This window comes from Microbacterium timonense (assembly GCF_900292075.1).
GTDB lineage: Bacteria > Actinomycetota > Actinomycetes > Actinomycetales > Microbacteriaceae > Microbacterium > Microbacterium timonense.
This window is the reverse complement of sequence record NZ_OLMV01000004.1, coordinates 172,453-287,795: the sequence shown is the minus strand read 5'-3', so window position 1 is coordinate 287,795 and position 115,343 is coordinate 172,453. Positions and strand designations below refer to the sequence as shown.

The following is a 115,343-nucleotide window of genomic DNA, read 5'->3' as shown; positions in this document are numbered from 1 at the left end:
GCCGATCGCCAGGGACAGCTGGTAGTCGGGCACCAGCGCCCGCACTGCCTTGCTGGAGGCATCCAGCACGAAGCTGGAGGTCACCTTCGCGGGCGACAGCGCGTTGGCGACGAACTTCGCAAGCTCCGGGTCGTAGTCGACGATGTCGATCTTCTCGCCGCCGAGCTCCTCGGTCACGGCCCGCACACGACGGCCCAGCTCGCCGATGCACGCGCCCTTGGCGTTGATCGACGGATCGTTGGCCTTGACGGCGATCTTGGTGCGGTGGCCCGCCTCGCGTGCCAGCGACACGATCTCGACGAGGCCCGCCGGGATCTCGGGGACCTCGAGCGCGAACAGCTTGCGCACCAGGCCCGGGTGCGTGCGAGAGACCGTGATCGACGGCCCCTTGGCACCCTTGGCGACCGACGTGACGTACACGCGCAGACGCGAGCCGTGCGCGTAGTCCTCACCGGGCACCTGCTCCTCGGGCGGCAGGATCGCCTCGACCGTGCCGAGATCCACGTGCACCATGCGCGGGTTCGGCCCCTGCTGCACGACACCCGCGACGATGTCGCCCTCCTTGCCGCGGAACTCTCCGAGCACCGCGTCGTCGGCGATGTCGCGCAGGCGCTGGCTGATGACCTGCTTGGCCGCGAAGGCGGCGATCCTGCCGAAGTCCTCGGGGGTCGACTCCTCCTCGCCGATGACGGCGCCTTCGTCGTCGCGGAGGGGGATGTACACGGCCACGTGGCCCGTCTTGCGGTCCAGTTCCGCACGAGCGCCCTCGGGCAGCTCGCCGGAGGGCGAGGTGTGCTTGGCGTAGGCGGTCAGGATCGCCTGCTCGATGATCCGGACGAGCTCGTCGAAGGGGATCTCCTTCTCGCGCTCGACGGTCCGCAGAAGTCCGAGATCGATGTCCACAGTGGCCTCCGTATTCAGCTCTCACCGGCGCGTCGCTGCACGCCGGAACCCTCCAACATTACCGGATGCCGCGTCCGGCGCTCCTGGGAGTCCGGTGCGCGCCGCAACGCGGCCGCTCACCGGACGCAGTCGTCGACGTGCGTGGCAGCGTGGCGGAAACGGGCGTCCGTCCAGTCGATGAGCACGGGGACGAAGTGCGACCCGGGCAGCAGCGTGCGCAGGTGGTCGTACCCGCGGTACTCGAGGCTGCGCACCCGGTCGCCCTGCGCGCAGAGTCGTTCGACGAACTGGTGCTGCAGATGCGGCGGGATGACCTCGTCGCTGTCCCCCCAGGCGATGAGGATCGGCTGCGCCCATGGACCGGTCGGCGTGTTGTCCTGCAGCCGCCGACCGAGCGCGCCGGCGGTGAGGTCTCCGACGTACAGGGGCCGGTCCTCCGAGACGCCGAGCGCCGTCGCCACCGACACCACCACACCGGGTTCGGATGGGCAGCGCTGCGTCATCTCGCGGACGATCGCCTCCGCGCCGGGAGCGATGTACCGGGACAGGTCGACGTCGTCGTAGGTGTCGGCGTACGGCACCAGCACCCAGGAGATGAGGATCGACAGCAGCGCGTTCGCGTCGCCGCTGGTGAGCTCCTCCGCCAGCTCGACCGGCTCCGCCGCGGGAGCGAGCACCGCGGTCCCGCGCACGTCGATGTCGGGGGCGTAGTCCTCGGCCAGCTGCGAGGTCCACAGCGCCGCGTGCCCGCCCTGGGAGTGCCCCCACACCACGGTCTGCCGCGAAAGATTGAGGTCCTCGAGCTCCCGCGCGGCCAGCACGGCGTCCAGTGAGGAACGCGCCTCACCACGTCCGATGAGGTAGGGGAAGACCCCGGGCGCCCCCTGGCCCGAATAGTCCGAGGCGACGACGACCCAGCCGCGGGCGACCGCCTGGTCCAACCCCGGTATCGCCCACTTGGTGGCCGACGCGTCGCGCAGGCTGGGGGCGCAGCCGCGGGCCACGCCGGTGGTGCCGTGGTTCCACGAGACGACGGGGCGCGGCCCGGCCGGCGCGTCCTGCGGCACGATGACCAGCGCGCTGGCCACCGCGGGCTGACCGACGGCGTCGCGCGTGGTGTACAGGATGCGGTGCACGTCGGCCCCCGGCGGCTTCTGCCCGGCGAAATCATCGACCCGGATCAGTCGGCCGTGCTCGTACGGCACGACTGCGGGCGGGTCGTAGAAGGCGTCGACGGCTTGCGCCCCGTCCTGGATCCAGGAGTTGGCCCACCAGCCCGCCGACACGAGACCGATGAGCACCGCCGCGAGGGCGTAGCGGCCGGCCGCCAGCCAGACGGCTCTCGCGCGCCGGCGCCGGGCCACGCCGGTCTGCTGCGGACGGGATGCCGCATCAGCCCGCGCGGCGTCCTTCTGCTGTTGCTCCCCCGCCGCGGCGCCCGGCACGCTGCGCCCGCCCTCGACGAGTGCGCGCACGGCGCGCACCAGGAGCGTGCCGCCGAACACGATCGTGCGGACCCCGAAGACCACCGCCACGACCAGGATCGTCACGTCCGGCCACGCGTACGACAGGATGCCGAACGCGATCTGGGCGCCGCCCCAGACCGCCGCCAGCACGCGCCTGCTGACGCTGCCGCGGGCGAGCGCGTCGTAGAGCGAGGCCAGGCCGCCGAGCACGAGGAGCACCCCGATGAGGTCGGGCAGCAGCTCGAGGGTGCGGCCCAGGCCGACGAGGATCGCCAGGCCCAGCAGCACCCACGCGCCCCCGAACGCTATGCGCGACCACATCGGCGTCTCGGGTGCCGAGAAGATGCGCGCCAGTCCCGTGAAGATCGCACTCAGGCCGACGTACACCGTGAGCAGGAGCAGCGAGGTCAGCGGGCGCGTGACGATCAGCATGCCCACCAGCAGGGCCAGCGCACCCACGACGACCAGCGCGACCGGCGGAGCCCCGCGGACCAGGCGAGGAACGATGCTCCATCCGGACGCGGGCGTGCGACGGCCCTCGCGGATCATCCGCTCCATGTTAGGCGGCCCGGCCGGGCTGCGCTCTCGCCGACGGCGCAGCTGCGGCGCTGGCACTCGAGTGCTGTCGCGTCAAGGGCCATCTGCGGGACCCCGCGACGGTCTAGCTTGAGGGTCGTGAGCACGGACGCGCGGCATCCCGTGAAGGCGGAGGCGAAGCATGTCGCGCGCAAGGCCGAGTCGAACCCGGTGTTCGAGGCGCTGGCTCGAGCCGGGTATGTCGCCAGTGGTGTCGTCCACGGACTCATCGGGGTCATCGTGCTCGTGATCGCCTCGGGCGGGCACGGCGAGGGCGATCAGGCCGGGGCCATGAAGGCCGTCGCCGGGGCGCCGGCCGGCTTCGTCGCGCTATGGCTCCTCGCGATCGGCCTGTGGGCGCTGGGCGTCTGGCACGCCACCGAGGGACTCCTCGCGTACGACCCGTCCGGTGACATGAAGGGAGCGGCGCACAAGTGGGGCCGGCGACTGGCGGAGTGGGGCCAGGCCGTGGTGTTCGCGGCCCTCGGCGTCATCGCCGCAAGCGTGGCCATGGGCGCGCGGCCGAACGGCGAGCGGGCGGCGGAGGGCGCGAGCCGGAGCCTGCTGCACATCCCGGGCGGCCCCATCGTGCTGGTCCTCGTGGGCCTGGCCATCGGCGCGGGCGGCGTCGCCTTCATCGTGATGGGAGTCCGTCGCAGCTTCCGCAACCGGATGCGCATCCCCCGGAACGGTCTGGGACGGGCGCTCAGCGCTCTGGGGGTCGTCGGCTTCATCGCGAAGGGAATCGCGCTGGGTGTCGTCGGAGTCCTGCTGGTCATCGCGGCGCTCCACGCCGACGCGAAGGCGGCCGGAGGCCTCGATGGCGCGGTCGACGCGCTGCTGGCACTGCCGCTCGGTCCCGCGTTGGCATGGATCGTCGGCCTCGGGTTCCTCGCCTACGGTGCGTTCACCGTCGCCCGCGCACGCTTCGCCAGGATGTGACGCGCCACGCGCGGCCGGGGAGATTCCGCCGCGACAGGCGGCATCCGCCGGACGGTAAGCCGCGGCATCCGCGCTGTCAATGCCCTGTCGGACGGGCGGGGCCGCCGCGAGCGTGGTGGCATGACGCACACAGAACAGGATCTCGTCACCGGGCGGGAGGCGATGGCACGCGTGAAGGAACTGGTGGAAGACATTGACTTCACGATGCTGACTACCCGTGATCCGGCGGGCAACCTCGTGAGCCGGCCCATGAGCACACGGCAGATGGACGACGCGGGAGACCTCTGGTTCTTCACCCTGGCGGGGACGACGAAGGTCGCCGAATCCCAGGCCGACCCGCAGCACGACGTCGGATTGTCGTACCTGGATTCGAAGGGTCACCGTTACGTGTCCGTCGCCGGCCGCGCCGAGGTGGTCCGCGACGAAGCGAAGATGAAGGAGCTGTACTCCCCCGACCTCGACATCTGGTTCGAGGACGGACTGGACACCCCCGGCATCGTCCTGCTGCGGGTCACCCCCGTCGAATGCGAGTACTGGGAGCCCAAGCACGGGAAGATCGTGGCCGCGGCGGGCATGCTCAAGGCGCTCGTGACCCGTGACACCCCCGACGGCACGATGTCGCACGGCAAGGTCACCTGCTGACGCACGCGGATGCCGCGCCGACGTGCCGGCGCGGCATCCGGGATCAGGATCAGGCGCGGTAGACCTGCACGACCGCCGGGCGCGGCGCGGTCGCCACGTCACCGGGTTCGGATGAGCCGTAGTCCGGGAACAGCGACGTCGGCGCAGCGAATGTGCCTCCTTCGCCCGGGTGCTGCACCGCCACGAACACCAGTCCGTCCTTGTCGTGGATGAGCGGCCCGCACGTCTCGGCCTCACGCGGCACCGAGAGGAACTGCTGCACGTGGCCACGCTCGGCGCCCTCGAGGGGAACGAGGAACAGGCCGTCGTTGTAGCCGATGGTGCTGGGCGCGCCGTCGGTGGAGATCCACAGGTTGCCCGCCGAGTCGAAGGCGACGTTGTCGGGGCACGAGATCGGCGACACCAGCTCTGCGGGAAAGCCGGCGAAGTACGAATTGGCGAACACGGCCGGGTCGCCGCAGAGGAGCAGGATGCTCCACCCGAACGTCGTGCCGGCTTGACCCGCGGTCTCGGTCAGCTCCACGACGTGGCCATAGCGGTTGCCCGTCACCGGGTTGGCCTCGTCGAGCGTGGCGGCCGAGCGCGCCGAATTGTTCGTCAGCGCGAGGTAGACCTTGCCGGTCTTCGGGCTGGGCTCGACGTCCTCGGGACGGTCCATCTTGGTCGCGCCCACGGCGTCCGCCGCCAGCCGCGTGTAGACGAGGACCTCTTCGGTGGTGAAGCCCGGCACGACGCTCTTCCCGTTCTGGGTCAGCGGGATCCACCGTCCCGACCCGTCGAACTGCCCGTCGCTCGGCAGCGCACCGGTGCCGAGGATCTCGCCGGCCGGCGAGTTGCCGGTGAACGTGGCCACGTACAGGTCGCCTTCGCTCAGCAGCTGCATGTTCTTCTTGCGCGAACCGGAGATCTTGTTCTTTGACACGAACTTGTACAGGTAGTCGTTGCGCTCGTCATCGCCCATGTAGGCGACCACGCGACCGTCCTCGGCGACGATGACGTTCGCACCCTCGTGCTTGAAGCGCCCCATTGCGGTGTGCTTGCGCGGGGTCGAGGTGGGGTCCTGGGGGTCGATCTCGACGATGTAGCCGAAGCGGTTCGGCTCGTTGACGTAGTCCGGGTCATGTGCGTCGAAACGCGGGTCGTACTTCTCCCAGCCGGTCTCCGTCGAAGTGGATGACGTCGCTTGGTAGCGCTTCTGCGCGGGAGTGTCGGCAGCCCAGGCGAAGTAGCCGTTGAAGTTCTCCTCGCCGGAGAGGATCGTGCCCCAGGGTGTGGTGCCCCCTGCGCAGTTGCCCAGCGTTCCGCGCACCCAGCGGCCCTCCGGATCCGCGACGGTCTTGACGAGATCGCTGCCGGCAGCCGGGCCGGTGAGCTCGAAGACCGTCTCGACGGTGATGCGGCGATTGCGCCTGCCGTCGATGACGTACGACCATGGCGTTCCGGTGCGCTTGCGCGCGACCTCCACCACCGACATGCCCTGCGCGGCCTTGAAGATGTCACCGCGTCGGCGCAGTTCGGCGGGGTCGCTGGAGGGCGGGAACATGATGCCGGGGTTGCAGTACTCGTGATTGTTGACGAGCACCCCGGTCTTGCCGCTCGGGTCGGCCACGATGTCGAGGTAGTCGCTGTTGTAGCCGAACTGCAGCGACTGGGCTGCGGCCGACTGCGCGTTGATGTCGAACACCGGCGCGTGGGAGAAGAGAGGGTCGCCCCAGCGGATGATCGGCTGCCAGGTGTAGCCGGCAGGAACCGTGAACTCGTCGACGAGCCGGTTCACCGGCGAGATCGCCTGGAAGGGAAGGCTGCCGCCGCCCGGCCGGGCGAACGCCGCACCGGCGCCGCCGAGTCCCGACGACCCGGGCGCGGACACCGGCGCCTGCGAGCGCAGACCGCCGACCGCGATGGCGAGCGCTCCGGCGGCGCCCAGCCCGAGCAGAGCGCGGCGCGACAGGGCGGCGGATGCCACTTCCTGGAACGTCGGGTTGTGGGACGAGTTGCACTCCGGTCCCAGGCACGCGTTCGCGCACTTCAACCGGCAGGTCACGGCGAGCCGCTTGCCCCGGGCGTGCTCTGCCAGGGGAAGGGAACGGCGGAATCCTTCGACGATGCTCACGGGCGTCCTCTCTGCTGGGCGGTCGTGCTGCCGGATGCGCGATGGCGCCGGCGTGCGCCAGCTTCACGGCGCCCGGCGACGTCTACCGGAACCCCCGGTGAACGGCTGGCGTCCACCGCATGAGAACGCCTTCATGCTGCGCGGAGTCTCGGCGCCGCACCCTCGGCAGCGCCCGTACACGCGGGCGCCGCAATCACGCGGCGGGCGCGGACTCGAGCTGGTTCAGGGCGCGGATCAACCGGTGTAGCTCGCCCACGCGGAACTGGTTCAGCCGCAGCACGAGACGGGGAAGTTCGAGCTGGTCATCGTCCTCGCGCTCGACGCGGAGCGGTTCGCGGCGCTCGATGGCACCCTCGGCGAGGAGGTCGCCGAAGCGGGCGTTCAGCGCCTCGACCTCGGCATCGGTGGGCTCGGCCTTCAATCGCAACACCAGACGCCTGCCGACCCATCGCAGGGAGTCGTAGTTGCGGTAGAAGCCGGTGAGCTCGTCGACGGCCGCGGCGACGGAGTCGGTGATCAGCACCCGGTCGAAGTCGCCTTCCGAGATGACACCGGTCGGCAGCAGCTGCTCGTCGACGAAGCGCTGCAGCCCCGACCAGAACGTCCCGCCTGGGGCGTCCAGCAGCACGATCGGCGTGGGGTCCGCCTTGCCGGTCTGCTGCAGCGTGAGCAGCTCGAACATCTCGTCGAGGGTTCCGAATCCGCCGGGCACGCACACGAACCCGCGCGACTCCTTCACGAGCATCAGCTTGCGGGTGAAGAAGTACTTCATGGCGACGTTGCGGGCTCCCGACCCGACGACGGCGTTGGGTTTCTCTTCGAACGGCAACCGGATCGACACGCCGAGCGAGTTCTGCGGGCCGGCTCCCTCGGCCGCCGCCTGCATGATGCCCGGCCCGGCGCCGGTCACCACCATCCAGCCGCGTCCTGCGAGCGCCGCCGCGACCTCCGCCGCCTGGCGGTACATCGCGTGGTCAGGGAGCGTGCGGGCCGACCCGAAGATGGTGGCCTTCGGCACGTCCTCGTACGGAGCGAACAGCTGGAAGGCCGCGCGCATCTCGGTGAGGGCAGCGCTGGCGATCTTCAGGTCGAGCCGATCCGCCGGATCGATGCCCAGTCCGATGCCGGTGGCCAGGATGCGGGCGACGAGGTCGACGTTCTCGGTGATGCCGGCCGCGTCGATCGTGGCGCGCAGCTGCTCGGTGACGGTGTGCGGAATCGTTGCCGCGTCGCTTGGAGCCATGAAGCCAGCGTGCCACGTGTCCCGGGCGCTGGGGTCGCCGGCGGGCGGGCCCGCGCCGGCGGGCGGGCCCGCGCCGGCGGGCGGAGCCCCCTGGCGTGATCAGCGCGCGGCGAGACGGGCGACCGCTTCGGCCACCGGGACGACCTCGCGATCCCCGGTGCGACGATCCCAGAGCTCGACCTGCCCGTCGGCGGCTCCGCGGCCTACGATGACGATCCGCGGAACGCCGACCAGCTCGGCATCGCCGAACTTCACGCCCGGCGAGACCTTGAGCCGGTCGTCGTACAGCACATCCAGACCGGATGCCTCCAGCTGCGCCGACAGCGATTCCGCGACGCCGAAGGCGACCTGGTCCTTGCCGGTGGCCACGACGTGCACGTCGAACGGCGCCACCGACGTCGGCCAGATCAGGCCCTTGTCGTCGTTGTTGAGCTCGGCGATGATCGCCAGGATGCGGGTGACGCCGATGCCGTACGAGCCCATCGTGACGGTGACCAGCTTGCCGTTCTCGTCGAGGACCTTGAGCCCGAGCGTCTCGGCGAAGAACCGGCCCAGCTGGAACACATGGCCGATCTCCATGCCCCGGGCCAGCTCCACCGGGCCCGAGCCGTCGGGGGCGGGGTCACCGGCGCGGACGTTCGCCACCTCCACGAAGCCGTCGCCGGTGAAGTCGCGACCGGCCACCAGGGTGTGGACGTGCTTCTCGTCGATGTTGGCTCCGGTGATCCACGCCGTGCCGTCGACCACGCGCGGGTCGAGGAGGTAGCGGATGCCGGTGGCGGAGTCCTCCCCGAGCACGGGCCCTGTCTCGGACCACGGTCCGATGTAGCCCTTCACCAGGAGCGGGTTGTTCTCGAAGTCCTGCTCGGTGGCCGGCTCGACCGCCGCGGGCGCGAACGCGACTTCGACGCGCTTGTCGTCGACCTCGCGGTCGCCCGGGATGCCGACGATGACGAGCTCGCGCGTGCCGTCGAGGTGCGTCAGGGCGAGGACCACGTTCTTGAGGGTGTGCGCGGCCGTCCACTCCGACGCGCCGTCGGTCGCCGGCCCCGCGATCCCGGAGACGGGCGGCTCCAGGTGTGCGTTCGCGTGGTCGACGAGCGTCTGGATCGTCGGCGTGTCGGGCGAGTCGAAGATCACCGGGGCGCCGAGCCCGTCGAACGGGACGGGCTCGGGCGCGATCGTCGTGAACGCCTCGACGTTGGCAGCGTAGCCGCCGGCCGAGCGCACGAAGGTGTCTTCGCCGACGGGTGTCGGATGCAGGAACTCCTCGGAGCGCGCGCCGCCCATCAGTCCGTTGTCGGCCGCGACGATGACGTACTCCAGGCCGAGCTTCTGGAAGATCCGCTCGTAGGCGTCGCGCTGCGACTGGTACGAGGCATCCTGTCCCTCGTCGGTGTAGTCGAAGGAGTACGCGTCCTTCATCGTGAACTCGCGCCCCCGCAGCAGCCCCGCGCGCGGCCGGGCCTCGTCGCGGTACTTGTCCTGGATCTGGAAGATCGTCAGCGGCAGGTCCTTGTACGACGAGTACAGGTCCTTCACGAGGAGGGTGAACATCTCCTCGTGCGTCGGTGCGAGCAGGTAGTCGGCACCCTTGCGGTCCTGCAGACGGAAGATGCCGTCCCCATAGGACGTCCATCGTCCCGATGCCTCGTAGGGCTCGCGCGGCAGGAGGGCGGGGAAATGCACCTCGTAGGCCCCGGCGGCCGTCATCTCCTCGCGGATGACCGCTTCGATCCTCGCCTTGACCTTCAGCCCCAGCGGCAGCCACGTGAACACACCGGGCGCCGCACGGCGGATGTAGCCGGCGCGCACGAGCAGCTTGTGGCTCGTGACCTCGGCGTCAGCGGGGTCTTCACGGAGTGTGCGGAGGAAGAAGTGCGACAGACGGGTGACCACGAGGGTCAAGTCTAGGGCGCGGGATGCCGCGGCCCCGCGCGGTGGCAGGAGCTGCGGGCGTTGACGAGAGTCGGCGCCCTCGAACCCCCGGCCCGCGCAGCCGCCGAGACAGGTGACGCCGGTGCCTACACTGGGCGGGTGCCCGCACACCGCCCACGAATCGTCCCCGCGTCGGTCCACGGCGAGCTGGTCGAGGCGCTTGCTCAGCTGCACGTCGAGCTCGAGCTTCCCGGCGCGTTCTCGGCCGACGTGGAAGGTGACGCGCGGCGGGCAGCCGACGGCGTGCCCATCGCACCCGCCGCGGCAGCGGTGGACGACCTGCGCGACGTCGACTTCCTCACGATCGATCCCGAAGGCGCGACGGACCTCGACCAGGCGTTGCACCTGGAACGCACGCCGACCGGAGCAGTGCTGCACTACGCGATCGCCGACGTGCCGGCCTTCGTCGAGCCGGGCGGAGCGGTGGACGCCGAAGCGCGGCTGCGCGGGCAGACGCTGTACGCGGCAGACGGACGCATTCCGCTGCACCCGGTCGTCTTGAGCGAGGACGCGGCATCGCTCCTCCCCGACCGTGACCGGCGCGCGTTCGTGTGGCGATTCGTGCTCGACGAGGGCGCGCGCCCCCTCGAGACGACGCTGCGGCGCGCCACGATCAGATCCCGCGCGCAGTGGACCTACGTCGACGCGCAGGCCGCCGTCGCGGGCGGAACGGCTCCACCGACCTTCCACGCGCTCGAGTGGTTCGGCGGTCAGCGCCTCGCGCGGGAGGCAGAGCGCGGCGGGGCGAGCCTGAACGTCCCCGAGACCCGCATCGTGGCGGACGACGGCGGATACCGGCTGGAACGCGACGCGCCGCTGCCGATCGAGGACTGGAACGCGCAGGTGTCACTGCTGACCGGCATGGCAGCCGCCGACATCATGCTGCGGGGCGGTGTCGGCATCCTGCGCACGATGCCGGCGGCTGACCCGGATGACATCGCCGCGTTCCGCGCACAGACCGCTGCTCTCGGCATCCCCTGGAAAGACGACGTGAGCTACGGCGACTATCTGCGCGGCCTCGACCGCACATCTCCGGCCGCGCTGGCGATCCTCGACGCGGCGGCGGGACTCTTCCGCGGCGCCGGATACGCCGCCTTCGACGGCGCCCCGCCGAGCGACCCGGCGCAGGCTGCGATCGGGGCGCCGTACGCTCACACCACCGCACCGCTGCGACGGCTGGTCGACCGCTGGTCGCTGGTCGTCTGCGAAGCGCTCGCGAACGGCCGCGCGGTTCCCCGATGGGCGCGCGAGAGCCTGCCGACCCTGCCGAAGATCATGGGGCGCAGCGATGGTCTTGCCAGCCGACTCGCCGGCGCCACGCTGGATCGCGTCGAGGCCGCTCTCCTGTCCGGCCGGGAAGGCCGGGAGTTCGAGGCGGTCGTTCTGGGCGCGCGCAACGGCGGTGTGCGCGTGCAACTGACCGATCCGCCCGTCACCGCCAAGGTGGCTGCGGTCGACCTCCCCGCGGGCACCACCGTCCGACTGCGGCTGCGGTCCGTCGACATCGCGACCGGATCCGTGGAACTCGTGCCCCCGTAGCCTGTCACGGTGACGATCGCTCTCCTCACCGGCTTCGAGCCCTTCGGCGGGGATGCCGCCAACCCGTCGGGCGAGGCCGTTCACCTCGTAGCCTCACGCTGGGACGGACCCGACCAGCTGGTCACCGCCGTGCTGCCGGTCACCTTCCACGGCGCCGCTCGAGGACTTCGGCAGCTGATGGCCGAGCATCGACCCGACGTCGTGATCGGCGCGGGCCTGGCGGGAGGCCGCGCCGCCGTGGGAGTGGAGCGCGTTGCGCTGAACCTGAGGGACGCACGGATCCCCGACAACGACGGAGCGCAACCCGTCGACGAGCCGAGTGCGCCGGGCGCCGCGACGGCCCACTTCGCGACCGTTCCGGTGAAGGAGATCGTCAGGCGCATCGCGGCGGCGGGCATCCCCGCCGAGGTGTCGTACTCGGCAGGCACGTTCGTCTGCAATCACGTCTTCTTCACGGCGCTGGATGCGGCACCACCGGCGACGCGCGCCGGCTTCGTGCACGTGCCGTGGTCGACGGAGCACGCGCCCGATGACACGCCGGGCGGCGCCGACCTCCCCACCCTGCCGATCGACGACATCGCGCGCGCCCTGGAGGTCGCGGTGCGCACCAGCCTCGACGTGGTCACGGACTCCACCGAGCCGGGCGGCACGCTGCACTGACCCGCATCAGCCTCGCCGGCGGCCGATGTGAAGCACCTCCCGCACGACGAGTCCCGCCACGAGCGCCCAGAATGCCGCGCTGACGCCCGCGATGGCCACGCCGGACGCGGCGACCAGGAAGGTGATGACCGCGGGGAGCCTCTCTCCGGGGTCGTCGATCGCCTGCTGCACGGCCGAGCCGAATGCGCCGAACAGCGCGATACCCGCGACGGCGGCGATGACGGCATCCGGTGCGATCACCACCAGTGCGACGAGCGCCGCCGACAGCGCCCCGAGCACGATGGCGCTGACGCCCGTCGACACGCCGGCGACCCACCGGCGCTTCGGGTCCGGATCCGCGTCGGGCGCGGCCGCCAGCGCGGCGCTGATCGCCGCGAGGTTGATCGCGTGACCGCCCGCGGGGGCGGCGACAGCCGTGCCGAGGCCCGTCACGAGCATCGCCGGGCGCCAGGGGACCTGGTAGCCGAAGCTGCGCATGATGGCGACGCCGGGCACGTTCTGCGACGCCATCGTCACGAGGAACAGCGGCAGCGCGAGCCCGACGACCGCCTCCGGCGTCAGTGTCGGCATCGTCAACTCGAGCCGCGGCACGAACAGCATCGGGTCGACCGTCGCGCCGGTGACTGCGACATCCACCGCTACGACGACGGATGCCGCGACGAAGGCGAGCGGCACCGCCCACCGCGGCGCCAGCCGTACGAACACCAGCCACGTGAGCACGACCGGTGCGACGCCCCACGGATTGACGACGATGCCCGAGACGGGTGCCAGACACAACGGAAGAAGGACGCCCGCCAGCATCGCCTGGGCGAGGGAGGGCGGGGTGCGGGCGATCAGCCGGCCGAGCTGCGGCCACAGTGCGGTCAGGAGGATGAGTCCAGCGGTCACCAGGAACGCACCGACGGCGGCCGGCCACCCCCCTTCCACTGCTCCCGTGGCTGCGAGCACCGCGGCGCCCGGTGTCGACCAGGCGACGGTGATCGGCATCCGGTATCGCCACGCGAGGAGGATCGATGCCACGCCCATCGTCAGGCACAGCACCAGAAGGCCGCTCGCCGCTTCTCGCGGCGAGGCTCCGACCGCATCCAGCCCGGTCAGCACGACGGCGAACGAGCTGGTCACCCCCACCAGTGCGGTGACGACGCCCGCGATTATCGGGCGCGACAACGGGGCGGGCGGATTCGCGGAGGGGTCCATCGACCCCCGACGCTATCGGATGGTGCGCGGGTCGTCGCGCGTCGCGCTGTCGACAGCCAGCGGCGCGGTCAGGAGGAGCGGGTGTATTCGGCGACGGCGACCGGCGTGAACGCCGAGCAGACGGTCACGTCGCAGATCGCGCACTCCGTCCCCCGGCGGTAGTGCTCGTGCGCCTCGCGGGCGTGCCCGCAGGCGCACATGGCGGACGCCTGCGACGTGTCCTTCTTAGCGCTTCTCATCTGTCGCGCCCCCTTCGGCCGACGTTCGCGCGATGGCATTCCTGCCGCTTCGCGAAGTTCTCCCCTTACCGGTGCCCATTGTGCTCCCTTTTGCTGTGTGTCCACCGAACGGGGGACGAATTCGGCCGCAAATGCCCTGATGTCCTCCGAAAAGGGGACACCCGACACGCGCGCGTTAACGCGAATCTGGTGCGCTGTTCACGCGGAGGAAACACCCGCGCGCGAGGGTCGAATCAACGCCCCATCCGGACGCTCGCCGCCAGGAGGAGAACGAGTGAGGGGGTTCCAGCAGGACCGCAGCGCCGCGTGCAGGCGAGTCCGGGCCTGCACGCATCCCCACAACGACGACGCACTCTCTCCGCGAAAGGCGACTCCCGTGACCCCTCCCCACAAGTCCGATCCGCTCATTTCGATCATCGTCCCCGCGCGCAACGAGGCGAAGAACCTCGAGATCGTCCTCCCCCTCCTCCCCGACGTCCATCAGATCATCGTCGTCGACGGCCACTCCGTCGACGGAACGCCGGAGGTCGCCCGCCGGGTGCGGCCAGAGGTCGAGGTGATCACGCAGACGCGCAAGGGCAAGGGGAACGCCCTGGTGTGCGGCTTCGAGCGCGCCACCGGCGACATCATCGTCATGTTCGACGCCGACGGGTCCGCCGACGCCGACGAGATCCCGCGCTTCGTCGAGGCCCTCGTGAACGGTGCGGATGTCAGCAAGGGAAGCCGCTTCATGCCGGGCGGTTCCAGCGACGACATCACGTTCCACCGTCAGCTGGGCAACAAGGGTCTCAACATCCTGACGAACGTGATGCTCGGCACGAAGTACTCCGACCTCTGCTACGGCTACAACGCCTTCTGGCGCCGCATCCTGCCTGTGCTGGATCTGCCGCCCGCCGACATCTCCGGCTCGGACGGGGAGATGGTGTGGGGCGACGGCTTCGAGATCGAGACGCTCCTGAACTGCCGCTTCGCCGAGAACCGCCTCACCGTCGTCGAGGTGCCGAGCGTCGAGCTGCCGCGGATCCACGGCGAGAGCAACCTCAACGCCATCAGCGACGGTCTCCGCGTGCTGCGCACGGTTCTCGACGAGCGCCGGAAGCGGTGGGGACGCCGGCGCACGGTGCGCACAGAGTTCTCCCCCGCGCTCAGCGCTCCCGCGCATCCGGCCGCTTCGGCGACGCCTGCGCCGGATGCCGCGGGCGTCTCGGCGGTGATCGGCGCGTCGGCGGCGCGGGACGCGTCGCGCTTGGAGGTTCCCGCGAGGTCGGTCGGATAAGCCCATGTCGGTCAGCGTCGTCATCTGCGCCTACACGCTCGACCGCTGGGATCAGCTCGTGCTGGCGATGGAGTCCGTCGCCGCGCAGGAGCCTGAGCACGAGACCATCCTGGTCGTCGATCACAACGACGAGCTCCTGCTGCGGGCTCGCGAGCGGTGGCCGCATGCCACCGTGATGCCGAACGAGGGACCGCGTGGGCTGTCGTCCGGACGCAACACCGCGCTGCGGGTCGCCGCGGGCGACGTCGTCGCGTTCCTCGACGACGACGCGTACGCCGAGGAAGGCTGGCTCGCGACGCTCGTCGCACCCTTCGACGACTCCGCCGTCGTCGCGACGGGAGGAAGCGCGGCTCCGATCTGGCCCGGGACGGCGCCGGCCGTGCTGCCGGACGAGCTGCTGTGGATCGTCGGATGCAGCTACCGCGGGCTGCCGACGCAGGCCGGAGAGGTGCGCAACGTCATGGGATGCTCCATGGCCTTCCGCAAGGACCCGCTCCTGCGGGTCGGGGGATTCAACCCCGACACGGGGCGCGTCGGCAAGCTCCCGATCGGCTGCGAGGAGACGGAGGTGTGCATCAAGCTGCGGCAGGCCGACCCTTCCGCGATCGTGTGGTACGAGCCGACGGCGCGGGTGCGTCACCACGTCAGTGAGGACCGCGTGCGGTTCGCCTATGTGGCCCGGCGCAGCTGGTGCGAGGGGCTGTCCAAGGCGGCGATCGCCCGGACCGTGGGCCGGCAGGACGCGCTCTCGGCGGAATCGGCGTACGCCTCGCGGGTGCTGCCCGCCGCGGTGTGGCGTGAACTGCGTCGCGGGGCGCGCGGTGTCGTTCCCGCGATGGCGGTCGTCACATCTCTGGGTCTGGCAGGTGCCGGATACGTCCGCGGCCGGTTCGCGCGCGTGCGCGCGGGCGCCGTACGTCCGGCACTGACGATCGGAGTCACGACATGACGAGCCCCGCGCCCGACGCGGCGACGATGACGACGGTTGCCGCGGCGGTCCGCCGCCGCGTGACCCGCGACTCGCTGTGGCTGACGTCGGGATACGCCGCGACCTCGCTGTCGGGGTTCGCCTTCTGGATGCTGGCGGCCCTGTGGATCCCCCAGGGCGCCGTCGGAGTGGAGGCATCGCGGCTGGCGATCGTGATGGCGGCGGCGGCGCTCGCGTCGAACGGCCCGGGGAGCGCGCTCGTGGTGATGCTTCCGCTGGGCGGCCGTGCCGCGTGGGCGGCGCTGCGCCGTGCGTGCGTCACCACCGCAGCGCTGGGCGCGCTGTTCGGGGCCGTCGGCGGTGTCGTCGTCGCCACGGCGCTCCCGACCTCCGCTCCACCGGCGGCGACCGTTGCGGGCATCAGCCTGTGCACGGTCGCGTGGGCCCTGTTCAACACCCAGGCGCAGGCGCTCGCCGGCGCGTCGGACGCACGGGGAACGCTCCTGATCAACGGCGCGGCCAACGTCGTCAAGCTCGGGCTTCTCGCCCTGCTCGTGTACGGTGAGCCGCGCATGCCGCAGCCGCTCGTGACGGCCACCATCGTGCCGGCAGCGGCTGCGGCGGCCCTGAGCATCGCGGTCCTCGTCCCCCGCGCCCTGCACCGGCAGGAGTCCGAGCACCCCACCGGCCGGACATGGGACCGCGCCCTGGGCCGCACGTTCCGCGTCTTCGTCGCGCAGAACGCCGCCGCGGTCGGGTTCGTGATGTGCGCCGGCCTGTCGCTGTCGTTCTTCGTGACGACGCTCGCATCCCCGGCCGAAGGTGCCATCTTCGCCATCGCGTACCAGTTCAGCGTTGCCCTGGACCTCGTGGGGGTCGGCGTCGCGACCGCGCTCGCCCGCAGCGCGGCAGCCCACTACGACTCGAGCGCCGGCCTGGCGCGCGGCTACGCCGTCAAGATCGCCTGCGTCGTCGGGCTCCTCGGGGCCGCGGCCACGCTCGCGACCCCCGTCCTCTTCTTCGTCGTGGGACGTGACTACCCGCCCCTTTACGGCATGGCCGTCGTCGGCGTGCTCGCGATCGCCAGCACCATCCGTCCCGGCTACGACATCTGGTCGGCCCTCGTGCGAGCACGCCATCGGGTGCGTCCGGTGCTGTGTGGCAACGCGGTGTACGTCGTGATCCTCCTCGCGCTGGTCTTCGCTCTCGTGCCTACGCTGGGCGCCCTGGGCGCCGCGATCGCCGTCGCCTGCGGCGCCCTCGCTCTCGCCGCCATCGGGAGCGTGGGCCTGCATCACGTGCGCGACACCCGGTCGCGCACCCTGGGTCCGGAAGGGGCACCCGCATGACGACGCTGACCCTCACGCCCGCCATGTCGCTCCACGGCGATGTTGACCGGGCCGCGGCCACGTGGGTCGGTCTCGTCGACGCTCGCGAGGCCGCCGAAGTGCCCGATCGCGTCGAGCTCGAGTCCGGCGAGCTGTTCGACCGCGCTCGCCTCCTGGTGCGCGACCGCGGCTCGGTGCGCGGTTACGTGACCCTCCCCGTCGTCGACGGCGCTGTGGATGCCTCGGCGCTGGCGGACGCCGTCGACGCGCTGCCGGCCGTGCCCGCGGCATCCCGCCCGGCCGCTCGGCCCATCTCGGTGGTCGTGTGCACGCGTGACCGTGCGGCGCTCCTGCGCGAGGCGCTCGATGCCATCGCCGCGGTGGACTACCCGGCCATGGAGGTCGTCGTCGTCGACAACGCCCCCGCCACGGACGAGACCCGCGAACTACTCGCCGAGGAGTACCCCCGATTCCGCTATGTCAGGGAGGACTCCCCCGGCCTGTCGCACGCCCGCAATGCGGGGCTTCGCGCGGCGACGTGCGGCATCGTGGCGTTCACCGACGACGATGTCATCGTCGACCCGCAGTGGCTGTGGGCGATCGCGTCGGGATTCGCCCGCGGTGACGACATCGGATGCGTGAGCGGCGTCGTGCCGAGCGGCGAGCTGCGCAACGACGTGCAGGCGTACTTCGACGCCCGCGTGAGCTGGTCGAAGCTCACCACCGGGCGCGTGTTCCGGCTGAGCGACCCGCCGGAAGATCTGCCGATGTTCCCGTTCTGCGTCGGCGAGTTCGGCACCGGGGCCAACTTCGCCGTCCGCAGGGACCACGTGCTCGGTCTCGGCGGATTCGACACCGCTCTGGGGGCGGGAACCCGCACCAAGGGCGGTGAAGACCTCGACATGTTCGTGCGCGTCCTCTACGACGGGCACGCGATCGTGGTCGAGCCGGCCGCGCTGGTATGGCACCGTCACCGCGACGACCTCGCCGCCTTGAGCGCGCAGGCGATCGGTTACGGCCGGGGATTCGGCGCGTGGGCGGCGACGGTGATGCTGGAGCCGCGAATGGTGGGGGCAGCCCTCGCACGCTCACCTCGAGCCGTCGCGCGACTGGTGAACAAGCCGATGAGCACGGTGGACGACGCGTCCGGCGCGGCGGCGGTCCTCTCCGACGAGGCGAAGGGCGTGGGGCGGCTCGAGCTCGGCAGCATCCTGGGCGGTCCTCGGGCCTATTTCGCCGAGCGGCGCGCGCAGCGCGAGGCCGGCACGCTCGCCGGGCCGCAGACCCGCGGCCGGCAGCTCGAGCGGCGGTGCTGGGCGGCCGTCGCGGCGATCGGCGGCCTTTTCGGGCTGCTCGCGCTGCTTCCCCTTCCACCGGGGGTGTCGTTCGCGTTCCTCGCAATCTTCGTCCTCATCGGTCCGGGGGCGCTGCTGCGCGCGTGGGTCGTGCTGCCGCAGCATTTCGCGCCCCTCGTGATCCCCGCGGTCGGCATCAGTGCGGTCATCCTGCTGACGACGGGCCTCGTGTACGCCCGGTGGTGGGATCCGGGCATCGCGCTGCTCGTGATGGCGGCGCTCACCTGCGTGGCCGCGGCCGTCTCGTTCCAGGCGAGGAGGCCGGCATGACGGCGACAGCGACCCGTCCGCTGGTGCAGCCGCAGACAGGCGGACCGCCCGTCCGCCGCCGTGGATGGGTGCTGCCGGCGACGATCCTCGTCATCGCGATCGCGGCGTGGGCGATCGCCCTGCCGAGTCTGCGCGATGCGCCCTGGAACCTCTTCGGCCTCGTCCCCGCGGCCAGTCCGCTCTTCCCGCTGTCGATCGCTCTGGTGAGCATCGGGTTCTGCGTCGCCATCGCCGTCGGGGCCATGCGCACCGCGGTCGTGTCGCTGGTCGCGACCGTGCTCATGATGCGGCTGCCCACCGCCGTCTCGACGGATGCACCGCTGTACTCGTGGACGTACAAGCACTTCGGACCGATCGACTACATCCAGCGGTTCGGCGCGGTCGACGTGACCGCCGACATCTATCACAACTGGCCGGGAGCGTTCTCGTTCATCGCATGGGTGAACACGATCACCGGCTCCGAGACGATCGTGATCGCTCAGTGGTTCACCGTGGGCTCGCAGCTCGCATTCACCGCGGCGGTGTTCTTCCTGGCCCGCACGTACGGGCTGACGAACCCGACCGCCCTCGTGGCGGCCTTCGGAGCGCACGTCGCGAACTGGGTCGGGCAGGACTACCTCTCGCCGCAGGCGATCGCGTTCGCGCTGGGGATCGTCGTGGTCGCGCTGGTGCTCGCGTCGCCGCGGAGCAGGGCGGCGGCATGGGTGGCGGTGCCGATCTTCGCGGCGATCGTGGTGACCCACCAGCTGACCCCGTACTGGCTGCTCGCCGCGGTCTTCGTGCTCACGCTCCTCGGGCGGGTGCGTCCGCGCTATCTCATCGTGATCTTCGCGGCGATCGCGCTCGGATACCTGCTGATGCACCTGAATGTGGTGAGCCAGTTCGGGCGGCTGCTCAACTTCGACCTGCTGAACAACGTGCTCACGCCGTCCGCGCGTAACGAGGTCCTCGGCCATCCGAGCATCGCTCAGGTCGCGAATTCGTGGGCTGCGCGGTCGATCACCGCGGTCGTCTGGATCTCCACGGCGGTGATCGTGGTGGGACAGCTCATCCGTCGCCGCAGCGAATGGCGGACCGTCGTGGTGCCCGCCGTGGTCGCCTTCTCCCCCGCGCTCATCCTGCTCGCGCAAGGTTACGGCGGTGAGGCGCTGTTCCGCGTCTTCCTCTACTCCATCCCGGGCTGCATGCTCATGATCGCCCCGGCGCTCACCAGGGTGCTCCGCGGGGCGATCCCCCGCGCCCGTCGGACGGCCCAGGTCGCCGCGACGGCTCTCGTCGCACTGGTGGCGCTGGCGTCGATCCAGACGTCCTACGGCGGCTGGTTCGCGAACCTGGTGACGCCGGAGTCGGTGCGCCTGACCACCGAGGTTCTGAAGGAGGAGGATCCCTCGACCCTCACCATCGGCGTCGCCCCGGGCGCGCCGGGCCGGCTCGTCGCCGAGTACGTCGACTTCGTCCGGGCGAACGAGCAGTTCGACAGCGGCATCGACATGTGGCTGACGTCGTGGCCGGGGTGGGAGAACGAGGAGTTCGCCGACCCACGGCGCGTGACGCGACTCACGGACAGTCTCGTGTGGGAGCAGCGCCCCGCCCTGATCGTCATCACCGAGCAGATGCGCGCCTACAGCGCGTACTACGGCACCCTCCCCGAGGGTGCGCTCGACCGATTCGAGAGCATCCTGGAGGACGACCCGCGGTGGGTGCTGTCGTACGCGTCGGACGAGACGCTCGTCTATCGGCTCGATCTGACGTCGGCCCGCATGTCGGGAGGGGACTGACGCCATGACTCCGCCCTCCGCCCTCGCGTCGCGCACCGCGCGTGGCCGCCGCGACGCGACCGCCACACCGGCCGCCGGCGGCATGGCCGGCGCCGTCGTCACGACGTACGTGGCGCGATTCGCGTCGCTGATCGCGTATGTCGCGCTGCTTCCGGTCGTGCTCACCGCCTTCGGGGCCGAGGCCTATGGCCTGTACGTGCTGACGGTGGCCCTCGGTTCGCTCTTCCAGCAGGACCTCGGCATCGGCGGTGCGACGACCCGCTTCATCGGCGTCGCCGCGCCCTCTCGCGACATCCCGCGGATGCGTGCCGTCGCCTCTGCGAGCACGGTGTTCTTCCTCGTGGCCGCAGCGGTCCTGGCGTCGGGGACGGCAGCGGCGTTCGCCGTCACACTGCCGAACGTCGCGCTCGGCGACCAGGCGCCGGGCACAGCCTGGGCGCTGGCGATCCTCGGCGTCGCGAACGTCTTCGTGCTGCTGGTGTTCTCCTCGAACCGGCAGATCCTCGCGGGCGTGGGCCGCCTGCACGAGGTCAACTACCTCCTCATCGGCCTCGCCCTGTTCCGCGTCGCCTTCACCCTGCTCGTCTGCGCGCTCGGTGTGGGGATCGTCGCGGTCGCCGTCGTGGACGTGACCGGCATCCTGCTGTTCGGCGTCGCGACGTATGTGCTCCGCCGCCGCCGTGCGCCCGAGATCACGGCACGCTTCCGCGACTTCCGGTGGTCGGTGTTCCGCGAGCTCTTCCGCGTGAGCGCGCAGCTGATGGTGATCGGGATCGCCGGTGTCGTCATCATGCAGGTGGGCGGCATCCTGACCGCGCTCCTGCTTCCCCTCCCGTTCACGGCGGTCTACGCCGCCGGGCAGCGCATCTACCTTCTCGTCAAGGAGGTCACCGGCTCGCTCGCCACCGCGATCCTTCCCACCGCGTCCATGCGGGAGGGCGGCGAGGCGGGCGAGTCGCTGGGCGAGCTGTACCTGCGCGGCACGAGTCTGGCGAACATGCTCATGACGGTCGTGCTCGTGCCGGTGCTGGTGTTCATGCCCGAGGTGATGGACCTCTGGCTGGGCGCGGCAGGAGCCGACGCCGCGGTGGTCGCTCAGATCCTGGTGCTCTCGATGTTCGCCAACAACAACCACCTGCTCGCGATCCCCATCCTGACGGCGCAGGGATCGGTGCGAGGCTATGCCGTGCTGCACGCGATCTGGGCCGTCTCCGGGACCGCCCTGGCGGTGGTGCTCGGCAGCGCGCTCGGGGTCGGCGGCATCGCCCTCGGGCTGGCGGCGCCCATCGTGGTCCTCGAGCCGATCTACATCGTCATCGCGCTGCGGCGGCTGAGCCTGACCGCGGGGACGTTCGCCGTGCGCTGCCTGCTGATCCCGTTCGGCACCGTCGCACCCCTCGCGGCGCTGCTGTACGCCGCGAGCATGCTCGAGCCGCCGCTGCCGCTGGTCGTCGTGTTCTCCAGCGTCTGGATCGTCGCCGCGGTGCTCGTGTACCTGTTTCTCGGGCTCGACGCGACCTCGCGCGGGCAACTGGCGCGTGTGTGGGCGGCGCTGCCCGGCCCTTCCCGTGCCGGGCGGACCCGCGTACGGACGACGCAGACCACCCAGGGGGAGGATGCCTCATGACGCTGCCCGTCGAGAACACGAGCGGAGCTGCGCGAAACGCCGCGGCCGATCCGATCGAGGAGCTGCGGCGGCGGTCCTCCGACGCGCTGACCAGGCTGCACCATGGCATCGACACGCTCGTGCTCACGGACTTCCCCGACTACGAGAACATCGGCGACTCCGTCATCGCACTCGGGCAGGCGGAGTTCTGGCGGCGGGCCGGCATCGAGGTCGAAGCGACGTACTCGTGGCGGACGATCGCTCCGCGCGTCTACCGATCGCGCACACCCGTCGCGATCCAGGGCGGCGGCAACTTCGGCGGGCTGTACCCGCAGCACAGCGAGCACCGCTATCGCCTGGCGGAGCGACTGCGGCCTGAGACGGTGCTCATCCAGGAGCCGCAGTCCGTGCACTTCGCGACCGACGCGGATCGGGATGAGTTCGCGCGCCGCATGGCGCCGCGGCCGGGACTTCGCCTCGCCGTCCGCGACACCGCTTCGCTCGCGGCGGTCGAGGATGTGGTCGACGACGTGCACCTCGCCCCGGACAGCGTGCACATGCTCGGCCGGCTGGACGCCGCCCCGCCGACACGGGACGTGGTGCGACTGCTGCGCCGCGACGATGAGAGCGCGCTCGCCCCCGGCACAAGCCGCACCGCCGTGGACTGGCCCGCGATGACGTTCGCCGACCGGCTTGCGCAGCGCCTGCGGCGCACCCTGGTCGAGGGCGCGGTGACGCGGACGATGAACCGCTCGACGCACCGCTGGTTCGCGGATGCCGCCACGCGTCTGGCGACGGGCATCGCGCTGCTCGCACCCGGCGAGACGGTGATCACGGATCGACTGCACGCCATGCTGGTCGCCCTTCAGATCGGACGCCGCGTCATCGCGATCGACAATGCCAACGGCAAGCTCACGAGCTACGCCCGGACGTGGCTCGACGACCTTGCGCTCCCGCTCGAGTTCGCACCCGACCTGCCGGCCGCCGAGGCGAAGGTCTAGTCATGGTCCTCGCGCGTCACGAGCATCCCGCGGCAGGTCCGCCCGGGGAGCGCTCCGGCGCCCGACCGCGGGACTCTGCATCCGTCGCTGCGTCGTCCGGTCGCATCCGCAGCCGCGATCTGCTCTCCGCCGGCGTGCGCATCAGCGTGGAGCTGGCGCCGCTGCGCGTGCCCGACCGCACGTCGGTCGTGGAGGCCGTGCGCGCCCTCATCGGCTTCGGCGCGGATGCACGGGCCGGCCGCACGTTCGGCGGGGGCCGATGGACGTACGACCCCGCCACGCTCGACGCGCAGGCCGAACGCATGGTGCGGTCGCTGCCCCCGGAGCTCAGCGGCGATGAGGGTCTCCCCCGGCTCCGCGAGGCCGTGGATCCCGATCTGCCGGTCACGGTCTTCCTCGGTGAGGACCGCGCGTCCCTGTGCATCGACCATCGCCTGGGCGACGGGTTCCTCGGAGTCATGCTGACCGCCGGCGCGCTCTCGGGCGGAAAGCCCCCGGTCGTCTTCGCCCACGCCGACGACGACGATCCGCTGCCCGCAGCCGCCGCCGCGACGTTCCTGCGTCACCCTCGGCGCGTGGCCGACGTCGTGCACGACCGCCTCACCGACCGCCGCACGCCTCACGCCGGCCCCACGGTGCCGGCCCCCCGCGGGTCCCTCGAGCTCATCTCGCGCCGGATGGACCACGACACGTACCGCGCACTGGCCGCCTGGAGCCGGGGCAGGGTGCCCCTGTCGGTGGCGACCATGTTCGCCCTGCACATCGCGCTGCGCCGAGTGGGCCTGCCCGTCATGAACGAGGGCGCCGTTCTCGTCGATCTGCGCCGCTACCTGCCGTCCGGGCGTTCGACGCTCGGGAACTTCGTCGTGGGGCATCCCGTCTCGGTATCGGCCGGCATCGACGCGGCCGGCGCCCGCTTCCACCGGGACCTGCACGTCGGCCGCCCGCTGGCCGCCCTCGCGGCCGGGATCCTGACCAGCCGCTGGCGGCGCGAGGCCCCGACGACGATACCTGCCGCGGTGAGGCCCACGGTCAGCGACATGGGATTCCTCCGCGCCCTCGAGCCGCTCCCGTGGGCGTCGGAGGGCGGCGTCGTGCGGGTGTCTGTGGACCCCTCTTCACCCAACGGGATCACCGCTCTCACCGCGGTGCTCCGCCGGCGCCTCAACGTGTCGATGAGCTTCGACGGCTCCATGTACGACCGCGACACGATCGCCGCCGCGACCGAGCTCCTCTGCCGCGACCCGGAAGGACTGCTGCCGTGACTGTGACTTCGACCCCGCGTGACGAGAGCACCGTGGAGGACCCGCCCGAGGCGGGCGGCGTCGCGGCCACGCAGGCCGCGGCGCGCGCTCGGCGCCGCCGCGCGGTGTTCGTGATCCCCGCGGTCCTCCTCGTCGGGCTCCTGGTGCTCGCAGGCCTGTGGTGGTTCACCGGGTTCTCGTTCCTGTCGTTCCTCGGCCCGCGCTACAGCGACAGCGCACCGCTCTACGACGATTTCGACGGTCCGGCGGGCGCCAAGCCCGACCCGAACGTGTGGACGATCCAGACGGGCGGCGGGGGCTGGGGCAACAACGAGCTGCAGGAGTACACCGAGGACGCAGTCGCCCTGGACGGCGACGGGCATCTCGCCATCACCGCCCATGTGCCCGCCGAAGGCACGCCGACCTCGGGCCGCATCACCAGCCAGGGCAAGTGGTCGTTCACCTTCGGGCGGCTCTCGGCCCGGATCAAGCTCCCGGAGGGACAGGGGCTGCTGCCGGCCTTCTGGCTGCTGGGCGATTCGATCGATCGCGTGGGCTGGCCCGCCGCCGGCGAGATCGACGTCATCGAGACGCCGAACGACACCAGCCGGAGCATCCACCACCTGCACGGCCCCACCGGCCTGACGAACAAGTGGGCGCTCAATGAGGGCGTGGACATGCCGGTGCGCCTCGCCGACGACTTCCACGTCTACACCGTCGAGAAGCAGCCGGGGCGGGTGATCCTCGCGATCGACGGTCAGGTCGTGATGGACGTCGAGGAGTGGGATGTGCCGATCCCCGGCCGCTGGGTGTTCGACGACCCGACGCATGCGCTGTTCAGCCTCGCGGTGGGCGGGAACTGGCCCGGGGACCCCGATGCGACGACGCCGGAGACCAACCGGATGCTCATCGACTGGATCTCGTACACCCCCGCGGATCAGCTCGACGACACCGGCGCGACGATCGACCCGACAGGAGGCGACCGGTGAACAGCATGGCCGAGGCCGTCGGCATCCGTCCGCTGGTGCGCAGCATCGTGCAGGACCTGTCGTGGGGATTCCGGTCGTTCATCACGAACAGCATCGCGGGATCGCCGCTGTGCCCGCGAGCGGTGCGCTACGCCATCCTGCGTCTGCGCGGTTTCGATGTCCGCACTCCGAAGGTGCAGTCGCGATGCACCTTCACGGGGAGCCGCGACATCCACATCGGCGCACGTACGTCGGTGAACGTGTGGTGCTACTTCGAGGCGGTGGCGCCCATCCGGATCGGCGAGGACAGCCACATCGCGATGTTCACGACGATCATCACGAGCTCGCACGGTGTCGGCCCGGCGGGAATCGATCACACTCGCGTGAGCGCACCCGTCACGATCGGCGACCGGTGCTGGCTCGGGGCGCATGTCACGGTGCTGCCCGGCGTCACGATCGGCGACGACGTCATCGTCGCCGCAGGCGCGGTGGTCACCCGCGATCTCGCCGGCGGGGCGGTGTACGGCGGTGTGCCGGCGCGGCTGATCCGGACCCTGGACGAGTCGCCTGCGGCGCGGTCGCGCGCGGGAGCGGAAGGGCAGCTGACCGCGCCGTCGTGACCCGACGTCTCGAGACGCCTCGCACGATCATCACGGGCGCGATCGCCCGCTGCCCGGCTGGGGAGTGACGAGCTGCGCCATACCGAGAGTCGAGTTCGTGATGCCATGCCGACGGACTCCGCGCCCTCTCCGGGTCAGCCCTCGAACTCGGCGAGCGCGTCAGTGATCATCCGATGCCCTTGCGCCTCGAACGCCGCGTCCCCCACCTCGCGAGCCCAGCACGCGGTGCCGATCGCCTCGCGCAGGCGCATGAGCAGCCAGTGCTCCCCCTCGCGCGGGTCGGATCCGTACCCCTCGAAGAAGGCGGCCTCGCACGCGGGGTTCTCACGCCACTCCTGGACCGCCAGGCGCGCGAAGTCGGTCGCCGCGGGCCGGAAGGCGAATCGCCCGAAGTCGATCACACGCACCAGGCCGCCTGCCACCAGCCAGTTCCGGGGCTGCCAGTCGCCGTGGGTCGGAACGAGGTCCGCCTCGACGGGCGGCAGTGCGGCCAGTGCTGCCCGCAGACGTTCCGCGACCGGGGGCGCGATCGCGTCGGAGGTGTCGAGCTGATGCAGCGCGCGACGAGTGGCCGCGGCATCCGTCCCCTCGGACGGGCGGCTCGCTTGCGCGTGGAACTCTCGCAGCAGCGCGCCGGCCTGGCGGTGGACCGCCGGGTCGGTGGCCGCCGCGGTCCGGTACGCGAGCCCGCCGGTGAGGAAGTCGGCGACGAGAATGCGCGCGGACCGATCGAACCAGCGAAGCCTCGCTGCGCGTCCGGTGCGAACCCATACGTCCGTCCACCCGCCGGCGTGCGCGTCGATCTCGCGGCGCAGGTGATGGTTGCGCTCGCCGCCGGCCTTGACGACGAGCTGCTGGTCACCGGCGGACACCCGGAGCACCACGGTGTCAGCCTGATCCCAGCTCAGGTCCTCGACGGCGCGGAAACCCGGCAGCCAAGCGTCCAGAAGCGCACGCTGAGCGGCCGACAGCCGCCCGAGTCCCATCAGGAGGTGACGACCTGGGCCGTGCCGACCGGAGCGTTCGGACCCATCTCATCGGCGATGCGGTTCGCCTCCTCGATGAGCGTGTCGACGATCTCGGCCTCGGGCACGGTCTTGATGACCTGCCCCTTCACGAAGATCTGCCCCTTGCCGTTGCCGGACGCCACACCGAGGTCGGCCTCGCGAGCCTCACCGGGGCCGTTGACGACGCAGCCCATGACCGCGACGCGCAGCGGCACGGTCATGTCCTTCAGCCCCTCGGTCACCGAGTCGGCCAGCGAGTACACGTCCACCTGGGCGCGCCCGCACGAGGGGCACGAGACGATCTCGAGCTTGCGCTCCCGCAGATTCAGCGACTGCAGGATCTGGTGGCCCACCTTGACCTCTTCAGCCGGCGGCGCCGACAGCGAGACGCGGATGGTGTCGCCGATGCCCTCGGCCAGCAGGATGCCGAATGCCGTCGCCGACTTGATGGTGCCCTGGAATGCCGGCCCGGCCTCGGTCACTCCCAGGTGCAACGGCCAGTCCCCCCGCTCGGCGAGCAGGCGATAGGCCTTGACCATCACGATCGGGTCGTTGTGCTTGACCGAGATCTTGAAGTCGTGGAAGTCGTGCTCCTCGAAGAGGGAGGCCTCCCACACGGCGCTCTCGACGAGCGCCTCCGGCGTGGCCTTGCCGTACTTCTCGAGCAGTCGCTTGTCGAGCGACCCCGCGTTCACGCCGATGCGCAGCGACACCCCCGCCGCTTTGGCGGCACGGGCGATCTCACCGACCTTGTCGTCGAACTGACGGATGTTGCCCGGGTTCACCCGCACGCCCGCGCAACCGGCGTCGATCGCCTGGAAGACGTACTTCGGCTGGAAGTGGATGTCGGCGATCACCGGGATCTGGCTCTTCGCGGCGATGATGTGCAGCACATCGGCGTCGTCCTGAGACGGGACGGCGACGCGCACGATCTCACAGCCCGAGGCGGTGAGCTCGGCGATCTGCTGCAGCGTGGCGTTGATGTTGGTGGTGGGCGTCGTCGTCATCGACTGCACGCTGACGGGGGCGTCACCACCGACCAGCACCTTGCCCACCCTGATCTGGCGGCTCTTGCGGCGGGGGGCGAGCGTTTCGGGGACCTTGGGCATCCCGATGTTCACGGCTGGCACGGCTCCAGCCTACGCGCGCGGGCTGATCGTCGGCTCGGAGGCGGCGGGCTCGCGGGGCACGCCGCGCGCACGGTGTATCTTCCCGCCATGAGCCTGAGCCATCACCTCGGACGCATGACCGGCAGAGACCCCCACGAGGCGCACCGGACGGCGACCCCGCTGGAGCTGCTGTTCGACCTCACCTTCGTCGTCGCGTTCAGCCAGATCTCCAGCCAGATGGCGCACTACCTCGAGCTGGGCAACGTCTCGACGGCGCTCATCGGCTTCGCGTTCTCGACCTTCGCGGTCACCTGGGCGTGGATCAATTACTCCTGGCTCGCCTCCGCCTACGACACCGACGACATCTACTTCCGCGTCTCGACGCTGGTCGTGATGGTGGGCGTGCTCATCGTGGCCCTCGGTGTGCCCGACGTCTTCCACTCCATGGAGGATGGCGCGTATCTGGACAACACCGTGATGGTCGCCGGGTACGTCGTCATGCGCGTCGCGACGATCGCGCTGTGGATCCGCGCCGCGGTGCACGACCAGGCCCGGCGCAAGACGTGCATCGCGTACATCGTCAACGTGTCGATCGCGCAGCTCGGCTGGATCGCCCTCATCTTCCTCAACATGCCGGTCGGCATCACGCTGGTCTTCACGACGCTGCTCATGCTGTTCGAGCTCGCCGGCCCGCTCTTCGCCGAGACCCGGTTCGGCCCGACTCCGTGGCATGCGCACCACATCGCGGAGCGCTACGGGCTGCTGGTCATCATCACGCTGGGCGAGGTGATCCTCGGGACGATCCTCGCGATCTCGGCGGTCGTGCAGGATGAGACGCTGGGGTGGTCGCTCGAGGCGGGTCTCATCGCCTTCAGTGGGACGGCGCTCGCCTTCGGCATGTGGTGGAACTACTTCGTGATCCCCTTCGGCGACGTGCTGGAGCGGCACCGGCTGCGCGGCTTCCCGTGGGGATATCTGCACCTGTTCGTGTTCGGCTCGCTGATCGCGGTGGGGGCCGGCCTTCACGTCGCCGCGAACGTGATCGCGCATGAGGCTCACGTCGACACGACCTTCGCGGTGCTGAGCATCGCGATCCCCGTCCTGGTCTACGAGACGTTCCTCTTCGGCATCTACGCGCTGACCGTCATGCAGTTCGACCCGTTCCACGTCTGGCTCTACCTCGGCTCGGTGCTCGCTCTCGCTGCCAGCGTCGTTGCGGTCACGCTGGGGGCGACCCTGGGCGTCGCGCTGTTGTTCATCGCGTGCGCCCCGGCCGTCGTGGTCGTCGGATACGAGACCGTCGGGTGGCGCCACGGCGCGCAGATGCTGGAGCGCGCCCGGCAGAGCTGAGGCCGGGTTCGCCGGCGCCGATCACTTCTCGGCGCCGCCTCCCGCCGACCCCTCCGTCGAGGCGGCGGACGCCCCGTCGGCCGCCCTGTCCGGCGCCGACGCGGTGAGGGCGCGGATCAGGGTCTGCGCGTCGTACGGGCCGACGTGACGGATGCCGTTGACGAAGAAGGTCGGCACCGAGCTGATGTCCATCGCCTCGGCATCCAACATGTCGTCGCTCACGCGCCCCGTGACCTTCGGCGAGCTGAGGTCCTCCTCGAAGCGATCGACGTCCAGGCCGAGCTCGCGGGCGCGCCGGATCATGTCCGACGGAAGCTGGTGCTCCTGGTCCGCGAACAGACTGCGGGAGAACTCGGGCAGCTTGCCTTGCAGCGCGGCCGCTTCAGCCGCCTCGGCCGCGGCGAGCGCGTTCGGATGCTGCCGCTCGAGCGGCGCGTGACGCCACACGTACCGCAGCCGGTCGCCGAGCTCGCGGCGCACCTCCTCGATGGAGCCGGACGCCTTCGAGCAGAACGGGCACTGGAAGTCGCCGTACTCGACGATGGTCAGCGGCGCGTTCACGTCGCCGTAGATGTGGTCGCGCTTCGGGTCGACCGGGCGCACCAGCGTGCGACCGCCGTCGTCGTCGGGCCGTCGGGCGTCGGAGATCCGGAAGACCACCGCTGCGAAGGCGAACGCCAGCAGGGACGCAGCCAGCACACCGACACGTGCCTCGTTCTGCACGCCCGGATCGTCGATCGCGAGGTCGATGATGAACAGCGAGATCGTGAACCCGATGCCGCACAGCATCGCGCCGCCGGCGACACGGTCCAGCGTCAGCCCGAGCCCGAACTCCCCGAGCCGGAAGACCTTCATGACGACAGCGGCACCGAACACACCGACGAACTTGCCCACGACCAGGCCCACGATGATCGCCCACGTGACGGGCGACCGCACAGCCGCCGCCAGGATCGGACCCGAGATCTCGACGCCCGCGTTGGCGAGGGCGAAGAGCGGGAGGATCACATACGCGACGTACGGGGCGTACGCCGACTGCAGGCGCTCGTTGATCGAGATCGATTCCCGCAGGCTGTTGGCGGCCTGCCGGGCATACTCGGTGTTGGGCGACTGGCGGAACACCCGCGCCAGCTCGAGCGCCTGCTCCACGTCGCGGCGATTGGGCCGGTAGACCGGGATGAGGAGGGCGATCGCGACGCCCGCGAGCGTCGGGTGCACGCCTGATGCGAGGAAGGCGAGCCACACGATGATCGACAGGGTGGCGTAGATCGGGCCCCGTCCGCGCCGGATGTACCGGGTGAAGAAGATGCCGGCGAGTCCCGCTGCCGCGATGAGCAGCGGCAGCGGCGTGAAGTTCTCGGTGTAGAACAGCGCGATGATGCTGAGCGCACCGATGTCGTCGACGACGGCGAGGGCCAGGAGGAAGACCCGCAGACGTCCCGACGCGCGCGGCCCGATCAGGGCCAGCGCCCCTACCAGGAATGCGGTGTCGGTCGAGATGACCACGCCCCACGCATGCTCGAAGCCGGATCCCGCCGCGACGGCGAGGTACAGCGCCGCGGGCACCAGCAGGCCGGCGACGGCCGCCACCACCGGGATCATGGCGCGCGACCAACTGGTCAGCTCACCGATCGCGAACTCGCGGCGCACCTCGAGTCCCACGGTGAAGAAGAAGATCGCCATCAGCGCGTCGTTCACGAGCGCGTGCAGCGTGAACTGCAGCTCGATGTCGCCGAACCCGATCGTGAGGTCGGTCTCCCAGAAGTCGTGATAGGACGCCGCGGACAGGTTCGCCCAGATGATGGCGACGAGCGTGGCCAGGACCAGCAGCAGAGCGCCGGTGCGCTGCTCCCCCAGGTCGCGGATCCGGTCGGCGATCGAGGGCCCTCGGCTGCGCCGGCGCGCGGGCGGCGTGGAGCGGGACGGGCGCTCGACGATCGTGACGTCGCTCATGGTGCCTCCGGGGCGAGAGTGGAAAGAAGCGGTCGGCCTCAGTATCCAGCCAAACGCCGCTCGCGTGGGCCGACGCGGTGGCCGGCGGCGGCCGTGTGATAGGTTCGGCGCATGTCCGCACGCCTGAACTGGTGGCTCACCGCATAGGCGGTGGGTTTCGCGCGACTCAGACCGCCCCCGGGGCGGTCTTCTTTTTCGTAAGGGAAGCCACCCCACGACGAAAGAACCACAGCCATGACCGGGCTCGCCCACTCCACGCTTCGCGAGATCGCCGACCGCGGCATCCCGTTCGCCCTCATCGCGCGCGACGGCGCGACCGTCGAAGTGCTCACCGGTGATGTGGTGGACGTCGACCTCCTCGCCGACATCCCCCTCAGCGATGCCGACGGCACGCCGCGCGAAGTGCTCGCACTGGTCCCGTTCCGGCAGGTGCGGGAGCGCCGCTTCGAATGCCACGACGACGGCGCCCCGCTGCGCTGCCTCGTCGTGCGGGAGCGGTCGTCCCTCCCTCGCGGCGAGGTGCTCGCGGCACTGCCGGCCGAGCGTATCGACCTCGAGGATGCCGGCTTCGACATCTCCGACGAGGACTACGCCGACATCGTCCGCCGGGTGATCGCGGACGAGATCGGACGTGGTGAGGGCGCCAACTTCGTCATCCGGCGCGACTTCACCGCCGGCGTGTCGACGGATGCCACGACCGCCGCACTCACCTGGTTCCGCGCGCTGCTGGAGCACGAACGGGGCGCCTACTGGACGTTCGCCGTCGTCACCGGCGACCACGTCGCCGTCGGCGCGAGCCCCGAGGCGCACGTCAGCGCCAAAGACGGCGTCGTCACCATGAATCCGATCTCGGGCACCTTCCGGCATCCGGCGGGCGGGCCCACCCCGGCCACGCTCTCGGAGTTCCTGCGGTCGACGAAGGAGACCGAGGAGCTGTTCATGGTGGTGGACGAGGAGCTCAAGATGATGAGCGCGGTCTGCTCGGACGGCGGTCGCATCACGGGCCCGCACCTCAAGGAGATGTCTCGCCTCACGCACACCGAGTACGTGCTGCGCGGGCGCAGCAGACTGGACCCCCGCGACATCCTGCGCGAGACGATGTTCGCTCCCACCGTCACCGGATCTCCCATGCAGAACGCCTGCACCGTGATCACGCGCCATGAGACGACGCCACGCGGCTACTACTCGGGCGTGGCGGCGCTGTTCACACCGCGAAGCAGCACGGCGGCGGCGACCCCCTCGGCGGCCGGACGCGCAGACGGAGCCGCAGAGACCCCCGAACCCACCCACGACCTCGACGCCCCGATCCTCATCCGCACCGCGTATCTGCAGGACGGTCGGTTGCGCGTGCCCGTGGGCGCCACGCTCGTGCGCCACTCCGACCCCTACGGCGAGGTCGGCGAGACGCACGGCAAGGCGGCCGGTGTGCTGGGCGCGATCGGCGCGGTGCCGCGAGCGGCGCAGGCCCAGACGGACGTGGTCGACGAGGACGCACCGACACCGGCTCCCCGCCGGCTGGCCCACGATCCGGAGATCGCCGAGCTGCTGGCTTCGCGCAATGCGCGGCTCGCGGAGTTCTGGCTGAACCCTCAGGGCGCGGGCGCCCCGGGCCCCTTCGCCGGCCGCACCGCGCTCGTCGTGGACGCGGAGGACCGGTTCACGACGATGCTGGCCCATCAGCTCCGCCACCTCGGCCTCACCGTCGAGATCGCGCCGTGGAGTGCGGTCACGGACGCTCAGGTCGATGAGGCCGAGCTGCTGGTCGCCGGTCCTGGGCCCGGGGACCCGCGCGACGTCTCGAACGCACGCATCCGGCGGATGCGGGAGGTCGTCGCGAGACGCCGTGCCGCAGGTCGGCCGCTTCTGGCGGTGTGCCTGAGCCACCAGATCCTGGCCGACTCGTTCGGCATCGCCCTCGCGCCGCTCGACGCGCCTCACCAGGGCCTGCAGAAGACGGTCGACCTCTTCGGCGAGCCGTCATCCATCGGCTTCTACAACACCTTCACCGCTCGCGTCGCCGCCGGCACCACGCGCGTCGGGGTCGCGGAGGTCGCCGCCGACGCCTCGGGCGATGTCTACGCTCTTCGGGGGCCCGGCTTCGCGTCCGTGCAGGGCCACCTGGAATCGATCCTCTCGCGGGACGGGATGACCACGCTGCAGCGACTGGTCGAGCAGGCGCTGATGCCCGTGACCGCCTGAGCGCACCCTCCCGTCGCGCGCAGCGGAGGATGTCGGGGCCTCAGCGTCGAGCTCGCGCCGCCAGCAGACGGCGTTCGGCCTCGTTCGCGGTCAGCTCGAGCGCACGGAGATCGGCGGCGAGCGCCTCGTCGTCGCGTCCCAGCTCACGCAGCAGCCACGCTCGGACGGCGTGCCACAAGTGCGAGCGCGCCAGGGGATCAGCCAGAGCCTCCACCTCGGCCAGCGCCGCCACCGCACCCTCGACGTGAGCGAGGGCGACCGCCCTGTTGAGCCTCACCACGGGCGAGCGGTCGTATGCCAGCAGCATGTCGTAGAGGGTGAGCACCTGCAGCCAGTCCGTCGCCGCGGCATCGGACGCGTCGGCGTGACACGCCGCGATCGCCGCGTGGAGCTGCCAGCGGCCGGGGCGGCGGAGCCGCGCGGCGCGCTCGAGCGCGTCATGGCCCGACGCCAGAAGCGCGTGGTCCCAGCGCGAGCGGTCCTGGTCGCCGAGGAGCACCAGCTCGCCGTCGGCGGAGCGGGCCGACTCCCGCGCCCGATGGAACCGCAGCAGTGACAGCAGACCCCAGGCTTCCGCGGCGCGGGGCAGCGCGTCCGCGACGACCTGCGCCAGCCAGAGCGCGTCGTCGGCGAGGTCCCGGTCGGCGCGGGCGTCCGCGCCGGCGAGGAAGTGCGCCTCGCTGTACATCACCGAGACGACGGTGAGCACCAGATCCAGCCGGGCTGCGGCATCCGGTCCTTCCGGCACCCGCAGCGGGATCCCGCTCGCGGCGATCTTGCGCTTGGCGCGCGAGATCCGCTGACCGGTCGTCGCTTCGCTCGAGAACGTGGCGCGCGCGATCTGGGCCGTCGTCAGGCCGCAGACGGCTCGCAGTGTGAGGGCGAGCTGCGCATCGGGAGCCAGGGCAGGGTGGCAGCAGCCGAACAGCAGCGGGAGCCGCTCGTCCGCCGGCGCTCCGGGAGCCGTCGGGGTCGGGACCAGCAACGCGACCTTGTCGCGCAGCACGCGATCACGCCGGACGCGATCGAGGGCGTTGTGGCGCGCTGCCTGCATGAGCCATGCGCCCGGCCGGGGCGGGATGCCCCGCCGGCGCCACTCCCGCAAGGCCTCTTCCACCGCTTCCGCGACGGACTCCTCTGCAAGGTCGAAACTCCCGAACGACCCGGTGAGAGCGGCCGTGATGCGGGCGGACTCCTCGCGCACCACCACCGCGAGGAGCCGATCGGATGCCGCGGCGCCGGCGTGCGTGCCGGGCGCATCCCGCGCGTCCGCACCCTGCGGCGCCGCGGCATCCGACTCGGTCACTGCTCGAACTGGCTGTAGTCGGTCACCATCGGACGGATCTCGATCGCCACGCCCGGGAACTGCATCGACGGCCAGGTCTTGACCAGCTCGATCGCGGCATCCAGGTGCGGGACGTCGAGGACGCTGAAGCCTCCGACGACCTCCTTCGCTTCCGAGAACGGCCCGTCCGCCACGACGGGGCCGTCCGGGCCGTACTTCACGGTCGTCGCGGTGGAGACCGGCTGCAGCTCGGCCCCGCCGTCGGCGATGTGGGCGGAGTTCGTCTGGAACCACTCCCAGATCCGCCCGTAGACCTCCTGCGCCCGGTCCTCGGGAACCGCGGCGTCGAGTTCGGGGGTGGAGGTGAACATGATCACGTACTTCACGGTCGTCGTCCTTTCGTCAGTGGAACCGTTGCACCCTCACAGCGAACGGGCAAGACGGATTTCGACAACCTGAGCCGACAGATGTTGCGCGGTCGTCTCGAACCGCGCCGCGCGGCGGGGCTCGCGCCGCCGTGCAGACCGCCGATCCCCTCGCGACAGGCTCAGAACAGCGAGATGGGGTTGACCAGGTCGGCGAGGATGAGCACCGCGCCCATCGCGATGAGGGCGACCACGACGACGAACGTCACCGGGACCAGCTTCGTCGCGTCCACCGGCTGCGGGGGCGGCCGGCGGAACAGCTTCGCCCACGCGCGCTTGATGCCCTCCCACAGCGCGACGGCGATATGGCCGCCGTCCAGCGGCAGCAGCGGAATGAGGTTGAAGACGAACAGCGCGATGTTCAGCGACGCCAGGAGCGACAGGAAACCGGCGATGCGGTTGATGATCGGCGAGTCGGCGGCAGCCACCTCGCCCGACAGGCGCCCCGCCCCGACGATGCTCAGTGGACCGTTCGGATCGCGTTCGCCTCCGGTCACGAGGCTGACGCCGGTGTCCCACACCTTCGCCGGCAGCTGCCAGATGATCCCCGCGACGGCGCCGACGTTCTGGATGGCCATCTCGGGCCCCGCCCAGATCGGCTGGCGCACGAACTCGGTCGTCGGCCCGATCCCGACGAATCCCACCTGCTCCGTCGACGTCGTCCCGTCGGCGGCCGTCACCTCCGACGAGATCGTGGCCGGAGTCACCTGCAGCGTCTGCTCGGCGCCGTCACGTTCGATGACGAACGTCAGCTGCTGGCCTGCGGACGAGCGGATGATCGCGGATGCCTCGGCGAAGTCCGCGACCGCCTGACCGTCGATGGACACGATGGTGTCGCCGGGCTGGATGCCCGCCGCTTCGGCGGGCGTGGTGGGGTCGTCCGGGCTGCACTGGCTCGTGCTGTCGGCGGGGACGCAGTCGGACAGGCGGGCCACCGTGGTGGTGGCGGTCTGCACGCCGATGCCCGTGAACAGGATCGCGAACAGCACGATGGCCAGCAGCAGGTTCATCAGCGGCCCGCCGAGCATCACGACGACCCGCTTCCAGACCGGCAGACGGTAGAACACACGCGTGTCGTCGTCACCGCGCAGGGTCTGGTCGTTGGCGTCGCGCGCGTCCTGCACCATGGTCGCGAAGAAGCCGCCGCCCGCGCGTCCGGCGCGGCCGCCGGCCGCGCCCTGAGCGCGGGGCACCACCACCGCTGCGTGCGCGGCGTCCTGCTCCTCCTCTCGCAGGGCGGGAGAGGGCGGGTACATGCCCGCCATCGAGATGTAGCCGCCGAGCGGGATCGCCTTGAACCCGTATTCGGTCTCCCCGAAGCGGCGGGACCACAGCGTCGGGCCGAAACCGATCATGTACTGACCGACGCGCACACCGAACTTCTTGGCCGGCCACAGGTGCCCCAGCTCGTGCAGCGCGATCGAGACGGCCAGGCCGACGACCATGAGCACGACGCCGATGACGAACGCGAGGATCTCCACACGCTCACGGTACCCGCGCGAGGCTTTGAGTTGGGTGTGACGGCCACGCGACCCGGTCCGTGCCGGGGCGCGAGTCTGCCGTAGGCTCGGAGCGAGGAGGAGCCGTGAGTCCACGCCACGTCCGCGCGCTGCGCGGCTCCGCCGCCGCGTGGATGGCCACGATCGTCGCCGCGACCGCTCACACGCTCGCCGGCGGCGGCGCACCCTCGCCGGTGTTCGTCGCCGTCATCGGCATCCTGGTCTCACCCGTGGCGATGGTCCTCGTCGGTCGCCGTCTCGCCGTCTGGCGCGCCGCGCTCGTCGTGGTGGGCGGTCAGGGGCTCTTCCACGCCTCCTTCGCCATGACGGCTGGGGCCGACCCGAACGCCTCCCACGGGCACCACGCAGCCCACCTGTCGGGGCCTGCCATCGTCGCCCTTCCCGACATGCCGATGCTTGCGGCGCACGCGGTGGCCGCCGTCCTGACGGTCGCGGCGCTGTACGGCGGCGAACGGATGCTGCGCGCGCTGGCCGCCGGCATCCGCACCCTCTTCACGCGGGCGGTCGCGATCGCACCTCGCCCCGCCTCCCCCCGCCTGGTCGCTGCCGAGCGCGCGCTGCTGCACCCCGGCGCAGCCTTCGTCCTCGCACCTCTGTCGCGGCGGGGTCCTCCCGCTTTCGTCGCCGCGGCGCGCTGAGCGCCGCCGCCGGCCGCCCCCCTGGCGAGCCGGCTCTCCTTCGCGTGCGCCCGCACCATGCCGTGCACCCGGGTGCCGCACCATCCAGACGAAAGACGAAGACCCATGATCACGACGACCTCACCCACCCCTCGCACCCGCCGCATCGCCCTCGGCGCGGTCGCCGGACTCGCTCTCGCCCTCGGAGCGCCGCTCGCGGCATCCGCGCACGTGCACGTCGATCCCGGCACCGCGACCGCCGGCGACACCGAGACCCTCACGTTCTCGTTCTCCCACGGCTGCGAGGACTCCCCCACCACTGCTCTGACCATCGACATCCCCGAGGGCGTCGGCAACGCCGCCCCCGTCGTGCAGGGCGGGTGGACGATCTCCCGCGAGCTCGGCGCGGATGGTGTGCCGACCCGCGTGGTCTACACGGCCGACACGCCCGTGGAGAGCGGGCTCAAGGCGAACGTCGCCATGGACGTGCTGTTCACCGAGAGCGCCGCCGGGACGGTGCTTGCCTTCCCGGTCACGCAGACCTGCGTGACCGGCGAGACGGCGTGGACACAGCTGGCCGAGGATGGTCAGGACGCCGAAGACCTCGACGCCCCCGCGCCGATCGTCGAGGTCGGCGACGCCTCCGCCTCGACGCCCGAGGCGGACCACGGCGGACACGGAGGCAACAGCACCGCGAGCGGTGACACCGACGCCGAGGCACAAGCCGAGGCGACGGCATCCGTCTCGGCCGACCCGGTCGCGCGCTGGCTCGCGGCCGGTGGTCTGGCGGCGGGCATCGCCGCGCTCGCGGTGGTGCTCCTGCGCCGTCGCACGAAGAGTTGAGCGCCCGGCCGCCCTCGCCCGCGCGGCGGGGGCGGCCCACGCCGTGCGAGGATGGATGCGCCATGCCCACCGACGCGCCCTCGAACCTGCCTCCGGTCCTCCGCCCCGACGCGCCGCCGATCCACTCCCTCGCCGACCTCGTGGCGCGGTTCGCCGTCGACACGCGCGGAGACGTCGAGGGTGTCACGCTCACCGGACTGACCTTGGCCACCGCCGACCTGCGTCCGGGCGACGTGTTCGTCGCGGTCCAGGGCGTAAATCGGCACGGAGCGGATTTCGCCGCCACCGCCGCCGAGAAGGGTGCGGTCGCCGTGGTGACCGATGCCGCCGGCGCCGACCTCGCTGCCACCAGCGGGCTTCCTGTCGTCCTCGTCGAGGATCCGCGGGCGCTTCTCGGCGAGCTGTCGGCGTGGGTGTACAGCACCGGCCGCGACGACGATCTGCCGACACTGTTCGGCACCACGGGCACCAACGGCAAGACGAGCGTCTCCCATCTGCTCGAGGGCATCCTCGGCCAGCTCGGCGCGATCACGGGGCTGTCCTCGACCGCCGAACGGCACATCGCCGGTCAGGTCATCGTGTCCCGACTCACGACGCCCGAGGCGTACGAGATGCACGCGCTCCTGGCCCTCATGCGCGAGCGCGGCGTCGAAGCGGTCGCGGTCGAGGTCAGTGCACAGGCGCTGAGCCGCCGCCGCGTCGACGGCATCGTGTTCGATGTCGCCGGGTTCACCAATCTCACGCACGATCACCTCGACGACTACGCCGACATGCGGGAGTACTTCGAGGCGAAGCTGCCGCTGTTCCGACCGGACCGCGCGCGCCGTGCGGTCGTCTGCATCGACTCCGAGCCGGGCGCGGAGGTCGTGGCGCGCAGCGAGGTGCCGACCGTGACCGTGGGGACGCCGGCGCTGGCCTCGGACCCCGAGGCGGCGGCCGCAGCTGACTGGGTGGTGGAGATCCTCGATGAGCGGCAGGTCGGCACGCGGTTCCGGCTGACCGCCCGTGACGGCCGCGCGCTCACGACGCTGGTTCCGGTGATCGGCCGGCACATGGCCGCCAACGCGGGCCTGGCGATCGTCATGATCCTCGAGGGCGGCTATGCGTGGGAGCGCATCGTCGACGCGCTCGACGGCGGCCGCATCGACGCCTATCTCCCCGGCCGCACCGAGCTCGTCTCGGGCGACAGCGGACCGGCCGTGTACGTCGACTTCGGGCACTCCCCCGACGCGTTCGAGAAGACGCTCGCCGCGGTGCGACGGGTGACCCCGGGCAAGGTCGTCATGCTGGTCGGCGCCGACGGCGACCGCGACGCCACCAAGCGCCACGACATGGGACGCACCGCCGTCGAAGGAAGCGACATCCTGGTCATCACCGACCACCATCCGCGGCATGAGGATCCCGATTCGATCCGCGCGACGCTCATCGAGGGCGCCCGGCGCGCACGGCCCGATGCCGAGATCCACGAGTACTCCCCGCCCGAGCGCGCGATCATCGAGGCGGTCGCGCTGGTCGGCGACGGCGACGCGATCCTGTGGGCAGGCCCGGGCCACCAGGACTACCGCGACATCCGCGGAGTCCGCACCCCCTACTCGGCCCGCGAGCTCGCCCGGCGCGCCCTGCGCGACGCCGGGTGGCCGGTGCCCGAGCCGCACTGGCCGGTGCCGTATCCGGAGCACGAGACCCCGGCATCCGATCCCCTGCGCCCGGTCTTCCCCGACGCCTGACGGTCGCCGACGCCGTTTCGGACGCCGTCCCCGTCGCTTCTCGCCCTCGTCCACCACGATGACTTGGCCTAAATGTACGCGGCACGCGGCGTGTCGCGTACACATAGGCCAAGTCATCATCGCGGGAGTGGCGACGTGACGACGGGGGGAAGGGTCAGGATGCCGCGGCGATCGCCTGGTCGGCGGCGCGGCGTGCCCACTCCTCGGCCTCGGCGAGCGACTCGCGGGTGAGGGCGTCCGGCGCCTCGTGCGCGTCGACCACGAGCTCCACGACGTCGGTGATCCCGAGGAATCCGAGCCTGCCCTCGTGGAACGCGTCGACGGCCTGCTCGTTGGCGGCGTTGAAGACGGCCGGGTAGGTCCCGCCCGCGCGTCCCACGCGCTTGGCGAGCTTCACCGCGGGGAAGGCGGCTTCGTCGAGCGGCTCGAAGGTCCAGGAGACGGCGGTCGTCCAGTCCAGCGGCCGCCCGACTCCGGCCACACGATGCGGCCAGTCCAGCCCCAGTGAGATCGGGAGCCGCATGTCGGGGGGCGAGGCCTGCGCGATGGTCGAGCCGTCGACGAACTCCACCATGGAGTGCACGATGGACTGCGGGTGGACCACCACGTCGATGTCGGCATACGGGATGCCGAACAGCAGGTGGGCCTCGATCACCTCCAGTCCCTTGTTCACGAGCGTCGCGGAGTTCGTGGTGACGACGCGGCCCATGTCCCAGGTCGGGTGCGCGAGCGCCTGCGCGGGGGTGACCTCGGCGAGCGACTCACGACTGCGGCCGCGGAAGGGTCCTCCGGATGCCGTCAGGACGAGTCGGCGCACCTCATCCCGTTCACCGGAGCGAAGGGCCTGCGCGATGGCGGAGTGCTCGGAGTCGACCGGCACGATCTGTCCGGGACGGGCGACGGCCGTGACGAGGTCGCCGCCGACGATCAGCGACTCCTTGTTCGCCAGCGCGAGCGTGCGGCCCGTCTCCAGCGCGGCGAGCGTCGGCCCGAGCCCCACTGAGCCCGTGATGCCGTTGAGCACCACGTCGGCCTCCACGTCGCGCACCAGCTGCTCGGCTTCGACCGCGCCGAGGGCGACGTGCTCGACACCGAACTCGGTCGCCTGTGCCTGAACGCCGGCCCGATCGGATCCGGCGGCGAGCCCCACCACCTCGAACCGCCGCGGGTTGGCACGCACCACATCGAGCGCCTGCGTGCCGATGGAACCCGTCGAGCCGAGGATGAGGACGCGCCGCATCCGGCCAGCCTAGCGCCGGGCCGGATGCGGCCGCCGGGGCTATTGCTGGGCGGCGGCGCGCTGCACGCCGAGGATGTCGATGACGAAGACCAGCGTCTCGCCCTTGAGGTCCGTGTCGTTGATCTCGCCCTCGCCGTAGCCGAATGCCGGCGGGATCACGACCAGGACCTGCGAGCCGACCGTCTGGCCTTCCAGTGCCTGCTGGAAGCCCTCCACCACGCCGGTCGTCGAGAACGCCGAGGGCTGTCCGCGATCCCAGCTCGAGTCGAAGACGCTGCCGTCAGACCACTTGACACCCGTGTACTGCACGAAGACGGTGTCGCCGGACTGCACGACGGGGCCGTCCCCCGTCTTCAGGTCGGCGATCTGCACCTCGGTGGGCGGGTCGGCGTCGGGGATCGTCACCGTCGGGGCGCCGTCGTCGTCGAGCTCGACGGTCGGCATGCCGTCGACGGGGCTCTGGTCGGCGCCGCCGGACGTCGTCGGCAGGAGGTCGGCGGTCTGGGCGACCACGACGACCGGGGACGCCCCCTCTCCGAACGCGCTGCCCGGAATGGTCATCGCCACGGTCGAGCCCAGCGGTGCGCACTCCAGGGCTGCGACGAACAGCGAGTAATTCTGCTCGTCGAGGAGGATCGGCACGGCGCCGGATTCGTCAGGCGAGGTCTCCGAGGAGTCCTGGAGCAGCTCGCCGGTGGAGCCGTCGTAGATCGAGTAGAAGCCGCTGACGAGGTCCCCGGTGGCCAGATCGTCTCCCGAGCCTTCCGTGACGATGGTCCGCTGGATGTCCTCGTACGCGAGCGAGGTCGGCACGGTCGCGGTGAGGTCGGCGCCGCTGCCGGTCACCTGGATGGCGTCGGAGTCCGCACCCGGCTGAGCGTCCAGCACGCATGCCGAGGACGGCGTCGCCGACGGCGTGGGGTCGGCGTCGGGCTCGCCCGATCCGGAGCAGCCGGCCAGGACGACAGCCGACAGCGCGGCGATGGACAGGGCAACGAGGGGGCGAATGCGCACGGAGGAACCTCGAGTCGATGGAAGGTGAGACTCCATCCTTCCGCATCTTTGCTCGGTTCACGCTGAGAGGTGGCTATGCCGATGACGGAATGCGAACGGGAGTACCCTCTACGGGTGACTTCGGACCTCGTACCCGGCGCCGACGAGACCTCTGACGACAGCGCGGCGGCGCGAGAGACCCCGGCCGGTGCGGTGCGCCGTATGGGTGCGACGTATGCGTTCGGCCGGTTCGTCGTCGCGCCGCTCGCGCGCCTGGTCTACCGGCCGCACGTCGAGGGACGGGCGAACGTCCCGAAGTCCGGGCCGGTGATCTTCGCGAGCAACCACCTGTCGTTCATCGATTCCATCGCGATCCCCGTCGCCGCGCCGCGCCCGGTGCACTTCCTCGCGAAGTCGAGCTACTTCGACACGCCCGCATCGCGGTGGTTCTTCACCGCGATCGGGGCGGTTCCGGTTCAGCGCGGCGCGGGCCAGGCGGCGCTGGACGCCCTCGACCAGCAGCGGGCGCTGCTGGAGAACGGCAGCGCCGTCGCGCTCTATCCGGAAGGCACGCGCTCGCTCGACGGGCGTCTGTACAAGGGCCGCACCGGCGTGGCCTTCCTGGCGCTGCAGACCGGGGCGCCCGTCGTCCCCGTGGGGCTCATCGGCACCGACAAGGCGATGCCGGTGGGCGCCAGGATGCCCTCGCGCAAGCACCGGGTCACGGTCAGGTTCGGCAAGCCGCTCGACCTCTCGCACCACGGGGCGGCGTCGTCCGGGAGGGCGCGTCGTCTCGCCACGGACGAGATCATGAGCGCCATCCACGCGCTGTCGGGTCAGGAGCTCGCGGGAGCGTACAACGAGGTCCCCGCGCAGAACCCCATCGACCGCATCAAGCAGGTGCTCCCGCACGAGCGTCGCTGAGCTGGAGCGGCACCGCTCAGGGGTTGGGTGCGACCGCCACGCCCGCGACGACGATCGTCGGCTCGTGGCGCACCGGGAAGTTCACCGAGTTGGCGATGAAGCACCACTCGTGCGCCTGTGCGTGCGCGGCGGTCGCGGCATCCGTCATCGAGGCGTCCGCCACGGTCACGCGCGGTCGCAGCACCACCTCGCGGAACGCACCTCCGCCGCGGCCGTCCTCCACCATGAGGCCGGAGGCGTCGTCCTCGTAGCCGACCACCACGACACCCGCCTGGACGCAGGCGTGCAGGTACGACAGCAGGTGGCATTCGCTCAGGGCGGCGACCAGCATGTCCTCGGGGTTCCATCTCGTGACGTCGCCGCGGAACGGCTTGTCGGACGACGCCAGCAGCGCCGGCTTGCCGTCGATCTCGATCGTGACGGCCCGGTCGTAGTCGCGGTAGCCCGATGTGCCCGTCCCGCGATCGCCGGTCCAGGTGGTACGGACCGCGTAGCGATGCTCACCCCACATGAGGCCAGTCTGTCATGCGGGACCACCACCCCTGCGGCGGTAGGCTGGCGGGGTGCCGCAGACCTTCGCCGCAGCCGATGCCGTCGAGCTCGCCGTCGTCGAACGCAGCGGCTTCGTGGAGTCGCGTCATTCGGGCATCGCCATCGTGCTGGCCGCGGACGGCAGCATCGCCGAGAAGATCGGCGACCCCTCCTCGCTGATCCTCCCCCGCTCGAGCCTCAAGCCCCTGCAGGCGCTCGCGTGCCTCTCGGCGGGAGCGCCGCTGGAGGGCGAGCGCCTGGGCCTGGCCACCGCGAGCCACTCCGGCACCGACCGGCACGTGCGGGTCGTCCGCGAGATCCTCGCCGCCGCGCAGCTGAGTGAGGACGCGCTGGCGTGCCCGGCCGCCTGGCCGGGTGACACGGCGACGCGCAACGAGCTCATCCGCGAACTGGGCCAGCCGGCGCCGGTCCGCATGAACTGCTCCGGCAAGCACGCGGCCATGCTCCTGACCAGCGTCGTGAACGGCTGGGATCCGGAGGGGTACCTCTCTCCCGAGCATCCCGTCCAGGTCCTCATCCGCGATGTCGTCGAACGCCTCATCGGCGAGAAGGTGTCGGCCACGGCCATCGACGGCTGCGGCGCACCGGTCTACGCCATGACGCTGTTCGGCCTCGCGAAGGCCATCCACCGCATCGGCACCTCCTCGACGACCTCGCCGTTCGCGCTGCATCGCAGCGCCGGCGCCTTGGTCGAAGCCGTCCGCACCCACCCGTGGACCATCCAGGGGCCCGGGTCCCCCGACACGATCGCGGTCGAGCGGCTGGGCGTGTTCGCCAAGCATGGCGCGGAGGGCGTGATGGTGATGGTAGCCCCCGACGGCACGACGGTCGCCCTCAAGGTGCTCGACGGCAGCCTGCGCGCGGCGACGGCGGTCGCTCTGCGTCTGCTGGAACGGCACGGCGCGCTGGCATCGCCGGATGTCGCCGACACGTTGTCGAAGCTCACCCTGTCGGTCACCGGCGGCGGGAAGGATGTCGGGGCCATCCGCCCCGCTTTCTAGAGGCGCTCCCACGAGGAGCCTGAGCGCTCCAACGGCGGAGCGGAAAGGACCACACGATGAGGATCAGCGTCCCCACCGAGGTGAAGAACAACGAGTATCGGGTCGCCCTCACCCCCTCGGGGGTGCACGACCTGGCCGCTGCCGGTCACGAGGTCTTCGTGCAGCGCGGGGCAGGTGAGGGCTCATCCATGCCGGATGCCGAGTACGAGGCCGCGGGCGCCGTGCTCCTGGACGATCCCGCCGAGGTCTGGGCTCGGGCGGAGCTGCTGCTGAAGGTCAAGGAGCCCATCGCGAGCGAGTACGGGTACTTCCGCGACGACCTGGTGCTCTTCACCTACCTGCACCTGGCGGCGGACCGACCGCTGACCGAGCGCCTGCTGGCCGACCGCGTCACCGCGATCGCGTACGAGACGGTGCAGCTTCCGGGCGGCGGTCTGCCCCTGCTGGCGCCGATGAGCGAGGTGGCCGGGCGTCTGGCTCCGATGGTGGGAGCCAACACCCTCATGCGTTCCGCAGGCGGACGGGGCCTGCTCATGTCGGGGGTGCCGGGCACACGTCCCGCGGTCGTGACGGTGATCGGCGGCGGTGTGGCGGGAGCCAACGCGACCGTCATCGCGGTCGGCATGGGCGCCGACGTGACGGTCTTCGACACCAACGTGCAGCGACTGCGCTACCTCGACGACCATTTCCAGGGACGGGTGAAGACCGCCGCGTCCAACCCGCTGGACCTGGACAGGGCCGTGGTCGCGTCGGATCTCGTGATCGGCTCGGTGCTCATCCCGGGTGCGAAGGCGCCGAAGCTCGTCACCAATGACATGGTCTCGCGCATGCGACCGGGTTCGGTGCTCGTCGACATCGCGGTCGACCAGGGCGGCTGCTTCGAGGACACGCATCCGACGACCCACGCCGACCCGACGTTCGCCGTGCACGGCACCGTCTTCTACTGCGTCGCCAACATGCCCGGCGCCGTCCCGAACACGTCGACCTCCGCGCTGACGAACGCCACACTCCCCTATGTGCGCCAGATCGCCCGCCGCGGCTGGCGGGAGGCGCTGCGCGCGGATGCCGCGCTCGCCGGTGGTCTGAACACCGTCGACGGCCGCGTCGCGAACCCCGGGGTGGCGACCGCGCACGAGCTCGATCTCGCACCGCTGGACGCAGTTCTGGTGTGAGACCGTGATCGCGGTGGGACCGGCCGGCGGCCGGTCCCACGACAGGCTATGCGAGCCCGCCGTCGATCGACCGTGAGTAGTCGGCGGGGTCCTCCGGCACCAGGACGGGCGTGTCGCGGTTGAGGCTCTCTCCCCGGAAGAACGGTTTGGCCCCGGGGAAGAGGAACCACAGCAGCATCAGCACGACACCGAGCGCGAGCGCGCCGATACCCAGCACGAACGTGCCGCCGATGCCCAGGAGCACGGTGTAGCCGTAGTCGACGTCGTACATGTCGATCGCGGACTGGATGAAGGCGTAGGTGAGCATGAGGGCGCCCAGCAGCGGAAGCAGACCCTTGAAGAAGAACGCGCCGGCCGACCGGAACAGCTCTTTGCGGTAGTACCAGACACAGGCGTAGCCGGTGATGGCGTAGTAGAACGCGATCGCGAGGCCGAGCGACAGGATCGAGTCCTGCAGGATGTTGTCGCTGATGAGGGTCATGCCGATGTAATACACGCTCGCCACGACACCCATCACGATCGTGGAGAACGACGGGGTGCGGTACTGCGGATGCACCGCCATGAAGCGCCGCGGCAGCGCCCGGTAGGCCGCCATGGCCAGCGTCCCCCGGGCCGTCGGCAGGATGGTGGTCTGCGTGGACGACACCGCCGAGATCAGCACGGCGACGACGAGCACCCAGCCGAACGGCCCGAGCAGTCCGTCCTTGATGGCGAGGAAGAAGTCGTCGGCGTTCGCCTCGTTGCCCAGGCCCGTGCCGTCTTCGCCGAGTCCGGCGTACATCATCGCGGCCACCGTGACCCCGACGTAGGTGACGAGCAGGATGACCGTGGTCAGCAGAGCGGCCAACCCGGGGATCCGCTTCGGGTCCTTCGTCTCCTCGTTCAGTGCGAGGCACGTGTCCCATCCCCAGTAGATGAAGAGCGCGAGGAGCACGGCCTCGGTGAATCCGCTCCAGTCGGTGAATGCCGCAGGGTTGAACCACGACCATTCGAAGGGCGTCGGGTCCGGCGCGGTGCCGGCGAAGAACTGCCACAGGGCCGCGATCACGAAGATCGCGAGGGCGGCGTACTGGATGCCGAGCAGCACGTTCTGGATGCGCTCGCCGATCTCGACACCGCGCCAGCTGATCCAGGTCATCGCGAGGATGAAGAAGACGCCGGTCGCCGTGACGAGGGGCACGTTGTCGGACAGGAGCGCGTCGTCGCTGTTTCCGACGATGCCGTCCACCAGCGCCCAGAAGTAGATGCCGCCGATCTGCGCGAGGTTGGCCAGCACGACCATGCCGGCCACCGCGACGCCCCAGCCGCCCATCCACCCGACCCAGGGGCCGAATGCCTTGGTGCCCCACGTGAAGGTGGTGCCGCAGTCGGGGATGTCGCGGTTGAGCTCCCGGTATGCGAACGCGATGAACAGCATGGGGATGAAGGCGACGACGAACGCGATGGGCGCCTGTGCGCCCACGGCGAGGACGACGAACCCGAGGGTCGCCACGAGGGAGTAGACCGGTGCGGTCGATGCGAGACCGATGACGGTCGAACCCCAGAGCCCCAGCGTCCCTGCTGCGAGCCCCTTTCCGTCCGGTCGGTCGAGCTGAATCGGGGAAGTAGCCACAGAGCGACGCTAGGGGGATGGATGGGGCCAGGTCAACGCATCTGGCTGTCGGTGCGGGGCGACGTCGTCGCCGGGAAGGACGATGCGGACCGGCTCAGCGCCGGCGGCGATGAGCCACGCGCGCGCCCGGCCCGGCTCGCAATACGGCGGGATGCCGCGGAACCCGGCGAGCACGCGCAGTTCGGCGGCGCACGACGTGTCGATGACGAGGTCGTGGTCGCCGCGCAGGTCGGCCAGCAGCCGCCAGTGGCGCTGCCAGTCATCGGGCTCGCCCACGACCACCACCCGCCCGTCGCCGACCGGCGTGGGATCGGCGACGTACTCATCGGGCCCGACCACACGCACGCCGCCCGCTGCCCATGCCGCCAGCGCGCGGCGACCTGCCGGGGAGCGCCGAGCCACGACACCGGTCACGGCGGCTGCGGGAGCCCACGGCGCCGGAAGAACCCGCGACGGGACGACCGGCGGCGGGGCCAGCGCGATCTGGACCGGGCACCCGTCCAGGCGTCCCCTGCCCGCCGGCGCCGAGGGGTCGAACCACGACGCGTCCCCACCGGCCGCCGCGTGCTCCAGACGCGTGGTGTAGGGCAGCATAAGGCGGCGGGGAAAGAGGTCGGCGAGCCGGGAGACAGCACCCGTGGCGCGGTGTGCACCCGCCACGACGAGCAGGCCGCCGTTCCCGGCTCGCCGGATGATGGCCTCCAGGCGCTCGAGGAGCACCTGCGCGTACTCGGCGGGCAGCCGCTGCGCGAGCGCGTCGACGTCGTCGATGAGCACCACGGTGCCCGGAGGCGGGGCGGCCGCATGCAGCGCCGAGACGACATCCCACATATCCTCGGCGTCCTCCGGCACGCGCACGGCGGCATCCGCGTGCTGCGCCTGTACGAGATCGAGCACGTTGGTCACGCCGGACCCGGGTCCGCCGAGCACGAGCAACGCCCTGTCGCCGGGCAGCAGCACGGCGGGCGGCTGCCGCTGGCGCTCGGGCTCGTCGGCCAGCCCCAGGAGCACCGCGCCGAGCGGTCCTGCGTCGCCTGCATGACGTCGCCGCAGTTCTTCCAGAGGCAGCATCGCCGGCAGCGCGGGAAGCCACGGCCGCTCAGGGACGCGCGTGCCGACGTTCAGTGCCGCCCGTGCGACGTCGTCCGGGCCGGACAGCGCGATCCGCACGAGCTGCGCGGTGGTGTCGCCCGCACGCCGGATGTACGCCGCGCCACGGCCGGCAGCGCCGCCCGGCAGGCGCGCGGCGTCGTCGCTGCCCAGGAGCGCCCGGCTGTCTGCAGGGTCGGTGACGCGCAGGCTGATGCGCAACGGACAGTTCGCCAGCAGGTTGTCGCGGATCACGCCTGAGGCCCGTTGCGTGCCGAGCACCAGATGGATGCCGAGAGCACGGCCGCGTGCCGCGATGTCGGCGAACAGCCCGTGCAGTTCCGGGTTCTCGCCGATCAGCGCGGCGAACTCGTCCACCACGACGACCAACCGAGGCAGCCGCACGCGAGGATCCCGGATGTCGCGCGCACCGGCGGCCGCGATCGTCGCCTCGCGGCGCCGCAGCTCGGCTCGCAGGCTGTCGATCGCCCGCCGTGCCCCTGCGCCGTCGAGGTCGGTGATCACACCGGTCACATGCGGGACCCCGGCCAGCCCGTCGAACGCGGTGCCGCCCTTGAAGTCTGCGAGCAGGAAGGTCACCTCGTCGGTGGAGCGGGTCGCGCACAGCGCGAGGATCCAGGTGATGAGCAGTTCGCTCTTGCCCGCTCCGGTGACTCCGGCGACGACGGCGTGCGGCCCGTCGTCGACGAGGTCGACGATCGCCTGCTCCCTGCCGGCAAGGCCGATCGCGGCGGGAAGGGTGGTGCGGGCGACGGCGAGGTCGTCGCGCGGGGCCTGCCCCTGGGCGCCGGCCGGGGACAGCAGCGACGCCAGGCTGATCGGCTGGGGAGCTCCCCCGGTCATGCCGAGCACCCGCTCTGCCCGTGACGCGAGGTCCGCAGCGATCTGTTCCGCCTGTGCAGCGGACAGGGCCTCGACCCGCACAGACACGGTCCGGCCGTCATGATCGAGTCGGGCGACGTCGGGAGAGGCGACGGTGAGGACCGCCTGGCAACGCGGCGGTGGCGTCTCGCCGGGGCCGCAGCAGGCGATGACGATGTCGGCATCCGCCGTGTGCAGGTCACCGGGAGACAGGAGGGCGAGCCGTGCACCACGGTCTGCCCGGCGATGCGGCAGACGCTCAGCCCACTGCATCCCTTCGCCGAGTGGGCCGACGACACACAGATCCCCAGGCGCCACGGCCAGGCACAACTGCATCGCGAGGGCCCGCTGCACCGCCGCGCCCAGTGCGCCGCCCGCCACCACCGCGACACCCGCCGACGCGGGGACCGTGACAGGGGCGTCTGCGAGCTGCGCTGCCCGACGGCGCAGCGCCGCGGCATCCGCGTCGCCGTCTCCTCCGCGCACCTTCACGCCGCTCGCGCGTTCGCCGCGCCCCACCACGAGCGAGGGGACCGAACCCGAACGCCAGATGTCGCCCTCGCCATGCACCAGCCGCGAAACGTCGGGATGCCTCCCCCACAGCTGCGCGCGCTCGGTTTCGTGCCGCGCAGCGACCGCCGCCGCGACCTCCTCGCGCGACCGAGCCGCCTCGGCCGCCGCCCGGCGACCGTCCCGACGCGCCGCTCGCCGCGCGTCGAGCATGGTGGCCCCGGCGATGAGCGGGCCCAGCAGGGCGAACCACAACGTGTAGGGGGAGCCGGTGACCAGCCACAGCGCGACCGCACCCACGACCGGCACGATCGCCGCGACCAGCGGCAGGGGCGGTCGCGCGGGCGGAGTCCAGGCGGGGGGCAGCTGCAACGGCTCGTCGTCGAGCACCGCCGCCACCGTCGCGGCCGGAGCGGGGCGGGACCCCTCCGGAACGCCGGTTCGCGGGTCCCCGGTCGGGCGGTGAAGCGAGCGCATGCCCTCAGTTCACCGCGGCGGCGGATGCCCGCGGCGGTGGATGGCCGGATCTGTGGATGCCGGCGTTCAGTCCCGTTCTGGGGAGGAAGGGTCGCCCGCCGGGGAGCCGTCGGCCCCGGCCTCGTGACCGTCGGCCTCGATGTCCGCCTCGCGCGCCTCCGCACGTTCGTCGCCGGCCGCGCCCTCGGACGCCTCGGCATCGTCAGGATCAGCGCCGGGCCGGCCGACGTCCAGCACGATCACCGTGATGTTGTCGCGTCCGCCGTTCTCGAGGGCGGCGTCCAGCATCGCCATCGCGGCGTCGGCGGGGTCGGGATTCTCATCCAGGAAGTGACGGATGCCGTAATCCGTGAGCTCCTTCGTGAGGCCGTCGGAGCAGATCACGAAGCGATCGCCCTCGGCGACGTCGAGCCGCACATAATCGGGCGTCACGCCCTCGCTGGGGCCCACGGCGCGCGTGATGACGTTGCCGTACGGGTGGTTCTCGGCCTCTTCGGGGCTGAGGCGACCGGCCGCGACGAGCTCCTGCACGACGGAGTGGTCCGTGGTCACCTGCACGATGGCGCCGTCACGGACCAGATAGACGCGCGAGTCGCCGATGTTGAGCGTCACCCAGTGCGGCGCATCCCCGCTGGTGTCGAGGAACACGCCGGTCACCGTCGTCCCTGTGCCGTCGTCGGTGGCCTCGGGGTGCGATGCGATGTCTTTGACCGCTTTGGCCAGCGCCTTCTCGATCGTCTTCGGGCTCACGCTGCCGGTGTCGGCCACAGCGCGCAGTCGCTCGATCGCGCTCGCGCTGGCGATCTCACCGCCGACGTGCCCGCCCATGCCGTCGGCGACCACGAACAGCGGGTAGGACGCGTACATGGCGTCCTGGTTGACCTCGCGGCGCCGTCCGGTGTCGGTGACGGCCGCCCACGAGAGCTCGAGCTCGCCGCCGGGGACGGGTACCGCAACGGACTGGGTGGATACGTCGGGCACGCCCAGTCCTCCCGTCGGCAGACGTGGGGCCGGTCGGCCCCACGTCCTCACATACTAGTGGGTCACTCCAGTGCCTCTTCCGACTCGGCGAGGGAGTCGACCACGATCTGCGCGGTCGTCGGCGGCGGTGCCAGCGGCGCCGCCGACACGGCGACGGCGCCCTCGTCCTCGGCCGCGCCTTCGAACTGGGCGTTGTACAGGCGCCAGTACGCTCCCTTGGCCGCCAGCAGCTCGTCGTGGGGGCCCTGCTCGACGATCGTGCCGTCCTCCATCACCAGGATCAGATCGGCGTCGCGGATGGTCGAGAGCCGGTGGGCGATCACGAAGGCCGTCCGGTCCTCTCGCAGCCGCGACATGGCACGCTGGATGAGCAGCTCGGTACGGGTGTCGACCGACGATGTCGCCTCGTCGAGGATCAGGATGCGCGGGTCGGCGAGGAACGCCCTCGCGATCGTCACGAGCTGCCGCTCGCCGACGCTGAGGTTCGTCGCCTCGTCGTCGAGCATCGTGTCGTAGCCGTCGGGCAGCGCGTGCACGAAGCGGTCGACGTACGCGGCGGTCGCCGCGGCGACCATCTCCTCCTCCGTCGCGTCGGGCCGGCCGTACGCGATGTTCTCCCGGATGGTGCCGGCGAAGAGCCACGTGTCTTGGAGCACCATGCCGGTGCGCGCCCGGAGGTCGTCTCGGGTCATGTGGCGGGTGTCGACGCCGTCGAGCGTGATCCGGCCGCCGTCGACGTCGTAGAACCGCATGATGAGGTTCACGAGCGTGGTCTTGCCGGCGCCGGTCGGGCCGACGATCGCGACCGTACTCCCCGGTCGCGCGGCCAGCGAGAGCCCTTCGATGAGCGGCTTGTCGGGGCTGTAGCGGAAGGAGACGCCGTCGAACTCCAGCCGGCTGGCCGACTCGGGAGCGGTCTCGGCCTGTTCGTCGTCGGGCGTCTGCTCCGCTTCGTCCAGCAGCTCGAACACGCGCTCGGCGCTGGCGACGCCGGACTGGAGGAGATTGGCCATCGAGCCCAGTTGGCTCAGCGGCTGGGTGAACTGGCGCGAGTACTGGATGAAGGCCTGCACATCGCCGATGGACATGAGACCGGCCGCCACCTGCAGCCCGCCCACGACGGCGATCGCGACGTAGACGAGGTTCCCGACGAACATCATCGCGGGCATGATCACACCCGAGAGGAACTGCGCTCCGAAGCTCGCGCGGTACAGTTCCTCGTTCTCGGTGCGGAAGTCGGACTCCACCTCCGTCTGGTGACCGAACACCTTGACGATCGAGTGGCCTGAGAACGTCTCCTCGACGCGCGCGTTCAGGACGCCGGTCGTCTTCCACTGCTGCACGAACAGCTTCTGCGAGCGCCGCGCCACCAGCACCGTGATGACGAGCGTCAGCGGGATCGTGACGAGCGCGATCACCGCGAGCAGGGGCGAGATGATGAACATCATCGTGAGGACGCCGATGACCGTCAGCAGCGAGATGACCACCTGCGACAGCGTCTGCTGCATCGACTGCCCGATGTTGTCGACGTCGTTCGTGACGCGGCTCAGGAGCTCGCCGCGCTGCACCCGGTCGAAGTACGACAGCGGCAGGCGCTGCACCTTGTCCTCGACCTGCAGGCGCAGTCGGTGCATCGCGCGCTGCACGACGCCGTTGAGGATCCGCGCCTGCAGCCACCCGAAGATGCTGGAGAACACGTACACCGCGAGCACCAGCGCCAGGATCCGCGCGAGCGCGGCGAAGTCGACGCCCGCACCCGGAACGAAGTCCGTCGCGGCGATCAGGTTCGCCTGGTCCTGGCTGCCGGAGGCCACCAGCTGATCGATCACCTGCTGCTTCGTCACGCCCGACGGCACCTGCAAGGAGATGAAGCCGGCGAACACGATGTTGGTGCCCTCGCCGAGCAGCTTCGGGCCGATCACCGACAGGGCGACCGACAGGATGCTGAACACCAGCACGAGCATGAGCTTCGGGGTGTCCGATCGCAGCGTGCCGAGCAGGCGCCTCGCGCTCGGACCGAAGTTCTGCGCCTTCTCGCCGCCCGAGACCTGTCCCATGGGACCCCGCTGCATCGGCATCCGGGCCGGTGCCCGCGTCGAGCCGCTCATGCCGCCGCCTCCGCTGCCAGCTGCGATTCGACGATCTCGCGGTAGGTCTCGCACGTCTCGACGAGGTCGTCGTGCCTGCCGATGCCGACGATGCGCCCGTGGTCGAGCACGACGATCTGATCCGCGTGCTGGATCGTCGAGACCCGCTGCGCGACGACGAGCCGGGTCGCGTCGGGCAGGTGCGTATCGAGCGCGCGGCGGAGCGCGGCATCCGTTCGCAGGTCCAGTGCCGAGAACGAGTCGTCGAAGATGTACACCTCTGGGCGCTTCACCAGGGCACGCGCGATCGCCAGACGCTGCCGCTGGCCGCCCGACACATTCGTGCCGCCCTGCGCGATCTGCGCGTTCAGGCCCTCGGGCATGCCTCGCACGAAGTCCGCGGCCTGTGCGAGCTCGAGCGCGGTCCACAGCTGCTCGTCGGTGGCATCGTGATCGCCGTAGCGCAGGTTCGACGCGACGCTCCCCGAGAACAGGAACGCCCGCTGCGGGACGAGCCCGACACGCGTCCACAGCTCGTCGGGATCGTACTCGCGCACGTCGACGCCGTCGACGCGGACGCTGCCGGCCGTCACGTCGAACAGCCGCGGCACCAGGCTCACCAGCGTCGTCTTGCCCGCGCCCGTCGAGCCGATGACGGCAGTTGTGGTGCCCGGTTCGATCGTGAAGGTCAGGTCGTGGAGGACGGCCTCGTCTGCCCCCGGATAGGCGAAGTCGACATGGTCGAACTCGATGCGACCGAGAGGGGCGGGAGCGGATGCGGCGACCTTCGGCGCCGACACCGACGGCGTCGTCTCGAGCACTTCGCCGATGCGATTGGCGCAGACCGCGGCGCGGGGGATCATGACGAACATGAAGGTCGCCATCATGACGCCCATGAGGATCTGCATGAGGTAGGTGAGAAAGGCGAAGAGCGTGCCGATCTCGACCCCGCTGTTCTGCACCTGGAACGCCCCGAACCAGATCACGGCGACGCTCGACAGGTTCATGACCAGCATGACCGCCGGGAACATCAGGGCCATCAGGTTGCCCGCCCGCAGCCCGGTCTGCATGACATCGTCGCTCGCGGACTCGAACCGGGTCCGCTCGTGGCGCTCGCGCACGAACGCGCGCACGACGCGGATACCGCTCAGCTGCTCCCGCATGATCTGGTTCACGCGGTCGATGCGCTTCTGCATCTGCGTGAACGCCGGCACCATGCGCCACACGATGAGTCCGACGATGATCAGCAGCACCGGGATCGCGACCGCCATCAGCCAGGACAGCCCGACATCCTGGCTGATCGCCAGGATGACGCCGCCGATCGCGAGCATCGGCGCGGACACCATGAGGGTCGCCGAGACCTGCACGAGCATCTGCACCTGCTGCACGTCATTGGTGTTCCGGGTGATCAGGGACGGCGGCCCGAACTGACCCACCTCGCGCTGCGAGAACGCCACCACCCGCTGGAAGAGATCGCCGCGCAGGTCGCGACCCATCCCCATCGCCAGGCGCGAGCCGAAGTACACCGCGATGACGGCGCACACCACCTGAGCCAGGCTCACCAGCAGCATGACGCCGCCGGTCGACCAGATGTACGGGATGTCGCCTGTCACCACGCCGTTGTCGATGATGTCGGCGTTGAGGGTGGGCAGCCACAGCGACGCGAGCGACTGCGCCAGCTGGAACACGACCACGGCCACGATGAGCGGCCATGCGGGCCGGAGATAACGCACCAGGAGCCTTCCGAGCACGGCGGACCTTTCCGGCGCGCGGGACCCCCGCCATCGCGGGACCGCGCACGGAAAGCGACGCTACGCCTGCGCGCGTGCGAGCGACAACCTGTGGGGTACGCCGTCGGCGAACTCCGCCCGAGGGCGCGACGCGGGTCTCAGGCGGCCGGCCCGCGGGGCGGGAACAGGGCGTCGATCGCCTCGAGATCCGCCGGCGTCGGCGTCCACGCGGAGGCTGCGGCGGCATTGGCTCGCACCTGCTCGGGCGATGTGGCGCCCGCGATGACGCTGGAAAGCACGGGATGCGACAGCAGCCAGCCGAACGTGGCCTCCAGCATGGTGATGCCGCGCTCGTCGCAGAAGGCCTGGAAAGCCTCGAGCGCATCCCACGGCGCGTCATCGTACAGGTGGCGCCGCTGCCGCATGATCCGCGAGTCGGCGGGCGCGGCATCCCGGGTGAACTTGCCCGTGAGCAGGCCGTTGTGGAGCGGGAAGTACGGGAGGAAGCCCAGGCGGTACTTCTCCACCGCCGGCAGCAGGTCGCGCTCGGCGTCACGGGCGAGCAGGCTGTACTGGTTCTGGGCCGAGACGAAGGGGACGCCGTGGCGCATCAGCGCGGTGAAGTACGCCTCGGCGATCTGCCAGCCCGAGAGGTTGGAGTGCCCGATGTAGCGGACCTTGCCCTCGTGGACGAGGTCGGCCAGCGCGTCGAGTGTCTCTTCGATGGGAGTCTCGTCGTCGGGGACGTGGAGCTGGTAGAGATCGATCCAGTCCGTCTGCAGGCGGGTGAGGGATGCCTCGACCGCGCGGCGCACGTACGACCGCGACCCCTTCGAACCCGAGGGCGGGTAGCCCATGTCCCGGCCCGGGTGGCCGAACTTCGTGGCCACGATCACCTGATCACGGCGACCCCTCAGCGCCTCCCCCATGAGCGTCTCGGACAGTCCGGGCTCAGCGCCGTACATGTCGGCGGTGTCCAGGAACGTCACGCCGGCGTCGATCGCGGCATCCAGCACCGCGCGGGTCCCCTCGAGGGTCTGGGTGCGCGTGCCCTCCCGGCCGAAGTTGTTGCAGCCGAGGCCCACGGCGGATACGAGCAGGCCGGAGGCGCCGACGCGGCGCAGCGGAACGGAGGAAGTCATGCCTCGACGTTACCCGGCCGGGCAGAACTCCCCGATCGCGACGTTTCGGCCGGCGATCGCGCCCGGTCTGGCCCGACACGGCCCGGATGTGCGGAGTTCTGCACAGTGCCCCGGCGGATGCCGAGGCGGGCTGCCGCACGCAGCGCCGGTATGCCGGAAAGGCGACAGCCCCTCGCCGGTCGGCAAGGGGCTGTCGAGGATGTCACGGCCGCGGTGCGTCCGGAGCCGGGGGCTCGGTGGCGGGCGGCTCGGTGGCGGGCGGCTCTGCGGTCGGCGGCTCGGGCGAGGCCGGCGGGGTCGCCGGCGGCTGCGCGGCGGCCGGCGGAGCCGACTGCGGCGGAACCGGCGCCGCGGGCGGCGCAGGCGGCGGCGTGTAACCGGCGGGCGGAGCCGGCGGTGCGGCGTAACCGGCAGGCGGCTGGTACCCGGCCGGTGCGCCGTAGCCGGGCGCGGTCGCCGGGTTCGCGGGGTACCCGCCGGCGGGCGCCTGATTCGGGATGCCGCTCCACACGGTGTTGTCGGCGAGGAAGTTGCGCGCCCACGGCGCGGCGGGGATGGCGGTGTTCCAGCGCGAGCGGTCGAACGCGTTGATCCCGAGCCACACGATGGCCAAGAAGAAGTAGAGGATGAGCCAGACGGCTTCCTTCTGCAGCTTCAGCCCGACACGCCAGGCCGCGAGCATCGTGTACAGGAACGCCGCGAGGCCGATGAGGGTGCCCAGCACGGGCACCCAGCCGAGGACGATGCCACCGCCCCAGAGCACGAGCAGCCACCACGGGTTCAGATCGCCGAGCTTGACGAAGATCAGGGTGTTGTACACCGGCACCCACGCGCGCCAGCGGCCCTGCACGCCGGCCTTGTCGAAGATCTTCATCAGGAACCACGAGCCGATGACGTAGGCGGCAACGATGAAGAGCAGGAGGAACGGCAGGAAGAAGAGCCACGCGAGCGCGACCCCGACGCCGTAATCGTCGTCGTACATGTTGGAGCGACCTCCGAGAGAGTCGATTCGGATCGCGCTCAGACGCGACCGCGGAGCCCCTGCTCCGCGCCTCACATGCTAGCGACGCTCACAGCCAACTGTCAGCATTCGGGCGCGATTCGGGGGTTGGCCCCCGTTCGACGGCGCTCGCCCGCAAAGATGGCTCCGGTGCAGGCCGCTGGGTAACCTGAGCACAATCCGACCGAAGGGCCGCGCAATGACCGACCAGACCCCGTCCGCTCCCACTCCCCCGCCTCTTCCCCCGCAGTCCGCCGCCGAGGCGGCGCGGGCGGCCGACCCGGACGACACGGGCGTTCCCACCGTCGCCGGCGAGGCGAGCGACGTCGGGAAGGGCTTCTTCTCCGCGCTGTTCGACCTGTCGTTCCGCACGTTCATCACCCGCCGCCTGGCCGGCGTGTTCTACTTCGTCGGGCTGGTCGCCATCGCCATCGGGTTCATCGTCTACTTCGTCGGCGGCATCATCAGCGCCGTGTCGGTGATGTGGCTCAACGTCGGCGCCGGGGTCACCGGGCTCATCGCGACGATCATCATCGTGCCGGTCGTGACGTTCCTCGCGATCATCCTGCTGAGATTCATCATCGAGGCGGTCGTAGCCCTCATCGCGATCGCCGAGAACACCGAGCGCACCGCCCAGCACACGCGGCGCTGAGGGCGCGGCGCTCGAGCACAGGCCGCTTCAGGCGAACAGCTCGAGCTCACCGGCCGCGCCTTCGCGGACACGCAGCCCTGCGGCATCCGCCCAGGTGCGCAAACCCGCGGCCGACGCGACCCGCGGACGGTCTTCGGCCAGACGACGCACGAGCGCGCCTTTCGCGTGCTTGTTGAAGTGGTTGAGCGCGCGCACGGCCCCGTCCTCGCTCTCGCTGACGACCCGCACGAAGCGCGAGGGGATGCCGTCGGGCAGCGGTCCCAGCGCCGCGTACGCCTCGGATCGCAGGTCGAGCACGAACCGGGGCGCGGCGGCGGCGATCGCCGCCGTCACGGCATCCGCCCAGAGTCGTCGCAGCGGCGGCACGCCCGGCAGCGATGTGCCGGCACCGAGCCGGTACGCGGGGATCGGGTCCAGAGCGCCTACCGGGCCGAGAGGAGCGGAGTGGATGAGCACGTGGGCACCCAGCCAGCGACGGGCCGGCGACGGGAGGGATGCCGCATCCAGGGCGTCGTAGAGCACCCCGGTGTACCGGTCGATCGCAGCCATCGTCGGGGCCTCGCGCAGCGCGGCGTTCACGGCGATCTCTGCGCGCTGCGTCGGGCCGAGCTTCAGGACCCGCGCCGCCTCGTCTTCGTCGTCCGACAGCGCGATGAGGGCGTTCACGACCGCATCTCGATGGGGCGCGAGCTGTGGCAGGGAGAGGCGCTGCGTATCGAGGGGAACGCCCCTGCCACCGGCTCTCTTCGTCTCGGAGGGTGGCAGGAGAATCAGCATGGACGCCTCGAAGGTGCGGGATCAAACGACTCGGCCGATCCCCGAAGGGACCGGCCGAGTCTGGTGGTGATGTCTCAGGAGATCAGGGCGGCGTTACCGGCGACGATGGTGAGGTCATCCCCCTCCATCGACAGGAAACCGTCCTGCGCGTTGGCGATGATCTTCGTCCCCGATGTCTGGGTGATGCGCACCTGACCCTCGGCGAGGATCGCGAGCACCGGCTCGTGACCGGTCATGAAGCCGATCTCGCCCTCGACGGTCTTGGCGACGACGAGCGAAGCCTCACCCGACCAGACCTCCGCGTCCGCGGAGACGAGACTGACGTGCAGCGGCATGTCAGCCGTTCTCCTTCTGGATCTGCGCCCAGCGCTCCTCGACGTCGGAGATGCCGCCGACGTTGAAGAACGCCTGCTCGGCGACGTGGTCGAAGTCGCCCTTCACGATCGCGTCGAACGACTCGATGGTCTCCTTGATCGGAACGGTCGAGCCCTCGACACCGGTGAACTTCTTCGCCATGTAGGTGTTCTGCGAGAGGAACTGCTGGATGCGGCGCGCCCGCGACACGACGATCTTGTCCTCTTCGGAGAGCTCGTCGACACCGAGGATCGCGATGATCTCCTGCAGCTCCTTGTTCTTCTGCAGGATCTGCTTCACGGCGGTCGCCACGCGGTAGTGGTCCTCGCCGATGTAGCGGGGGTCCAGGATGCGGCTCGTCGACGAGAGCGGGTCCACGGCGGGGTACAGACCCTTCGAGGCGATCTCGCGCGAGAGCTCGGTGGTCGCGTCGAGGTGCGCGAACGTGGTCGCCGGAGCAGGGTCGGTGTAGTCGTCGGCGGGCACGTAGATCGCCTGCAGCGAGGTGATCGAGTGGCCGCGCGTCGACGTGATGCGCTCCTGGAGGATGCCCATCTCGTCGGCCAGGTTCGGCTGGTAGCCCACCGCCGAGGGCATGCGGCCCAGGAGCGTCGAGACCTCGGAGCCCGCCTGCGTGAAGCGGAAGATGTTGTCGATGAACAGCAGCACGTCCTGCTTCTGCACGTCGCGGAAGTACTCCGCCATCGTCAGCGCCGACAGGGCCACGCGCAGACGCGTCCCCGGCGGCTCGTCCATCTGGCCGAAGACGAGCGCCGTCTTGTCGAACACGCCCGCCTCCTCCATCTCGTGGATGAGGTCGTTGCCCTCACGGGTGCGCTCGCCGACACCGGCGAACACCGACACACCGCCGTGATCCTGCGCGACGCGCTGGATCATCTCCTGGATGAGGACGGTCTTGCCGACGCCGGCACCACCGAAGAGGCCGATCTTGCCACCCTGCACGTAGGGGGTGAGCAGGTCGATGACCTTGATGCCGGTCTCGAACATCTGCGTCTTCGACTCGAGCTGGTCGAAGTTCGGCGCCTGGCGGTGGATCGGCCAACGCTCGGTGACCTCGATGGTCTCGCCGGGCTCGGCGTTGAGCACCTCGCCGGTGACGTTGAAGACCTTGCCCTTGGTGACGTCGCCGACTGGAACCGTGATCTGCTCGCCGGTGTCGCGCACCTCCTGGCCGCGGACCATGCCGTCGGTCGGCTTGAGGGAGATGGCACGGACCAGGTCGTCACCGAGGTGCTGAGCGACCTCGAGGGTGATCTCGGTGGAGTCGTCGCCGATCGTGATGGTCGTCTTCAGCGCGTTGTAGATGTCGGGGATCGAGTCGTGCGGGAACTCGATGTCGACGACAGGGCCGGTGACGCGGGCGACGCGTCCGACGACCGTCTTCTCCGTCGCCGTTCCCGTGTTTTCAGCGGTGAGGCTCATGGCTTCTTCTCTTTCGTGTGGTCTACTTGCCCGACGCCAGTGCGTCGGCACCGCCGACGATCTCGGCGATCTGCTGCGTGATCTCGGCCTGGCGCGCGTTGTTGCGCAGGCGGGTGTAGTCGGTGATGAGCTTGTCGGCGTTGTCGCTGGCGGACTTCATCGCCTTCTGCGTCGCGGCGTGCTTGGCGGCCGACGACTGCAGGAGCGCGTTGAAGACACGGCTCTGGATGTACACCGGCAGGAGCGCATCGAGCACTGTCGCGGCATCCGGCTCGAACTCGTACAGCGGGTACACCTGCGCCGTCGAGCTCTCTTCGGCCTCCACGACCTCCAGCGGGAGCAGACGCACCGTCTCGGGCGTCTGCGTCATCATGCTGACGAAGCGGTTGTAGACGAGGTGGATCTCGTCGACCCCGCCGTTGTCGCCCCCGCGGTCGTACGCGTCCAGCAGTGTCGCGGCGATCTCCTCCGCGGTGGAGAAGTGCGGCGTGTCGGTGTCACCCGTCCATTCCGCGGCGCTGTCCATGCGCCGGAACTGGAAGTACCCGACGGCCTTGCGGCCGACGAGGTAGAACACCGGCTCGCGCCCCTCCTGCCGCAGCAGCTGCGCGAGCTCGAGGCCCTCACGGAGGATCTGCGAGTTGAACGCTCCGGCGAGGCCCCGGTCGGACGAGAAGATCACGACCGCGGAGCGGCGGATCGTCTCGCGCTCGACCGTCAGCGGGTGATCGACGTTGGAATGCGTGGCCACGGCGGAGACGGCGCGCGTCACGGCCCGCGCGAAGGGCGACGACGCGCGCACACGCGCCATCGCCTTCTGGATGCGCGAGGCCGCGATGAGCTCCATCGCCTTCGTGATCTTCTTGGTCGTCTGAGCAGAACTGATCTTCTGCTTGTAGACCCGGAGTTGTGCGCCCATGGTCCTAGCCCTGGCCCGCCTTAGCGGCGGCCCTTGACGATCTTCTCCTGGTTCACGTCCTCGGCCTCGGCCGCCGCGACCTCTTCGTGACCGGGCTTGCCGATGGCCTGGCCCTTGCCGGCCTGGAACTCGAGGATGAACTCGTCGGTCTTGCGGTCCAGCTCGGCGACGGTGTCGTCGTCGAGGACGTTCGTCTCGCGCAGCGTGTCGAGGACCGTCGTGTTGCGACGCAGGTAGTCCAGCAGCTCGCGCTCGAACGCCAGCACATCCTCGACCTCGATCGAGTCGAGCTTGCCGTTGGTGCCGGCCCAGATCGAGACGACCTGCTCCTCCACCGGGTACGGCGAGTACTGCGGCTGCTTGAGCAGCTCGGTCAGGCGCGCGCCGCGGGCAAGCTGCCGGCGCGATGCCGCGTCGAGGTCGGACGCGAACATCGCGAACGCCTCGAGCGAGCGGTACTGGGCCAGCTCGAGCTTGAGCGTTCCCGAGACCTTCTTGATCGACTTCACCTGAGCGTCACCACCCACGCGCGACACCGAGATGCCGACGTCGACGGCGGGACGCTGGTTGGCGTTGAACAGGTCGGACTGCAGGAAGATCTGGCCGTCGGTGATCGAGATGACGTTGGTCGGGATGTACGCCGACACGTCGTTGGCCTTGGTCTCGATGATCGGCAGACCCGTCATCGAGCCGGCGCCCAGCTCGTCCGACAGCTTCGCGCAGCGCTCGAGCAGGCGCGAGTGCAGGTAGAACACGTCACCCGGGTACGCCTCACGGCCCGGCGGGCGGCGCAGCAGCAGCGACACGGCGCGGTAGGCCTCGGCCTGCTTCGAGAGGTCGTCGAAGATGATGAGGACGTGCTTGCCCTCGTACATCCAGTGCTGACCGATCGCAGAGCCGGTGTAAGGGGCCAGGTACTTGAAACCGGCCGGGTCGGACGCGGGGGCGGCGACGATCGTCGTGTACTCCATCGCGCCGGCGTCCTCGAGGGCGCCCTTCACAGCCGCGATCGTCGAGCCCTTCTGGCCGATCGCGACGTAGATGCAGCGCACCTGCTTCGTGACGTCGCCCGACTCCCAATTGGCCTTCTGGTTGATGATCGTGTCGATCGCGATGGCCGTCTTGCCCGTCTGGCGGTCGCCGATGATGAGCTGACGCTGGCCGCGACCGACCGGGATCATGGCGTCGATGGCCTTGATGCCGGTCTGCAGCGGCTCGTGCACCGACTTGCGCTGCATCACGCCCGGCGCCTGCAGCTCGAGCGCACGGCGTCCGGTGGTCGCGATCTCGCCGAGACCGTCGATGGGGTTTCCGAGCGGGTCGACGACGCGGCCGAGGTAGCCCTCGCCGACACCGACAGAGAGCACCTCGCCGGTGCGGGTCACGGTCTGGCCGGCCTCGATCCCGGCGAAGTCGCCGAGGACGACCACACCGATCTCGTGCTCGTCGAGGTTCTGGGCGAGGCCCTCCGTGCCGTCCTCGAAGCGCACGAGCTCGTTCGCCATGACGCCGGGAAGACCCTCGACGTGGGCGATGCCGTCCGCGGCGTCGACGACGGTGCCGACCTCCGTGGCCGCGGCGCCCGTGGGCTCGTAGGCGGCGACGAAGTCCTTCAGCGCGTCACGGATGACGTCGGGGCTGATAGAGAGATCTGCCATTGTTTTCCTTCGTTCATGGGGCCGCGGCCCCGAAATCTCCGCCTGTGTCCTTGCGGACGGTGCGGGAAGCCTGTGTCAGCCGGCGAGCCGCTGACGAAGATCGGCCAGACGCGACGACACGCTCGCGTCGATCACGTCGTCGGCGATCTGCACGCGCAGACCGCCCACCACGGCCGGGTCGACGATGGTGTTGAGCGACACGCGCGTGCCGTATCGCTGGGACAGCGCCGCGGCGAGCCGCTCGCTCTGCGCGGCGCTCAGCGGGGCTGCGGCCACGACGGTGGCCACCGCCCGGCCGCGCTGGTCGGCGACGATCCTCGTGGCGCGGGAGAGCAGCTGACGCACGCGCCGCTCGCGCGGCTGCTGGACCAGGGATGCCGCGATGAGCGTCGAGGCGGCGCTGGCGCGTCCGCCCAGCAGCGACTCGACGAGCGCGCCCTTGGCCGACGCATCGCCGAGACGGCTGCCCAGCGCGAGCTCGAGCTCGGCGTTGTCGGCCACGGTGCGCGAGAACGCGAACAGCTCGGCCTCCACGTCGGCGTTCGCCTCAGCGACCGCCGCGGCCCGGATGGCGAGCTCCTCGATGCCGTCGATGAGGTCGTCGGCCGACGACCAGCGCTCGGCGACGGCCGTCGTCAGCAGCGACGTCGTCGTGGCCTTCACAGCCGACCCGAAGACGTCGGTCACGACCTTGCGACGGGCATCGGCGGGAGCCGCCGAGTCGGCCAGCGCGCCGCTCAGCTGCGACGAGTCGGCCACGGCGCGCGCCACGGCGAACAACTCGCGGGCGACGTCGAGGTCGACGTCCGACGCGGCGCCCAGCGCCGCGGTCGTCGCCGCCATGGCCTGAGTGGTCGCGCTGCCCATTACGCCTTGGCCCCTTCGGACTCCTCGAGCTCGGCGAGGAACCGGTCGACGACGGCCTGAGCCTTCTTGTCGTCGGACAGCGTCTCACCGATCACGCCGCCGGCGAGGTCGAGGGCGAGGGTGCCCACCTCGCTGCGCAGCGACACGAGCGCGGTCTGACGCTCGGCCTCGATCTGTGCGTGCGCGGTGGCGGTCAGGCGCGCGGCTTCCGCCGAAGCGGTCTCCTTGGCCTCGGCGACGATCTTCTTGCCGTCCTCACGGGCGGCGTCGCGGATCTCACCGGCCTCCTTGCGCGCCTCGGCGAGCTGCGCCGTGTACTCCTCGAGCGCGGCCTCGGCCTTGCGCTGGGCCTCGTCGGCCTTCGCGATGTTGCCTTCGATCGCCGCGGACCGCTCGTCGAGCAGCTTCTTCATCCGAGGAAGGGCGACCTTCCAGAAGATGAGAAGGATGACGATGAAGCAGACCGACGACCAGATGATGTCGTACCAGGCGGGGATGAGGGGGTTGGTGTTGTGCCCCTCTTCCGCGGCGTACGCGACAAGAGCGTGCAGCATCCTGTCTCCTTAGGTCTGGATCGGCGATTACTGGAAGATGAAGTAGGTTGCGATGCCGATGAAGGCGAGCGCCTCGGTGAAGGCGATACCGATCCACATGAGCACCTGCAGGCGGCCCGCGAGCTCGGGCTGGCGCGCCACGCCCTCGATCGTCTTGCCGACGACGATGCCCACGCCGATGGCCGGGCCGATCGCGGCGAGGCCGTAGCCCATCGTCGCGACGTTGCCGCTGAGCTCTGCGAGAACCGTAGTTGCGTCCACGGGGGTGTTTCCTTTCAGTTGTGGGCGGCCTTCCAGCCGTCCCGCTTTCAGTGCTCTTCGGCGACCGCGAGCTGGATGTAGACCGCGGTGAGGAGAGCGAAGACGTACGCCTGGAGGACGGCCACCAGGATTTCGAACAAGGTGAAGACGAACCCGAACGCGAGCGAACCCGCCGCGAGCGCGGACCACCATCCGCCCATGTCGATGAGGAAGAACTGCGTGGCGGCGAAGAACAGCACGAGCAGCAGGTGGCCGACCATCATGTTCATGAGGAGTCGGAGGGTCAGCGTGACCGGCCGGATGATGAAGGTCGAGATGAGCTCGATCGGAGTGACGATGATGTAGATCGGCCACGGCACGCCCGCGGGGAACAGCGAGTTCTTGAAGAAGTTCTTGGGGCTCTTCTTGATGCCGGCGTAGATGAACGTGACGTAGCTCACCACGGCGAGGGTCAGCGGCACCGCGATGATGCTCGTCCCGGCGATGTTCAGGAACGGGATGATGCCCGTGATGTTCATGAACAGCACCATGAAGAAGATCGTGGTGAGGATGGGCAGGAACCGCTGCCCGTCCTTCTTGCCCAGCAGGTCTTCGCCGATGTTGACGCGGACGAAGTCCAGCCCCATCTCGACGAGGCTCTGGAAGCGCCCGGGTACGACACGCATCCGGCGCGTGCCGAGCCAGAAGATCACGACGATCGCGATCGTCGCGAGGAACTGGATCAGGTTGATCCGTGTCACCGGGATGAGCCCGAAGGCGTCGAAGATGACGTCAGGGAAGAACTCGTCGATCGAAGGTCCGTGGAACTCCGGCGGCGCATCCGCGGCAAGGGGGGCGATCAGGGTCGCAGCTTGAGTAAACAGCGCTGGCTCCAGCTTCGGGGCATCGGTCGAGAACCGTTGCGACGATGGTCGGTGAGCGTCACTCCGCAAGAGCTCGCAAGGCGAGCAGGCGGGCGCTCAGCCAGCCTATCAAACTTGAGAGGTCGCTGAATCCGCGCGCACGCGGCTCATTGCCCCGCACCCCGGTCGTCGGTGCGGTCCCCCGCGTCGGGGTCTGTCGGCAGCTCCACATCGCTGACGTGCGGCATGCGCATCCGCAGCAGCACGACCACGTCGATGACGAGCGACGCGAGGACACTGACGACCAGGGCGAGGAAGAACACCGGACCGACGATCCAGGGCTGATCTCGCAGCACGAACAGCGCGATGAGGAACACGACGAACTTCAGGATCCAGCCGCCGAGCACGATCCCGAAGAAGATCGGCACATACAGTGCGTCGCCGAACCAGCGGTTGGCGATGAGGATGCTGGCGGCCGTGATGCCGAGGAACACCGCGGCGATGAGCACGCCGGCCACAGCGCTCCACAGGCCGTCCGCGCCGGCGACGAGGAAGCCGATGACCGCGCCGATGACGAGCAGCCCGGCGGTGACCGATCCCGACCACACCAGGACGGTGCGCAGGATCGGTGTGCTGGAGAGGGGCGTCTGGCTCATCGGGCGTCCTCCTGTGCGGGCGCGGGATCGGGAGCGGGCGCGGCGTGAACGGCGCGCTTGTGCGAGGGCAGGAAGGTGACGACCAGGCAGGCGGCGATCCCCACGATCCCGTACGCCACGCCGAAGAGGTAGTCGCCGGGCCATTGCAGCGTGGTGCCGATGTACATCAGCAGCACCGACAGACTGACCAGCGCCGTCCACGCGTAGAAGATGAGCACCGCGTCACGGTCGGAGTGCCCCATGTCGAGCATGCGGTGGTGCAGGTGCTTGCGGTCCGGGGAGAACGGGGACTTGCCCTTGCTCATGCGCCGGATGACGGCCAGCCCGAAGTCCAGGAGCGGCAGGAGCACGACGACCACCGGCAGCAGGATCGGGATGAATGCACCGAGCAGCTGCGACCGGCCGAACTCGTCGTTGTCGCCCACGATGGCCGGGTCGAACGACCCGGTGATGGCGATGGCCGAGCAGGCCATGAGAAGGCCGAGCATCAGGGCTCCGGCATCCCCCATGAACAGCCGCGCCGGGCTCCAGTTCAGCGGGAGGAACCCGATGCACGCCCCGATGAGCACGGCGGCGATGAACGAGGCCAGGTTGAAGAACGTGCTCGCACCGGTGTCGCGCACCACCATGTAGGAGTACGCGAAGAAGACCACGTTCGCGATGAGGCACACGCCGGCGACCAGCCCGTCGAGCCCGTCGATGAAGTTGACGGCGTTCATGACGATCACGATCGAGAAGACGGTGAGCGTGAAGCTGACCCAGCTCGAGAAGATCGTCATTCCCCCGATCGGCAGCGCATAGATCTGCAGCTGACCGAACCAGGCGATGAGCCCGGCGGCGAGGAACTGCGCACCGAGCTTGATCATCCAGTCCAGGTCCCACAGGTCGTCCAGCACGCCGATCACGACGATGAGGGCCGTGGCGCCCAGCAGTGCGTAGATCTGCTGCGGCTGCGTCCAGATGATCGCGAAGAACGGATGCTGCGACGAGACCGCGAAGGCCGCCACCACGCCGAGGAACATGGCGACCCCGCCCAGCCGCGGGGTGGGCGTCTTGTGGACGTCGCGTTCACGGATGCCGGGATACAGCTTGTACCTGAGGCTCAGGCGCCATACCGCCCAGGACAGGACGAACGTGATCGCCGCCGTGAGGAGGATGGTGAAGACGTACTGCTTCACGAGCGGTCCGGCTCCCGCGCCTCGGGCGCAGGAGCCGGCTCGGCATCCGAGCCGGGGTCGGGCTCTGAGCCGGGGTCGGGTTCCAGCAGGTCCCCGAGCACACCGCGCAGCTGCTCGCGGGTCACGGCGCCGTCCCGGAGCACCCGCACACGGGGCTCCGTGCCGCCCACCAGGCTGGTCGCGTCGATGATCGTGGAGGGCACGCCGGTCTTGGACGGCCCGTCGCCGAGGTAGACGGCGACGGAGTCCTTCAGCATGTCCCTCGCGTCCTCGGCCGTGATCCCGGCGGCCATGCCGGTCAGGTTGGCGCTAGATACGGCCAAGGGTCCCGTCTCCTCGAGAAGCTCGAGGGCGATCCGGTGCGCCGGCATGCGCACCGCCACGGTGCCGCGCGTCTCGCCGAGGTCCCACGACAGCGACGGCTGCGCCGGAAGCACGATCGTGAGGCCCCCGGGCCAGAACTCCTCGACCAGTCGTTCGACGGGCTCGGGCACCTCGGCCACGAGCGCGCGCAGCGTCGTGACGCCGGCGACCAGGACGGGCGGCGGCGACTGCCGGCCACGACCCTTGGCAGCCAGCAGGCGTGCGACCGCCTCGTGATCGAAGGCGTCCGCGGCGACCCCGTACACGGTGTCGGTGGGGATGACGACCAGCTCGCCCCGGGCGATGGCCTGGCGCGCCTGGCGCATGCCGGTGAGCAGCTGCGCCTCGTCACGGCAGTCGAAGATGGGGGACATGTCGCCCGACAGTTTAGTCGGCGACGGCGCTCGCCCCGCGCCCGCAGAGGCGTGCGGGTGGGTGATCGCTTCCGCGCATGGCCGTCAGGGCCGCACGGCGGTCGTCGCGCGATCGCGCATCGTGAGGTCCGGGTGGGTGGCGGCGGCGCGCCAGCCGTCGGCGGCGAGGACCTCCCTCACCTGCTCTCCCTGCCACTCGCCGTGCTCGATCACGATCGTGCCGCCCGGGTGCGCCAGGCGCAGCCCCACCCGGCTCAGCACCCGAACGACGTCCAGGCCGTCCTCTCCCCCGTACAGCGCCGCGGGCGGGTCGTAGAACCGCACTTCCGGGTCGCGCGGGATGGCCGCATCCGGCACGTACGGCGGATTGGAGGCGACGACCGAGACGGTGCCGTCGAGTTCCGGGAAGGCGCGCTCCAGGTCGATGAAGGCCAGATGGGCGTTCTCAGCACCCACGAGCGCGAAGTTCTCCTTCGTCCACACGAACGCGTCAACCGAGTTCTCGGCGGCGAAGACCCGCGCGTGCGGCACCTCGGTCGCCATCGCCAGTGCGATGGCGCCGCTGCCGGTGCCGAGATCCACCGCGATCGGGGAGGGGGATGCCGCCGCGCGCAGCGCATCGATGGCCAGTTGCGCGAGGATCTCGGTCTCGGGCCGGGGCACGAAGACCCCCGGGCCGACCCGGAGCTCGAGGTGCCGGAAGGGTGCGGTCCCCGTGATGTGCTGCAGCGGCTCGCGCGTCGCACGTCGGGCGACGAGTCCGTCGAGCCGTGCCGCCTGGTCGGCCGTGAGCCGGTCTCCGCGGACGGCGGCTGCCTGCACTCCCCCGCGCCCGCTGCCGAGCACGACAGCGGTCAGGAGCTCGGCGTCCACCAGCGGGTCGGCGATCCCGGCACCGGCCAGGCGCGACGCGGCGCGCGTGAGCGCCTCGGACAGCGGAAGGGAGTCGTCTGAGGATGACATGACCGATCAACCCTATGCCGGTGCGCCCCACCGCGGCGTCGCGGACCGGGCGCGTGGCGGGGCGCGAGAGTACCGCGTCTGCACCAGCTTCGCGTCACACAAGGACTCACGGAAGGGCCCTCCCCCTAGGCTGGTGCACGATCTGCCGTGAACCTTCCGAAAGGCCCGACATGCCCGGCATCCACTCCGATATCACCGCTGCTTTCGGCAACACCCCGCTGGTCCGCCTGAACCGTGTGACCGACGGCGCGGGGGCCGAGGTCTACGCCAAGCTCGAGTTCTACAACCCCGGTTCCAGCGTCAAGGACCGCTTGGGCATCGCGATCGTCGACGCCGCCGAGGCGGCCGGTGCCCTCCAGCCCGGCGGCACGATCGTCGAGGCCACCAGCGGCAACACCGGCATCGCGCTGGCCCTCGTCGGGGCGGCGCGCGGCTACAAGGTCATCCTCGCGATGCCGTCGTCGATGTCGGTCGAGCGTCGCCTGCTGCTGAAGGCATTCGGCGCCCAGCTCGTGCTCACCGACCCGGCCGGCGGCATGAAGGGCGCCGTCGCCGAGGCCGAGCGCATCGCTGCTGAGACCCCGGGCGCGATCCTCGCCAAGCAGTTCGAGAACCAGGCGAACCGCGAGATCCACCGCAAGACCACCGCCGAGGAGATCTGGCGTGACACCGGCGGTGACGTCGACATCTTCGTCGCCGGCATCGGCACCGGCGGCACCATCACCGGCGTCGGCCAGGTGCTCAAGGAGCGCAAGCCCGACGTCCGCGTCGTCGCCGTCGAGCCGTCGGCGTCTCCTCTGCTGTCCACCGGGACCCCCGGCCCTGCCAAGATCCAGGGCATCGGCCCGAACTTCGTGCCGCCGATCCTCGACACCACCGTCTACGACGAGGTCGTCACGGTCGAGTTCGACGACGCCATCGCGACGTCGCGCGACCTGGCCGCCAAGGAAGGCATCCTCGTCGGCATCTCCAGCGGTGCGGCGGTCTGGGCCGCCCTGCAGGTGGCCGCGCGCCCCGAGAACGCCGGCAAGAAGATCGTCGTGGTCACCCCCGACACCGGCGAGCGTTACCTCTCCACCGCGCTTTTCGAGGATCTGCGCGAAGATTGATCCATCACGACGGCGCGCCGGGCGACCCGTTCGGGGACCGGCGCGCCGTCGGCGTTTTCGTCCGCACCGCTCGAATCCGAGGAGCAGCTCCGTGCCCGGCATCCATCCCGACATCACGACGGCTTTCGGCCAGACCCCGCTGGTGCGCCTGAACACCCTCACCGCGGGGCTCGAGGCCGAGGTGGTCGCGAAACTCGAGTTCTACAACCCCGGCTCATCGGTGAAGGATCGGCTGGGTTACGCGCTGGTCGAAGCGGCCGAGGCGTCGGGCGAGCTGCAGCCCGGCGGGACGATCGTGGAGTCCACCAGCGGAAACACCGGCATCGCCCTCGCGCTCATCGGGGCTGCCAGGGGGTACCGCGTTGTCCTCACCATGCCGGCCTCGATGTCGAAGGAACGGCGGACGCTGCTGAAGGCGTACGGGGCTGAGCTCGTGCTCACCGACCCGTACAAGGGCATGACGGAGGCCGTCGAGACGGCGCAGCGCATCGCGGCCGAGACACCCGGCGCCGTGCTCGCGCGCCAGTTCGAGCACGAGGCGAATGCCGCCATCCACCGCCAGACCACGGCGGAGGAGATCTGGCGCGACACCGACGGCCGCGTGGACGTCTTCGTGGCGGGTTCGGGTACCGGCGGCACCGTGACCGGCGTCGGACAGGTGCTCAAACAGCGCAACCCCGACGTCAAGGTGGTGCTGGTGGAACCCAAGGACTCCCCCGTCCTGACCGAGGGACGCGCCGGCGGCCACCGTATCCAGGGCATCGGCCCCAACTTCGTACCGGACGTGCTGGACCGGTCGGTCGTCGACGAGATCGTCGACGTCGAGTTCGACGACGCCATCCGCGTCGCCCGAGAGCTCGCCGCACGCGAAGGCATCCTCGCGGGGATGTCGGCGGGAGCGGCGGTGTGGACCGCTCTGCAGATCGCCGCCCGCCCCGAGTCGGTCGGCAAGCGCATCGTGGTGATCGTCCCGGACTCCGGCGAGCGGTACCTCTCGACGGCTCTGTACGCGCACCTGCGCGACCCCGAGGAGGCGGCGAAGTGACGACGCAGCACATCGGGATCATCGCGAGAGTGCGCGAGGACGTCGCGGCGGCACGCCTGCGCGATCCGGCGGCCCGTGGCGGCCTGGAGATCGCCGTGCTCTACCCCGGCCTCCACGCGATCTGGGCGCACCGCGTGTGGCACGCGCTGTGGACCCGCGGCTTCCGCTTCCTCGCTCGCGCCGGATCCCAGATCACACGCTGGATGACGGGCATCGAGATCCACCCCGGCGCCACCATCGGCCGCCGATTCTTCATCGACCACGGCATGGGCGTGGTGATCGGGGAGACCGCCGAGGTCGGTGACGACGTCATGCTGTATCACGGCGTCACGCTGGGCGGCCGGCAGCGCGAGGGCGGCAAGCGCCACCCGACGATCGAGGACGGCGTCGCGATCGGCGCAGGGGCGAAGATCCTCGGCCCCGTCACCGTGGGCGCCGGCTCCGTGGTCGGCGCGAACGCGGTGGTCACGAAGGACGCGCCCGCTGACAGCGTGCTCGTGGGTGTCCCGGCCAAGCCCCGCGCGCGCCGCACCGGCGACGACACGCGCGCCCTGCTGACCGCGCCCGAGTACTCCATCTGAGGGGCTTCGGGCCACGCATCCAGCTGGATGGTGACCGCTCACGAGATGCCACGACGGTTCAGGCGACCGGCTCGCCGGATCCGACGGCGCTTCAGGCGACTCGGCTCACCGGATCCGACGGCGCTTCAGGCGACTCGCCGTGCATGGATGGCAGCGGCCTCCGTGCGTGAGGAGGCGCCCAGCTTGCGCAGGATCGCCGACACGTGCACCGAGACCGTCTTGGCGCTGATGTAGAGCCGGCGGGCGATCTGCGCATTGCTGAGCCCCTCGGCCACGAGCGCCAGCACCTGCTCCTCGCGAGCGGTGAGGGCGGTATCGGTCGCGCCCGTCGACAGCCCCGCGTCGGCGAGGAGCTGGTGCGCCCGGCGCGCGAGCCGGTCGGCGCCGATCTCCTCGGCGAACGCCGCGGCCTGCTCCAGACGCTCCTTCGCGGCGGCGCGCTCGGCCGCGTCGACGAGCCGCTCCCCGTCGCGCAGCATGGCGTACGCACGCACGTACGCCGGCCCCGAGGCATCTATGGCGGCACTCCAGGGCCCTTCGCCCAGTTCGGCCGCGAACACCGCGGCCCACAGCGCAGCGATGGGCCAGCCGGTGAGGCGGTCGATGATCGCGCGGAACGGGGCGAGCTCGGCACCCGTCCCCTCCCCCGCACCCTGCGCGCGCAGCATGGCGACGGCACGCGCGGCGACCGCCGCCAAGGGCAGATCGAGCGGCGCGTTGCCCTCCGCCGCGAACTCGCGGGCGGCGGACGCGTGCTCGAGCGCCCGGCGGGCGTCGCCGCGAGCCAGGGCGAGCTCACCCAGGTCGTACGCGAGCCCCAGGCGGGTCTGGTACTCGTACACGCCGAACGGCGCCAGCTCGTCGAGGACGTCGTCCAGCGCGCGCTCGGCGTCGTCGAGGCGGCCGCGCCAGACCGCGAGGCACAGCAGCCGCTCACGCAGGAACGCGGAGAAGAGGCCGGACTCGATGAGCGGCGCCAGCTGCTCGCCCATCTGCTCCGCCTCGCGCATCCGCCCGGCGTACATCATCGCCTCTATGAGGTTCGCCTCGACCATCAGCAACGGCCCTCGGTCGGCGAAGTGCTCCCTGCCGTAGGCGGTCCCCTCTCGGGCCAACGCCACCGCGTCGTCGTAGCGCCCCACCAGCATGAGGCTGTTGGAGTAATTGATGTAGAAGCGCATCATCGCCCGGATGAAGCCTTCCGAGCGCCGCCGCGCCTCCTCGAACAGCTCGACCCCGTCGGCGTCGCCGCTGGAGGTGCGGCAGGTCGCCGCGATGAGAAGGGCCTGCGCGACGATCTCGGCGGCGCCCCGATCCCCGGCATCGGCGAAGGGCTCTGCGGTCGACTTGGCGGCCATGGCCAGATCCCATCCGAGCCGCTGCCGCCGATTGAGCATGTGCACGCGCGCCGAGCTCAGCAGCAGGTCGGCGCGCAGCAGGTCGTACTGCGGGTCGTCGCCCAGGATGGCAAGGGCGCGGTCGATGCTCGCCAGCCCGTCCGACGTACCGGATTGCAGTTCGACGGTGGCAAGCTCCCCGAGCATCGACGCCAGACCCGCTCGATCGTCCTCGGGCCAGTCGGCCACCGCCTCGCGCGCGAAGGCGAGTGCGCGCTCGTGGCGGTTCGCCGAAACGAGCGCAGCCGCCGTCCGGCGCAGCAGGTGCACGCGCGTGACACCGGCGACGGCAATCGGATCGGGCACCGCGTCCCACAGCTCGAGGGCCCGCTCGCCCGCCTCCGCCGCCGTCGACCATGCCGATGCCCGGCTCGCCGCGCGCTGCGCGTTCACCGCTGCGGCCAGGGCGCGGTCGGCGGCGCGGGCCGCCCACCAGTGGTGCGCGACGTCGGCGAGCACCCGCGGCGTCGGGTCGACGGCCTCCAGCGCGGTCGCGTACGCGATATGGAGGCGAACGCGCTCGGTGGGGAGGAGCTCCGCGTACACGGCTTCGCGCATGAGGGCGTGCCGGAAGGCGTAGTCGTCGTCGTGCACCACGATCACCTGCGCGTCGACGGCGGCGCGCACCGCCGTCTCGAACGCCGCCTCGCTCCCGCCGTGCACCTCTCGGGCGACCCCGTGCGCCACCGAGACACCGCCGGTGGCCAGCACCCGGATGAAGGCGCGGGTGTCGGCATCCAGTGCTTCGTATCGCAGCAGGAGGACGTCGCGCAGCGATGTCGGAAGGCGATCGCCCGAGAAGCTGGCGAGCTCCTCGATGTAGAACGGGATGCCTTCGCTGCGGGCGGCGATGTCGCGCAGCACCTCGCCCGCGACCGCGTCGCCGCCGATCGCGCCGGCGAGCGCGCCGGCCTCGCTGTCGCTCAGTCGCGACAGCGGCCGGTGGACGAGCAGGCGCGCGCGCTCGAGCTCGGTCAGCACCGGTCGGAGCGGGTGGCCGCGACCGACGTCGTCGGTGCGGTAAGTGAGCGCGACGAACAGCGGGACCGCGGCGGCACGACGGACCAGCCGGGCGATGATCTCGAGCGTCGTGCCGTCGGCCCAGTGCAGGTCCTCCACCACCACGACGAGCCGCTGCAGCCGGGCCAGCGCCGACATGAGCTCGACCACGACGTCGACGAGCCGTTCCGCCCCTTCACCGCCGCCGCCCAGGCTCGGGACGAGCACGCCGAGCGCGTCCGCTCCCCGGCCGGCCGCTTCGCGCACGACGTCCGCGCCGAACGCGTCCTGGGCGCTGCGGAGCAGGTCGACGATCGCCGCGAGCGGCGCGGGACCGGAACCTGAGTCGACGCAGCCGCCGCGCAGCACCACCCAGTCGTCCAGTGCGGCCGTGAACTCCCGGAGAAGGCGGGTCTTGCCCATGCCGGCGTCGCCCGAGATGACGACGGCGCGACCGGACCGCCCGACGGCGGCCAGGTCGTCGCGGAGGTCAGCGAGATCGGCGGTACGGCCGATGAGCGGCACATGCCCTACCTGCACGTCCCCATTGTGGCAGGTGGGTCCGACGCCGTGTCGCGTCTGTGGCCGTCAGCCGCGGCGGCGGTCCTCGGCACGCTCCCGGATGAACAGCGGCGGCAGCAGCCACGCCGCCAGCGCCGTCACCAGCCACACGACGAGCGTGCCGAGGGTCCACGCGAGCGGTCCGTCGATGCCCACGCCGGCAGCGGGACGCCGGGTGAGCCGGAGGAGCCACGGTGCGAGGTCGCTCCGGCTGATTCGTTTCACTTGCGCTGAACGTACGCGCGAACGGCCGCTCGGCGTACATTCAGCGCAAGTGAAATGGGTGCCGGGGCAACCGGGAGCGACGCAGCCTCACGAGCGCGAACCGAGTGCGCCGCGCACGCGACCGACGAGTACGTCTGGCGCCTCGAACACCTCGGCCCGCGTCACGCGAATGACGCGCCACCCGAGTGCGGCGAGCCGATCGTGCTTCTCGAGATCGCGCAGCCATTGGGCCTGGCTCACACGGTGGTGGTCCCCCTCGTATTCGATGGCGATCTTCTCGGCGACGTACGCGAGATCGACGCAGCCGATGAAGGCGCCGACGTCGTCGTAGACGTCATGATCGAGGACCGGCTCCGGCAGCCCGGCATCCGTGATCGTGAGCCGAGTCCACGTCTCAGGCCGCGATGCGGCCCTGGGGCGCGTACGGCGCAGCGCGTCCTCGAGCGCGCGGATGCCGATCCTGCGGCCGCATGCAAGCTCGACGGCGAGCTCGCCCACCGTTGCGTAGGCAGGTCTGAGCACGCGCCCGTGGGGCCCCGCCACCCGTGGGGTCCGGATGATCGCGTCGGCGATGGCCGTGAGATCGTACGGATGCCGCACCATCGAACCCAACTGGGCCCAAGTCGACACGGGGGACGTGATCGCGAACCCCTCGGGATGCCTCACCACTGTGACTTGCGCCGGCCGCAGCTGATGGCCACGCACACCCCGGCCCGCCGGCGCGCGACGCGGAGCGGGCACGGAGACGTCGATGCGCTCCGTGTCCACGGGCGGCAGCGGCAGCTCCCACAGCAACGCTGCAGTCACATGCGAGAAGCACTCGTGCGCATGCATATGGACGACGAACTGCCTGGCGAGGCGGCAGTGCGCCTCACGGGCGAGTTCGAACGGGTGCCGGTCCGCGGCGTCGTCCTCGACCACGCGCTGGGCGCGAAGGCCGGCGAAAGGTCGCTCGAGGGCGGGATGATCGATCGCGCGGCGCGGCATCCCGGCGCGAACGGCATCGGCGACGCGGAAGGCTGGCCCGTCGAGAGGAAACACGAGCGCACTCTGCCACGTCCCGGCACGGCATCCGTCGATCTCTCCACAGGCTGGCGCGGGCGTCTTCGTCACGCGCCCGTCGCCTCCCGTCCGTCGCCGCCGTCGTCCCGCCTCGTCGCCCGAAAACGTTTCACTTGCGCTGAACGTACGCCGAGATGGCGTTCCGGTGTACGTTCAGCGCAAGTGAAACGATCCAGGGCGGGGGCGGCGACGCGCGGTACGCAGCGACGAGGCGGCGGAGGCGGCGACGCAACGACGAGGCGCCCCCGGAGGCGACGCGCGCCCGGAGGAGGGACCGCGCGTCAGGCGTCGTCGGAGCCGAGGGCGGCCAGGCGCGCCTCCTCGTCGGCCTGGATCGCCGACTCGATCAGGGGGTCGAGGGCGCCGTCCATGACCTGGTCGAGGTTGTACGCCTTGTAGCCGGTGCGGTGGTCGGCGATGCGGTTCTCGGGGAAGTTGTACGTGCGGATGCGCTCGGACCGGTCCATGCCGCGGATCTGCGACTTGCGGGCGTCGGATGCCGCCGCCTCGAGCTCCTCCTGCTGCCGGGCGAGCAGACGGGCCCGCAGAACGCGCATGCCCGCCTCTCGGTTCTGCAGCTGCGACTTCTCGTTCTGCATCGAGACGACGATCCCGGTCGGCACGTGCGTGATCCGCACCGCCGAGTCGGTCGTGTTGACCGACTGGCCGCCGGGCCCGGACGAGCGGAAGACGTCGACCTTCAGGTCGTTCGGGTCGATGTGGATCTCTTCGGGCTCGTCCACCTCGGGGAACACCAGCACGCCGGTGGTCGAGGTGTGGATGCGCCCCTGCGACTCCGTCGCCGGCACCCGCTGCACGCGGTGCACGCCGCCCTCGTACTTCAGGTGCGCCCATACGCCCTGCGCCGGGTCGCTCGACGTGCCCTTGATCGCGACCTGGACGTCCTTGTAACCGCCGAGATCGGACTCGTTGCGCTCGAGCAGCTCGGTCTTCCAGCCCTTGGATGCCGCGTACTGCAGGTACATCCGCAGCAGGTCGGCGGCGAACAGCGCCGACTCGGCGCCGCCCTCCCCCTGCTTGATCTCCATGATCACGTCGCGCGCGTCGTCGGGGTCGCGCGGGATCAGCAGACGCCGCAGCCTCTCCTGCGCCTCGGCGAGTCTGGCCTCCAGCGCAGGGACCTCCTCGGCGAACGCCTCGTCCTCACGCGCAAGCTCTCGGGCGGCATCCAGATCGACGGATGCCGCCGTCCAGTCCTCGTGCGCCTTCACGATGCGCGACAGCTCGGCGTAGCGCCGGTTCACCCGCTTGGCACGGGCCACGTCAGCGTGCACAGCAGGGTCGGACAGCTCGGCCTGGACTGCCGCGTGCTCCTCGATCAGCCCTTTGACGGACTCGAACATCGCCAGGTCAGCGGATGCTGTTGTCGTGCGCGTGGCTGTGGCCACCACCATGCCCGTTGCCGTGGACCGGCGCGGGGATCGACTTCTGCATCTGCACCAGGAACTCGACGTTCGACTGGGTCTCCTTGAGCTTGCCGAGCACGACCTCCAGCGCCTGCTGGGGCTCGAGACCGGCCAGCGCGCGGCGGAGCTTCCAGGTGATCTTGACCTCGTCGGGCGAGAGCAGCATCTCCTCGCGGCGGGTGCTGGACGCGTTGACGTCCACGGCCGGGAAGATCCGCTTGTCGGCGAGCTGGCGGGTCAGGCGCCGCTCGCTGTTGCCGGTGCCCTTGAACTCCTCGAAGATGACGTCGTCCATCTTGGAGCCCGTCTCGACGAGGGCGGTTGCGAGGATCGTGAGCGATCCGCCGTTCTCGATGTTGCGCGCGGCGCCGAAGAAGCGCTTGGGCGGGTACAGCGCCGACGCGTCGACGCCACCGGTGAGCACACGACCGGAGGTCGGGGCGGAGATGTTGTACGCCCGACCGAGGCGGGTGATCGAGTCGAGCAGCACCACGACATCCCGGCCGAGCTCCACAAGGCGCTTCGCACGCTCGATGGCGAGCTCGGCGACGGTGGTGTGGTCCTCGGCGGGACGGTCGAAGGTCGAGGCGATGACCTCGCCCTTGACGGTGCGCTGCATGTCGGTGACCTCTTCGGGGCGCTCGTCGACGAGCACGACCATGAGGTGCACCTCGGGGTTGTTGATCGCGATGGCGTTGGCGATCTGCTGCAGCACGATCGTCTTGCCGGCCTTGGGAGGCGCGACGATGAGGCCGCGCTGACCCTTGCCGATCGGCGCCACGAGGTCGATGATGCGCTGCGTCAGCTTCTCGGGCGCCGTCTCCAGCCGCAGGCGCTCCTGCGGGTACAGCGGCGTCAGCTTGCCGAACTCGACGCGGTTGGCGGCATCCTCGATCGACAGGCCGTTGATGGCGTCGACCTTCACCAGCGCGTTGTACTTCTGGCGGCTGGACTGCTCGCCCTCGCGCGGCTGCTTGATCGCGCCGACGACCGCGTCGCCCTTGCGCAGGTTGTACTTCTTCACCTGACCGAGCGAGACGTAGACGTCGCTCTGGCCCGGGAGGTACCCGGTGGTGCGCACGAAGGCGTAGTTGTCGAGCACGTCGAGGATGCCGGCGATCGGGATGAGGACGTCGTCCTCGCCGATCTCGGTCTCGAACTCGTCGCCGGTCGGCTGACCGCCGCGACGCTTGTTGCGCTGACGTCCGCGGCCGTTGCCCTGAGCCTGCGGCTCCTCCTCGGCGGTCTCGGCCTTCGCGGTCTCTGCGGCCGGCGCGTTCTGCTTCTCGGGGGCGTTCTGACCACCCTGCGCCTTGTCGCCGTTCTGGTTGCGGTTGCGGCTGCGGCTCCGGCTGCGGCTGCGGCCGCGCGACGGCGCCTCAGCCCCGTCGGTCTCGACCTGCTGCTCGCCGCCCTCCGCCTGGTCCGCGGTCGGCTCGGCGTCGGCCGTGCCCTCAGCGGGGGCGGATGCCGCTTCCGCCGGCTGCGTCGCGGCCTCGGCGTCGGCCGCGCTCGCAGCGGGGGCCTCGCTCGCCGCCCCGGCGGCCGCCTCGGCGGGGGCCTCGCTCACGACCTCGGTCGGGGTCTCGGCGGGCGCGGTGTCGGCACTCTTGGCCCGACGGGGCGCTCGCTTGCGCGGTGCCTTCGCCGGCGCGGCCGGTGCCTCCGCAGCCGGTGCCTCCGCAGCCGGTGCCTCCGCGGCCGGTGCCTCCGCAGCCGGCGCCTCCGCAGCCGGTGCCTCGGTCTCGGTGACCACGGCCTCTGCGACCGCGGCATCGGCGGCGGCATCGGCCACCGCGGCATCGACGACGGCCTCTTCGGCCACGGCCTCGGCAACGAACGCGTCGGCGAGCGCCTGTTCGGCGACGACGGCAGACGCGTCGGCGGCCGCCTCGTCACCCGCGTCCGCGGCGGCCTGCGCCTCGGCGACCGCCTCTTCGGCGACCTGCTCGGCCACGACGGCCTCGACGACGGCTTCGGCCGCGACCGCGTCGGCGTCCTCGGCCTCGGCGACGGCCGCATCGGCAGCCTGCGCGGCCGCGGCGGTGTCATCGGCGGCGGCTTCGGCCGACGCCTCGGAGGATGCCGCGTTCTCGACGGCCTCAGGCGCTTCCGCGCGCTCGTCGGCCGGAACGTCGGCGTGGATCTCGGAGATGGACTCCACGAGTTCTCCCTTGTGAGTACGAATGGTTGTGCACGATCACACGGCGTTCTCTCCGGGGCGGGTGCCCCTTCGACCGGTTGTCAGGCCTGCCGAATCACCCGCCGACGGGGTGAGGGACCGCGAGGGTGCTCAGCGGACGTCGGCAGGTCAGAATGCCGTGCGGTGGTTTCGCAGAATTGCGACGGAGGCCAGATTCACGAGTTACGTGGAACCCTCCGCGTACTCCCTCACTGTACCACCCTTGAAGTCGACGGCGAGCATGAGGGCTTCCCACGGGGTGTCGGTCGTGGCAGCGGCCAGCGCAGCCGCTTCCAGCCGACGGCCGGGACCGTCCGCCAGCACGAGGACGCTGGGCCCGGCCCCCGAGACGACGGCGGCGAATCCGGCCGCACGCAGCGCGCGCACCAGCTTGTCGGTCTCCGGCATGGCGCCGGCCCGATAGTTCTGGTGCAGCTTGTCCTCCGTCGCGGCCTGCAGCAGCTCGGGGCTCTGCGTGAGCGCCGCGATCAGCAGCGCCGAGCGCGAGACGTTGAAGACGGCATCCTCGCGCGGCACCTGGGTGGGCTGCAGACTGCGGGCGAGCTTCGTCGACATCGTGAACTCGGGCACGAACACCAGGGGCGACACGCCGCGGTGCACCAGCAGCTTCTTGTGCTGCGGACCGGACTCGTCGACCCACGCGATCGTGAGCCCCCCGAAGAGCGCCGGCGCGACGTTGTCGGGATGACCTTCCAGCTCGGTCGCCAGGCGCAGCAGCGCGTCAGGTCCGAACTCCACATCCCCCTCGAGCAGACCCTTGGCCGCCAGCAGACCCGACACCACGGCCGCCCCCGACGATCCCAGGCCCCGCCCGTGCGGGATGATGTTCCGCGCCACCAGTCGCAGACCGGGCATGCGCCTGCCCACCGACTCGTACGCGTAGGCGATCGCCCGCACCACCAGATGCGAGGCGTCGCGGGGCACATCGGCGGCGCCCGCGCCCTCGACCTCGATCTCCAGTTCGCCCTCGGCGAGGGCGGTCACGTCGAGCTCGTCGTACACGCTGAGCGCCAGGCCCAGCGTGTCGAACCCGGGCCCCAGGTTCGCGCTCGTCGCGGGGACCCGGACGAGGACCCGCCGTCCCGGGGCCGGCACGACGGCTGCGTTCACGCCGACGCCGCCGCGGGCGCGAGCTCGAGGACGGATGCCACCTCCGAGGTCGCCGCGTCCACCACGGTGGGCTCCACCTGCGTGCCGTCGGCGTTGCGCAGCGCCCAGTGCGGATCCTTCAGCCCGTGACCGGTCACGGTGAGCACGACGCGGGCGCCCTGCGGCACCACCCCGGCCTCGACACGGTCGAGCAACCCGGCGACGCTGATGGCCGAGGCGGGTTCGACGAAGATGCCGACCTCCCCCGACAGCAGCTTCTGCGCCGCGAGGATCCGGTCGTCGTCGATGGCGCCGAACCAGCCGTCCGTGGCGTCACGCGCTTCGAGCGCGAGGTCCCACGAGGCGGGGTTGCCGATGCGGATGGCGCTCGCGACGGTGTCGGGGTTCTTCACGACCTCGCCGCGGACGAGCGGCGCGGATCCCTCCGCCTGGAAGCCGAACATGCGGGGGACGCGCGTGGAGACGCCGCGTTCGGTCTCTTCGCGGTAGCCGCGCGTGTAGGCGGTGTAGTTGCCCGCGTTGCCCACGGGGATGAAGTGGAAGTCGGGCGCGTCGCCCAGCTGCTCGACGATCTCGTAGGCCGCCGTCTTCTGGCCGTCGATACGGTCGGGGTTGACCGAGTTGACCAGGTGCACCGGATAGTTGTCGGCCAGCTCCCGCGCGATCTCGAGGCAGTCGTCGAAGTTGCCCCGGATCTGGATCAGCCGGCCGTTGTGCGCCACCGCCTGGCTGAGCTTGCCCATCGCGATCTTGCCCTCTGGTACGAGCACGGCGGCGGTGATACCGGCGTGCGCGGCGTACGCGGCCGCTGAGGCGGAGGTGTTGCCCGTGGAGGCGCAGATGACGGCCTTCGCGCCGTGGTCGATCGCGCGCGAGACGGCGACGGTCATGCCGCGGTCCTTGAACGAGCCCGTCGGGTTCATACCCTCGAACTTCACCCACACGTCCGTCCCGGTGCGGCGGGACAGCGCCGGCGCCGGCAAGAGGGGCGTGCCGCCCTCGCCGAGCGTGACGACGGTCGACGTATCGGTGACCCCGAGCCGATCTGCGTATTCGCGGAGCACTCCGCGCCAAACATGTGCCATGTCAGTCTCCTTCCACGCGCAGCACCGACACGACGCGCTCGACGACGCCGCTCGCGGCGAGACGGTCCACCGTCTCGCTCAGGTCCTGCTCCAAAGCCTTGTGCGTGCCGATCACGAGGCGCGCCACGCCCGGTCGGCCGTTGCCGTCCTGGATGACGGTCTGCTCCACCGTCGCGATCGAGACGCGACCCTCGCTGAGGATGCCGGCGACGGTCGCCAGCACTCCGGCTTGGTCGTCGACCTCGAGCGTGATCTGGTAGCGGGTGGTCACCCGCCCCACGGGAACGATCGGCAGGTTCGCGAGCGTCGATTCGCCCACGCCCACGCCGCCGGCGATGTGACGCCGTGCGGCGGAGACGACATCGCCGAGGACAGCCGAGGCGGTCTGCACACCACCGGCTCCCGCGCCGTAGAACATCAGGTTGCCGGCGGCCTCGGCCTGCACGAAGACGGCGTTGTTCGCGCCGTGCACGCTGGCCAGCGGGTGCGCGCGGTCGATCAGCGCGGGATACACGCGCACCGAGATGGACTCGCCCGACTCGTCGTGCAGGCGCTCACACACCGCAAGCAGCTTGATGACGTAGCCGGCGTGTCGCGCGGCATCCATCATCGACTTGTCGACGGCCGTGATGCCCTCCCGATGCACGGCATCGAGGGGGACGGTGGTGTGGAACGCCAGGCTCGCCAGGATGGCGGCCTTCTGCGCGGCGTCATACCCTTCGACGTCGGCCGTGGGATCGGCCTCGGCGTAACCCAGGCGCTGGGCGTCGGCCAGCACGTCGGCGAACTCGGCACCCTCGGTGTCCATCCGGTCGAGGATGTAGTTCGTCGTGCCGTTGACGATGCCCATGATGCGCTGCACCCGGTCGCCGGCGAGCGAGTCGCGCAGCGGCCGGATGATGGGGATGGCGCCGGCGGCGGCCGCCTCGTAATAGACCTCGGCGCCGACCTGGTCGGCCGCGTCGAAGATCTCGGGACCGTGCGTGGCCAGCAGCGCCTTGTTCGCGGTCACGATGTCGGCACCGGAGTTGATCGCCTGCAGCAGATAGCCGCGCGCCGGCTCGATGCCGCCCATCAGCTCGATGACGATGTCGGCGCCGACGATGAGGGACTCCGCATCGGTCGTGAACAGTTCGCGTGGCAGCTCGACGTCGCGCTTGGCGTCGACGTCGCGCACGGCGATGCCCACCAGCTCCAGTCGCGCTCCCGCCCGGTCGGCGAGCTCGTCGGCGTGCTGACGCAGCAGCGCAGCGACCTGGGAGCCGACGGCTCCCGCTCCCAGCAGGGCGACCCGGAGGCGGCGGTAGTCGGTCACTGATCGGTCCCTTCCGTCGAGGCGGCATCGAGCGGACGCGCGGACGCGGGGACGCCGACGTCGCGAGCCAGCAGATCCTCGACCGTCTCACCGCGCACGATCACGCGCGCCCGGCCCCCGCGAAGCGCCACGACGGGCGGGCGGGGGACGTAGTTGTAGTTGCTCGACAGCGAGAAGCAGTACGCGCCGGTCGCCGGCACCGCCAGCAGGTCGCCCGGTGCGATGTCACCGGGGAGGTACTCGGCGTCCACGACGACGTCGCCCGACTCGCAGTGCTTGCCGACCACGCGGGCCAGAGCCGGTTCGGCGTCGCTCGTACGCGAGGCGATCCGCGCGGAGAACTGCGCCCCGTAGAGCGCCGGACGGGGGTTGTCGCTCATCCCGCCGTCGACGCTCACATACAGCCGTGAGTGGCCGCCGTCCAGCGCGACGGGCTTGGTGGTGCCGACCTCGTAGAGCGTCACTCCGGCGCGCCCGACGATCGCGCGCCCGGGCTCGAACGCGAGGTGGGGCATCGGGATGCCGCGCACCTCGCACTGCCGCGCGACGGCGTCGGCGATGCCGGCCGCCAAGGTCTCTATGGGCGTCGGGTCGTCGACCGAGGTGTACGCGATTCCGAACCCGCCGCCGAGGTTGAGCACCGGAAGCTCGCCGCCCTGAAGCAGTTCGGCATGCAGCTCCACGATGCGGGCCGCCGACTCCTCGAATCCGGCGGTGCCGAAGATCTGCGAGCCGATGTGGCAGTGCAGACCCACGAACTCCAGGCCGGGAAGCTCGCGGATCCGCGCCACGGCGGCCGGGGCATCCGCGAGTGTGAAGCCGAACTTCTGGTCTTCGTGAGCGGTCGCCAGGAACTCGTGCGTCTCGGCGTGCACTCCGCTGTTGACCCGCAGGAGCACGGGCTGGGTGGCGCCGCGACGCTCGACGATGGCGGCAAGTCGTTCGATCTCGATGAGGCTGTCGATGACGATCGAGCCGATTCCGACCTCGACGGCCCGTTCGAGCTCGGCGGAGGACTTGTTGTTGCCGTGGAATCCGAGCCGCGACGGGTCGGCGCCGGCGGCCAGGGCGACCGCCAGCTCTCCCCCCGTGCAGACGTCGACCGCGAGGCCTTCCTCGGTGACCCACCGCACCATCTCGGTGCTGAGGAACGCCTTGCCGGCGTAGTACACCCGCGCTTGCACCCCGTGACGTGCGGCAGCCGCGCGGAAGGCCTCCAGGGTTCGGCGTGCCGTGGCACGCACTTCGTCCTCGTCGAGCACGTACAGCGGCGTGCCGAATCGTTCGCGCAGCGCGGTCGCGGGGATGCCGCCGAGCTCGAGCACGCCGTCGTCGTCCCGGGTCGCCCGCTCCGGCCACACCGCGGGCGCCAGCCGGTTGGCGTGGGCCGGGCGCTCGAGCCATGCGGGGGCGACGGAGCGAGAGTGCGGGTCGGCGGACACAGGGGACCAATCGGTGGGAGCTTCGACGCGATGCGGCCTGCGGCTGCACGCGGCAGTTTCGGGCTGCGGCCGCCCGGATTCCCGGGTGCGGCGATGCCACGGCCGGAAGGGTCACGCGCCGGGCAGTGCTAGCAGTCTAGGGCACACCGCGCGAGAGCCCGGTGCCGTGTGACGTCGTGCGGCGTCAGGCACACGTGCCGCTCTGACGCAGCGACGGGTCCGTGGCGATGGCACCGTCCACTTCGAAGTCGGCGACGAGCCGGCCGCCGTCGACGGCGACGGCCGTCAGCGTCACTCCGGCCGGGATGTACTGCGCGACGCACACGTTCCAGTCCCTGAGCACCGCGTCGGCCAATCCCCCGAACTGGTCGCGCAGCGCGTCCGCCGTCACCGTCGCACCGCCGAGCTGGAAGGCGGAGGGCGTGAGCACGATGCCGCCGTCGGCGACGGCGGGGGCCAGCGCCACGCCCACGGGGATGCCGGCTCCGAAGAGCTGGAGGTCGAGCGTCATCGTGACGTCGGAGTCCTGGAGTCCGACCGTCTCTTCGGGGAACCCGTCCACGGAGGACAGCAGCGTGCGCAACTGCGATTCGTCGAGGGAGAGCGTGCCGTCCGCCCCGCTCATCCGTCCGGCGCCGGTGATCGCCACGTCGTGGGCGGTCACCGTCACATCGCCGGTGACACCCCCCAGCGTGACGTCGTCGGACGAGATCGTGAGATCGTCGATCGAGCCCCCGATGAGCTGCGGGATCAGCGCGCCGGGGATGTCGACGTCGATCGGCTGGTCCGCAGGAAGGGACAGCTGCGTGCGCACCTGCTCGCGGACGACGCCGGTCACCACCTGCCGCGCGATGGCCTCCGCCGCGAACCACGCGACGACCGCGAGTGCGGCCACGATCGCGAACGCGACGATCCAGGGCCAGACGCGCCGCCGTGGCGGCTCCGGCTCACCGGCGGGGAAGAGATCCGGGAGCGGCAGCGTGGGCTGCGCGTCGGCGCTGGTCATCGCGGGTCACATCCGTTCCGGCGCACTCACGCCCAGAAGGTCCAGGCCGTTGCGCAGCACCTGCCCGGTCGCGTCGTTGAGCCAGAGGCGGGTGCGGTGCACCGGCTCGACGGGCTCATCGCCGAGCGGAATGACCCGGCAGTTGTCGTACCACCGGTGATAGAGGCCGGCGAGCTCTTCGAGGTAGCGGGCGACGCGATGCGGCTCGCGGACCTCCGCGGCGAAGGCCACGATGCGCGGGAACTCCTGCAGCGCACCCAGCAGCGCGGACTCCGTCTCGTGCGTCAGCAGATCGGGGGCGAACTGCGAGCGGTCGACGCCGGAACCGTGGGCGTTGCGCGCGACGTTGTGGGTGCGCGCGTGCGCGTACTGCACGTAGAAGACGGGGTTGTCGTTCGTGCGCTTGCGGAGGATCTCGGGGTCGAGCGTCAACGGCGAGTCGGCCGGGTACCGCGCCAGCGAGTACCGCAGCGCGTCGGTGCCGAGCCAGTCCCGCAGGTCGTCCAGCTCGATGATGTTGCCCGCGCGCTTGGACAGACGCGCACCGTTGACCGACACGAGCTGGCCGATCAGCACCTCGATGTCCTTGTCGGGGTCGTCCCCGGCGGCGCCGGCGAGTGCCTTGAGCCGGTGCACGTAGCCGTGGTGGTCGGCTCCCAGCAGGTAGATCTTGTGCGCGAAACCGCGGTCGCCCTTGTTCAGGTAGTAGGCCGCGTCAGCCGCGAAGTACGTGTACTCCCCGTTGGACCGGCGGATGACCCGGTCTTTGTCATCGCCGAAGTCGGTGGTGCGCACCCACACGGCGCCGTCCTGCTCGAACACATGGCCCTGCTCGCGCAGTCGCTCGACCGCCTCGTCGACGAGGCTGGGGCCCCCGCCCTCGGGCTTGGCGTGGAGCGTGCGCTCGGAGAACCACACGTCGAAGTGGACGTTGAACTTCTCGAGGGAGGACTGCAGCTCGCCGAGCTGGAACTGGTACGCGAGCTCGGTGGCGACCGCCAGCTGCTCGGCCCGATCGAGCTCACGCACGTCGGCGCGGTGGGCGCTCACGCGGGAGGCCAGCTCCTGGATGTAGGAGCCGGCGTAGCCGTCCTCCGGGGTGGGTTCGCCGTTGATCGCCGCGACCACCGAGCGGCCGAACCGCTCCATCTGCGCACCGGCGTCGTTGATGTAGAACTCACGCACGAGCGTCGCGCCGCTGGCCAGCAGCAAGCGCGCCATGGAGTCGCCCAGAGCAGCCCACCGGGTGTGCCCGATGTGCATCGGCCCGGTCGGGTTCGCGCTCACGAACTCGAGGTTGATCGTGTTCCCGCGCTGCGAGTCGTTGGTGCCGAACGCGGCGCCGGCCTCGACGATGGTCTTCGCCAACGCGCCGGCGGCCGCGGCATCCAATCGGATGTTGATGAAGCCGGGGCCGGCGACCTCGACGTCGGCGATGCCGTCCACGGCGGCGAGGCCTCGCGCGATCTCGGTGGCGAACTCGCGCGGGGGCGCGCCCACGGCCTTGGCGAGCTTGAGCGCCGCGTTGGACGCCCAATCGCCGTGGTCACGGTTCTTCGGGCGCTCGAGGGGAAGATCGGCGGCCGTCAGCCCGTCGGCCGCGCCCGGTCGTCGCGCCTCCGCGAGCGGGGCGATGACGGCGAGCAGTGCGGCGGAGAGGGCTTCGGGATCCATAGGCGAACCAGTCTAGTTCGCGGGCAGCGGGCGGCCGTGGCCGCTCCTCCGAGGCCGCTCAGGAGATCTGCACGAGCGCGCCGAAGTCGTCGGCGGCGGGATCGGCTGCGGCCGGGGCGGCATCGAGTCCGTCCAGAGGGGGCGCCTCGGGCACCACGCACGCGTCGACGCGCAGACGTTCCAGCCCGACGTACCCGCCGTGGTAGCTGAGGAACGCGCAGTCCGCGGCATCCCGTCCCGTCGCGATGCGCACGAGGGACGCCCGGTGGGCCAGCCGGGTGGCGTCGATGACGTACCACGTGCCGTCGTGGTATGCCTCGGCGACGGCGTGGAAGTCCATCGGGCGCAGCCCCGGGGCGTAGCAGGCGGCGTACCGGGCCGGCATGTCCATAGCCCGCAGCAGCGCGATGACGACGTGCGCGTAGTCGCGGCACACGCCCCGCCCGGTCATCAGGGTCGTCACCGCGCTGTCGGTCCCCTGGCTGAGCCCCGGCGTGTAGGTCGTGCTGGAGGAGACGAACTGCGACACCGCCGCGATGAGGTCGTGGCCGGACAGGCCCTTGAACTGACGCCGCGCCTGCGCGAACACCTCGTCGGACTGCGCGTACCGGCTGGGCCGGAGGTAGGTGATGGCCTCCAGATCGCTGGTGCGAGAAGTCGTGGCGTGCCCGTCGACGGTCGCCTGATAGCGGACCTCGAGACGACCGGGCTCGCCGGTGAGCCGGTGGAGGCGGCTGCCCGCCTGGTCGACGATCTCGGTCGGCGTGTAGATGCGCTCACCCTGAGTGAACGTCAGTCTCTCGCTCGAGACCGGCACCCCGTGGGCGGCTGCGATCTGGAAGACGAGGTCGACGGATGCTCCCAGATCGAGGTCCATCTCAGCGGTCACGACGCGTTGCACCGCAGTATCCTCGCACGGCGTACGGGGCTCGAAACCCGGGCTTGACACCGGTGCTCAGCCGCCGTGAGTCGCGCATCGCAAGCTCAGGATCGGCCTCGCATTGGCCATGCTCTCCAGCGCGCGTACGGCGCTGGGCTGGAGATGACTTACCCTCTTCACATGCACGCGCCCGGCCGCTTCCGCGCACGGCGGTTCGGGCTCCCCCTGCTCGCCGCCGCCCTCGCTGTCGCCGCCGTGTGCGCGGTCGCCGTCCTGCGGCCGTGGGGCGCTACGGAACCGGTGGCCCCTGCCGCCGTCGCCGAGGGGTCGGTTCCGGCGCCGGCCGCTGCTGCGCCGGCCCCGCTGGTCGTGGCCGACGGGGCGCGCGTGCTGGTCTTCGGGGACTCGTGGGTGTACGGCTCCGCGGCCACGGTGCCCACCCTCGGCTTCGCCTATCTTCTCGCCGACCGGCTCGGCGTCGAGACGCTCGTCGACGGTGTCCGCGGCAGCGGCTACCTCAAGCCCGGCATCGACGGACCGTCGTACGGCGAGCGTATCGCCGCCCTCGATCCGGCGCTGGATCCCGACGTCATCCTCGTGGAGGGGTCGATCAACGATCGCCGCCTGTACCCCGACGGGTACCGGGATGCCGTGACCGCCGCTTGGGATGCACTCCAGGCCCGCTACCCCGACGCCGACATCGTGATCCTCGGCCCCGCGCCCCAGGTGCTTCCGGTCGAGGATGCGACACGCAGCATCGACGAGGACCTCAGCGACCTCGCCGCGGCCCGGGGATGGTGGTACATCTCCCCCATCGCCGAAGACTGGATCACCGAGGCGAACTACCTCGGCGTCATCGACACCGGGCCGATCGGGCGCGACCACCCCTCCACCGACGGCCACGCCTACCTGGCGGAGCGCGTTGCCGCGGCGATCGAGCGCATGGAGCGCCAGCCCGCCGTCGTCGCGGACGCCCCGCACGAGGGCGGCGCCGCCGTCCCCTGACCGGGCGGGCCGCTAGATTCGGCACATGACCACCGCTTCGCCGGCTCAGCGCCCGCGGTGGCTGCTGCCCACCTTCGCCGGGTACCGCCGCGAGTGGCTCGCCGCTGACATTGTGGGAGGCCTCTCGGCCGCCGCCGTGGTGGTGCCGCAGGCGATGGCGTACGCAACGATCGCGAACCTGCCTGTGCAGGTCGGGCTCTACACCTGCATCGTCCCGATGCTCGTCTACGCGCTCCTCGGCGGCAGCCGCGCGATGAGTGTCTCAACGACCTCCACGATCGCCACGCTTACCGCCACGACCCTCGTATCGAGCGGGGTCGCCGCGAACGCCGGGAGCGCCGACGACGCGCTCGGTTCGCTCATGATGCTGACGCTCCTCGTCGGGGCGATTCTGCTGCTGTGCCGCCTCTTCACACTGGGGGCTCTCGTCGAGAACATCAGCGGCGCGACGCTCCTCGGCATGAAGATCGGTGTCGGCGCGACCGTTGCCGTCGGGCAGCTGCCGAAGCTTCTCGGGGAGACCGACGACTTCTCGGGCCACGGCTTCATCCGCTCGCTCGTAGCTGTCGGCGAGGCGTTCGGCAGCGTCAACTGGCCCACCGTCGCGCTCTCGGCCGCGTCGATTGCGACACTGCTGGCGCTCAGGCGCTTCGCACCCAAAGTGCCGGGGACCCTCATCGTGGTCGTCGGTGGCATCCTCCTGGTGGCATTGTCCGGACTCACTGATGCCGGGGTCGATCTCATCGACCCGGTCCCGTCCGGACTCCCGGTGCCGGGTCTGCCGAACGTCGCGCACCTGGCGGCCCTCGTGCCCGGTGCCCTCGCCATTGCGGTCATGGCCTTCCTGGAGTCGGCCGCGGTGGCCCGCGGCATCCGTCGGACGTCCGAGCCGCAGATCGACAGCAACCAGGAGCTGTTCGCGACGGGTGCCGCGAACGTCGCGGGCGCGTTCTTCACGACCATGCCGGCCGCGGGCGGCTTCTCACAGAGCGCCGTCAACCAGAGCGCGGGCGCCAAGACGCAGCTCTCGACGCTCGTGACCGTCGCAGTCGCCGTGCTGGTCGCGCTTTTCCTCGGACCGGTGCTGAGCATGCTGCCGCAGGCCACGCTCGCCGCAATGGTGTTCGTCGCCGTCATCGGTCTCATCGATGTCACCGAGCTCGCGCGCTGGGCCCGCATCAGCCCGCGCGACTTCTGGGTCGCCGTCGCCGTCGCCGTGATCGGGCTCGTCGCGGGGCTGCTTCCGGCCGTGTTCCTCGGCGTCGTCGTGACCCTCATCATGGTGCTGCACGAGCTGAACATCCCGAAGCTTCAGATCGAGGACCGGGACGGCGCCGCGATCGCGATCCACCTGCTGCGCGCCATGTACACCGCGAACGCGCTCGAGAACGAACAGGCGATCCTGCGGCTCGCGAGGGATGAGAAGGTCACCGCCGTCGTGCTCGATCTCGAGCGCCAGGACCTCATCACGATCACGGTGCTCGACACGCTCACCGACCTCGAGCGCGAACTCGGCGAGCTCGGAGTGGTCCTGCGCATCGCCGCGCTGCCCGAGTCCGCGGCAGCCGTCGCGCGGAAGACACCCTGGTACCAGGACCTCGAGGCCAGAGGCCGCGTGCACGAGTCCGTTCAGGAGGGGCTGGACGCGGCGTCCCACTGACCCCTCGAACACCTTCGGCCGACGAGAGGGCGGACGTGCGCAGCATCCGTCCTCTCGTTCGTCCGGTCAGTCGCGTGCGTACGCCGCCGCGAGGTGGGCTTCGAGGTCGATGTATGTGTCGCCGGCGATATCGAACACCACCTTCGCGATCTGACCGCCGACGAAGTCGAAACCGTAGCCGTACAACGACGAAACCGGGTCGGCGCTGTCGCGGCCGATCGTGAGACCCTCGCCGCACAGCGAGAAATGGCCGAGCACGGTCCGGATGTGCTTCTCGCCGACCTGCTGGTCGTCGATATAGAGCCTCACGGGGCCGGTCGGCTCCCGGTAGTCGCCCGTCCCCTCCTTTGTGAACTCGACCCCGATGATGTGCTTGCCCGACGTCGGTACCGGAGCCGACACGCGGTCCTCTGGGGGGATGCCGAGGAAGTTGTAGACGTAGTGCACCTGGCCGTCCTTCACCACGAGCGCGTGGCCGCCGAACCGGGACCCATGCGCGAAGATCACCCCCTCGGTCTCGGGCGTGAACTCGATCTCGGCCGCGATCTTGTACGACCCGCCGTGGACGTTCGCGGCTGATCGCTCGGGGATCTCGCTCGTCCCCGGGTAGTACACGAACTGGCCGGACGGCGGCGAGGGCTGGTGGAACTCCATGTTGACGAAGGTCTCGAAGTCCTTCGGATTGCCGATGACCTGCAGGTCGTTCAGCGGCAGCACGAGGTTGGCCTTGGCCTCTTCCAGCCACAGAGCCTTGAGCTCCTCCAGCTTGTCCGGATACTCGGCGGCGAGGTTATGCGCCTCCGCCCGGTCGACGTCTGTGTGATAGAGCTCCCACTCATCGGCGGAGAAGTCGCCCTTGCCGCTGACCGGTCCGTGCACGGTGACGGCCTTCCAGCCCTCGTGCCAGATTCCCCGCTGGCCGAACATCTCGTAGTACTGCGTCTTCTTGTTCGTCGGCCCGTCAGGTGCCTGCGTGAACGACGGCACCATCGAAACGCCCGACAGAGGCGTTTGCGGGACGCCGTGGTAAGTGTCAGGGAATGCCACGCCGCAGGCTTCGAGGATCGTCGGGACGATGTCGACGGAGTGGTGGTACTGGTGACGGATCTCCCCCTTGGCCGCGAAGCCGGCCGGCCAATGGATCACGAGCGGATCGGCCACGCCGCCCTGGTAGGTGTACCGCTTGAACATCTTGTATGGCGTCGAGAAGGCTGCCGCCCATCCGGTGGGATAGTGGTTGTAGGTGTCGGGCGAGCCCAACCTGTCGACCATCGACAGGTTCTGCTGCTCGTCGTCGGGGTAGCCGCCGAAGATCTTGCCTTCATTGACCGACCCGTAAGGGCTCCCCTCCCCCGAGGCGCCATTGTCGGCGCAGTAGATGACGAGCGTGTTGTCGAGCTGGCCCGATTCCTCGAGGTAGTCGATGATACGGCCGACCTGCGCATCGGTGTACTCGCTGAAGCCGGCGTACACCTCCGCCATGCGCGAGAACATCGCCTTCTCCTCGTCGCGGAGTGTGTCCCATCGCAGCACCTCGTCGGTCTGCGAGAAGGTGCCCGCCGGCATCGGGTTCAGCGGCGTGAGCGTCGTGTCCTCGGGGACGATGCCCTTCTTCTTCATGCGCTCGAGCACCCATTCCCGGTACGCCTCGTAGCCGTCGTCGAACTTGCCCTTGTACTTGTCGATGTACTCCTGCGGGGCGTGGTGTGGAGCATGATTGGCGCCCGGGCAGAACCACAGGTACCAGGGCTTGTCAGGATCGGTCTGCTTGACGTCGCGGATCATCTTGAGCGCCTGATCTGCGAGGTCTTTCGACAGGTGGTAGCCCTGCTCCGGGAGGTACGGCTGGTCGATGTAGTGGTTGTCCTCGGCGAGCGACGGAAACCAGTTGTTCGTCTCGCCGCCGATGAAGCCGTAGAACCGGTCGTACCCCTGCGCCAGGGGCCAGTGCTTCTTGCTGGCGCCGGCGGTCCATTCGTCAATCGGCACGTTGTGGTTCTTGCCTACCCAGAACGTCGACCACCCGGCGTCGCGGAGCAGGTGCGCCATCGTGACGTTCGAATCAGGAATGTGCGAGTTGTACCCGGGGAAGCCGGTCGACGACTCGGAGATGGTGGCGAAGCCGTTGAGGTGGTGGTTCCGGCCGGTGAGGAAGGTGGAGCGTGTGGGAGAGCACAGCGCGGTCGTGTGCCACTGTGAGTAGGTCAGGCCGTTCTCGGCCAGGCGGTCCATCGTGGGCATGTTTATCCGCCCGCCGTAGGGTGACCAGGCGGCGATGCCGGTGTCGTCGTACAGCACGACCAGCACGTTCGGTGCCTCCTTCGGCGCCTTGGTCGGCAGGAATGCGTCCCAATCGGCGACGGAGTCGCGGACGTCGAGTTCGATCTTTCCCTGGAAATCGCGAGGCACGGGGTTTCCCTTCTTCACAGACGTCACAACCGCAAGGGAACCAGCTCGGCCCCTGTTCGCACACTATTGGGACAGCCCGTCCCAGGGAAGGGACAATCACAAACGCCGCGAGAGTCTGGCCGGCTCCTTCAGCTGTTTCACCTCGGATCCCGTGCGCACGGTCGACGGAAAAGGGGCCGCGAGGGCTGAATGCCCCGCGACCCCTTGTCTCGACTGGCGCCCCCGACAGGAATCGAACCTGCGACCTTTGGTACCGGAAACCAACGCTCTATCCCCTGAGCTACGGAGGCGTGCCGATCGAGGTTACCATCCCAGGCCGGGTGCGCCTGCCACGGCGGCGGCCCGGAGCATCGATCCGCGGGCACGCGCATGGTGCGCACGGCCGGCGCGCATAGGGATCAGTCGCTGCGGTGTCAAGGCCGTTCTTGCCGTGGCGGAGGAGTTCCAGGATGGGCTCGGCGGATCCTCGACCTCCGCTGGAAGAAGGGCGTCATGGCGGATTTCACTCCCGAAGAGGAAGGACCTCGCCGCGGTGAGGTCGTGATGTTCTGGTCCTGGATCGCGGTGCTGGGGCTAGGCCTGGCATACATGATCGCGATTCCGCTGGCGGGGCAGTGAAATGCGCACCATCAGGGACAACGCCCTCAGCCTCGCGTTCGGCGCGATCTTCATCCTCGCCCTGGCGGGCCAGTCCATCGCCGGATGGCTGGAGAACAACGAGCGCCTTCAGGAGCACGGCTTGCCGCCCGAGGCCTACGGCGCGTTCCTCACCTCGTCGGACTTCGTGGTGGATGTCGCCGAGAACTGGCAGTCCGAGTTCCTCCAGTTCTTCCTGTTCATCGCCGCCACGATCTGGCTGGTCCAGCGAGGCTCACCCGAATCCAAGAAGCCGGGTGACGAGGGTCTCGACAGCGACAAGGCGCAGCTGGTGGGCGAATACGCGCGGCCGGACTCGCCGCCGTGGGCTCGAGCGCGCGGCATCCGCCTCGCCGTCTACTCCAACTCGCTGCTGCTGGTCATGGGCGCGGTGTTCCTGCTGTCCTGGTTCGCGCAGTCGCTGGCCGGCACGGTCGTGATGAACACCGAGAACGCCGAGCACGGACAGCCGCCGATCACCTGGCTCGAGTACCTCGGCACTCCCGATTTCTGGAACCGGACGCTGCAGAACTGGCAGTCGGAGTTCCTCGCGGTCGGCTCGATGATCGCCTTGTCGATCTTCCTGCGCCAGCGCGGTTCCAGCGAGTCCAAGCCGGTCGGAGCGCCGCATCATCAGTCGTCCGTCTCCAGCGAGTGAGACACGCGCCGCGCGCGCGTCGCATCCGGCTCGGAAACCTGTCAACCCCTGTTGGGATGGCCCGGGCAGGAGGATCATCGAGGGTGGAGCTGATCGGCGTTTCTCCTCTTGCGCGCCCCCCGCGCTCGACTTCGCCGGCAGCGCCGGTTCGGAGGCCCACTATGGGGAAGCTGATCTATGAGGGGACCGTCAAGGTCGACTTCGATGACAGGACTCTCGCCCATCTGCAATTGGTGATCGGCACCAAGCTGCGCCGGAACGAGCCGTTCCACTTCACCTGGCGCGACGATGCCAGCATCGGCGACGGCCGCACCACCATCTGGCTCCACCCGCGCTGCGCGCTGGTGTACAAGTTCTACGGCAGCAGGAAGCCGCAGTTGAACCCCGCGTGGATCGACGCGCTCGCTTACACCGCCAACTCCCCCGCGGGGCTGTACCTCGTACCCGAACCGGCGATGCCGTCCACGGCGGACACAGCCGACCACGACATGGTCGGCTGACCGCTTGTCAAGGCCCTCGCCGCGCAGCGGCACCGGGGGCTGTGATCGACCGACGGAGCGGAGCGGACGATGATGCGGATCGACATCTACTACGGCGGTGACCACTACAGCGTCGGCGGGCGACAGCTCGATGATCTCAAGCGAGAGATCGAGTCGGGTCTGGACAGCGGCTCCCACTGGCTGGAGGTCAACGACGGCGAGGGCATGATGCGTGTCGCGCATCTGCTGCTGACGCCGGGAGTGCCGTTGGCGATCGTGCCGATCCCGCACGAGAACGGCGTGGAACCGGACGCCGTGTGGACCGACGGCGGCCCGCCGGTCGCCGGCTGACGCCCCCTACTCGCCGGCAACGGCGACGAGCCCGCCGAACAGCCGGACAGCCGTCACGCGTCCCGGTGCGACTGCTGCGGCTTGGCGGGCATCGCCTCTTCGGGGAGCGCGCGTGTCGCGATGACCACGACGTCCTGCACCTTCCAGTCCAAGGCTGCGACGGTCTCGCGCACGGTCTCGATGTCGTCGATGCCGATCTCGCCCTGGCGCGGCACCACGAAGACCTCGACGTGGAAGACCTGACCCATGTCGCGCATTCGCACGGCGGCCTCGCGCACCCACGGGAACTCTTCGACCCGGTGGGCGATCCGGGCGATCAGGGGGTGAGGACGCGCGTCGTCTTCGGTACGGGCGCGCTGATCGATGAGGTCGAGGATCGCGGCCCGCGAGTTGCGCCAGCCGTCCCAGACGATGCCGATGGAGATGAACAGCGCGGCCGCGCCGTCGAGCCACCACAGCCCGACGCCGACGCCCAGCACGCCGACGATGGAGGCGACCGTGGAGGTCCAATCCGCCTTGGCCATGTCGGCATCCGCGTAGAGCACCTTGTTGTGCAGGCGCGGCGCGAGCTTCGCCTTCGCATGGCCGTAAAAGAACGGCCCGATCACGATCACCGTCATCACCGCGACCATGAGCCAGCCGAGCCAGATGGTGTGTCCGAACAGCTGCACCGTGCCGATCGAGGGGTGCTCGCCTGCCACCAGACCGCTGATCGCTTCGAAGGCGAGGTTGCCGCCGACCGCGAGCAGGGCGACCCCGGCGACGAGATGTCCCACCCCCATCACGCGGTGCAGTCCGAACGGGAAGGCGCGGGTCGGCGGCTTGCGGATGAACAGGAGAGCCACGAGGAAGGAGATCTGCGGGATGAGGGAGAGCATGTCCTCGATCCACGCCGTCTTCATCGCCTGGGACCCCCCGACTACGAGCGCGATGACGAAGATCGTCACGGCCGTGTAGCCGATGGTGAACCACTCCCATCGGATGGCGCTGCGCAGCGCCTGCTGCTGCGCAGCGGGCAGGTCGGTGCGTCCCATCGACTTCACTTCGACAGCTCCTTGTCGAGGTAGGTCTCCAGCGCCGCCTGCATGGCGTTCTCGCCCAGCGGCAGCAGGATCACGACGGGGCCATGCGCACCGGGGATCGAATCGTATGCGCGCGTGACGGCGACGCGGTCAGACCAGGGCGTCGCCTCTGTCATGCCGCCGATGGCGAGGTCCAGGTCGCCGTTCTCCAGCTCGTCGACGAGGTCCTCCTCGCTTCCCACCGTCCACGTCACGCGCGCGTCCACGGAATCGGCGAAACCCTCCACGAGTTCGGCGAGCGGTCCGCCGACGTCGGTCCCGTCGACGGTCACGAGGCTGCCCGATGCCGATGCACCGGCGCGCAGCTCGCCGTCGCGCACGCGTTCGAGAGTGCCCTGCGGATCGCTCGGGATCGTGAGGCCGCAGCCGCTCACGCACAGGGCGATCACCAGCAGGGGCACGCTCCATGCGCGTCGCCACCGGTTCATGCCTCCAGTTTCATATGTCGCGACGCCGGTCGGGAGCGCCTTGACCTGCCCATACGCGCCTGCTAGCCGCGTGGCCCGCGTGACGATCGCTGATAGCGCTCGCCCGGACGAAGCGGCTCGTGGACGGGCCCCGGTTTCACACCGGGGCCTGCGGGGGCTCCGGCGGAGGCGCGAGCGCGTCGAGGGCTGCCCGGTTCGTGGCGAAGACCGGCTGATCGTCCAGCAGACCGAGCCGCACCAGCCGAGCCCGGGTCTCGGGACGGACGCGGCTGTAGGCGAGGGCCACATCGTGGTCCTGAAGCCACGTCTGCAGCGTCTTGAGCGCCTCGCCTCCGGTCACGTCGATGTCGGTGACAGCCTCCATGTCGATCACCACGTGGCGCACCGGCTCGTGAGCCGTTGTGACGGCGCGTGTGACGGCGGCGGTGAACACCGAGCCGTTGGCGAAGAACAGCGGAGCGGCAAGGCGCACCACCAGAAGCCCTGGGGCCGTGGAGTCACCCGCCGGCGCATCGTCGACGAGGGATCGCTGCGTCTCATCGTCGTCGGCCAGGATGTCGATCGCCGGCTTGGCCGCCCGTTTGGCGAGGTTGACGAGGGCCAGGACGAAGGCGACCACGATGCCGGGGATGGCGCCCACCAGCAGCGTCACCAGGAAGCACACCGCCCCGACGGCGAATTCGAACCGGTCCTGACGCCACAGCTCACGGAACTCGCCGATGCCCAGGAGCGGGAGGATGGCCACCGCGACCACGGCGCCGATCGCCGGGGAGGGGATGTCGGCGAGCAGCGCCGTGCCGAACAGCAGCAGGAGGAGCGTGCCCGCGGCCAGGACGATCGAGGGCAGCTGCGTCCGGGACCCGGATTGATCCATCGCGGCGGTGCGCGACGTCGACGAACCCATCGCGAAGCTTCCCTGCGCACCCGCCGCGATGTTGCCGAGGCCGAACGCCAGAAGATCGCGGTTCGCGCGGAACGGGTAGCCGCGTCGTTCGGAGTAGGAGCGCGACACCAGGAGTCCCTCAGCGGTCGTCACGAGCGTGAGCGCAACGGCAGAGGGCACCAACGCGAGCCACATCCTCCAGTCGATCACCGGCCAGGTGAACGAGGGAGCCCCGGCCGGCACCTCGCCGAGCACCGCGATGCCCTTGTCGTCGAGGTCGGCTGCGACCACCGCGACGGTCGACAGCACGAGCACCACCAGCGCCCACGGGACTCTCGGGAGGAAGGCGCGGCCCAGCAGAAGCACCGCCACCGAGACCGCGGCCACGAGCAGCGACCAGGCGTTGAACGTGCTCATCCCTGAGATGAGATCGGACACCTTGTCGGCGAACTCGCCGCCGGAGTCGATCTTCACGCCGAGCATCTTGGCGATCTGGCTCACCATGATGTCGAGAGCCAATCCCCCGACGAAGCCGACCAGGATCGGCTTGGACAGGAAGTTCGCGAGGAACCCGAGCTTGAACACCGACATGAGGACGAACAGGATGCCGCTGATGATGGCCTGCGCCAGCGCGAGGGCCGCGTAGTCGGCGCTTCCCGCAACCGCCAACCCGCCAACCGACGACGCCACCAGCGCGGCCGCGGCGGCATCCGGCGAGGCCACGACCTGACGCGAGGACACGACGAGCGCGTAGACGACGGTGGGCACGATGAGCGCGTACAGCCCGGCCGTCGGAGGCAGGCCGGCGATCTGCGCGTACCCGATGTTGAGCGGGATCGCGATGGCCAGCAGCGTGACGCCGGCCGTCAGCTCGGTGATGAGGTTGCTTCGGGTCAGTCCGGCGAGGGGTCGCTGCATTCCGGCTCCTGGGGTGCTGACGCGTGCGCCCGTCCGTGCAGGCGACAACTTCCACCCTGGCACGAGCGCACCCTGGCGCGCAGTGCTTTCTCACCGTGCCGGCGCTGACCGCCCCGCACGGCCGGCGCCCCCGGCCCAGACGACCGGGGGCGCCGAACTCGCGGAGGCCCTCCTACTCGGCGAAGCGGTCCTTCATGGCGTCCGTGCTCTTCCCGGCACCGTGGGACTTGCCCGGCGAGCGCACGCCGTTGACCGCGGAGGTGTCGAAGGCGAACGTCACGACCGCGGCAGCCACGGCATCCGCGTTGACGTCCAGGGCGTGGGCGTCGAGGTTGTCGATGTCGTCGCACGCCTGGTGGTAGCAAGGGTCGAACGGGATTCCCGCGGTCCCGCCGTACACGGCAGCCTGCTCGGCGCTCTTGAGCTCTTCGGCTCCGGTGAACAGGCCCCCCGCGGGGATGCCGACGGCGATGAACGGGCCGTAATCGCTGCGTCCGGAGAAGTCGGTGTCCTCGAACGGCTCCCCGATGGAGGTGTAGTACTGCTCGAACACGTCCTCGATCTGCGCCGACCCCTCGGGGATGAACCCTTCCTCCGCTGTTCCACTGGAGTTGTCGCCGTCGTAGATGCCCTGGAAGTAGTTGGGCGAGCCGATCATGTCGAAGTTGAGGTACAGCGCGATGTCGGCGGCGTCGTCCTCCGAGAGCTCCGCGACGTAGTGCTCAGACCCGAGCAGCCCCTCCTCCTCGGCTCCCCACCACGCGAAGCGGACCGTGTTGTTCGGCTTGACCTTCTTCATCTGGATCGCCGTCTCCAGCAGCGCCGCGCTTCCGGAACCGTTGTCGTTGATACCGGGCCCGTCCTGCACGCTGTCCAGGTGCGCGCCGGCCATCACCGTGTTGGCGTCGTTGCCCGCGGCGGTCTCAGCCAGGACGTTGTACGCCACACGCGTCTCGGCGTCGTAGTCCACAGTGACCGTCACCGTCGCACCGGGGGTGGCGGCGAGATCCAGGCCGACGGAGTTCTTCGTGAACACGGCAGGGATCGTCAGCCCTGGCGCTTCTCCGATCATGTTGACCAGGCTCTCGTCGCCGGCATTGTTCATGATGATGACCGCGGCGGCGCCTGCGGCCTGGGCATTGACCGCCTTCACGGCGAAGCCGCAGCCGCCGCGCTGGATCAGGGCGACGTTGCCCTGGGGGAATCCGGCGAAGTCGGTGGCTTCGCAGCCGCTGGTGTTGTTCGCAGACGGCAGGTCGACGAGCGTCAGCGTCCCGGTCGCGGTGCCTTCGGGGCTGCCCGTGTCGAAGCGGTTGCGCAGGAAGTCGTCGCCGTCGATGTACGACGTCGGATTCGGCGAGACGCGCTGCAGCACGTTGTTCTCGTCGAAGTAGTCGAATTCGAACTGCTGCACCTCGGGCGTGTAACCGGCCGCGGTCAGCTGCTGAACCACGTAATCCACGGATGCCTCGTACCCTGGCCGGCCCGCCGCACGGTCGCCGTACTCGTCGGCGATCGACTGGAGCGCCTCGAGGTGGCTCATGACGCCTTCGAGCGTCACGGCCTTCGTGATCTTCTTCACCGAGTTGTTGTTCGGTGCCGCGTACGCGGGGGTTGCCAGTGCGACTGTGGCGGTCAGGGTCGCCGCGGTGGCGATGGCCCAGGTGCGCCTGTTCCTGCTCGGCATGATCGTGCCTTTCCGCCGACGACCCCGTTGGCGCCGGCTGCCTGCCCGGATGCTCCCACATCATCTCCGCGCACTTCCAGGGTCGGGCCGGGGATTTCATCGAGGCCTCATGTGAAGACGGGGACGGATGCCGCGGCATCCGTCCCCATCTCACTCGTGTCCCACGAGCTTCAGGCCGACGACGCAGCCGACCAGTCCCAGGATCAACAGCAGGCGCACGACCGAGAACGGCTCGGCGCCGGTGATCATCGCGTACGCGACGGTGAGCGCCGCGCCGATGCCGACCCAGACCGCGTATGCGGTGCCGGTGGAGATGTCGCGCATCGCCCACGCGAGCCCGCCCATGCTGGCCACCAGCGCGACACCGAAGACCACGCTCGGCCAGAGCTTCGTGAAGCCCTCGGACTTGCCCAGGGCGGTGGCCCACACGGCTTCGAGAACGCCCGAGAGGATGAGGATGACCCACGACATGACTGTGCCCCCTGGCCAGTCTTGTCGCACACCGGGTACTGAACCGTCGTCCGGGGATCCGGTCGGGGATCCGGACTCCACCGTATCCGACCCACCTGCTCATCCCCTGTGCAGGCGGGGGCCCGTTCGCACGCCGCCTCGTCACACGAGGAACAGCCCGTCCAGCATCCCGGGATTGTGCGCGTGCACGAGCACGAGGAACACGACCGCGTCGAAGAGCAGGTGCACGGTCACCACGTAGGCGAGGGACCTCGTCTTCATGAAGATGAAGCCCTGGAGCAGCGCGAAGGGGATCGTGAGCACCGGTCCCCACGCCTGATAGCCGAGCTCCCACAGGAACGACACGAACACGATCGCCTGCAGCACGTTCGCCTGCCAGAACCCGAAATGCCGTCGTAGCAGTGCGAAGCAGGTGCAGATGAAGAAGAGCTCGTCCCAGAGGCCCACGGCGCCCACCCCGACGAACAGGCGCGCGATGAGCTCGGGAGTGTCGACGACGGGCCAGTTGAGGTACACGCCGGAGGTGATGAAGTAGAACGGCAGGATCAGCCAGCCGAGGGCCAGGACCGCGACCAGCCAGAGCCACTGGAAGCGCGTCCACCGGCCGCCGCCGCGCCAGGGGAAGCGGATTGCGCGATCCCGGTACAGCCAGCGCGAGAGCGCGTACGGCACGGCCACCGCCCCGCCGAGGGCGAGCGCGAAGCGGAGCATCGCCGCGTTGTCGAGCTCCGCCTTCAGCGGGATCGCGCTGACGATGAGCAGCCCGACGGCGATGAGCGACAGGTCCCGCATGAGCGATGGCGCCCGGCGAGCCTCTGCGCCCGAGCCCGCCTGGCGAGCCTCTGCGCCCGAGCCCGCGCGATGAGCGTCTGCGCCGGAGGCAGCGCTGGGCGGGCGCCGCTTCCCGTCCCTGGGCCGTGCCGGCCGCACGCCCCCGGCGCGCTCGGCGGCCAGCGCCAGGGCGATCCCTGCCGCCAGCAGCAGCCAGCCCACCCACGGCACACGGACGACGAAGAACGCGGGGGCTGCCAGACAGACCAGCAGCGCGGGAGCCAGTCGCCAGGACCAGGACGGGCCGGCGTGGACGGGTGCGGCGTCGGGGTGGGCGGGCATCGTGCTCCGGGTCAGTGGTCGAGCGGATGGGCGAGCTCGTCCTTCGGCATGCGGGCCACGAGGTAGGCCACGGCGCCGAGGAACAGCGGGATGACCCCGGCGGCGACGAAGATCGCTTCGATCGGCACCACCTCGGCCAGAGGGCCGGCCAGCGCCATCGACAGGGGCATGAGCGCGAGCGAGACGAAGAAGTCGAGGCTCGAGATGCGCCCCAGCATGTGCCGCGGCACGCGGCGCTGCAGCAGGGTGCCCCAGATGACGTTGCCGTAGCTGAAGCCGAACCCGACGAGGAACAGACATCCGGCCATCAGCCAGTACTCGTGCGTGATGCCCACGATCGCGAACGGGAGCGTGCTCACGCCCCACACGCCCATCATGACCGTGAGGTACCGGCGGGGCAGCTTCATCGACGACACCACGATCGAGCCGAGCACGCCGCCGATCCCGTAGATGGCGAGCAGATAGCCGAACAGTCGCGGGTCCTCGCCCACGCGATCGCGGGTGATGAAGGGCAGCAGCACCTCTTCGGGCCCCACGAACACGAGCACCCACCCGGTCGCGAACAGCAGTGTCCACAGCAGCCAGGACGTGCGGACAGTGAACGCCACGGCCTCCCTCAAGTCGTGGAGCACGCCTCGTACTCCCTCGGGCGCCTCGCGCTCCTCCCCCGCGGCCGCCGGCGGCTCGGGCCGGACGAGCATCAGCAGCCCGAAGGCGAGGGCGTGCGCCGCCACGACGCCCCACGCGGCGTGCGCCGGCGCGAGCACCGCCGCGACGATGATGCCCGCGGCGGCGGGTCCGGCGGCCTGCTGCAGCGCCGGGCGGATCGCCCCCTCGAGCCCGTTCGCGGCAAGCAGCTGCGCCGGCGGCAGGATGCGCGGGAGGATCGCGCTGTAGGCGGGGAAGAAGAACCCGGCGCCCGCGCCCATCACGAGCGCGACGATCACCAGGTGCGGCACGGTCACGGCCCCGATCGTGCCCGCGACGGCGACGGAGGTGATCGCGAGGAGGTTCAGCAGCTCCACCACGCGCAGCACGAGGCGTCGCGGGATGCGGTCGGCGGCGATCCCGCCGGGGATCGCGCAGACCAGCAGGCCGACCGCGTTCGCGGCCGCGACGACCGACAGCTCGACCGGTCCGCCGCCGGCTCCGATCACGGTGTAGACCATGACGACGGCCCACATGCCCGCGCCGAAGATCGACAGCACGACGGCACCGAAGAGCATGCGGAAGTCGCGGTGCCCCAAGGGCCGGAGGAAGCGCCACGGATCGCGGCGCGCACCGGAGGAGCCGGGGCCGGGAAGCGGCACCGGCCCGGTCAGCGGGCCCGGGGCGCCGGTCATGATCGCGCGCGCCGGCGGTAGGCCAGGTCGCGGATGTCGCGACCCACCCGTGCACCCTTGCGTTCGAACGCCGTCAGCACCCGCCCGTCGAACCGCGGCGCCCACTCGCCCGTGAACGCGGGCTCGAAGTCGCCGGCCCCCGTCATCACGTCGCGCATCTGCACGGCGTAGTCCTCCCAGTCCGTCGCCAGACGAAGCACGCCGCCGTCCTTCAGTGCCGTCGCGGCGACCGCGGCGAACTCCCCGGTGACCAGGCGTCGCTTCGTGTGCTTCTTCTTGTGCCAGGGATCGGGGAAGAACACCCACAGCTCATCGACGGATGCCGCCGGCAGCAGGTGCTCCAGCACTTCCGGCGCATTGGCCTCGACGAGGCGGAGGTTCCCGGCGCCGGCGCGATCGGCGTCGAGCATCGTTCGGGCCAGGCCCGCCCTGAAGACCTCGATGGCGAGGAAGTCGACGTCCGGCCGAGACGACGCCGCGTGCACGATGGCGTGGCCCTGACCCGACCCGATCTCGACGATGAGCGGAGCGTCACGACCCCACACCGCGGCAGGGTCGATCTGCGAATCCGGCAGGATGCTGGTCGCCGCGGCATCCCGCGGCACGTCGATCACATAGCGCGGCGCCAGCTCGCCCCATGCGCGTTCCTGGGCCTCCGACATCCGCCCGCTGCGCCGCACGAACGACACCGGCCTCTCGCGGAAGGGGCGGGGTCCGGACGCGGGCGTGGCAGGATTCGTCACGCTTCCAGGCTACCGACGACGCTCGACGCCGCCGCGAGACGCCGGCCGCACGAATCGGTCAGGCCGGCGCGGTCACGAAGTCGATGAGCTCCTCGACGCGGCCGAGGAACGCGGGCTCCAGGTCGCGGTAGCTCTTGACCGATCCGAGGATGCGCTGCCAGGCGCGGGCGAGGTCCGCCTGGTCGCGGGCGGGCCAGCCCAGCGCGCGGCACACCCCCACCTTGTACTCGATGCCGCGCGGTACATCCGGCCACCGCTGGATGCCCATCGCACGCGGGGTGACGCATTGCCAGACGTCGATCCAGGGGTGACCGACGATGAGGACGTGGGCGCCGTGGCGTCCGCGGGCGATGGCGTCCGCGATGCGGGATTCCTTGGAACCCGGCACCAGGTGATCCACCAGGACCCCGTAACGGCGCTGTGCCGACGGCGGCTCGTCGTCGAGCGTGGCCTGCAGCAGATCCACGCCTTGCAGGTACTCGACGACGACCCCCTCGGCGCGCAGGTCGTCTCCCCACACCTTCTCGACGAGTTCGGCGTCATGCCGTCCCTCCACCAGGATGCGGCTCGCCCGCGCCGTCCGGGCGCGCGCGTCGGGCGCCGCGAACGATCCCGACGCGGTGCGCTGCGGGCCACGCGCGGCGGGGGCTGCGGCCGGGGGTCCGAGCACGACGTCGCGCCCGTCGATCAGGAACCCGGCGCCGAGCGGGAACATGCGCCGTCGCCCGCGGCGATCCTCGAGTTCGACCATGCCGCCGGTCACGCCGACCACGGCACCGCAGAACCCGTCGTCGGCGACCTCGACCACGAGGTCCCGGGATGCCGCGACACGCGGCAGCTGCCGCACCCCGTGGCCCTTCCACCCGGTGGCCAGCACGTCTGCACCGTAGCGATCGTCCATCCTCGTCCTCCGGATCCGAAACGCTACCCGCTACCCGCCCGCACGCCCGCACCCCGCGCCGAGACCGTGCGTGCTGGTCGACTCCGGGGGCGGCGCCCGCCGATCCCGGCCGTACGTTCTCGGCGAACACACAAGCGACGCCGGGGGCGTGGGCTATCGTCGTATCCCCGCGGCTGAATAGACTCGCCGGAGGGGGAACCCGAGTCCCGGAGGGGGATCGATGCGACTGCGATGGGCGGCAGCGCCGCTGGCCGCTGCGGCTGTCGCGGTCTCGGTGCTCGCGGGGACCGCGGCCGTCGCCATCGCACCCGTCTCGCTCGGGGCCGGCTACATCGTGGACGACGCCGATGTCCTGTCGCCTGCGGAAGAGACGGATGCCCAGGCCCGGCTGGAGCAGCTCAAGACCGACACCGGGCTGGATCTGTGGGTCGTGTACGTCGACCAGTTCACGGATCCCTCCGATGCCGCGGACTGGGCGAACCAGACCGCCGACGACAACGGCCTTGGCGTGACACAGTACCTGCTCGCCGTCGCGACCGACGGCCGCCAGTACTACCTGTCCGGCGACTCCGCCGGTCCTCTCACCGAGGACCAGCTGGCGAGCATCGAGCAGCAGCAGATCCAGCCCGCGCTGCAGCGCGACGATTGGCTCGGCGCCGTCGACGCGGCAGCCACCGGGATCACCGACGCGAAGAACCCGTCCGGCGGCGCCGGCTGGTTCACGTGGCTCCTCGTCATCGTGGTCATCGCCGTCGGGATCGTCCTGTTCGTCATCTTCCTCCGCCGTCGGCGCACGCCGGCCGGCGCGCCCGGCGCACCGAGCGGACCTCCTCAGCCCAGCCTCGAAGAGCTCGAACGCCGCGCGTCGTCCCTCCTCGTGCAGACCGACGACGCCCTCAAGACGAGCGCACAGGAGCTCGGCTTCGCCAAGGCGCAGTTCGGGGATGCCGCGACCGCGGAGTTCGAGGCGGCTCTCTCGACCGCGCAGCAGAGCCTCGACGAGGCGTTCGGGCTCAAGCAGAAGCTCGACGACGCCACTCCCGATTCCGCGCAGGACACGCGAGCGTGGAACGAGCGCATCATCGCGCTGTGCGAGGCGTCCAACGCGCTGCTGGATGAGAAAGCGGCGGCGTTCGACGAGCTTCGCAAGCTGGAGCAGAACGCCCCCGAGGCGCTGGCGCGCGTGCAGGACGAGCGTGCCAAGGCTGCGGCATCCCTCGACCAGGCGAGCCTCCGGCTGCAGGAGCTTCGCTCCCAGTACGCACCCGAGGCGCTCGCGACCATCGCCGACAACCCCGACCAGGCGCGCCAGCGGCTCGCCTTCGCCGACGAGCAGCTCGCGTCCGCGCGGACCGCGATCTCCTCGGGCGACGGCGGCGCCGCGGCGGTGGGAATCCGCGCCGCGGAGGAGGCCGTCGGCCAGGCGACACTGCTCGAGAACGCGATCGAGAAGCTTGCGGCCGACCTCGCCGACGGCGAGCGCAGTGCGGCGGCGCTGGTCGCCGAGCTCGAGAGCGACATCGCCGCCGCCGCGGCGCTCCCCGACAGCGACGGCCGGATCGCGAGTGTCATCGCGGCCACCCGCCAGCAGCTGGACGCCGCCCGGTCGCAGCTGACCGGCAGCGGCAAGCGCCCGCTCGCGGCCCTGCAGAGCCTGGAGGCGGCCAACACGCAGATCGACACGCTCGTGCAGGGCGTGCGGGATGCCGCCGCTCAGGCGCAGCGCGCACGCCAGATGGTCGGCCAGCTGATCCTGCAGGCGCAGGCGCAGGTATCGGCGGCGGAGGACTACATCACTGCGCGCCGCGGCGCCGTCGGCGCGGAGGCCCGCACCCGGCTCGCAGAGGCCGGCGCATCACTGGCCCGCGCCCAGGCGCTGCAATCCGGCGACCCGCAGCAGGCGATGCAGCACGCCCAACGTGCCGACCAGCTCGCGGGGCTGGCCATTCAGCTGGCGCAGAACGACGTCGGAGCCTTCGGCGGCGGCATGGGAGGGATGTTCGGCGCGCCGCAGGGCGGCCAGTCCGGCGGAGGAATGCTCGGGGCCGTGCTGGGCGGAATCGTGCTGAACTCGATGCTCAGCGGCGGACGCTCCTCCGGCGGAGGCGGCCTCGGCGGGATGTTCGGCGGCGGCGGACGCTCCTCAGGCGGCGGATTCCGGCCCGGCAGCTTCGGCGGCGGAGGCACCCGCGCCCGCCGAGGGGGTGGGCGCTTCTGACCCGACGCTCTGGCACCGGCCGCGCCCGTGACGCGGCATCCGTTCTCCCGGCGGCATCCGTCCGCACTCGACCTGACAAGCACTGAAGTCCGATAGGAAGGAAACCCCATGGCGAAGCAGTCCATCTTCGGTCGCATCTCGACCCTCGTGAAGGCCAACATCAACGCTCTCCTCGACTCCGCCGAGGATCCGCAGAAGATGCTCGACCAGCTCGTGCGCGACTACACCAACTCGATCGCCGACGCCGAGTCGGCCATCGCCGAGACGATCGGCAACCTGCGCCTGCTCGAGCGCGACCACCAGGAAGACATCCAGGCGGCCGCTGAGTGGGGCAACAAGGCTCTCGCCGCGAGCCGCAAGGCCGATGAGCTGCGAGCGGCCGGCAACCCCACCGACGCCGACAAGTTCGACAACCTCGCCAAGATCGCGCTGCAGCGTCAGATCACCGAGGAGAACGAGGCGAAGGCGATCGCACCGACGATCGCCGCGCAGAACGAGGTCGTCGACAAGCTCAAGGACGGCCTCAACGGCATGAAGCAGAAGCTGGAGCAGCTGAAGGCCAAGCGCACCGAGCTGCTCTCGCGCGCGAAGGTCGCCGAGGCCCAGAACAAGGTGCACGACGCCGTCAAGTCGATCGACGTGCTCGACCCGACCAGCGAGCTCGGTCGCTTCGAGGACAAGGTGCGTCGCCAGGAGGCTCTGGCGGCCGGCAAGCAGGAGCTGGCCGCGTCGTCCCTGGACGCCCAGTTCAACGCCCTCGAGGACGTCGGCGAGCTCACCGAGGTCGAGGCGCGGCTGGCAGCCCTCAAGTCCGGCGCGACCCCTCAGCAGGCCGCGATCGAGAACTGATCCGTCCGTCAAGGGCGCCGGTCCGACCCGGCGCCCCTGCTTCTCCCCTCGCCCCCACGCCCCCCCGCGTCAACGTGCCTCCGCGCCCAACGCCCCACGGGCGCCGACGCCTCCCAGGCGCCGGTAAAGCCAGTGGGGAGAACACGCCGTCATCGGTCGTCCGAGAACGGCGTGTCCTCCGCACAAACGGGATGGGGAGGACGGATGTGCCTCCGCACAAACGGGATGGGGAGGACGGATGCCGCGGCACACCGCGGTACGGGAGGATGAGGGGATGACGCGATACCTCGTGGTCCCGCAATGGCAGGGCAGTCCGTCCTCGCGCGCGATGCAGCTCATCGACGGCGCCCAAGCGATCGCGGGCGACCTGCCGCGGGCGACGACGACGGTGCTGGATGTGCCGATGGAGGCCGGGGAGGCGCTGGGCACCGGCATCCACCGGCTCAGTGCCCTGCAGCGGGTGCGCGGGATGGTGGCCGACGCGCTGGACGCGCAGGAGGCCGCCGCGCCCGGAGAGCCGGTGCTCACCGTGGGCGGCGACTGCGGCATCGCGCTGGCGCCGATCGCGCACGCTGCGCGGCGCTCCCCCGGGCTGGCGGTCGTGTGGATCGACGCTCACCCCGACCTCAACTCCCCTGATTCCTCCCCGTCCGGCGCGTTCGCGGGCATGGTGCTGCGGGCGGTCATCGGCGACGGCGACGCCGGTCTGGCACTGCCCGAGGGCACCGTGCCACCGGCACGCGTCGTCGTCGGCGGTGCCCGGTCCTTCGACGAACCCGAGCTCGAGGTGATCGCCGGGCGGGGGATCTCGCTGCTCTCGGTCGACGACCTCCGGGACGCGGACGCCCTCGCGGACGCCGTGGTCGCCACGGGCGCCGACGGAGTCTACGTCCACGTCGACATCGACGCGCTGGACCCGGCGGAGATCGCCGGCAACGCGCACCCCGAGCCCTTCGGCATCACCGTCGCCGAGCTGACCGCGGCCCTGCGGCGGCTGCGCGAACGGATGCCGCTGGTCGGGGCATCCCTCACCGGCTACTCCCCCGCGTCGCCTTCTGCCGCAGACGACGACCTGGGTGCGATCCTCCGCGTGGTCGGAGCGCTCGCGTGAGCCCGATCCCGCCCCCGCCCCCGGGATGGCGCGCCGCCGCCGAACGGGCGGTGATCCGCGGGCGCCGGCTCGACGCCGTCATCCCGTCGTTCCTGCTGGACTCCCCGATCAGTCGCGTCGGCTACTGGTACGGCTGCGTCGTGGGATGGGTGTGGGGATCGCTGTGGAGCACCGGTCGCGTGGAACGTCGCGAAGGGCTGTGGGTGTTCCGCGGCATGCCGCAATGGGCCTTCCCGCGCGGCGGCACCTGCGTCGGAGGGTGCTTCCTCACCGGCGACGGCCGGCTCACCGACGCCCTCCTGCGGCACGAGGCCGTTCACAAGCGGCAGTGGCAGCGCTACGGATTCCTCATGCCGGTGCTGTATCTGCTGGCCGGCCGCGATCCGCTGCGCAACCGCTTCGAGATCGAGGCGGGGCTGGCCGACGGGAACTACATCCCGCGCGGCGCCGCATGATCGCCGTCACCGCACGCGGCGCTCACGCCGGCACGGATGCCGCGGCCCTGCCGACGCGGTAGACCTGGCGGCCGAGGGCGATCACGACGGCCAGCGGGAAGACGATCCAGAACAGGTTGGGCAGCACCGCGACCATGAGGAAGCCCACGATGTCACCGCGCTCGAGCGACTGCCGCGTCATCTCCAGCCCGCTGGATGCCTCGACCAGGAAGTAGATGACGGTCTTCCAGAACGTCGCCACGGTGACCAGCAGCCCCACCACGACGCCCGACCACCGTCGGGCGTGGAACAGCGCCCACACGATGAAGACGACCTCGACGAGGTTCGCCCAGCTCTGCGCGCTGCCGAAGGCGTCGAACTGCCCGTAGCGGTGATCGAACGTGCCGTAGAAGACGTGGCCGGGCCAGAAGCCGGCGAGCGGGCCGCCGGAGTGCGAGAGCGGCCCGAGCAGCACGTAGCACGCGTCGTAGGTCTGGATGACGGCGGAGACGGTCAGCCACACGATCACCCACGTGGGCAGGCGCAGGTCTCGCGCGGCGAGGGTGGAAGACGGCTCGGAGGCGGCGGAAGGCTCGGCGGTCTGCGTCATGCGCATGACTGTACCGACCACGCGCGCTCCCGCGCCGCAGGCGCGGCTCAGCGAGAGGTGGACAGGCCGTACTGCGCGGGGGCGTGGATGGCCTCGGGGCGGATGCCCAGCTCCACCAGGTGGTCGACGATGTCGGCCGTGCCGAGATACCCGCCGAGCAGGTGGATGCGGGTCTGATCGTCCTGCGCGCAGAGCATCTCGTCGGCCCACGCGGTGACGGCGCGGGTGAGCGCCTCGCCCGACGCGCATCCGCGGCCGGTGCCCGGCGCGCCGGAGCGCTGCGAACGATCGAGCCACGTCACGACCATGCGGCTCGGCGCTGCGATGTCGGCCAGCCACGAGGCATCCGGGATCTCGATGAACACGCGACCGGTCGAGCAGATGGGCAGCGTCGCCAGCAGAGCCTCCAGTTCGACGAGCGAGGACTCGTCCGCGGTGATCAGGTGCTGCACGCGCGTGTGACGCGACGAACGGCACGCCGACGGGTTGTGCGCACTGCCGGCCGTGCGATGAGGCTGGGCGATCTGGACCATGACGGATCCACTATACCCCGCAGCGAAGGGTTGCCTTACCTCACCGTGCGGTCGTCTTCGCTCAGGTCGGCTGCAGGAGCACCCTCCGCAGCTCGTGCACCTCGTCATCGGACAGGCCGTGCGCCCGAAGGTACTCCGCCGCCGAGCCGTAGCGCTGGGCGACCTCTTCCAGAAGCGCCCGCATCACCGGCGCCGGCGATCGCGTGGCGAGGTCCTCCAGGTGGACGGCCTCGGGATGCATCTTCCGCAGGAGTTCGACCACCTGCCGGTTGCGGTCGGGAGGCAGCAGGCCCTCGGTGCGCGCGTAATCGGCGACGACAGCCTCGGCATCCACCCCCGCCGCCGCCAGGGTCAGCGCGACCGTCACGCCCGTCCGGTCTTTGCCGACGGTGCAATGCACGAGCACCGGCTGGTCTGCGAGGATGCCGCGCACCACGTCGACGACGCCTCGGGACGAGTCCTCCACCAGGCGGCGGTACATCTCGTCCAGGCTGATGTCGTCGCGGAAGAACGACTCGACCGAGCCGAGGAAGAGCGGCACGCGCTGGGTGACGACATCGATGCCGGCGATCCGGCTCGGTTCGTTGCGCACCTCGTCGTCGGCGCGGAGGTCGATGATGCGTCGCAGGTGCAGCCCGGCGAGGGCGCGGGTGCCCACCTCGTCCAGCCGGGCGAGGTTCCCGGAGCGGTAGAGCACGCCGTGGCGGGTGACGGCTCCACCGGCGGGCAGACCGCCGACGTCCCGCAGGTTTACGGCGCCGGAGACGATGGGGTCGGGGACGGTCACCATGCCGCGCCCGCGGCGGCGTCCTTGTCTTCGCCCACCAGGTCGTCGCGCGGCGGCACACTGTAGCGGCCGGCGATGGCGATGCGGTTGAACGCGTTGATGGAGACGAGGATCCAGCTCAGCGCGACGTACTCCTGCTCGCTGAGGACGCTTCCCACGCGGTCGTAGACCTCGTCGGGAATCCCCTCGTCGTGGATGAAGACGTATGCCTCGGCAAGCTCGAGGCCGGCTCGCTCGCGGTCGGTGAACACGCCGGAGTCCCGCCACACCGCCAGCTGGGCGATGACGTCGGCGGTGATGCCCGCAGCCAGCGCGCGCTCGACGTGCACGCGCACGCAGTAGGCGCAGCCGTTGAGCTGGGACGCGTGGATCTGCACGAGCTCCTTGAGACGATCGTCGATGCCGTTGTCTGCGGCGATCTGCCCCACGGTCTTCGAGAACGCGGCCAGCGCCTGGTACGCGGGCCGGGCGGCCCGGGAGAGATGTACGCGGTGCTCTGCCGTCATGACGCCAGACTACCGATGGCGCGGCACGACGAGGCGGGGACCGGGGGCCGTGAGGCATGATGAGCGGGTGAGCGACCCCATCGACGAGTTCTCGTTCCTTCCCGAGCAGGCCGCCGAGGCCGGCATCGATCGCGCCGTGCCTCGCGGCGAGCGCGTGTCGATCACCCTTCCGGACGGCCGCACGCTCAGCGCTCTGCGGTACTCCCCCGCCGATGCTCCGGACGCGTCGCCGGTCGTGACGTTCCTGCACGGCGCCGGGCTGAACGCGCACACCTGGGACACCACCGTGCTGGCGCTCGGTCTTCCCGCCCTCGCGATCGATCTTCCCGGTCACGGCGACTCGTCGTGGCGCAGCGACCTCGCCTATGTGGCGAGAGTCCTCGCGCCGGATGTCGCTGCGGGCATGGAGGCGTGGACACAGGGCCCGCAGGTGCTGGTGGGGCAGTCGCTGGGCGGCTTGACGGCGGCCGCCCTCGCAGCGTCGCGGCCGGACCTGGTGCGCGAGCTCGTGGTCATCGACATCACGCCGGGCGTGGACGCGAACGCCGGCCCGACGCAGATCCGCGAGTTCTTCGCCGGCCCCGTCGACTGGGCCTCGCGGGACGAGCTCGTCGACCGGGCGCTCGCGTTCGGGCTCGGCGGCGGCACCCGCCTCAAAGCCGAGCGCGGTGTGTACTTCAACTCGCGCGTCCGCCCCGACGGCCGTGTGGAGTGGAAACACCACTTCGCGCATCTGGCCAACGCCGCCTCGCGGGCGTCCAAGGCCGATTCCGCGACGCCGGCCGCCGACGGGGATGCCGTGTCCGCCGTGCTGGGCGAATCCGGGTGGGAGGACCTGGCCGGCGTCGCCGCCCCCACGACGCTGATCCGCGGAGACCACGGCTACGTCACGGCGGACGACGCGGCGGAGTTCCTGCGGCGCCTGCCCGAGGCATCCGTCGTCGTCGTGCCGTCCGGCCACAACGTGCAGGAGGAGATCCCGATCGAGCTCGGCGAGCGCCTGCGGACGCAGGCCCTGGCGTCCTGAGACGCCGTGGCGGGCGCAGCGCGGGAAGGTCTCACGGTTCTGTTGCGTTCCGAGTAGCGGGTTGCCGTACGCGCTCGCGAAATCCCTAGGCTGTTACCGCAGCTGCGCCCGCGCCGATGGGATGCAGACCTCGCACAGCACACGGGACCCCTCCCGAAAGGACCTCCATGCTCCGCCGCACTGCCCTTGCCACCGTCTCGCTCCTGGCCGCGGGTCTGCTCGCACTCACCGCCTGCAGCAGCGGAGGCGGCGGAGCCACGCCGACCCCCGTCGGCGGCGAGCCCGACCCCGACGCCTCGGTGGCGATCCGCCTCGTGCTGGAGCCGGGCAACCTCGACATCCGCGAGACGGCCGGCTCGGCGCTGGACCAGATCCTGGTCGACAACATCTACCAGGGCCTGGTGGCACGCACACCCGAGCAGGACATCGTCCCGGCGTTGGCGAGCGACTGGACCGTCTCTCCCGACGGCCTCACGTACACCTTCGCGCTGCGCGAGGGCGTGACGTTCCACGACGGCCAGCCGCTGACCCCGCAGGATGTGGTGTGGTCGCTCACGACCCGGCGCGACACACCCGAATGGCGAGACTCGGCGCGCCTGGCGAACGTGACCTCGATCACGGCCGACGGGCAGGACATCACGCTGACCCTCAGCGAGCCCGACTCCAGCCTGCTGTGGAACCTCACCGGCCGCGCGGGGATCGTGCTGAAGGAGGGTGACACCGTCGACTACCAGACGGAGGCGAACGGTACCGGGCCGTTCGTGCTGTCGGACTGGCGCCAGGGCGACAGCATCACCTTCACCCGCAACGACGCGTACTGGGGTGAGAGGGCCGGCGTCGGCGAGGTCGTCTTCGACTACATCCCCGACAACCAGGCGGCGCTGAACGCCGCCCTGGCGGGCGAGGTGGACGTGCTGACCGGGTTCGACGCCAACCTGAAGGACCAGGTCGAGGCGAACGGCGACTTCGCCCTGGTGCTGGGCAAGTCCACCGACAAGGGCACTCTCGCGTTCAACCAGACGTCGGGTCCGCTCGCCGACAAACGGGTGCGCCAGGCGATCCGTCAGGCGATCGACCACGACGCCATCATCGAGGCGCTCGGCTCCGGCCAGACCCAGTACGGCCCGATCCCCGAGCTCGACCCCGGCTACGAGGACCTCTCGGACGTCGCGCCCTACGATCCCGAGGCGGCCAAGAAGCTCCTCGAGGAGGCCGGCGTGGAGGACCTCGAGCTGACCCTCACGATCCCCAACTTCTACTCGACGACGATTCCGCAGATCCTGGTGTCGGATCTCGACGAGGTCGGCATCACGCTCGAAGTGGACTCCGTCGACTTCACCACGTGGCTGACCGACGTGTACACGAACAAGGACTACGACCTCAGCTTCGTGCTGCACACCGAGGCGCGGGACTTCGAGAATTGGGCGAACCCGGACTACTACTTCACCTACGACAACCCCGAGGTGCAGAGCCTGTACGCGCAGTCCCTCGCCGCCACGGACGAGGCCGAGGCGGCGGATCTGCTGAAGCAGGCCGCGCGGATCGTGTCGGAGGACGCCGCGGCGGACTGGCTGTACAACGGCGCGTCGGTCATCGCGGTCGGCACTAACATCACGGGTATGCCCTCGATCAACGTGAACGAGCGCCTCAATCTCGCCGAGATCGCCAAGAGCAACGGGTGATCCGCTACGCGCTGACCCGATTCGCCCTGCTCCTGCTCGGGCTCCTCGTCGCCAGCGTGCTCATCTTCCTGACGCTCCGGGTGCTCCCCGGTGACATCGCCCATCTCATCGCGGGGGTGGGCAGCACACCGGAGCAGCAGGACGCGGTGCGCGAACGCCTGGGCCTTGACCGCCCCTTGACCGAGCAGTACTTCGAGTGGATCGGCGGCGTCTTCCGCGGCGACCTCGGCACCTCGCTCCTCACCGGCACCAGCGTGGTGCAGGAGCTGGCGCAGAAGGCTCAGGTCACGGTGCCCCTCGGCATCCTCTCGCTCCTCATCGCCGTGCTGATCAGCGGCCCCCTCGGCGTGCTCTCGGCCATGCGGCGCGGCCGGGCCGACGGGACCGCGCTGAACGTCGGCGCCCAGGCCCTCGCCGCCGTGCCCGTCGTCTGGGCCGGCATGATGCTGGTCGTCGTGTTCGCGGTGTGGCTCGGCTGGCTGCCGGCGCAGGGCTTCCCCCGCACCGGCTGGACCGACCCGTGGACCGCGCTGCGCGCGCTCATCCTCCCGGCCCTCACGATCGGCATCGTCGAGGGGGCG

101 protein-coding genes, 1 tRNA gene and 1 riboswitch (2 of these 103 only partly in view) are annotated in these 115,343 nt (G+C 70.6%); of the genes, 39 read left to right on the top strand and 63 right to left on the bottom strand.

Annotated features, from left to right (window positions below; translation table 11 throughout):
- Together nusA and C9992_RS13595 are read right to left on the bottom strand one after the other, a co-directional pair.
- On the bottom strand, positions 1 to 903 hold the 5' portion of the coding sequence (nusA, locus tag C9992_RS13600) for a transcription termination factor NusA (protein ID WP_106816157.1). Its footprint begins 87 nt before the window's first position; only the first 903 of its 990 coding nucleotides appear in the window; the start codon lies at positions 901 to 903; its stop codon lies beyond the left edge, outside the window.
- A gap of 116 nt (positions 904 to 1,019) precedes the next feature.
- Positions 1,020 to 2,918, bottom strand: a complete 1,899-nt coding sequence (locus C9992_RS13595) for a lipase family protein (protein ID WP_106816156.1) — start codon at positions 2,916 to 2,918, stop codon at positions 1,020 to 1,022.
- Positions 2,919 to 3,044: 126 nt separating this feature from the next.
- On the opposite strand from C9992_RS13595, the gene C9992_RS13590 reads away from it, so the two are divergent.
- Complete coding sequence (locus C9992_RS13590; RefSeq protein WP_235008229.1) at positions 3,045 to 3,887, top strand: DUF1206 domain-containing protein; 843 nt, start codon at positions 3,045 to 3,047, stop codon at positions 3,885 to 3,887.
- 120 nt (positions 3,888 to 4,007) lie between these two features.
- Entirely contained in the window at positions 4,008 to 4,529 is a 522-nt protein-coding gene (locus C9992_RS13585) for a pyridoxamine 5'-phosphate oxidase family protein (protein WP_106816155.1), read from the top strand.
- Between the two features lie 49 nt (positions 4,530 to 4,578).
- Here the strand turns inward: C9992_RS13585 and C9992_RS13580 are convergent, their stop codons facing one another.
- The 3 genes from C9992_RS13580 to C9992_RS13570 all read right to left on the bottom strand — a co-directional run bounded on the left by C9992_RS13580 (position 4,579) and on the right by C9992_RS13570 (position 9,784).
- The gene (locus tag C9992_RS13580) at positions 4,579 to 6,642 is read right to left on the bottom strand and encodes a PhoX family protein (RefSeq protein ID WP_106816154.1); all 2,064 of its coding nucleotides are present in this window, start codon (positions 6,640 to 6,642) and stop codon (positions 4,579 to 4,581) included.
- 193 nt (positions 6,643 to 6,835) lie between these two features.
- Positions 6,836 to 7,885: an LOG family protein gene (locus C9992_RS13575; RefSeq protein ID WP_106816153.1), complete on the bottom strand. Its 1,050-nt coding sequence runs from the start codon at positions 7,883 to 7,885 to the stop codon at positions 6,836 to 6,838.
- A 99-nt stretch (positions 7,886 to 7,984) separates the two neighbouring features.
- Positions 7,985 to 9,784 (bottom strand): proline--tRNA ligase, encoded by a 1,800-nt coding sequence (locus tag C9992_RS13570; RefSeq protein ID WP_106816151.1) that lies wholly within the window; start codon positions 9,782 to 9,784, stop codon positions 7,985 to 7,987.
- 138 nt (positions 9,785 to 9,922) lie between these two features.
- Here C9992_RS13570 and C9992_RS13565 point away from each other — a divergent pair, with 138 nt between their 5' ends.
- Entirely contained in the window at positions 9,923 to 11,362 is a 1,440-nt protein-coding gene (locus C9992_RS13565; protein ID WP_106816150.1) for an RNB domain-containing ribonuclease, read from the top strand.
- 9 nt (positions 11,363 to 11,371) lie between these two features.
- The gene (gene pcp / locus C9992_RS13560; RefSeq protein WP_106816149.1) at positions 11,372 to 12,022 is read left to right on the top strand and encodes a pyroglutamyl-peptidase I; all 651 of its coding nucleotides are present in this window, start codon (positions 11,372 to 11,374) and stop codon (positions 12,020 to 12,022) included.
- Between the two features lie 6 nt (positions 12,023 to 12,028).
- On the opposite strand, the gene C9992_RS13555 is transcribed toward pcp, so the two are convergent.
- Together C9992_RS13555 and C9992_RS18110 are read right to left on the bottom strand one after the other, a co-directional pair.
- Complete coding sequence (locus C9992_RS13555) at positions 12,029 to 13,219, bottom strand: benzoate/H(+) symporter BenE family transporter (RefSeq protein WP_106816147.1); 1,191 nt, start codon at positions 13,217 to 13,219, stop codon at positions 12,029 to 12,031.
- A gap of 68 nt (positions 13,220 to 13,287) precedes the next feature.
- Positions 13,288 to 13,458, bottom strand: coding sequence for a hypothetical protein (locus C9992_RS18110; protein ID WP_160150891.1), 171 nt, complete (start codon positions 13,456 to 13,458; stop codon positions 13,288 to 13,290).
- A gap of 376 nt (positions 13,459 to 13,834) precedes the next feature.
- Here C9992_RS18110 and C9992_RS13550 point away from each other — a divergent pair, with 376 nt between their 5' ends.
- Genes C9992_RS13550 through C9992_RS13505 form a run of 10 tightly spaced genes read left to right on the top strand, consistent with a single transcriptional unit; the run spans position 13,835 to position 25,832 of the window.
- On the top strand, positions 13,835 to 14,734 hold the full coding sequence (locus C9992_RS13550) for a glycosyltransferase family 2 protein (RefSeq protein ID WP_235008228.1): 900 nt from the start codon (positions 13,835 to 13,837) through the stop codon (positions 14,732 to 14,734).
- Between the two features lie 4 nt (positions 14,735 to 14,738).
- The gene (locus tag C9992_RS13545) at positions 14,739 to 15,683 is read left to right on the top strand and encodes a glycosyltransferase family 2 protein (protein ID WP_106816145.1); all 945 of its coding nucleotides are present in this window, start codon (positions 14,739 to 14,741) and stop codon (positions 15,681 to 15,683) included.
- Positions 15,680 to 17,011 carry a lipopolysaccharide biosynthesis protein gene (locus C9992_RS13540; protein ID WP_106816144.1) on the top strand — a complete coding sequence of 444 codons (1,332 nt, stop codon included), beginning with the start codon at positions 15,680 to 15,682 and terminating at the stop codon, positions 17,009 to 17,011. Before C9992_RS13545 ends, C9992_RS13540 begins: the two co-directional genes overlap by 4 nt.
- Positions 17,008 to 18,615 carry a glycosyltransferase family 2 protein gene (locus tag C9992_RS13535; RefSeq protein ID WP_106816143.1) on the top strand — a complete coding sequence of 536 codons (1,608 nt, stop codon included), beginning with the start codon at positions 17,008 to 17,010 and terminating at the stop codon, positions 18,613 to 18,615. Before C9992_RS13540 ends, C9992_RS13535 begins: the two co-directional genes overlap by 4 nt.
- Complete coding sequence (locus tag C9992_RS13530; RefSeq protein ID WP_106816142.1) at positions 18,612 to 20,393, top strand: hypothetical protein; 1,782 nt, start codon at positions 18,612 to 18,614, stop codon at positions 20,391 to 20,393. Before C9992_RS13535 ends, C9992_RS13530 begins: the two co-directional genes overlap by 4 nt.
- Positions 20,394 to 20,397: 4 nt before the next feature.
- Entirely contained in the window at positions 20,398 to 22,020 is a 1,623-nt protein-coding gene (locus C9992_RS13525; RefSeq protein ID WP_106816140.1) for an MATE family efflux transporter, read from the top strand.
- Positions 22,017 to 23,000 carry a polysaccharide pyruvyl transferase family protein gene (locus C9992_RS13520; RefSeq protein ID WP_106816139.1) on the top strand — a complete coding sequence of 328 codons (984 nt, stop codon included), beginning with the start codon at positions 22,017 to 22,019 and terminating at the stop codon, positions 22,998 to 23,000. Before C9992_RS13525 ends, C9992_RS13520 begins: the two co-directional genes overlap by 4 nt.
- A 2-nt stretch (positions 23,001 to 23,002) precedes the next feature.
- Positions 23,003 to 24,265, top strand: coding sequence for a hypothetical protein (locus C9992_RS18105; RefSeq protein WP_160150890.1), 1,263 nt, complete (start codon positions 23,003 to 23,005; stop codon positions 24,263 to 24,265).
- Positions 24,262 to 25,233 carry a glycoside hydrolase family 16 protein gene (locus C9992_RS18100; protein ID WP_160150889.1) on the top strand — a complete coding sequence of 324 codons (972 nt, stop codon included), beginning with the start codon at positions 24,262 to 24,264 and terminating at the stop codon, positions 25,231 to 25,233. Before C9992_RS18105 ends, C9992_RS18100 begins: the two co-directional genes overlap by 4 nt.
- Positions 25,234 to 25,238: 5 nt before the next feature.
- A complete protein-coding gene (locus C9992_RS13505; RefSeq protein ID WP_200826342.1) occupies positions 25,239 to 25,832 on the top strand; it encodes an acyltransferase in 594 nt (197 codons plus the stop codon).
- 134 nt (positions 25,833 to 25,966) lie between these two features.
- Here the strand turns inward: C9992_RS13505 and C9992_RS13500 are convergent, their stop codons facing one another.
- Positions 25,967 to 26,818: a phosphotransferase gene (locus C9992_RS13500; RefSeq protein ID WP_106816134.1), complete on the bottom strand. Its 852-nt coding sequence runs from the start codon at positions 26,816 to 26,818 to the stop codon at positions 25,967 to 25,969.
- Positions 26,818 to 27,948 (bottom strand): flavodoxin-dependent (E)-4-hydroxy-3-methylbut-2-enyl-diphosphate synthase, encoded by a 1,131-nt coding sequence (ispG, locus tag C9992_RS13495; RefSeq protein ID WP_106816241.1) that lies wholly within the window; start codon positions 27,946 to 27,948, stop codon positions 26,818 to 26,820. The genes C9992_RS13500 and ispG overlap by 1 nt, the downstream gene beginning before the upstream one ends.
- A 108-nt stretch (positions 27,949 to 28,056) precedes the next feature.
- Here ispG and C9992_RS13490 point away from each other — a divergent pair, with 108 nt between their 5' ends.
- Positions 28,057 to 29,298 (top strand): low temperature requirement protein A, encoded by a 1,242-nt coding sequence (locus C9992_RS13490; RefSeq protein WP_106816240.1) that lies wholly within the window; start codon positions 28,057 to 28,059, stop codon positions 29,296 to 29,298.
- Between the two features lie 21 nt (positions 29,299 to 29,319).
- Here the strand turns inward: C9992_RS13490 and nhaA are convergent, their stop codons facing one another.
- Positions 29,320 to 31,248: a Na+/H+ antiporter NhaA gene (nhaA, locus tag C9992_RS13485; RefSeq protein WP_106816133.1), complete on the bottom strand. Its 1,929-nt coding sequence runs from the start codon at positions 31,246 to 31,248 to the stop codon at positions 29,320 to 29,322.
- Between the two features lie 234 nt (positions 31,249 to 31,482).
- Here nhaA and C9992_RS13480 point away from each other — a divergent pair, with 234 nt between their 5' ends.
- The gene (locus C9992_RS13480) at positions 31,483 to 33,447 is read left to right on the top strand and encodes an anthranilate synthase family protein (RefSeq protein WP_106816132.1); all 1,965 of its coding nucleotides are present in this window, start codon (positions 31,483 to 31,485) and stop codon (positions 33,445 to 33,447) included.
- A 40-nt stretch (positions 33,448 to 33,487) separates the two neighbouring features.
- Here the strand turns inward: C9992_RS13480 and C9992_RS13475 are convergent, their stop codons facing one another.
- The 3 genes from C9992_RS13475 to C9992_RS13465 form a co-directional block, all read right to left on the bottom strand.
- A complete protein-coding gene (locus C9992_RS13475) occupies positions 33,488 to 34,753 on the bottom strand; it encodes an RNA polymerase sigma factor (protein ID WP_106816130.1) in 1,266 nt (421 codons plus the stop codon).
- Positions 34,750 to 35,118, bottom strand: a complete 369-nt coding sequence (locus C9992_RS13470) for a YciI family protein (protein ID WP_106816129.1) — start codon at positions 35,116 to 35,118, stop codon at positions 34,750 to 34,752. The genes C9992_RS13475 and C9992_RS13470 overlap by 4 nt, the downstream gene beginning before the upstream one ends.
- Positions 35,119 to 35,279: 161 nt before the next feature.
- Positions 35,280 to 36,638 carry a M50 family metallopeptidase gene (locus tag C9992_RS13465; RefSeq protein ID WP_106816128.1) on the bottom strand — a complete coding sequence of 453 codons (1,359 nt, stop codon included), beginning with the start codon at positions 36,636 to 36,638 and terminating at the stop codon, positions 35,280 to 35,282.
- 104 nt (positions 36,639 to 36,742) lie between these two features.
- Here C9992_RS13465 and C9992_RS13460 point away from each other — a divergent pair, with 104 nt between their 5' ends.
- From C9992_RS13460 to C9992_RS13450, 3 genes are all read left to right on the top strand, one after another.
- A complete protein-coding gene (locus tag C9992_RS13460) occupies positions 36,743 to 37,315 on the top strand; it encodes a hypothetical protein (protein ID WP_106816127.1) in 573 nt (190 codons plus the stop codon).
- A gap of 105 nt (positions 37,316 to 37,420) precedes the next feature.
- A complete protein-coding gene (locus tag C9992_RS13455) occupies positions 37,421 to 38,137 on the top strand; it encodes a DUF1775 domain-containing protein (protein ID WP_106816126.1) in 717 nt (238 codons plus the stop codon).
- Positions 38,138 to 38,199: 62 nt separating this feature from the next.
- The gene (locus C9992_RS13450) at positions 38,200 to 39,864 is read left to right on the top strand and encodes a Mur ligase family protein (RefSeq protein ID WP_106816125.1); all 1,665 of its coding nucleotides are present in this window, start codon (positions 38,200 to 38,202) and stop codon (positions 39,862 to 39,864) included.
- Between the two features lie 154 nt (positions 39,865 to 40,018).
- Here C9992_RS13450 and dxr read toward each other — a convergent pair whose 3' ends face one another.
- Together dxr and C9992_RS13440 are read right to left on the bottom strand one after the other, a co-directional pair.
- Positions 40,019 to 41,104 carry a 1-deoxy-D-xylulose-5-phosphate reductoisomerase gene (gene dxr / locus C9992_RS13445; RefSeq protein WP_106816124.1) on the bottom strand — a complete coding sequence of 362 codons (1,086 nt, stop codon included), beginning with the start codon at positions 41,102 to 41,104 and terminating at the stop codon, positions 40,019 to 40,021.
- A 39-nt stretch (positions 41,105 to 41,143) separates the two neighbouring features.
- Positions 41,144 to 42,118, bottom strand: a complete 975-nt coding sequence (locus C9992_RS13440) for an FKBP-type peptidyl-prolyl cis-trans isomerase (RefSeq protein WP_106816123.1) — start codon at positions 42,116 to 42,118, stop codon at positions 41,144 to 41,146.
- 201 nt (positions 42,119 to 42,319) lie between these two features.
- Between C9992_RS13440 and C9992_RS13435 the strand changes: the two genes are divergently transcribed.
- Positions 42,320 to 43,021: a lysophospholipid acyltransferase family protein gene (locus C9992_RS13435; RefSeq protein ID WP_106816239.1), complete on the top strand. Its 702-nt coding sequence runs from the start codon at positions 42,320 to 42,322 to the stop codon at positions 43,019 to 43,021.
- A gap of 16 nt (positions 43,022 to 43,037) precedes the next feature.
- Here C9992_RS13435 and C9992_RS13430 read toward each other — a convergent pair whose 3' ends face one another.
- Positions 43,038 to 43,532 (bottom strand): OsmC family protein, encoded by a 495-nt coding sequence (locus tag C9992_RS13430; RefSeq protein ID WP_106816122.1) that lies wholly within the window; start codon positions 43,530 to 43,532, stop codon positions 43,038 to 43,040.
- Between the two features lie 52 nt (positions 43,533 to 43,584).
- On the opposite strand from C9992_RS13430, the gene C9992_RS13425 reads away from it, so the two are divergent.
- On the top strand, positions 43,585 to 44,574 hold the full coding sequence (locus tag C9992_RS13425; RefSeq protein ID WP_106816121.1) for an asparaginase: 990 nt from the start codon (positions 43,585 to 43,587) through the stop codon (positions 44,572 to 44,574).
- A 56-nt stretch (positions 44,575 to 44,630) separates the two neighbouring features.
- On the top strand, positions 44,631 to 45,746 hold the full coding sequence (gene ald / locus C9992_RS13420; RefSeq protein ID WP_106816120.1) for an alanine dehydrogenase: 1,116 nt from the start codon (positions 44,631 to 44,633) through the stop codon (positions 45,744 to 45,746).
- A 46-nt stretch (positions 45,747 to 45,792) separates the two neighbouring features.
- On the opposite strand, the gene C9992_RS13415 is transcribed toward ald, so the two are convergent.
- The 7 genes from C9992_RS13415 to C9992_RS13385 form a co-directional block, all read right to left on the bottom strand.
- Positions 45,793 to 47,358: an APC family permease gene (locus tag C9992_RS13415; RefSeq protein ID WP_106816119.1), complete on the bottom strand. Its 1,566-nt coding sequence runs from the start codon at positions 47,356 to 47,358 to the stop codon at positions 45,793 to 45,795.
- A 9-nt stretch (positions 47,359 to 47,367) separates the two neighbouring features.
- The gene (locus tag C9992_RS13410) at positions 47,368 to 50,316 is read right to left on the bottom strand and encodes an FtsK/SpoIIIE domain-containing protein (RefSeq protein WP_106816118.1); all 2,949 of its coding nucleotides are present in this window, start codon (positions 50,314 to 50,316) and stop codon (positions 47,368 to 47,370) included.
- A 66-nt stretch (positions 50,317 to 50,382) separates the two neighbouring features.
- Entirely contained in the window at positions 50,383 to 51,297 is a 915-nt protein-coding gene (locus C9992_RS13405; protein ID WP_200826331.1) for a PP2C family protein-serine/threonine phosphatase, read from the bottom strand.
- A gap of 62 nt (positions 51,298 to 51,359) precedes the next feature.
- Positions 51,360 to 53,405, bottom strand: a complete 2,046-nt coding sequence (locus C9992_RS13400; protein ID WP_106816117.1) for an ABC transporter ATP-binding protein — start codon at positions 53,403 to 53,405, stop codon at positions 51,360 to 51,362.
- The gene (locus C9992_RS13395) at positions 53,402 to 55,135 is read right to left on the bottom strand and encodes an ABC transporter ATP-binding protein (protein ID WP_106816116.1); all 1,734 of its coding nucleotides are present in this window, start codon (positions 55,133 to 55,135) and stop codon (positions 53,402 to 53,404) included. The genes C9992_RS13400 and C9992_RS13395 overlap by 4 nt, the downstream gene beginning before the upstream one ends.
- Positions 55,136 to 55,272: 137 nt before the next feature.
- Positions 55,273 to 56,256 carry an aldo/keto reductase gene (locus tag C9992_RS13390; RefSeq protein WP_106816115.1) on the bottom strand — a complete coding sequence of 328 codons (984 nt, stop codon included), beginning with the start codon at positions 56,254 to 56,256 and terminating at the stop codon, positions 55,273 to 55,275.
- Between the two features lie 202 nt (positions 56,257 to 56,458).
- Entirely contained in the window at positions 56,459 to 57,238 is a 780-nt protein-coding gene (locus tag C9992_RS13385; RefSeq protein ID WP_106816114.1) for a DUF5684 domain-containing protein, read from the bottom strand.
- Positions 57,239 to 57,455: 217 nt separating this feature from the next.
- On the opposite strand from C9992_RS13385, the gene C9992_RS13380 reads away from it, so the two are divergent.
- Entirely contained in the window at positions 57,456 to 57,908 is a 453-nt protein-coding gene (locus tag C9992_RS13380; protein WP_106816113.1) for a DUF4282 domain-containing protein, read from the top strand.
- 27 nt (positions 57,909 to 57,935) lie between these two features.
- Here the strand turns inward: C9992_RS13380 and C9992_RS13375 are convergent, their stop codons facing one another.
- From C9992_RS13375 to prmC, 13 genes are all read right to left on the bottom strand, one after another.
- Complete coding sequence (locus C9992_RS13375; protein ID WP_106816112.1) at positions 57,936 to 58,685, bottom strand: YaaA family protein; 750 nt, start codon at positions 58,683 to 58,685, stop codon at positions 57,936 to 57,938.
- 74 nt (positions 58,686 to 58,759) lie between these two features.
- Positions 58,760 to 59,020: a F0F1 ATP synthase subunit epsilon gene (locus tag C9992_RS13370; protein ID WP_106816111.1), complete on the bottom strand. Its 261-nt coding sequence runs from the start codon at positions 59,018 to 59,020 to the stop codon at positions 58,760 to 58,762.
- Position 59,021: 1 nt separating this feature from the next.
- Entirely contained in the window at positions 59,022 to 60,482 is a 1,461-nt protein-coding gene (gene atpD, locus C9992_RS13365) for a F0F1 ATP synthase subunit beta (protein ID WP_106816110.1), read from the bottom strand.
- A gap of 22 nt (positions 60,483 to 60,504) precedes the next feature.
- Complete coding sequence (locus tag C9992_RS13360; RefSeq protein ID WP_106816109.1) at positions 60,505 to 61,401, bottom strand: F0F1 ATP synthase subunit gamma; 897 nt, start codon at positions 61,399 to 61,401, stop codon at positions 60,505 to 60,507.
- 20 nt (positions 61,402 to 61,421) lie between these two features.
- Positions 61,422 to 63,059 (bottom strand): F0F1 ATP synthase subunit alpha, encoded by a 1,638-nt coding sequence (atpA, locus tag C9992_RS13355; RefSeq protein ID WP_106816108.1) that lies wholly within the window; start codon positions 63,057 to 63,059, stop codon positions 61,422 to 61,424.
- Positions 63,060 to 63,134: 75 nt separating this feature from the next.
- Complete coding sequence (locus C9992_RS13350; RefSeq protein WP_106816107.1) at positions 63,135 to 63,926, bottom strand: F0F1 ATP synthase subunit delta; 792 nt, start codon at positions 63,924 to 63,926, stop codon at positions 63,135 to 63,137.
- A complete protein-coding gene (locus C9992_RS13345) occupies positions 63,926 to 64,480 on the bottom strand; it encodes a F0F1 ATP synthase subunit B (RefSeq protein WP_106816106.1) in 555 nt (184 codons plus the stop codon). The genes C9992_RS13350 and C9992_RS13345 overlap by 1 nt, the downstream gene beginning before the upstream one ends.
- Before the next feature lie 27 nt (positions 64,481 to 64,507).
- Positions 64,508 to 64,741, bottom strand: a complete 234-nt coding sequence (atpE, locus tag C9992_RS13340) for an ATP synthase F0 subunit C (RefSeq protein WP_067163287.1) — start codon at positions 64,739 to 64,741, stop codon at positions 64,508 to 64,510.
- Positions 64,742 to 64,788: 47 nt separating this feature from the next.
- Positions 64,789 to 65,583 carry a F0F1 ATP synthase subunit A gene (gene atpB / locus C9992_RS13335; RefSeq protein ID WP_235008241.1) on the bottom strand — a complete coding sequence of 265 codons (795 nt, stop codon included), beginning with the start codon at positions 65,581 to 65,583 and terminating at the stop codon, positions 64,789 to 64,791.
- 167 nt (positions 65,584 to 65,750) lie between these two features.
- On the bottom strand, positions 65,751 to 66,239 hold the full coding sequence (locus tag C9992_RS13330) for a hypothetical protein (RefSeq protein WP_106816105.1): 489 nt from the start codon (positions 66,237 to 66,239) through the stop codon (positions 65,751 to 65,753).
- Positions 66,236 to 67,417 carry an MraY family glycosyltransferase gene (locus C9992_RS13325; RefSeq protein ID WP_106816104.1) on the bottom strand — a complete coding sequence of 394 codons (1,182 nt, stop codon included), beginning with the start codon at positions 67,415 to 67,417 and terminating at the stop codon, positions 66,236 to 66,238. The genes C9992_RS13330 and C9992_RS13325 overlap by 4 nt, the downstream gene beginning before the upstream one ends.
- Positions 67,414 to 68,154: an L-threonylcarbamoyladenylate synthase gene (locus C9992_RS13320; protein ID WP_106816103.1), complete on the bottom strand. Its 741-nt coding sequence runs from the start codon at positions 68,152 to 68,154 to the stop codon at positions 67,414 to 67,416. The genes C9992_RS13325 and C9992_RS13320 overlap by 4 nt, the downstream gene beginning before the upstream one ends.
- Before the next feature lie 84 nt (positions 68,155 to 68,238).
- Positions 68,239 to 69,117, bottom strand: a complete 879-nt coding sequence (gene prmC / locus C9992_RS13315; RefSeq protein ID WP_106816102.1) for a peptide chain release factor N(5)-glutamine methyltransferase — start codon at positions 69,115 to 69,117, stop codon at positions 68,239 to 68,241.
- 170 nt (positions 69,118 to 69,287) lie between these two features.
- On the opposite strand from prmC, the gene cysK (C9992_RS13310) reads away from it, so the two are divergent.
- The 3 genes from cysK (C9992_RS13310) (at position 69,288) to epsC (ending at position 71,852) form a co-directional block, all read left to right on the top strand.
- Positions 69,288 to 70,226: a cysteine synthase A gene (cysK, locus tag C9992_RS13310; RefSeq protein WP_106816101.1), complete on the top strand. Its 939-nt coding sequence runs from the start codon at positions 69,288 to 69,290 to the stop codon at positions 70,224 to 70,226.
- A gap of 91 nt (positions 70,227 to 70,317) precedes the next feature.
- A complete protein-coding gene (cysK, locus tag C9992_RS13305; protein ID WP_106816100.1) occupies positions 70,318 to 71,271 on the top strand; it encodes a cysteine synthase A in 954 nt (317 codons plus the stop codon).
- A gap of 11 nt (positions 71,272 to 71,282) precedes the next feature.
- Positions 71,283 to 71,852, top strand: a complete 570-nt coding sequence (gene epsC, locus C9992_RS13300) for a serine O-acetyltransferase EpsC (protein ID WP_106816237.1) — start codon at positions 71,283 to 71,285, stop codon at positions 71,850 to 71,852.
- A 125-nt stretch (positions 71,853 to 71,977) separates the two neighbouring features.
- Here the strand turns inward: epsC and C9992_RS13295 are convergent, their stop codons facing one another.
- The 12 genes from C9992_RS13295 to C9992_RS13240 form a co-directional block, all read right to left on the bottom strand.
- Entirely contained in the window at positions 71,978 to 74,788 is a 2,811-nt protein-coding gene (locus C9992_RS13295; protein WP_106816099.1) for an ATP-binding protein, read from the bottom strand.
- Positions 74,789 to 74,836: 48 nt separating this feature from the next.
- Complete coding sequence (locus C9992_RS13290) at positions 74,837 to 75,034, bottom strand: hypothetical protein (RefSeq protein WP_106816098.1); 198 nt, start codon at positions 75,032 to 75,034, stop codon at positions 74,837 to 74,839.
- An 87-nt stretch (positions 75,035 to 75,121) separates the two neighbouring features.
- Positions 75,122 to 76,075, bottom strand: coding sequence for an endonuclease domain-containing protein (locus C9992_RS13285; protein ID WP_106816097.1), 954 nt, complete (start codon positions 76,073 to 76,075; stop codon positions 75,122 to 75,124).
- Positions 76,076 to 76,377: 302 nt separating this feature from the next.
- Positions 76,378 to 77,460 (bottom strand): peptide chain release factor 1, encoded by a 1,083-nt coding sequence (gene prfA, locus C9992_RS13280; RefSeq protein WP_106816236.1) that lies wholly within the window; start codon positions 77,458 to 77,460, stop codon positions 76,378 to 76,380.
- Positions 77,461 to 77,467: 7 nt separating this feature from the next.
- The gene (rho, locus tag C9992_RS13275; protein WP_407662246.1) at positions 77,468 to 79,687 is read right to left on the bottom strand and encodes a transcription termination factor Rho; all 2,220 of its coding nucleotides are present in this window, start codon (positions 79,685 to 79,687) and stop codon (positions 77,468 to 77,470) included.
- A gap of 201 nt (positions 79,688 to 79,888) precedes the next feature.
- Complete coding sequence (thrB, locus tag C9992_RS13270) at positions 79,889 to 80,836, bottom strand: homoserine kinase (protein WP_106816096.1); 948 nt, start codon at positions 80,834 to 80,836, stop codon at positions 79,889 to 79,891.
- Positions 80,833 to 81,921, bottom strand: coding sequence for a threonine synthase (gene thrC / locus C9992_RS13265; protein ID WP_106816095.1), 1,089 nt, complete (start codon positions 81,919 to 81,921; stop codon positions 80,833 to 80,835). Before thrC ends, thrB begins: the two co-directional genes overlap by 4 nt.
- 1 nt (position 81,922) lies before the next feature.
- On the bottom strand, positions 81,923 to 83,236 hold the full coding sequence (locus C9992_RS13260) for a homoserine dehydrogenase (protein ID WP_106816094.1): 1,314 nt from the start codon (positions 83,234 to 83,236) through the stop codon (positions 81,923 to 81,925).
- Positions 83,233 to 84,678 (bottom strand): diaminopimelate decarboxylase, encoded by a 1,446-nt coding sequence (lysA, locus tag C9992_RS13255; protein ID WP_106816093.1) that lies wholly within the window; start codon positions 84,676 to 84,678, stop codon positions 83,233 to 83,235. The genes C9992_RS13260 and lysA overlap by 4 nt, the downstream gene beginning before the upstream one ends.
- Before the next feature lie 184 nt (positions 84,679 to 84,862).
- Positions 84,863 to 85,684, bottom strand: coding sequence for an LmeA family phospholipid-binding protein (locus C9992_RS13250; protein ID WP_106816092.1), 822 nt, complete (start codon positions 85,682 to 85,684; stop codon positions 84,863 to 84,865).
- A 6-nt stretch (positions 85,685 to 85,690) separates the two neighbouring features.
- The gene (argS, locus tag C9992_RS13245; RefSeq protein WP_106816091.1) at positions 85,691 to 87,358 is read right to left on the bottom strand and encodes an arginine--tRNA ligase; all 1,668 of its coding nucleotides are present in this window, start codon (positions 87,356 to 87,358) and stop codon (positions 85,691 to 85,693) included.
- 58 nt (positions 87,359 to 87,416) lie between these two features.
- A complete protein-coding gene (locus C9992_RS13240; RefSeq protein ID WP_106816090.1) occupies positions 87,417 to 88,259 on the bottom strand; it encodes a transglutaminase-like domain-containing protein in 843 nt (280 codons plus the stop codon).
- A gap of 159 nt (positions 88,260 to 88,418) precedes the next feature.
- On the opposite strand from C9992_RS13240, the gene C9992_RS13235 reads away from it, so the two are divergent.
- On the top strand, positions 88,419 to 89,243 hold the full coding sequence (locus C9992_RS13235; protein ID WP_235008227.1) for an SGNH/GDSL hydrolase family protein: 825 nt from the start codon (positions 88,419 to 88,421) through the stop codon (positions 89,241 to 89,243).
- 25 nt (positions 89,244 to 89,268) lie between these two features.
- Positions 89,269 to 90,903 (top strand): SulP family inorganic anion transporter, encoded by a 1,635-nt coding sequence (locus C9992_RS13230; RefSeq protein WP_106816088.1) that lies wholly within the window; start codon positions 89,269 to 89,271, stop codon positions 90,901 to 90,903.
- Between the two features lie 66 nt (positions 90,904 to 90,969).
- On the opposite strand, the gene C9992_RS13225 is transcribed toward C9992_RS13230, so the two are convergent.
- Together C9992_RS13225 and C9992_RS13220 are read right to left on the bottom strand one after the other, a co-directional pair.
- A complete protein-coding gene (locus C9992_RS13225) occupies positions 90,970 to 93,312 on the bottom strand; it encodes an arylsulfatase (protein ID WP_106816087.1) in 2,343 nt (780 codons plus the stop codon).
- A gap of 214 nt (positions 93,313 to 93,526) precedes the next feature.
- Positions 93,527 to 93,602 (bottom strand) — tRNA-Arg (locus tag C9992_RS13220).
- A gap of 202 nt (positions 93,603 to 93,804) precedes the next feature.
- On the opposite strand from C9992_RS13220, the gene C9992_RS18510 reads away from it, so the two are divergent.
- From C9992_RS18510 to C9992_RS13205, 4 genes are all read left to right on the top strand, one after another.
- Positions 93,805 to 93,930 (top strand): hypothetical protein, encoded by a 126-nt coding sequence (locus tag C9992_RS18510; RefSeq protein ID WP_268807194.1) that lies wholly within the window; start codon positions 93,805 to 93,807, stop codon positions 93,928 to 93,930.
- A gap of 1 nt (position 93,931) precedes the next feature.
- Positions 93,932 to 94,606: a DUF6766 family protein gene (locus C9992_RS13215; RefSeq protein ID WP_106816086.1), complete on the top strand. Its 675-nt coding sequence runs from the start codon at positions 93,932 to 93,934 to the stop codon at positions 94,604 to 94,606.
- Positions 94,607 to 94,767: 161 nt separating this feature from the next.
- Positions 94,768 to 95,106 carry a DUF7882 family protein gene (locus C9992_RS13210; RefSeq protein WP_106816085.1) on the top strand — a complete coding sequence of 113 codons (339 nt, stop codon included), beginning with the start codon at positions 94,768 to 94,770 and terminating at the stop codon, positions 95,104 to 95,106.
- 69 nt (positions 95,107 to 95,175) lie between these two features.
- On the top strand, positions 95,176 to 95,436 hold the full coding sequence (locus tag C9992_RS13205; protein ID WP_106816084.1) for a hypothetical protein: 261 nt from the start codon (positions 95,176 to 95,178) through the stop codon (positions 95,434 to 95,436).
- Positions 95,437 to 95,489: 53 nt separating this feature from the next.
- Here the strand turns inward: C9992_RS13205 and C9992_RS13200 are convergent, their stop codons facing one another.
- The 9 genes from C9992_RS13200 to C9992_RS13160 all read right to left on the bottom strand — a co-directional run bounded on the left by C9992_RS13200 (position 95,490) and on the right by C9992_RS13160 (position 105,005).
- A complete protein-coding gene (locus C9992_RS13200; RefSeq protein ID WP_200826338.1) occupies positions 95,490 to 96,470 on the bottom strand; it encodes a cation transporter in 981 nt (326 codons plus the stop codon).
- 5 nt (positions 96,471 to 96,475) lie between these two features.
- Entirely contained in the window at positions 96,476 to 96,946 is a 471-nt protein-coding gene (locus tag C9992_RS13195) for a transglycosylase SLT domain-containing protein (RefSeq protein ID WP_106816082.1), read from the bottom strand.
- A gap of 136 nt (positions 96,947 to 97,082) precedes the next feature.
- On the bottom strand, positions 97,083 to 98,747 hold the full coding sequence (locus C9992_RS13190) for a SulP family inorganic anion transporter (protein WP_106816081.1): 1,665 nt from the start codon (positions 98,745 to 98,747) through the stop codon (positions 97,083 to 97,085).
- A gap of 172 nt (positions 98,748 to 98,919) precedes the next feature.
- Positions 98,920 to 100,434 carry a M20/M25/M40 family metallo-hydrolase gene (locus C9992_RS13185; protein WP_106816080.1) on the bottom strand — a complete coding sequence of 505 codons (1,515 nt, stop codon included), beginning with the start codon at positions 100,432 to 100,434 and terminating at the stop codon, positions 98,920 to 98,922.
- 150 nt (positions 100,435 to 100,584) lie between these two features.
- Positions 100,585 to 100,905: a DMT family transporter gene (locus C9992_RS13180; RefSeq protein WP_106816079.1), complete on the bottom strand. Its 321-nt coding sequence runs from the start codon at positions 100,903 to 100,905 to the stop codon at positions 100,585 to 100,587.
- 10 nt (positions 100,906 to 100,915) lie between these two features.
- Positions 100,916 to 100,986: riboswitch (guanidine-III (ykkC-III) riboswitch) on the bottom strand.
- 60 nt (positions 100,987 to 101,046) lie between these two features.
- Positions 101,047 to 102,018, bottom strand: a complete 972-nt coding sequence (locus C9992_RS13175) for a CPBP family intramembrane glutamic endopeptidase (RefSeq protein ID WP_106816078.1) — start codon at positions 102,016 to 102,018, stop codon at positions 101,047 to 101,049.
- A gap of 11 nt (positions 102,019 to 102,029) precedes the next feature.
- Positions 102,030 to 103,244, bottom strand: coding sequence for an MFS transporter (locus C9992_RS13170; protein ID WP_235008239.1), 1,215 nt, complete (start codon positions 103,242 to 103,244; stop codon positions 102,030 to 102,032).
- 113 nt (positions 103,245 to 103,357) lie between these two features.
- Positions 103,358 to 104,023 (bottom strand): tRNA (guanosine(46)-N7)-methyltransferase TrmB, encoded by a 666-nt coding sequence (gene trmB, locus C9992_RS13165; RefSeq protein ID WP_407662247.1) that lies wholly within the window; start codon positions 104,021 to 104,023, stop codon positions 103,358 to 103,360.
- A 139-nt stretch (positions 104,024 to 104,162) separates the two neighbouring features.
- Positions 104,163 to 105,005: a DUF3097 family protein gene (locus C9992_RS13160; RefSeq protein ID WP_106816075.1), complete on the bottom strand. Its 843-nt coding sequence runs from the start codon at positions 105,003 to 105,005 to the stop codon at positions 104,163 to 104,165.
- Between the two features lie 220 nt (positions 105,006 to 105,225).
- Between C9992_RS13160 and C9992_RS18505 the strand changes: the two genes are divergently transcribed.
- From C9992_RS18505 to C9992_RS13140, 4 genes are all read left to right on the top strand, one after another.
- Positions 105,226 to 107,223 (top strand): TPM domain-containing protein, encoded by a 1,998-nt coding sequence (locus C9992_RS18505; RefSeq protein WP_106816074.1) that lies wholly within the window; start codon positions 105,226 to 105,228, stop codon positions 107,221 to 107,223.
- A 108-nt stretch (positions 107,224 to 107,331) separates the two neighbouring features.
- Positions 107,332 to 108,072: a PspA/IM30 family protein gene (locus tag C9992_RS13150; protein ID WP_106816073.1), complete on the top strand. Its 741-nt coding sequence runs from the start codon at positions 107,332 to 107,334 to the stop codon at positions 108,070 to 108,072.
- A gap of 274 nt (positions 108,073 to 108,346) precedes the next feature.
- The gene (locus C9992_RS13145; RefSeq protein WP_106816072.1) at positions 108,347 to 109,183 is read left to right on the top strand and encodes an arginase family protein; all 837 of its coding nucleotides are present in this window, start codon (positions 108,347 to 108,349) and stop codon (positions 109,181 to 109,183) included.
- The gene (locus tag C9992_RS13140; RefSeq protein ID WP_106816071.1) at positions 109,180 to 109,638 is read left to right on the top strand and encodes a Fe-S oxidoreductase; all 459 of its coding nucleotides are present in this window, start codon (positions 109,180 to 109,182) and stop codon (positions 109,636 to 109,638) included. The genes C9992_RS13145 and C9992_RS13140 overlap by 4 nt, the downstream gene beginning before the upstream one ends.
- Positions 109,639 to 109,660: 22 nt before the next feature.
- On the opposite strand, the gene C9992_RS13135 is transcribed toward C9992_RS13140, so the two are convergent.
- From C9992_RS13135 to C9992_RS13120, 4 genes are all read right to left on the bottom strand, one after another.
- On the bottom strand, positions 109,661 to 110,227 hold the full coding sequence (locus C9992_RS13135) for a hypothetical protein (RefSeq protein WP_106816235.1): 567 nt from the start codon (positions 110,225 to 110,227) through the stop codon (positions 109,661 to 109,663).
- Between the two features lie 47 nt (positions 110,228 to 110,274).
- A complete protein-coding gene (locus tag C9992_RS13130) occupies positions 110,275 to 110,760 on the bottom strand; it encodes an SIP domain-containing protein (RefSeq protein ID WP_106816070.1) in 486 nt (161 codons plus the stop codon).
- Between the two features lie 61 nt (positions 110,761 to 110,821).
- Positions 110,822 to 111,547 (bottom strand): tyrosine-protein phosphatase, encoded by a 726-nt coding sequence (locus C9992_RS13125; protein WP_235008226.1) that lies wholly within the window; start codon positions 111,545 to 111,547, stop codon positions 110,822 to 110,824.
- A complete protein-coding gene (locus C9992_RS13120) occupies positions 111,544 to 112,053 on the bottom strand; it encodes a carboxymuconolactone decarboxylase family protein (RefSeq protein WP_106816068.1) in 510 nt (169 codons plus the stop codon). The genes C9992_RS13125 and C9992_RS13120 overlap by 4 nt, the downstream gene beginning before the upstream one ends.
- Positions 112,054 to 112,120: 67 nt before the next feature.
- Between C9992_RS13120 and C9992_RS13115 the strand changes: the two genes are divergently transcribed.
- From C9992_RS13115 to C9992_RS13105, 3 genes are all read left to right on the top strand, one after another.
- Positions 112,121 to 113,080 carry an alpha/beta fold hydrolase gene (locus C9992_RS13115; RefSeq protein ID WP_235008225.1) on the top strand — a complete coding sequence of 320 codons (960 nt, stop codon included), beginning with the start codon at positions 112,121 to 112,123 and terminating at the stop codon, positions 113,078 to 113,080.
- Between the two features lie 167 nt (positions 113,081 to 113,247).
- Positions 113,248 to 114,762: an ABC transporter substrate-binding protein gene (locus tag C9992_RS13110; RefSeq protein ID WP_106816067.1), complete on the top strand. Its 1,515-nt coding sequence runs from the start codon at positions 113,248 to 113,250 to the stop codon at positions 114,760 to 114,762.
- A protein-coding gene (locus C9992_RS13105; RefSeq protein ID WP_106816066.1) for an ABC transporter permease crosses the window boundary here: on the top strand, positions 114,759 to 115,343 show its 5' portion. The gene runs 366 nt beyond the window's last position; the window shows 585 of its 951 coding nt (coding positions 1–585); its start codon is at positions 114,759 to 114,761; the stop codon falls past the right edge of the window. Before C9992_RS13110 ends, C9992_RS13105 begins: the two co-directional genes overlap by 4 nt.

Bases quoted from the DNA above. Each gene is read 5' to 3' on its own strand.
- cysK (WP_106816101.1), top strand. From the start codon at position 69,288: ATGCCCGGCATCCACTCCGATATCACCGCTGCTTTCGGCAACACCCCG.
- trmB (WP_407662247.1), bottom strand. From the start codon at position 104,023: ATGTCGGAGGCCCAGGAACGCGCATGGGGCGAGCTGGCGCCGCGCTAT.
- C9992_RS13180 (WP_106816079.1), bottom strand. From the start codon at position 100,905: ATGTCGTGGGTCATCCTCATCCTCTCGGGCGTTCTCGAAGCCGTGTGG.
- C9992_RS13430 (WP_106816122.1), bottom strand. From the start codon at position 43,532: ATGTGGGGTGAGCATCGCTACGCGGTCCGTACCACCTGGACCGGCGAT.
- C9992_RS13595 (WP_106816156.1), bottom strand. From the start codon at position 2,918: ATGATCCGCGAGGGCCGTCGCACGCCCGCGTCCGGATGGAGCATCGTT.
- C9992_RS18105 (WP_160150890.1), top strand. From the start codon at position 23,003: ATGGTCCTCGCGCGTCACGAGCATCCCGCGGCAGGTCCGCCCGGGGAG.
- thrC (WP_106816095.1), bottom strand. From the start codon at position 81,921: ATGGCACATGTTTGGCGCGGAGTGCTCCGCGAATACGCAGATCGGCTC.
- C9992_RS13535 (WP_106816143.1), top strand. From the start codon at position 17,008: ATGACGACGCTGACCCTCACGCCCGCCATGTCGCTCCACGGCGATGTT.
- C9992_RS13400 (WP_106816117.1), bottom strand. From the start codon at position 53,405: ATGAGCGGCTCGACGCGGGCACCGGCCCGGATGCCGATGCAGCGGGGT.
- C9992_RS13175 (WP_106816078.1), bottom strand. From the start codon at position 102,018: ATGCCCGCCCACCCCGACGCCGCACCCGTCCACGCCGGCCCGTCCTGG.
- C9992_RS13185 (WP_106816080.1), bottom strand. From the start codon at position 100,434: ATGCCGAGCAGGAACAGGCGCACCTGGGCCATCGCCACCGCGGCGACC.
- C9992_RS13520 (WP_106816139.1), top strand. From the start codon at position 22,017: ATGACGCTGCCCGTCGAGAACACGAGCGGAGCTGCGCGAAACGCCGCG.
- C9992_RS18505 (WP_106816074.1), top strand. From the start codon at position 105,226: ATGCGACTGCGATGGGCGGCAGCGCCGCTGGCCGCTGCGGCTGTCGCG.
- C9992_RS13320 (WP_106816103.1), bottom strand. From the start codon at position 68,154: ATGTCCCCCATCTTCGACTGCCGTGACGAGGCGCAGCTGCTCACCGGC.
- C9992_RS13435 (WP_106816239.1), top strand. From the start codon at position 42,320: ATGGGTGCGACGTATGCGTTCGGCCGGTTCGTCGTCGCGCCGCTCGCG.
- prfA (WP_106816236.1), bottom strand. From the start codon at position 77,460: ATGTTCGAGTCCGTCAAAGGGCTGATCGAGGAGCACGCGGCAGTCCAG.
- atpD (WP_106816110.1), bottom strand. From the start codon at position 60,482: ATGAGCCTCACCGCTGAAAACACGGGAACGGCGACGGAGAAGACGGTC.
- nhaA (WP_106816133.1), bottom strand. From the start codon at position 31,248: ATGAGCGACGTCACGATCGTCGAGCGCCCGTCCCGCTCCACGCCGCCC.
- C9992_RS13205 (WP_106816084.1), top strand. From the start codon at position 95,176: ATGATGCGGATCGACATCTACTACGGCGGTGACCACTACAGCGTCGGC.
- ispG (WP_106816241.1), bottom strand. From the start codon at position 27,948: ATGCCCAAGGTCCCCGAAACGCTCGCCCCCCGCCGCAAGAGCCGCCAG.
- C9992_RS18110 (WP_160150891.1), bottom strand. From the start codon at position 13,458: ATGAGAAGCGCTAAGAAGGACACGTCGCAGGCGTCCGCCATGTGCGCC.
- C9992_RS13575 (WP_106816153.1), bottom strand. From the start codon at position 7,885: ATGGCTCCAAGCGACGCGGCAACGATTCCGCACACCGTCACCGAGCAG.
- C9992_RS13555 (WP_106816147.1), bottom strand. From the start codon at position 13,219: ATGGACCCCTCCGCGAATCCGCCCGCCCCGTTGTCGCGCCCGATAATC.
- C9992_RS13230 (WP_106816088.1), top strand. From the start codon at position 89,269: ATGACCACCGCTTCGCCGGCTCAGCGCCCGCGGTGGCTGCTGCCCACC.
- C9992_RS13390 (WP_106816115.1), bottom strand. From the start codon at position 56,256: ATGACTTCCTCCGTTCCGCTGCGCCGCGTCGGCGCCTCCGGCCTGCTC.
- C9992_RS13545 (WP_106816145.1), top strand. From the start codon at position 14,739: ATGTCGGTCAGCGTCGTCATCTGCGCCTACACGCTCGACCGCTGGGAT.
- C9992_RS13455 (WP_106816126.1), top strand. From the start codon at position 37,421: ATGATCACGACGACCTCACCCACCCCTCGCACCCGCCGCATCGCCCTC.
- C9992_RS13120 (WP_106816068.1), bottom strand. From the start codon at position 112,053: ATGACGGCAGAGCACCGCGTACATCTCTCCCGGGCCGCCCGGCCCGCG.
- C9992_RS13170 (WP_235008239.1), bottom strand. From the start codon at position 103,244: ATGCTCTTCGGTGCCGTCGTGCTGTCGATCTTCGGCGCGGGCATGTGG.
- C9992_RS13525 (WP_106816140.1), top strand. From the start codon at position 20,398: ATGACTCCGCCCTCCGCCCTCGCGTCGCGCACCGCGCGTGGCCGCCGC.
- C9992_RS13530 (WP_106816142.1), top strand. From the start codon at position 18,612: ATGACGGCGACAGCGACCCGTCCGCTGGTGCAGCCGCAGACAGGCGGA.
- C9992_RS13410 (WP_106816118.1), bottom strand. From the start codon at position 50,316: ATGCGCTCGCTTCACCGCCCGACCGGGGACCCGCGAACCGGCGTTCCG.
- C9992_RS13330 (WP_106816105.1), bottom strand. From the start codon at position 66,239: ATGAGCCAGACGCCCCTCTCCAGCACACCGATCCTGCGCACCGTCCTG.
- ald (WP_106816120.1), top strand. From the start codon at position 44,631: ATGAGGATCAGCGTCCCCACCGAGGTGAAGAACAACGAGTATCGGGTC.
- C9992_RS13540 (WP_106816144.1), top strand. From the start codon at position 15,680: ATGACGAGCCCCGCGCCCGACGCGGCGACGATGACGACGGTTGCCGCG.
- prmC (WP_106816102.1), bottom strand. From the start codon at position 69,117: ATGTCATCCTCAGACGACTCCCTTCCGCTGTCCGAGGCGCTCACGCGC.
- C9992_RS13370 (WP_106816111.1), bottom strand. From the start codon at position 59,020: ATGCCGCTGCACGTCAGTCTCGTCTCCGCGGACGCGGAGGTCTGGTCG.
- C9992_RS13195 (WP_106816082.1), bottom strand. From the start codon at position 96,946: ATGAACCGGTGGCGACGCGCATGGAGCGTGCCCCTGCTGGTGATCGCC.
- C9992_RS13235 (WP_235008227.1), top strand. From the start codon at position 88,419: ATGCACGCGCCCGGCCGCTTCCGCGCACGGCGGTTCGGGCTCCCCCTG.
- C9992_RS13110 (WP_106816067.1), top strand. From the start codon at position 113,248: ATGCTCCGCCGCACTGCCCTTGCCACCGTCTCGCTCCTGGCCGCGGGT.
- C9992_RS13350 (WP_106816107.1), bottom strand. From the start codon at position 63,926: ATGGGCAGCGCGACCACTCAGGCCATGGCGGCGACGACCGCGGCGCTG.
- C9992_RS13150 (WP_106816073.1), top strand. From the start codon at position 107,332: ATGGCGAAGCAGTCCATCTTCGGTCGCATCTCGACCCTCGTGAAGGCC.
- C9992_RS13490 (WP_106816240.1), top strand. From the start codon at position 28,057: ATGAGCCTGAGCCATCACCTCGGACGCATGACCGGCAGAGACCCCCAC.
- C9992_RS13505 (WP_200826342.1), top strand. From the start codon at position 25,239: ATGGCCGAGGCCGTCGGCATCCGTCCGCTGGTGCGCAGCATCGTGCAG.
- C9992_RS13130 (WP_106816070.1), bottom strand. From the start codon at position 110,760: ATGGTCCAGATCGCCCAGCCTCATCGCACGGCCGGCAGTGCGCACAAC.
- C9992_RS13585 (WP_106816155.1), top strand. From the start codon at position 4,008: ATGACGCACACAGAACAGGATCTCGTCACCGGGCGGGAGGCGATGGCA.
- C9992_RS13500 (WP_106816134.1), bottom strand. From the start codon at position 26,818: ATGGGACTCGGGCGGCTGTCGGCCGCTCAGCGTGCGCTTCTGGACGCT.
- C9992_RS13145 (WP_106816072.1), top strand. From the start codon at position 108,347: ATGACGCGATACCTCGTGGTCCCGCAATGGCAGGGCAGTCCGTCCTCG.
- C9992_RS13375 (WP_106816112.1), bottom strand. From the start codon at position 58,685: ATGCTGATTCTCCTGCCACCCTCCGAGACGAAGAGAGCCGGTGGCAGG.
- argS (WP_106816091.1), bottom strand. From the start codon at position 87,358: ATGGATCCCGAAGCCCTCTCCGCCGCACTGCTCGCCGTCATCGCCCCG.
- atpA (WP_106816108.1), bottom strand. From the start codon at position 63,059: ATGGCAGATCTCTCTATCAGCCCCGACGTCATCCGTGACGCGCTGAAG.
- C9992_RS13345 (WP_106816106.1), bottom strand. From the start codon at position 64,480: ATGCTGCACGCTCTTGTCGCGTACGCCGCGGAAGAGGGGCACAACACC.
- C9992_RS13360 (WP_106816109.1), bottom strand. From the start codon at position 61,401: ATGGGCGCACAACTCCGGGTCTACAAGCAGAAGATCAGTTCTGCTCAG.
- C9992_RS13190 (WP_106816081.1), bottom strand. From the start codon at position 98,747: ATGCAGCGACCCCTCGCCGGACTGACCCGAAGCAACCTCATCACCGAG.
- dxr (WP_106816124.1), bottom strand. From the start codon at position 41,104: ATGCGGCGCGTCCTCATCCTCGGCTCGACGGGTTCCATCGGCACGCAG.
- C9992_RS13160 (WP_106816075.1), bottom strand. From the start codon at position 105,005: ATGGACGATCGCTACGGTGCAGACGTGCTGGCCACCGGGTGGAAGGGC.
- C9992_RS13380 (WP_106816113.1), top strand. From the start codon at position 57,456: ATGACCGACCAGACCCCGTCCGCTCCCACTCCCCCGCCTCTTCCCCCG.
- C9992_RS13135 (WP_106816235.1), bottom strand. From the start codon at position 110,227: ATGACGCAGACCGCCGAGCCTTCCGCCGCCTCCGAGCCGTCTTCCACC.
- C9992_RS13250 (WP_106816092.1), bottom strand. From the start codon at position 85,684: ATGACCAGCGCCGACGCGCAGCCCACGCTGCCGCTCCCGGATCTCTTC.
- C9992_RS13450 (WP_106816125.1), top strand. From the start codon at position 38,200: ATGCCCACCGACGCGCCCTCGAACCTGCCTCCGGTCCTCCGCCCCGAC.
- C9992_RS13480 (WP_106816132.1), top strand. From the start codon at position 31,483: ATGACCGGGCTCGCCCACTCCACGCTTCGCGAGATCGCCGACCGCGGC.
- C9992_RS13215 (WP_106816086.1), top strand. From the start codon at position 93,932: ATGCGCACCATCAGGGACAACGCCCTCAGCCTCGCGTTCGGCGCGATC.
- C9992_RS13385 (WP_106816114.1), bottom strand. From the start codon at position 57,238: ATGTACGACGACGATTACGGCGTCGGGGTCGCGCTCGCGTGGCTCTTC.
- C9992_RS13200 (WP_200826338.1), bottom strand. From the start codon at position 96,470: ATGGGACGCACCGACCTGCCCGCTGCGCAGCAGCAGGCGCTGCGCAGC.
- C9992_RS13210 (WP_106816085.1), top strand. From the start codon at position 94,768: ATGGGGAAGCTGATCTATGAGGGGACCGTCAAGGTCGACTTCGATGAC.
- C9992_RS18510 (WP_268807194.1), top strand. From the start codon at position 93,805: ATGGCGGATTTCACTCCCGAAGAGGAAGGACCTCGCCGCGGTGAGGTC.